The sequence below is a fragment of the Stenotrophomonas sp. Steno-C17 genome, assembly GCF_056393165.1.
This window is the reverse complement of sequence record NZ_JBWJPD010000001.1, coordinates 283,389-391,440: the sequence shown is the minus strand read 5'-3', so window position 1 is coordinate 391,440 and position 108,052 is coordinate 283,389. Positions and strand designations below refer to the sequence as shown.

The 108,052-nt window shown below is 67.5% G+C and carries 94 protein-coding genes (1 of these 94 running past the window's edge); 33 read left to right on the top strand and 61 right to left on the bottom strand.

The window, feature by feature from the left end:
• The first annotated feature begins 559 nt into the window (after positions 1 to 559).
• Entirely contained in the window at positions 560 to 1,534 is a 975-nt protein-coding gene (locus AC06FA_RS01730) for an MBL fold metallo-hydrolase (protein ID WP_478066846.1), read from the top strand.
• Positions 1,535 to 1,631: 97 nt separating this feature from the next.
• On the opposite strand, the gene yihA is transcribed toward AC06FA_RS01730, so the two are convergent.
• Positions 1,632 to 2,234, bottom strand: coding sequence for a ribosome biogenesis GTP-binding protein YihA/YsxC (gene yihA, locus AC06FA_RS01725; RefSeq protein WP_478066845.1), 603 nt, complete (start codon positions 2,232 to 2,234; stop codon positions 1,632 to 1,634).
• Positions 2,235 to 2,392: 158 nt separating this feature from the next.
• Here yihA and AC06FA_RS01720 point away from each other — a divergent pair, with 158 nt between their 5' ends.
• From AC06FA_RS01720 to fhuE, 7 genes are all read left to right on the top strand, one after another.
• Positions 2,393 to 3,193 carry a c-type cytochrome gene (locus AC06FA_RS01720; RefSeq protein ID WP_478066844.1) on the top strand — a complete coding sequence of 267 codons (801 nt, stop codon included), beginning with the start codon at positions 2,393 to 2,395 and terminating at the stop codon, positions 3,191 to 3,193.
• A 106-nt stretch (positions 3,194 to 3,299) separates the two neighbouring features.
• Positions 3,300 to 3,950 carry a thiol:disulfide interchange protein DsbA/DsbL gene (locus AC06FA_RS01715; protein WP_478066843.1) on the top strand — a complete coding sequence of 217 codons (651 nt, stop codon included), beginning with the start codon at positions 3,300 to 3,302 and terminating at the stop codon, positions 3,948 to 3,950.
• 106 nt (positions 3,951 to 4,056) lie between these two features.
• Entirely contained in the window at positions 4,057 to 4,893 is an 837-nt protein-coding gene (locus AC06FA_RS01710) for a thiol:disulfide interchange protein DsbA/DsbL (protein WP_478066842.1), read from the top strand.
• A 52-nt stretch (positions 4,894 to 4,945) separates the two neighbouring features.
• Positions 4,946 to 5,683 carry an endonuclease/exonuclease/phosphatase family protein gene (locus AC06FA_RS01705; protein WP_199911379.1) on the top strand — a complete coding sequence of 246 codons (738 nt, stop codon included), beginning with the start codon at positions 4,946 to 4,948 and terminating at the stop codon, positions 5,681 to 5,683.
• A 133-nt stretch (positions 5,684 to 5,816) separates the two neighbouring features.
• On the top strand, positions 5,817 to 6,368 hold the full coding sequence (locus tag AC06FA_RS01700; RefSeq protein WP_478066841.1) for a M23 family metallopeptidase: 552 nt from the start codon (positions 5,817 to 5,819) through the stop codon (positions 6,366 to 6,368).
• Positions 6,369 to 6,473: 105 nt separating this feature from the next.
• Positions 6,474 to 6,947 carry a hypothetical protein gene (locus AC06FA_RS01695; RefSeq protein WP_478066840.1) on the top strand — a complete coding sequence of 158 codons (474 nt, stop codon included), beginning with the start codon at positions 6,474 to 6,476 and terminating at the stop codon, positions 6,945 to 6,947.
• Between the two features lie 247 nt (positions 6,948 to 7,194).
• The gene (fhuE, locus tag AC06FA_RS01690; RefSeq protein WP_478066839.1) at positions 7,195 to 9,360 is read left to right on the top strand and encodes a ferric-rhodotorulic acid/ferric-coprogen receptor FhuE; all 2,166 of its coding nucleotides are present in this window, start codon (positions 7,195 to 7,197) and stop codon (positions 9,358 to 9,360) included.
• Between the two features lie 626 nt (positions 9,361 to 9,986).
• Here fhuE and AC06FA_RS01685 read toward each other — a convergent pair.
• Together AC06FA_RS01685 and AC06FA_RS01680 are read right to left on the bottom strand one after the other, a co-directional pair.
• Positions 9,987 to 12,779, bottom strand: a complete 2,793-nt coding sequence (locus AC06FA_RS01685) for a TonB-dependent receptor (protein ID WP_478066856.1) — start codon at positions 12,777 to 12,779, stop codon at positions 9,987 to 9,989.
• Positions 12,780 to 13,055: 276 nt separating this feature from the next.
• Positions 13,056 to 13,463 (bottom strand): ExbD/TolR family protein, encoded by a 408-nt coding sequence (locus AC06FA_RS01680; protein WP_478066838.1) that lies wholly within the window; start codon positions 13,461 to 13,463, stop codon positions 13,056 to 13,058.
• A 164-nt stretch (positions 13,464 to 13,627) separates the two neighbouring features.
• On the opposite strand from AC06FA_RS01680, the gene AC06FA_RS01675 reads away from it, so the two are divergent.
• Positions 13,628 to 15,601, top strand: coding sequence for a transglycosylase SLT domain-containing protein (locus AC06FA_RS01675; RefSeq protein ID WP_478066837.1), 1,974 nt, complete (start codon positions 13,628 to 13,630; stop codon positions 15,599 to 15,601).
• Positions 15,602 to 15,811: 210 nt separating this feature from the next.
• Complete coding sequence (locus tag AC06FA_RS01670) at positions 15,812 to 17,032, top strand: multifunctional CCA addition/repair protein (protein WP_478066836.1); 1,221 nt, start codon at positions 15,812 to 15,814, stop codon at positions 17,030 to 17,032.
• Between the two features lie 48 nt (positions 17,033 to 17,080).
• Here the strand turns inward: AC06FA_RS01670 and AC06FA_RS01665 are convergent, their stop codons facing one another.
• From AC06FA_RS01665 to AC06FA_RS01650, 4 genes are all read right to left on the bottom strand, one after another.
• The gene (locus AC06FA_RS01665; protein WP_478066835.1) at positions 17,081 to 17,275 is read right to left on the bottom strand and encodes a hypothetical protein; all 195 of its coding nucleotides are present in this window, start codon (positions 17,273 to 17,275) and stop codon (positions 17,081 to 17,083) included.
• An 80-nt stretch (positions 17,276 to 17,355) separates the two neighbouring features.
• Positions 17,356 to 17,790, bottom strand: coding sequence for an SseB family protein (locus AC06FA_RS01660; protein WP_478066834.1), 435 nt, complete (start codon positions 17,788 to 17,790; stop codon positions 17,356 to 17,358).
• 50 nt (positions 17,791 to 17,840) lie between these two features.
• Positions 17,841 to 18,176, bottom strand: coding sequence for a hypothetical protein (locus tag AC06FA_RS01655; RefSeq protein WP_108762893.1), 336 nt, complete (start codon positions 18,174 to 18,176; stop codon positions 17,841 to 17,843).
• A gap of 3 nt (positions 18,177 to 18,179) precedes the next feature.
• A complete protein-coding gene (locus AC06FA_RS01650) occupies positions 18,180 to 19,214 on the bottom strand; it encodes a S41 family peptidase (RefSeq protein ID WP_478066832.1) in 1,035 nt (344 codons plus the stop codon).
• Positions 19,215 to 19,585: 371 nt separating this feature from the next.
• Between AC06FA_RS01650 and AC06FA_RS01645 the strand changes: the two genes are divergently transcribed.
• Positions 19,586 to 19,981, top strand: coding sequence for a hypothetical protein (locus tag AC06FA_RS01645; protein ID WP_478066831.1), 396 nt, complete (start codon positions 19,586 to 19,588; stop codon positions 19,979 to 19,981).
• 175 nt (positions 19,982 to 20,156) lie between these two features.
• Here AC06FA_RS01645 and AC06FA_RS01640 read toward each other — a convergent pair whose 3' ends face one another.
• The 6 genes from AC06FA_RS01640 to AC06FA_RS01615 all read right to left on the bottom strand — a co-directional run bounded on the left by AC06FA_RS01640 (position 20,157) and on the right by AC06FA_RS01615 (position 29,093).
• Positions 20,157 to 23,240, bottom strand: coding sequence for an autotransporter family protein (locus AC06FA_RS01640; protein ID WP_478066830.1), 3,084 nt, complete (start codon positions 23,238 to 23,240; stop codon positions 20,157 to 20,159).
• 190 nt (positions 23,241 to 23,430) lie between these two features.
• Positions 23,431 to 24,498: an acyltransferase family protein gene (locus AC06FA_RS01635; RefSeq protein ID WP_478066855.1), complete on the bottom strand. Its 1,068-nt coding sequence runs from the start codon at positions 24,496 to 24,498 to the stop codon at positions 23,431 to 23,433.
• The gene (gene nagA, locus AC06FA_RS01630; protein WP_478066829.1) at positions 24,498 to 25,661 is read right to left on the bottom strand and encodes an N-acetylglucosamine-6-phosphate deacetylase; all 1,164 of its coding nucleotides are present in this window, start codon (positions 25,659 to 25,661) and stop codon (positions 24,498 to 24,500) included. Before nagA ends, AC06FA_RS01635 begins: the two co-directional genes overlap by 1 nt.
• Positions 25,661 to 26,689, bottom strand: a complete 1,029-nt coding sequence (locus AC06FA_RS01625; RefSeq protein ID WP_478066828.1) for an SIS domain-containing protein — start codon at positions 26,687 to 26,689, stop codon at positions 25,661 to 25,663. Before AC06FA_RS01625 ends, nagA begins: the two co-directional genes overlap by 1 nt.
• A gap of 7 nt (positions 26,690 to 26,696) precedes the next feature.
• Complete coding sequence (locus AC06FA_RS01620; RefSeq protein WP_312708358.1) at positions 26,697 to 27,764, bottom strand: LacI family DNA-binding transcriptional regulator; 1,068 nt, start codon at positions 27,762 to 27,764, stop codon at positions 26,697 to 26,699.
• A gap of 39 nt (positions 27,765 to 27,803) precedes the next feature.
• The gene (locus AC06FA_RS01615) at positions 27,804 to 29,093 is read right to left on the bottom strand and encodes a sugar MFS transporter (protein ID WP_478066827.1); all 1,290 of its coding nucleotides are present in this window, start codon (positions 29,091 to 29,093) and stop codon (positions 27,804 to 27,806) included.
• A 375-nt stretch (positions 29,094 to 29,468) separates the two neighbouring features.
• Between AC06FA_RS01615 and AC06FA_RS01610 the strand changes: the two genes are divergently transcribed.
• The 3 genes from AC06FA_RS01610 to AC06FA_RS01600 all read left to right on the top strand — a co-directional run bounded on the left by AC06FA_RS01610 (position 29,469) and on the right by AC06FA_RS01600 (position 35,707).
• Positions 29,469 to 30,485 (top strand): glucokinase family protein, encoded by a 1,017-nt coding sequence (locus tag AC06FA_RS01610; protein ID WP_478066826.1) that lies wholly within the window; start codon positions 29,469 to 29,471, stop codon positions 30,483 to 30,485.
• Positions 30,486 to 30,620: 135 nt separating this feature from the next.
• On the top strand, positions 30,621 to 33,245 hold the full coding sequence (locus tag AC06FA_RS01605; RefSeq protein ID WP_478066825.1) for a TonB-dependent receptor: 2,625 nt from the start codon (positions 30,621 to 30,623) through the stop codon (positions 33,243 to 33,245).
• A gap of 128 nt (positions 33,246 to 33,373) precedes the next feature.
• Complete coding sequence (locus AC06FA_RS01600; protein WP_478066824.1) at positions 33,374 to 35,707, top strand: beta-N-acetylhexosaminidase; 2,334 nt, start codon at positions 33,374 to 33,376, stop codon at positions 35,705 to 35,707.
• Between the two features lie 81 nt (positions 35,708 to 35,788).
• On the opposite strand, the gene AC06FA_RS01595 is transcribed toward AC06FA_RS01600, so the two are convergent.
• Together AC06FA_RS01595 and AC06FA_RS01590 are read right to left on the bottom strand one after the other, a co-directional pair.
• Entirely contained in the window at positions 35,789 to 36,181 is a 393-nt protein-coding gene (locus AC06FA_RS01595) for a VanZ family protein (protein WP_478066823.1), read from the bottom strand.
• Positions 36,178 to 37,362, bottom strand: a complete 1,185-nt coding sequence (locus AC06FA_RS01590) for a class I SAM-dependent methyltransferase (protein WP_108762904.1) — start codon at positions 37,360 to 37,362, stop codon at positions 36,178 to 36,180. Before AC06FA_RS01590 ends, AC06FA_RS01595 begins: the two co-directional genes overlap by 4 nt.
• Positions 37,363 to 37,420: 58 nt before the next feature.
• Here AC06FA_RS01590 and AC06FA_RS01585 point away from each other — a divergent pair, with 58 nt between their 5' ends.
• The gene (locus tag AC06FA_RS01585; RefSeq protein WP_312708365.1) at positions 37,421 to 38,158 is read left to right on the top strand and encodes a pteridine reductase; all 738 of its coding nucleotides are present in this window, start codon (positions 37,421 to 37,423) and stop codon (positions 38,156 to 38,158) included.
• Between the two features lie 86 nt (positions 38,159 to 38,244).
• Here the strand turns inward: AC06FA_RS01585 and folK are convergent, their stop codons facing one another.
• Positions 38,245 to 38,730, bottom strand: coding sequence for a 2-amino-4-hydroxy-6-hydroxymethyldihydropteridine diphosphokinase (folK, locus tag AC06FA_RS01580; protein ID WP_478066822.1), 486 nt, complete (start codon positions 38,728 to 38,730; stop codon positions 38,245 to 38,247).
• A gap of 94 nt (positions 38,731 to 38,824) precedes the next feature.
• Here folK and AC06FA_RS01575 point away from each other — a divergent pair, with 94 nt between their 5' ends.
• Positions 38,825 to 39,577, top strand: a complete 753-nt coding sequence (locus AC06FA_RS01575) for a proteasome-type protease (protein ID WP_478066821.1) — start codon at positions 38,825 to 38,827, stop codon at positions 39,575 to 39,577.
• 27 nt (positions 39,578 to 39,604) lie between these two features.
• Here the strand turns inward: AC06FA_RS01575 and AC06FA_RS01570 are convergent, their stop codons facing one another.
• From AC06FA_RS01570 to AC06FA_RS01555, 4 genes are all read right to left on the bottom strand, one after another.
• Positions 39,605 to 41,116, bottom strand: coding sequence for a two-component system sensor histidine kinase NtrB (locus AC06FA_RS01570; RefSeq protein ID WP_478066820.1), 1,512 nt, complete (start codon positions 41,114 to 41,116; stop codon positions 39,605 to 39,607).
• A gap of 4 nt (positions 41,117 to 41,120) precedes the next feature.
• A complete protein-coding gene (locus AC06FA_RS01565; protein ID WP_108750515.1) occupies positions 41,121 to 41,561 on the bottom strand; it encodes a response regulator in 441 nt (146 codons plus the stop codon).
• Complete coding sequence (locus AC06FA_RS01560; protein WP_478066818.1) at positions 41,558 to 43,375, bottom strand: sensor histidine kinase; 1,818 nt, start codon at positions 43,373 to 43,375, stop codon at positions 41,558 to 41,560. Before AC06FA_RS01560 ends, AC06FA_RS01565 begins: the two co-directional genes overlap by 4 nt.
• Positions 43,376 to 43,502: 127 nt before the next feature.
• Positions 43,503 to 43,889, bottom strand: a complete 387-nt coding sequence (locus AC06FA_RS01555; RefSeq protein ID WP_478066817.1) for a BON domain-containing protein — start codon at positions 43,887 to 43,889, stop codon at positions 43,503 to 43,505.
• A 172-nt stretch (positions 43,890 to 44,061) separates the two neighbouring features.
• Between AC06FA_RS01555 and AC06FA_RS01550 the strand changes: the two genes are divergently transcribed.
• A complete protein-coding gene (locus AC06FA_RS01550; RefSeq protein WP_478066816.1) occupies positions 44,062 to 45,105 on the top strand; it encodes an oxidoreductase in 1,044 nt (347 codons plus the stop codon).
• A 362-nt stretch (positions 45,106 to 45,467) separates the two neighbouring features.
• On the opposite strand, the gene gnd is transcribed toward AC06FA_RS01550, so the two are convergent.
• From gnd to AC06FA_RS01510, 8 genes are all read right to left on the bottom strand, one after another.
• Positions 45,468 to 46,373 (bottom strand): phosphogluconate dehydrogenase (NAD(+)-dependent, decarboxylating), encoded by a 906-nt coding sequence (gene gnd / locus AC06FA_RS01545; RefSeq protein ID WP_478066815.1) that lies wholly within the window; start codon positions 46,371 to 46,373, stop codon positions 45,468 to 45,470.
• A 10-nt stretch (positions 46,374 to 46,383) separates the two neighbouring features.
• Positions 46,384 to 47,640: a hypothetical protein gene (locus AC06FA_RS01540; protein ID WP_478066813.1), complete on the bottom strand. Its 1,257-nt coding sequence runs from the start codon at positions 47,638 to 47,640 to the stop codon at positions 46,384 to 46,386.
• Between the two features lie 2 nt (positions 47,641 to 47,642).
• Positions 47,643 to 48,302 carry a DUF2242 domain-containing protein gene (locus tag AC06FA_RS01535; RefSeq protein WP_478066812.1) on the bottom strand — a complete coding sequence of 220 codons (660 nt, stop codon included), beginning with the start codon at positions 48,300 to 48,302 and terminating at the stop codon, positions 47,643 to 47,645.
• Positions 48,303 to 48,521: 219 nt separating this feature from the next.
• Positions 48,522 to 50,699, bottom strand: a complete 2,178-nt coding sequence (locus tag AC06FA_RS01530; RefSeq protein WP_478066811.1) for a carboxy terminal-processing peptidase — start codon at positions 50,697 to 50,699, stop codon at positions 48,522 to 48,524.
• 315 nt (positions 50,700 to 51,014) lie between these two features.
• Positions 51,015 to 52,025 (bottom strand): lipoyl synthase, encoded by a 1,011-nt coding sequence (gene lipA, locus AC06FA_RS01525; RefSeq protein ID WP_108762914.1) that lies wholly within the window; start codon positions 52,023 to 52,025, stop codon positions 51,015 to 51,017.
• Between the two features lie 18 nt (positions 52,026 to 52,043).
• Positions 52,044 to 52,754 carry a lipoyl(octanoyl) transferase LipB gene (lipB, locus tag AC06FA_RS01520; protein ID WP_478066810.1) on the bottom strand — a complete coding sequence of 237 codons (711 nt, stop codon included), beginning with the start codon at positions 52,752 to 52,754 and terminating at the stop codon, positions 52,044 to 52,046.
• Positions 52,742 to 53,020 (bottom strand): DUF493 family protein, encoded by a 279-nt coding sequence (locus tag AC06FA_RS01515; RefSeq protein WP_478066809.1) that lies wholly within the window; start codon positions 53,018 to 53,020, stop codon positions 52,742 to 52,744. Before AC06FA_RS01515 ends, lipB begins: the two co-directional genes overlap by 13 nt.
• A gap of 169 nt (positions 53,021 to 53,189) precedes the next feature.
• On the bottom strand, positions 53,190 to 54,185 hold the full coding sequence (locus AC06FA_RS01510; RefSeq protein ID WP_478066808.1) for a CsgG/HfaB family protein: 996 nt from the start codon (positions 54,183 to 54,185) through the stop codon (positions 53,190 to 53,192).
• Positions 54,186 to 54,526: 341 nt separating this feature from the next.
• Between AC06FA_RS01510 and AC06FA_RS01505 the strand changes: the two genes are divergently transcribed.
• Positions 54,527 to 55,600, top strand: coding sequence for a lipid A deacylase LpxR family protein (locus tag AC06FA_RS01505; RefSeq protein WP_478066807.1), 1,074 nt, complete (start codon positions 54,527 to 54,529; stop codon positions 55,598 to 55,600).
• Positions 55,601 to 55,781: 181 nt separating this feature from the next.
• Here AC06FA_RS01505 and AC06FA_RS01500 read toward each other — a convergent pair whose 3' ends face one another.
• From AC06FA_RS01500 to mltB, 3 genes are all read right to left on the bottom strand, one after another.
• Positions 55,782 to 56,999: a D-alanyl-D-alanine carboxypeptidase family protein gene (locus AC06FA_RS01500; protein WP_478066806.1), complete on the bottom strand. Its 1,218-nt coding sequence runs from the start codon at positions 56,997 to 56,999 to the stop codon at positions 55,782 to 55,784.
• 99 nt (positions 57,000 to 57,098) lie between these two features.
• The gene (locus tag AC06FA_RS01495; RefSeq protein WP_478066805.1) at positions 57,099 to 58,352 is read right to left on the bottom strand and encodes a septal ring lytic transglycosylase RlpA family protein; all 1,254 of its coding nucleotides are present in this window, start codon (positions 58,350 to 58,352) and stop codon (positions 57,099 to 57,101) included.
• Complete coding sequence (gene mltB / locus AC06FA_RS01490; protein ID WP_108754179.1) at positions 58,349 to 59,494, bottom strand: lytic murein transglycosylase B; 1,146 nt, start codon at positions 59,492 to 59,494, stop codon at positions 58,349 to 58,351. The genes AC06FA_RS01495 and mltB overlap by 4 nt, the downstream gene beginning before the upstream one ends.
• An 860-nt stretch (positions 59,495 to 60,354) precedes the next feature.
• Between mltB and AC06FA_RS01485 the strand changes: the two genes are divergently transcribed.
• Positions 60,355 to 60,765, top strand: a complete 411-nt coding sequence (locus tag AC06FA_RS01485; RefSeq protein ID WP_478066804.1) for a hypothetical protein — start codon at positions 60,355 to 60,357, stop codon at positions 60,763 to 60,765.
• Positions 60,766 to 61,186: 421 nt separating this feature from the next.
• Here the strand turns inward: AC06FA_RS01485 and rodA are convergent, their stop codons facing one another.
• From rodA to AC06FA_RS01460, 5 genes are all read right to left on the bottom strand, one after another.
• Positions 61,187 to 62,299, bottom strand: a complete 1,113-nt coding sequence (rodA, locus tag AC06FA_RS01480) for a rod shape-determining protein RodA (RefSeq protein WP_108754183.1) — start codon at positions 62,297 to 62,299, stop codon at positions 61,187 to 61,189.
• Positions 62,296 to 64,368 (bottom strand): penicillin-binding protein 2, encoded by a 2,073-nt coding sequence (gene mrdA, locus AC06FA_RS01475; protein WP_478066803.1) that lies wholly within the window; start codon positions 64,366 to 64,368, stop codon positions 62,296 to 62,298. The genes rodA and mrdA overlap by 4 nt, the downstream gene beginning before the upstream one ends.
• A gap of 3 nt (positions 64,369 to 64,371) precedes the next feature.
• Positions 64,372 to 64,857, bottom strand: a complete 486-nt coding sequence (gene mreD / locus AC06FA_RS01470; protein WP_005419400.1) for a rod shape-determining protein MreD — start codon at positions 64,855 to 64,857, stop codon at positions 64,372 to 64,374.
• Complete coding sequence (mreC, locus tag AC06FA_RS01465) at positions 64,854 to 65,915, bottom strand: rod shape-determining protein MreC (protein ID WP_478066802.1); 1,062 nt, start codon at positions 65,913 to 65,915, stop codon at positions 64,854 to 64,856. Before mreC ends, mreD begins: the two co-directional genes overlap by 4 nt.
• A 122-nt stretch (positions 65,916 to 66,037) precedes the next feature.
• Positions 66,038 to 67,084: a rod shape-determining protein gene (locus AC06FA_RS01460; protein ID WP_005419402.1), complete on the bottom strand. Its 1,047-nt coding sequence runs from the start codon at positions 67,082 to 67,084 to the stop codon at positions 66,038 to 66,040.
• Positions 67,085 to 67,367: 283 nt separating this feature from the next.
• Here AC06FA_RS01460 and AC06FA_RS01455 point away from each other — a divergent pair, with 283 nt between their 5' ends.
• Positions 67,368 to 68,306 (top strand): carbohydrate kinase family protein, encoded by a 939-nt coding sequence (locus AC06FA_RS01455; RefSeq protein WP_108750497.1) that lies wholly within the window; start codon positions 67,368 to 67,370, stop codon positions 68,304 to 68,306.
• A gap of 103 nt (positions 68,307 to 68,409) precedes the next feature.
• Here the strand turns inward: AC06FA_RS01455 and AC06FA_RS01450 are convergent, their stop codons facing one another.
• The 4 genes from AC06FA_RS01450 to ubiE all read right to left on the bottom strand — a co-directional run bounded on the left by AC06FA_RS01450 (position 68,410) and on the right by ubiE (position 72,864).
• The gene (locus AC06FA_RS01450) at positions 68,410 to 69,033 is read right to left on the bottom strand and encodes an HAD family hydrolase (RefSeq protein ID WP_478066801.1); all 624 of its coding nucleotides are present in this window, start codon (positions 69,031 to 69,033) and stop codon (positions 68,410 to 68,412) included.
• Positions 69,024 to 69,755: a hypothetical protein gene (locus AC06FA_RS01445; RefSeq protein ID WP_478066800.1), complete on the bottom strand. Its 732-nt coding sequence runs from the start codon at positions 69,753 to 69,755 to the stop codon at positions 69,024 to 69,026. Before AC06FA_RS01445 ends, AC06FA_RS01450 begins: the two co-directional genes overlap by 10 nt.
• 163 nt (positions 69,756 to 69,918) lie before the next feature.
• Positions 69,919 to 71,847 carry a M1 family metallopeptidase gene (locus AC06FA_RS01440; RefSeq protein ID WP_108750495.1) on the bottom strand — a complete coding sequence of 643 codons (1,929 nt, stop codon included), beginning with the start codon at positions 71,845 to 71,847 and terminating at the stop codon, positions 69,919 to 69,921.
• A 255-nt stretch (positions 71,848 to 72,102) separates the two neighbouring features.
• Positions 72,103 to 72,864 carry a bifunctional demethylmenaquinone methyltransferase/2-methoxy-6-polyprenyl-1,4-benzoquinol methylase UbiE gene (ubiE, locus tag AC06FA_RS01435; protein ID WP_478066799.1) on the bottom strand — a complete coding sequence of 254 codons (762 nt, stop codon included), beginning with the start codon at positions 72,862 to 72,864 and terminating at the stop codon, positions 72,103 to 72,105.
• Positions 72,865 to 72,945: 81 nt separating this feature from the next.
• On the opposite strand from ubiE, the gene AC06FA_RS01430 reads away from it, so the two are divergent.
• The 4 genes from AC06FA_RS01430 to AC06FA_RS01415 all read left to right on the top strand — a co-directional run bounded on the left by AC06FA_RS01430 (position 72,946) and on the right by AC06FA_RS01415 (position 74,754).
• Positions 72,946 to 73,398: a nucleoside deaminase gene (locus tag AC06FA_RS01430; protein ID WP_005411083.1), complete on the top strand. Its 453-nt coding sequence runs from the start codon at positions 72,946 to 72,948 to the stop codon at positions 73,396 to 73,398.
• Positions 73,399 to 73,598: 200 nt separating this feature from the next.
• Entirely contained in the window at positions 73,599 to 73,859 is a 261-nt protein-coding gene (locus AC06FA_RS01425) for a hypothetical protein (RefSeq protein WP_478066798.1), read from the top strand.
• Between the two features lie 75 nt (positions 73,860 to 73,934).
• The gene (locus AC06FA_RS01420) at positions 73,935 to 74,261 is read left to right on the top strand and encodes a hypothetical protein (protein ID WP_108750491.1); all 327 of its coding nucleotides are present in this window, start codon (positions 73,935 to 73,937) and stop codon (positions 74,259 to 74,261) included.
• A 70-nt stretch (positions 74,262 to 74,331) separates the two neighbouring features.
• On the top strand, positions 74,332 to 74,754 hold the full coding sequence (locus AC06FA_RS01415) for a low affinity iron permease family protein (protein WP_199934037.1): 423 nt from the start codon (positions 74,332 to 74,334) through the stop codon (positions 74,752 to 74,754).
• A 186-nt stretch (positions 74,755 to 74,940) separates the two neighbouring features.
• Here the strand turns inward: AC06FA_RS01415 and smeF are convergent, their stop codons facing one another.
• From smeF to smeD, 3 genes are read right to left on the bottom strand one after another with little or no spacing between them, the layout of a single operon-like run.
• Positions 74,941 to 76,326, bottom strand: coding sequence for a multidrug efflux RND transporter outer membrane subunit SmeF (smeF, locus tag AC06FA_RS01410; RefSeq protein ID WP_478066797.1), 1,386 nt, complete (start codon positions 76,324 to 76,326; stop codon positions 74,941 to 74,943).
• Between the two features lie 58 nt (positions 76,327 to 76,384).
• Positions 76,385 to 79,507, bottom strand: coding sequence for a multidrug efflux RND transporter permease subunit SmeE (gene smeE, locus AC06FA_RS01405; RefSeq protein WP_478066796.1), 3,123 nt, complete (start codon positions 79,505 to 79,507; stop codon positions 76,385 to 76,387).
• 12 nt (positions 79,508 to 79,519) lie between these two features.
• A complete protein-coding gene (smeD, locus tag AC06FA_RS01400; RefSeq protein ID WP_478066795.1) occupies positions 79,520 to 80,707 on the bottom strand; it encodes a multidrug efflux RND transporter periplasmic adaptor subunit SmeD in 1,188 nt (395 codons plus the stop codon).
• A 226-nt stretch (positions 80,708 to 80,933) separates the two neighbouring features.
• Between smeD and AC06FA_RS01395 the strand changes: the two genes are divergently transcribed.
• Positions 80,934 to 81,587 (top strand): TetR family transcriptional regulator, encoded by a 654-nt coding sequence (locus tag AC06FA_RS01395; RefSeq protein ID WP_478066794.1) that lies wholly within the window; start codon positions 80,934 to 80,936, stop codon positions 81,585 to 81,587.
• Positions 81,588 to 81,763: 176 nt separating this feature from the next.
• On the opposite strand, the gene hslU is transcribed toward AC06FA_RS01395, so the two are convergent.
• From hslU to AC06FA_RS01355, 8 genes are all read right to left on the bottom strand, one after another.
• The gene (hslU, locus tag AC06FA_RS01390) at positions 81,764 to 83,140 is read right to left on the bottom strand and encodes an ATP-dependent protease ATPase subunit HslU (RefSeq protein WP_478066793.1); all 1,377 of its coding nucleotides are present in this window, start codon (positions 83,138 to 83,140) and stop codon (positions 81,764 to 81,766) included.
• A 60-nt stretch (positions 83,141 to 83,200) separates the two neighbouring features.
• Positions 83,201 to 83,752 carry an ATP-dependent protease subunit HslV gene (gene hslV, locus AC06FA_RS01385; RefSeq protein ID WP_005411093.1) on the bottom strand — a complete coding sequence of 184 codons (552 nt, stop codon included), beginning with the start codon at positions 83,750 to 83,752 and terminating at the stop codon, positions 83,201 to 83,203.
• A 112-nt stretch (positions 83,753 to 83,864) separates the two neighbouring features.
• Entirely contained in the window at positions 83,865 to 84,743 is an 879-nt protein-coding gene (gene xerC / locus AC06FA_RS01380) for a tyrosine recombinase XerC (protein WP_108754194.1), read from the bottom strand.
• 16 nt (positions 84,744 to 84,759) lie between these two features.
• The gene (locus AC06FA_RS01375; protein ID WP_478066792.1) at positions 84,760 to 85,434 is read right to left on the bottom strand and encodes a DUF484 family protein; all 675 of its coding nucleotides are present in this window, start codon (positions 85,432 to 85,434) and stop codon (positions 84,760 to 84,762) included.
• A complete protein-coding gene (dapF, locus tag AC06FA_RS01370; RefSeq protein ID WP_478066790.1) occupies positions 85,431 to 86,282 on the bottom strand; it encodes a diaminopimelate epimerase in 852 nt (283 codons plus the stop codon). Before dapF ends, AC06FA_RS01375 begins: the two co-directional genes overlap by 4 nt.
• A complete protein-coding gene (lptM, locus tag AC06FA_RS01365) occupies positions 86,275 to 86,514 on the bottom strand; it encodes an LPS translocon maturation chaperone LptM (protein WP_108750481.1) in 240 nt (79 codons plus the stop codon). Before lptM ends, dapF begins: the two co-directional genes overlap by 8 nt.
• Positions 86,515 to 86,676: 162 nt before the next feature.
• Complete coding sequence (locus AC06FA_RS01360; protein ID WP_478066789.1) at positions 86,677 to 87,102, bottom strand: YbaN family protein; 426 nt, start codon at positions 87,100 to 87,102, stop codon at positions 86,677 to 86,679.
• Positions 87,103 to 87,156: 54 nt separating this feature from the next.
• Complete coding sequence (locus AC06FA_RS01355; RefSeq protein WP_478066788.1) at positions 87,157 to 89,268, bottom strand: S9 family peptidase; 2,112 nt, start codon at positions 89,266 to 89,268, stop codon at positions 87,157 to 87,159.
• A 145-nt stretch (positions 89,269 to 89,413) separates the two neighbouring features.
• Here AC06FA_RS01355 and AC06FA_RS01350 point away from each other — a divergent pair, with 145 nt between their 5' ends.
• Positions 89,414 to 90,598 carry a pyridoxal phosphate-dependent aminotransferase gene (locus AC06FA_RS01350; protein WP_478066787.1) on the top strand — a complete coding sequence of 395 codons (1,185 nt, stop codon included), beginning with the start codon at positions 89,414 to 89,416 and terminating at the stop codon, positions 90,596 to 90,598.
• A gap of 108 nt (positions 90,599 to 90,706) precedes the next feature.
• Here AC06FA_RS01350 and AC06FA_RS01345 read toward each other — a convergent pair whose 3' ends face one another.
• Positions 90,707 to 92,803: a prolyl oligopeptidase family serine peptidase gene (locus AC06FA_RS01345; RefSeq protein WP_478066786.1), complete on the bottom strand. Its 2,097-nt coding sequence runs from the start codon at positions 92,801 to 92,803 to the stop codon at positions 90,707 to 90,709.
• A gap of 68 nt (positions 92,804 to 92,871) precedes the next feature.
• Positions 92,872 to 93,195 carry a hypothetical protein gene (locus AC06FA_RS01340; RefSeq protein ID WP_312708414.1) on the bottom strand — a complete coding sequence of 108 codons (324 nt, stop codon included), beginning with the start codon at positions 93,193 to 93,195 and terminating at the stop codon, positions 92,872 to 92,874.
• Between the two features lie 126 nt (positions 93,196 to 93,321).
• Between AC06FA_RS01340 and AC06FA_RS01335 the strand changes: the two genes are divergently transcribed.
• Entirely contained in the window at positions 93,322 to 93,930 is a 609-nt protein-coding gene (locus tag AC06FA_RS01335) for a lipocalin family protein (protein ID WP_312708416.1), read from the top strand.
• A 64-nt stretch (positions 93,931 to 93,994) separates the two neighbouring features.
• Here AC06FA_RS01335 and AC06FA_RS01330 read toward each other — a convergent pair whose 3' ends face one another.
• The 3 genes from AC06FA_RS01330 to AC06FA_RS01320 form a co-directional block, all read right to left on the bottom strand.
• Positions 93,995 to 94,684 (bottom strand): methionine ABC transporter permease, encoded by a 690-nt coding sequence (locus AC06FA_RS01330; RefSeq protein ID WP_079223454.1) that lies wholly within the window; start codon positions 94,682 to 94,684, stop codon positions 93,995 to 93,997.
• Positions 94,681 to 95,688: a methionine ABC transporter ATP-binding protein gene (locus AC06FA_RS01325; RefSeq protein WP_478066785.1), complete on the bottom strand. Its 1,008-nt coding sequence runs from the start codon at positions 95,686 to 95,688 to the stop codon at positions 94,681 to 94,683. Before AC06FA_RS01325 ends, AC06FA_RS01330 begins: the two co-directional genes overlap by 4 nt.
• 194 nt (positions 95,689 to 95,882) lie before the next feature.
• Positions 95,883 to 96,779: a DMT family transporter gene (locus AC06FA_RS01320; RefSeq protein ID WP_478066784.1), complete on the bottom strand. Its 897-nt coding sequence runs from the start codon at positions 96,777 to 96,779 to the stop codon at positions 95,883 to 95,885.
• A gap of 239 nt (positions 96,780 to 97,018) precedes the next feature.
• Between AC06FA_RS01320 and AC06FA_RS01315 the strand changes: the two genes are divergently transcribed.
• Positions 97,019 to 97,501, top strand: coding sequence for a YajQ family cyclic di-GMP-binding protein (locus AC06FA_RS01315; protein WP_010481366.1), 483 nt, complete (start codon positions 97,019 to 97,021; stop codon positions 97,499 to 97,501).
• A 28-nt stretch (positions 97,502 to 97,529) separates the two neighbouring features.
• On the opposite strand, the gene AC06FA_RS01310 is transcribed toward AC06FA_RS01315, so the two are convergent.
• From AC06FA_RS01310 to AC06FA_RS01300, 3 genes are all read right to left on the bottom strand, one after another.
• Positions 97,530 to 98,615, bottom strand: a complete 1,086-nt coding sequence (locus AC06FA_RS01310) for a helix-turn-helix domain-containing protein (protein WP_478066783.1) — start codon at positions 98,613 to 98,615, stop codon at positions 97,530 to 97,532.
• A 354-nt stretch (positions 98,616 to 98,969) separates the two neighbouring features.
• On the bottom strand, positions 98,970 to 100,097 hold the full coding sequence (locus AC06FA_RS01305; RefSeq protein WP_478066782.1) for an NAD(P)-dependent alcohol dehydrogenase: 1,128 nt from the start codon (positions 100,095 to 100,097) through the stop codon (positions 98,970 to 98,972).
• A gap of 18 nt (positions 100,098 to 100,115) precedes the next feature.
• The gene (locus tag AC06FA_RS01300) at positions 100,116 to 101,582 is read right to left on the bottom strand and encodes a benzaldehyde dehydrogenase (protein ID WP_478066781.1); all 1,467 of its coding nucleotides are present in this window, start codon (positions 101,580 to 101,582) and stop codon (positions 100,116 to 100,118) included.
• 195 nt (positions 101,583 to 101,777) lie between these two features.
• On the opposite strand from AC06FA_RS01300, the gene AC06FA_RS01295 reads away from it, so the two are divergent.
• Both AC06FA_RS01295 and AC06FA_RS01290 read left to right on the top strand, forming a co-directional pair.
• Positions 101,778 to 102,344 carry a DUF1415 domain-containing protein gene (locus AC06FA_RS01295; protein WP_478066780.1) on the top strand — a complete coding sequence of 189 codons (567 nt, stop codon included), beginning with the start codon at positions 101,778 to 101,780 and terminating at the stop codon, positions 102,342 to 102,344.
• Positions 102,341 to 103,144: an SDR family oxidoreductase gene (locus tag AC06FA_RS01290; protein WP_478066779.1), complete on the top strand. Its 804-nt coding sequence runs from the start codon at positions 102,341 to 102,343 to the stop codon at positions 103,142 to 103,144. The genes AC06FA_RS01295 and AC06FA_RS01290 overlap by 4 nt, the downstream gene beginning before the upstream one ends.
• A gap of 250 nt (positions 103,145 to 103,394) precedes the next feature.
• On the opposite strand, the gene AC06FA_RS01285 is transcribed toward AC06FA_RS01290, so the two are convergent.
• A complete protein-coding gene (locus tag AC06FA_RS01285) occupies positions 103,395 to 105,425 on the bottom strand; it encodes a M3 family metallopeptidase (RefSeq protein WP_478066777.1) in 2,031 nt (676 codons plus the stop codon).
• Between the two features lie 217 nt (positions 105,426 to 105,642).
• Here AC06FA_RS01285 and AC06FA_RS01280 point away from each other — a divergent pair, with 217 nt between their 5' ends.
• Positions 105,643 to 106,002 (top strand): hypothetical protein, encoded by a 360-nt coding sequence (locus tag AC06FA_RS01280; protein ID WP_478066776.1) that lies wholly within the window; start codon positions 105,643 to 105,645, stop codon positions 106,000 to 106,002.
• A gap of 132 nt (positions 106,003 to 106,134) precedes the next feature.
• Here the strand turns inward: AC06FA_RS01280 and AC06FA_RS01275 are convergent, their stop codons facing one another.
• Positions 106,135 to 107,247 carry a PLP-dependent cysteine synthase family protein gene (locus AC06FA_RS01275; RefSeq protein ID WP_478066775.1) on the bottom strand — a complete coding sequence of 371 codons (1,113 nt, stop codon included), beginning with the start codon at positions 107,245 to 107,247 and terminating at the stop codon, positions 106,135 to 106,137.
• Positions 107,248 to 107,371: 124 nt separating this feature from the next.
• Here AC06FA_RS01275 and gloA point away from each other — a divergent pair, with 124 nt between their 5' ends.
• Complete coding sequence (gene gloA / locus AC06FA_RS01270) at positions 107,372 to 107,890, top strand: lactoylglutathione lyase (protein ID WP_478066774.1); 519 nt, start codon at positions 107,372 to 107,374, stop codon at positions 107,888 to 107,890.
• 141 nt (positions 107,891 to 108,031) lie between these two features.
• Positions 108,032 to 108,052, top strand: the start of a protein-coding gene (locus tag AC06FA_RS01265; protein ID WP_108754214.1) for a VOC family protein. The gene runs 408 nt beyond the window's last position; 21 of the gene's 429 nt are visible here — the first part of the coding sequence; it begins with the start codon at positions 108,032 to 108,034; its stop codon lies off the right edge, out of view.

The window sequence follows — 108,052 nt, the reverse complement described above, 5'->3', positions numbered from 1 at the left end:
GCGGAAATCTGTCGAAGGCGGCGTGGGTCCGGTTGCGGAGGCGTGAGCGCCATGGATGGCGCCTGCGGTCCTGCCCACCCACACCGCCCCACCTCTGACAGATTCCTGCGGCTGGTGGCAACTGCGACTGTTGTTGCGCGCGGCTGTTGGTAGGTGTCGACCTTGGTCGACACATCTGTCAGATATCGAATTCCAGATTGGGGTCAGAGCCCGTTGCGCAGCAACGGGATCCGACCCCGTGCCGTTCCAGCAGCGCGCGGAACTCTGTCGAAGGCGGGGTGGGTCCGGTTGCGGGGGCGTGAGCGCCATGGATGGCGCGACCGAGGCTACATGGACGTACTTGCGCCGTCCCCCGCAACCGGACCCACCCCGCCATCCCACGGAATGCACGCTTTTGCTTCAGTCGATCATGGCTCGACTCTACGGCAGGTGCAGGGCTGCAAGCCCTGCAAACAAACACCCACCCTGAGCATTGCGCGCACTGCTTTGAGCGCATCGCGCGCCGCCCGCGCGGCACGCTGCACAGCGACGGAATCCTCCGCCTCATCCAGGACATCCCATGACCCTGCGTCACCTGCCGCTGCACGGCGCCCTGCTGCTGGCCATCAGCGGCCTGCCCACCGCCGCGCTGGCCGAAGCCACCTCCCCCGCCCGCACCCAGCAGGTGCCCGGCGTCTACCACCAGCGCATCGGCAACCTGCAGGTCACCGCCCTGTTCGACGGCGTGGTGGCGCTGGGGCGGCAGGAAGTGGTGGACGTGCCGCCCACCCTGGTCAGCCGCCTGCTGGAAGGGCGCTACGTGCCCGAAGACAGCAAGGGCCTGCAGACCGCGGTGAACGCCTACCTGGTGCGCCAGGGCAACCACCTCACCCTGGTCGATACCGGCACCGCGCAGTGCTTTGGCCCCGGCCTGGGCCAGGTGCTGGCCAACCTGCGCGCCGCCGGCATTGATCCGGCCCAGGTCGATGACATCCTGCTGACCCACGCCCACCCCGACCACATGTGCGGCGTGCTCGATGCCCAAGGCCACCCGGCCTATCCCAATGCCACGGTGTGGCTGACCCAGGCCGATGCCGATTACTGGCTGGACCCGGCCAGCGCGGCCAGCGCGCCCGAAGGCGTGCGCTTCGCCTTCCCGCTGGCCCGCAACGCGGTGGCGCCGTACCAGGCCGCCGGACGCCTGCGCACCTTCCAGCCCGGCGACGCGCTGCCCGGCGGCGCGGTGGCGATGGACACCCACGGCCATACCCCCGGCCATGTCTCCTACCGGTTCGACAGCCAGGGCCAATCCTTGCTGGTGTGGGGCGATGTGCTGCACTTCCACGCGGTGCAGTTCGCGCACCCGGAGGCCGCCTTCGAAGCCGATGCCGATCGCCCGGCAGCGACGGCCAGCCGGCGCAGCGTGCTGCAGCAGGCCACCGCCAAGGGCTGGTGGGTGGCCGGTGCGCACCTGCCGTTCCCCGGCCTGGGCCACGTGCGCAGCGAAGGCCAGGCCTACGCCTGGGTGCCGGCGGAGTATTCGCCGCTGAAATGAGGTGCCGCCGGGCATGGCCCGGCGCAACCGGTACCCTTCAGCAGGTGCCGCCCACGGGTAGCGCCGGGCCATGCCCGGCGAACGCAACGACAGCCGCTTATTCCAGCCCCAGCCAACCGCCGATCACGCCGCGCGCTTCTTCCACGCCGGTGCGGTCTTCGCCGGAAAACACCTGCACGCTCACCGTATCGCCATAGGCCGAATGCAGTTCCTTGCGCACCTTCTGCAGGGTCTGCATCTGCTGGCTGCGGCTGAGCTTGTCGGCCTTGGTCAGCAGCGCGTGCGCGGGCAGGCCACGCTGCACGGCATAGGCCAGCATCTGCCGGTCGTAGTCCTTCAGCGGGTGGCGGATATCCATCACCACCACCAGGCCGCGCAGTGCTTCGCGGGTGCGGAAGTACTTGTCGATGAAGGCCTGCCAGTGCGCCTGCAGTTCCAGCGGCACCTTGGCGTAACCGTAACCGGGCAGATCGACCAGGCTGGCTTCCGGGGTGACCTGGAAGAACACCAGCTGCTGGGTGCGGCCCGGCGTCTTGGACACGCGGGCCAGCGCGTTCTGCCGGGTCAGCGCGTTGAGGGCACTGGACTTGCCAGCGTTGGAGCGGCCGGCGAAGGCCACTTCGGCCCCTTCATCGGGCGGCAGCTGCCGCGCGTTGTGGGCCGAGAGGTGGTAGCGGGCGCGTTCGATGAGCAATGACATGTGCCTAGGATCGCATGTTGCGGCGCCGCGCGCCCGCCCCGGGGCGCCATGGGTCCGGAAAATGCTGCGCTGCTTCGTTGACCGTGCGCGGAAACGGCGTTGATAATCCGGGCGATGCCGGTCGCTGCCGCCCGGCCCGGTCCAAACGGAGCTTCAGCATGCGCCACGCTCGCGTTCTTGCCGTATCCGCCCTTGCCATGGCCGTGGTGGTTGCCGCCGCTGCCTTCGCGCAGACCACCCTGGTCCCGCTGCCCGACAATGGCCCGATCCAGACCGCCTCGCTCGAGGTGGATTTCAGCAAGACCACCTGGGGCAACGCCAAGGAAGGCCAGGACAAGGCGGCCGCCTGCGCGGCCTGCCACGGCGCCGATGGCAATTCCACGGTCGAGATGTACCCCTCCATCGCCGGCCAGAGCGAACGCTACGTGGCCCAGCAGATGGCGCTGATCGCCAATGGCCAGCGCAGTTCCGGCGCCGCCGTGGCGATGGTGCCGTTCGTGCAGAACCTCAGCCCGCAGGACATGCGCGACATCGGCGCATTCTTCGCGACCCAGAAAGCCACCGCCGGCATTGCCGACGACACGCCGGTGGCCGAGGGTCCCTACAAGGGCATGAAGTTCTACGAGATCGGCCAGCAGCTGTACCGCGGCGGCGATGCCCAGCGCGGCCTGCCGGCCTGCATGGCCTGCCATGGCCCCAGCGGCGCCGGCAACCCGGGCCCGGCCTACCCGCATATCGGCGGCCAGCACGCCAGCTACGTTGCGCGGCGGCTGCAGGAATACCAGGCCGGGCAGACCCATGAAAGCGACAAGGCGCACTTCCAGATCATGGCCGCCATTGCCCAGAAGCTGACCGAACAGGAAGTCCAGGCCCTGTCCAGCTACCTGCAGGGCCTGCACAACCGCGCCGACGACGTGGCCGCGCAGACCACCACCATGCCACCGGCTGCCGCCCCCTGACGGCCATTGGTCGGCGCGGTTCGCCACGGCGGCCCGCCACTGCGGTATGTTTCCTTCACGCCGGCGGCTGCGCCGGCGTTGTTATTTTCAATGGAGATGCACGTCGATGAGGTTGATGTCCCGCCTGTTGCTGTCCCTGCTGGTGCTGCTGCCGCTGGCGGCCTGCGCCGCCACTCCCGCCAATGCGCCGCTGGTGGAAGGCAAAGATTACGAGCGCATCGCCCAGCCGGGCCCGTTCCAGCCGCTGGCCGGCAAGATCGAAGTGGTGGAAGTGTTCGGCTACCCCTGCCCGCACTGTGCCCACTTCGAACCGCAACTGGCCGCCTGGGCCGCCAAGCTGCCGGCCGACGTGCGCTTCACCCCGGTCCCGGCCGCCTTCGGTGGTGCGTGGGATGCCTGGGCCCTGGCCTATTACGCCGCCGATGAAGTAGGCGTTGCCAAGCGCAGCCATGCGGCGGTGTTCAAGGCCCTGCACGAAGACGGCTCGCTGCCCATGCAGAACGTGTCGGCCGATGAACTGGCCACCTTCTACAAGGCCTACGGCGTGGCCCCGGACCGCTACAAGCAGGCCCTGCGCGGTGAAGCGGTGCAGCAGAAGGTCTCCGCCGCCCGCGCCTTCGCCAAGCGCACCCAGGTGCCGGGCACCCCGGCCATCATCATCAATGGCCAGTATCTGGTGCGCGGCAACAGCTTCGAAGACCAGCTGCGCATTGCCTCGGCGCTGATCGCCCAGGCCCGCGCCAGCCGCGGCCGCTGAACCAATCCCGACCCTGCACACGGCGCATCCGCCGCCGCGTGTCATCATTTCCCCCTGGCCGGCGTTCGCCGTCGGCCCCACCATTCCAGATGCTGGAGACGTTTCCATGAAGACCCGTTACGCCGCCCTCGCACTCGCAGCGCTGCTGCCGATCCTGGCGGCCTGCAAGGCCGACGACGGCACCGCCAACACCACCGCACCGGCTGAACCGGCCGCCCCGGCCGCCACCGAGACCCCGGCACCGGCCGCCGAGCCGGCCGCAGGCAGCGAAAGCGCCGCGCCCGCCGCAGAGGGCAGCACCGCCCCGGCCGACGCCGCCCCGGCGGCCGCGCCGGCCCCGACCACCACCGCCTTGACCGGCCCCGCCCCGGTGGAAGGCGCCGACTACCAGCTGATTCCGAACGGCCAGCCGTTCCAGCCGGCTGCCGGCAAGGTGGAAGTGGTGGAAATCTTCGGCTACGTCTGCCCGGCCTGTGCCGCCTTCCAGCCGCTGGTCGGCCCGTGGAAGGCCGGCCTGCCCAGCGACGTGAACTTCGTCTACGTGCCGGCCATGTTCGGCGGCACCTGGGATAACTACGCCCGCGCCTTCTACGCCGCGCAGACCCTGGGTGTGCAGGAGAAGTCGCACGAAGCGCTGTACCAGGCCATCCACGTGCAGAAGACCCTGAAGGGCGAGCGCGGTGCCGACTCGGTGGAAGACATCGCCAAGTTCTACGGCACCTACGGCGTGGACCCGAAGCAGTTCGCCGCCACCATGGGCAGCTTCGCGGTGAACGCCAAGACCAATTCGGCCAAGCAGTTCGCCCAGCGCAGCCAGATCTCCGGCACCCCGTCGATCATCGTCAACGGCAAGTACCTGGTGAAGGGCAAGGGCTTCCCGGACATGCTGCGTATTGCCGACCACCTGATCGCCCGCGAACGCGCGGCCGCCCAGGCTCACTGATTCCAGAGACGTTTCCCCGGCCGTGACTTCCCCCCACACACGGACCCTGCGCTTGCTGACGGCCAATATCCAGGCCGGCTCAAGCACCCGCCGCTACAGCGACTATGTGACCCGCAGCTGGTCACATGCGCTGCCGGCGGGGCGCAAGCGCAGCAGCCTGGATGCGATCGCCACCCTGGCCCGCAACCATGACATCGTCGGCCTGCAGGAGGCCGACCCGGGCAGCCTGCGCTCGGGCTTCACCAACCAGACCCACTACCTGGCCCAGCGCGCCGGCTTCAATTACTGGAGCCACCAGCCGAACCGGCGCATGGGCGGTGTGGCGTCCAGCGCCAACGGCCTGCTGAGCAAGCTGGAACCGGTGGAAGTACAGGACCACGCCCTGCCCGGCCGCATCGGCGGGCGCGGCGTGCTGCTGGCCAAGTTCGGCGATGGCGCCGACGGCTTGGCCGTGGCGGTGGCCCACCTGTCGCTGGGTGCCGGCTCGCGCATGTCGCAGCTGGGCTTCATTGCCGAGCTGCTGTCCGATCATCCCAACGCGGTGCTGATGGGCGACTTCAACTGCCTGGCCGAACGCCCGGAAATGCAGGTGCTGTACCAGAAGACCCAGCTGCAACCGCCCGGCTGCGCGGTGCCCACCTTCCCCAGCTGGCGCCCGGACAGGGCGATCGACCACATCCTGGTCAGCAGCAACCTGCAGACCCGCAGCGTGGAAGCCGTGCCCGCCGCGTTTTCCGATCACCTGGCCCTGGCCATGGCGATCGACGTGCCGGCCGACGCCCTGCGCTGACCGGCTTTCGGTAGGTGCCAACCTTGGTTGGCACACACTTGGCACGCCCCCGGTAGAGTCGAGCTTGCTCGACTGGCGAAATAATTGGCCCCGCGAAGCGCAGTCGAGCAAGCTCGACTCTACACTCGGTGGCATGACCACTCCGCCTTCCCCTGCACTACGCCTGCGCCGCTGGCTGCTGCGCGGCAGCTTGCTGCTGATCGCCCTCATCGCCGCGCTGGCCCTGTGGAACAGCCCGTGGGCGGCCGCACCCAAGCTGCTGTGGTCACTGGCGCGCATGCCGCCGGCGCAGCAGTTGCCGGTACCCGTGGACGGCGTTCGCCCCCGGCAGATTGCCGATACCTTCGGCGCCCCGCGCGGGCGCGACCGCACCCACGCCGGCATCGACATCTTCGCCAAGCGCGGCACGCCGGTGCGCAGCGTCACCGCCGGGGTAATCGCCGACGTACGTGAAAGTGGCCTGGGCGGGCGCCAGGTGTGGGTGATCGGCCCGGCCCGCGAGCGCTACTACTACGCGCACCTGGACAGCTGGGCCGAGGGCCTGGCACGGGGCCAGATCGTGCAGGCCGGCGACCTGCTGGGCCACGTGGGTGACAGCGGCAACGCCCAGGGCACCCCGCCGCATCTGCACTGGGGCATCTATGGCGCCGGCGGCGCGCGCGACCCGCTGCCGCTGCTGCGTTGATCGCCAGCGCCCCGCACCGCCGTTGTAGAGTCGAGCTTGCTCGACTGCGGTTGCCCGTACCCCCTCGCGAGCCGCATCATCGCCACACTGCCAGGGAGAGCACCGATGGGCCTGTTGCGCGCCGCACCGCTGTTGATCGCGATCTTCACCCTGGTGACCGGCTGCAGCACCCTGCGGGCTCACCGCGACCCGTGGTGCAGGCAGCTGGCAGCCTTCGCCAACAGCGCGCAGGTGGAAACCGCACAGTCGATCGAACTGGTCACCGACTGGGCTGAATGGAGCAAGTGGTGCGTAGATCATGGCACCGAAGCGGGCCAGCAGTTCTGTCGCTGGCTGATCCCGAACACATCGACTGAATACGCCTCGGCCAACATCCGCCGCGCGCTGGCCTGCCTGGATCCCACCGCCCTGCACGCAGCCCGTTGGCGCAGCACGCCGGTGTACCTGACCGGCAAGGTGCGGGTGTACGGCGCCCCCATGATCGATGAAGACGTCAGGGTCACCGTCGAGTATGCCGATGGCATCGAGGGGCAGCGGCCGCACATGAAGATCCAGGCCGAACGCGACCCGCCTTTGTAGCGTCGAGCTTGCTCGACTGCCGTTTGCCGACCCGCCAAGGCCACGACCGGGCCATTTGTAAATAGAAACAATTCCCATTACGATATTTGCGTTTTCCGGGCGGCCAGGACGGTCGTCCACCATCACAATGCCCAGCCCCCGCCCTGCCCGCAGGACCGGGCCAGCGGCGTGAGAACCCCACCAGCCGCGGCGCCAGACCATCCGGGAAGCCGGTCGGACGCACGCACGTGCCCGTCCAGGAACCCCCATGATCCGTTCAACCCCTGCTCTGCTGCCGCATCGCCTGTCCGCGGCGGTGCTTTCCGCCCTGTGCCTGGCCGCCACCCCGGCCGCCTTCGCCCAGACCGCCGCTGCCGACCCCACCACCCTGGACAAGATCGTGGTGAAGGGCGAGCGCGCCGAAGGCTATTCCGTGCGCCGCACCTCGGCCGGTACCCGCTTCGATCTGGCACCGCGCGAGATTCCGCAGTCGGTCAGCATCATCAGCCACCAGCGCATCGAAGATCAGAACCTGGATGACATCATCGACGTGCTGGCCAACACCACCGGCATCAGCAGCACCCAGTCCGACACCGAGCGCACCGAGTTCTATTCGCGTGGCTTCTACATCGACAGCTACCAGTTCGACGGCCTGCCCACGCAGATGGTGCAGAACTGGAGCTACGGCGATTCCGGCCTGGACCTGGCCCTGTACGACCGCGTGGAAGTGGTGCGCGGCGCCACCGGCCTGCTGACCGGTGCCGGCAACCCGTCGGCGTCGGTGAACCTGGTGCGCAAGCACGCCGACAGCGCCGAACTGACCGGCAGCGTGTCGGTGAACGTGGGCAGCTGGGGCCGCACCCGCAGCACCGTGGACGTGACCACCCCGCTGAACAAGAGCGGTTCGGTGCGCGCCCGCGTGATCGGCAGCTACCTGGACACCGACGCGCAGATGGACCGCTACAACCAGCACAAGACGCTGGGCTACGCCGTCATCGACGCCGACCTGACCCCGGACACCCAGCTGAGCGTGGGCTACGACTACCAGCAGAAGCGCGCCAATGGCGCCACCTGGGGTGGTTTCCCGATGCTGTTCTCCGATGGCACCAGCACCGGCTACGACGAATCGTTCAACGCCAGCCCGAACTGGACCTACTGGGACACCACCAGCAAGCGCGCGTTCGCCACGTTGGAACACGCCTTCAACGATGACTGGAAAGTCCGCATCGGCGCGACCCACGACGAAACCAAGGCCGACGACAAGCTGTTCTACCCGGCCTACAACGACTGGGTCACCGGCGCTTCGTTCTTCGACAAGAACACCGGTGCCGGCATTTCGCCGTCGGCCGGCTTCTACAACACCGAACGCAAGGTCAATGCGGTGGACGGCTACTTCAGTGGCGCGTTCGAGCTGTTTGGCCTGAAACACGAAGTGATGGGTGGCCTGAGCTACAACAAGCGCGAGTACGCCAACTACGGCGACTACCAGATCGGCGGCGCCGGCCTCGCCTGGGATCCCTTCTCCAGCTACCTGAACTGGAACGGCAACATCAGCGAACCGAACTGGAACCCGCTGGCCCTGGCCAGCGAAGGCACCATCACCCAGAAGGCGGCCTATGCTGCGGCACGCCTGTCGCTGGCTGATCCGCTGAAGCTGATCGTGGGCGCACGCTACACCGACTGGAAGAGCGAGGGCGAAGGCGCCGACCGTTCGCACAAGGTCACCACCCCGTATGCGGGCCTGGTGTTCGACATCAACGACACCTACTCCACCTATGCCTCGTACACCGAGATCTTCCAGCCGCAGATGCTGAAGGACCGCAACGGCAGCTACCTGGACCCGGTGGACGGCAAGAGCTACGAAGTGGGCGTGAAGGGTGCCTGGTTCGACAACCGACTGAATGCCTCGGTGGCGGTGTTCCGCATCGAGCAGGACAACGTCGGCCAGTCCACCGGCGAGCCGGTCATCGGCGGCACCGGCGGCGAAACGGCCTACGTGGCCGCACGCGGCACCGTCAGCCGTGGCTTCGAGTTCGAACTGAACGGCGAACTGGCCCCGGGCTGGAATGCCACCTTCGGTGCTTCGCGCTACGTGGCCAAGGACATCAACGACGCCGACATCAACACCAACCTGCCGCAGACCGCGCTGAAGCTGTTCACCAGCTACACCCCGCAGTCGCTGCAGGAGCTGACCGTCGGTGGTGGTGCCAACTGGCAGAACCGCATCTACTACGCGGTGCCGGCTTACGGCCGCATCGAACAGAGCGGCTACGCCCTGGTCAGCGCCTTCGTGCGTTACCGCCTGTCGCCGGAATGGAGCGTTCAGGCCAACCTGAACAATCTGCTGGACAAGAAGTACTTCTCGCAGATCAACGGCTACGGTGCGTACGGCGACGGCCGCAACGGCTCGATCACCTTCACCTGGTCGTTCTGATGCACACGCGGCGCCGGCTCACCCCGGCGCCGCCATCGTGCAGCGTCGAGCCATGCTCGACCGCCCTGCTCTTGTAGAGTCGAGCTTGCTCGACTGCCCTGCTCTTGTAGAGTCGAGCTTGCTCGACTGCCTCGCTCTTGTAGAGTCGAGCTTGCTCGACTGCCCTGCTCTTGTAGAGTCGAGCTTGCTCGACTGCTCTGCTCTTGTAGAGTCGAGCTTGCTCGACTGCCCTGCTCTTGTAGAGTCGAGCTTGCTCGACTGCCTCGCTCTTGTAGAGTCGAGCTTGCTCGACTGAACCGCGAAAAGCAGTCGAGCAAGCTCGACTCTACCAAAGCACAGCAAGCACCCCGCCGGTTCGGCCAAAGCACAGCAAGCACCCCGCCCGATCGGCCAAAGCACAGCAAGCCCCCCGCCCCATCGGCCAAAGCACAGCAAGCCCCCCGGTCCATCGGCCAAAGCACAGCACGCACCCCGCCGGTTCGGCCAAAGCACAGCACGCACCCCGCCCGATCGGCCAAAGCACAGCAAGCCCCCGCCGGTTCGGCCAAAGCACAGCAAGCACCCCACCCGCTCGTCCAGGCGCCACAAGCACCACGCCGGGATGATCCCGGCGCGGCGCCCTCCCATCAGAACCGCAGGTCCGCGCGCATGTACCAGTAGCGACCCCGCGGAATGTCATACGTCGAGGCGTCGTAGCCGTTCAACGAGCACGACAGGCAGATCGGCGGATCCTTGTCGAACACGTTGTTCAGACCCGCAGTCAACTGCAGCCCCTTCATCCATTCAATCCGGTAGCCCACCTGCGCATCATGGAAGGTGGTCGCCGCCAGCTTGTTGGTGCCAGCCACCTGGTCGCTGCACACCGCGAACGCCACCGCGTCGCCGCAGTCTTCGGTCAGTTCGGAAATGTGGCGCATCGTCCAGTTCGCGCTCCAGTTGCCCAGCGTCCAGCCCAGCGACAGATTGCTGGTCCATTCGGGAATGGAACTGTCGGCCACTTCGATGCCCGGCCCCTGCGGCTGCTTCTGCCCGGCTGCACCGGTAGCCTCGTAACGGCCCACGAAGGTGTTCTGCCAGCCGATCTTGAACTGGCCGGCCGCGCTCTGCGGCAGCGTCCAGTGCAGGTCCACGTCCCAGCCATCGGTCTTGATCGAGCCCAGGTTGGTCAGGCGGTTGTTGAAGCCGTTGATGCCGCCGGTGCTGGCGCGGGTGATGCCATTGCAGTACAGCGGGTCCAGCGTATCCACGCACAGGTCCAGCTGGGTCTGCGCGTTGATGGCCTGGATCGCGCCGTCGATGGTGTGCCGGTAGAAGGTCACGTCCACGTCGAAACGCTCGGACCAGGTGGTGTTGTTGCCGAACCACGGGCTCCACACGAAGCCGGCGCTGAAGCTGCGCGAACGTTCCGGGTCCAGCTCGCGGTTGCCGCCGGTGGTCACCGAGATCTGCGAATTGGCCTGCTGGAAGCCGGTCGGCACGCCCAGCGCAGCGCAGTTGGCGGCACTGCCGCGCGGCGCGGTGCCGCCCAGACCAATCGAGCACGGGTCGAAGATCTGCAGGTCGGCACGCGCGGCCGAACCATACAGCTCACCGATGGACGGTGCGCGGAAGCCCTCGGCATAGGTGGTGCGCAGCACGAAGTCGTTGGTCACCTGCCAGCGCAGGCCGTACTTGGGCGTGAACTCGCCGCCGAAGGTGGAGTAGTCCGAGTAGCGCCCCGCCACGCTCAGGTCCAGCTTGCCGCCATAGGACGGTGCGGCGAACAGCGGCACGTTCAATTCCAGGTACGCCTCATTCACATCGTACGAACCAGACGTCGGCTGCGACGGCACGCCGTTGTAATGGCCGATCACCGTCAGCGGATCCGGCTGGTACCAGCCTTCGTACTTGCGGTGTTCCAGACCGGTGGCGAAGGACACCGCACCGGCCGGCAGGTTGAACAGTTCGCTGGACAGGTTGGCGGTGAACAGGGTCAGCTCGTTCTGGCTGCGGTCGCGCACCACCGGCTGGATCCACTGCAGCATGGCCGGGGTGATCGAGCCGGCGCCACCGAAGATATCCAGCGGCACGCAGCCCGGCGTGGCCGCGCAGATGGCCGGATCACCCAGCGCCAGGTTGATGTTGTAGATGTTGTAGCTGCCGTAATTGGTCTGGGTGGCCTTGTTCTTGCTGTACATGCCGTTTACGTCCCAGTACCACTGGCGGTCGGCGGCCTGGAAATTGCCTTCCAGGCCGGTAGCCACGTACTGCGTGTCCACCTTCTGTTCGAACACGCGCGCGCCGCCTTCCAGCGGGCGCCGACCGATCATGATCAGGTTGTCCGACGAATCCAGGGTGAAGCCGAACGGGTTGTAGGGGTTCAGCGCGGAAATGACGATGTTGTCGGCCAGCGGATTGCCGGTGCCGGCTTCGGGGCCGAAGAACAGCGGCTCCGGCGCGGCCTGGTTGGTCGATTCGCGGCGGTTGCCCAGTGCCTTCACGTACCACTGCACGTTGTCGCTGAAGTCGAAGCGGAACTGACCAAAGATGCCTTTGCGCTCCGACGGCGTCAGCACCATGTTGTATTCGGCGAAGTTGAAACGGTCAGCCGTGCCGAAGCAGTGGTAGCCATCGGTGCGGTCGCAGCCGTCGCCGCCGTTGTAGGTGGGCCGCGCGCCGGCGTTCGGGGTCAGGTCGTGGGTGGTGCCGGTGTTGGGGTCGGTGAAGATGAAGCGGCCATCGGGCGTGGCCGAACTGCCCAGCGCCAGACCCGTGCCCGGCACCGGGAAGCGCGACTGCTCGCGGTCGCGCGCATACACCGCGTCCTGCTTGGTCCAGCTGCCGCCCACGAACAGGCTGTAGCGGTCACCGCGCGTCCCCCAGGCCAGGTCCACGCCCTTCTGGGTGCCATCGCCCTTGCTGTATTCGCCGTAGTTCAAGGTGACCTGGCCACCATCGAAATCGCGGCGGGTGATGATGTTGACCACGCCGGCAATCGCATCGGAGCCATACAGCGACGAGGCGCCGTCTTCCAGCACTTCGATGCGCTCAACAATCGCCAGCGGAATGGTGTTCAGGTCGGTGGCCGCGCCCACACCCGAGGCCGACGATTCGTTGACCCAGCGGATGCCATCGACCAGCACCAGCACGCGCTTGGCGCCCAGGTGGCGCAGATCGACCTGCGCCGAACCGGCGCCCACACCGCTGCCGTCGGGTGGGAAGCCGAAGTTGCCGGAGGAATTGAACTTGGCGTTCAGTGCCGAACCGGAACCGGTCAGCTGCTGCAGCACCTCGCCGATGGAGTTCAGGCCGGTGCGTTCGATCTCGCTGCGGGTCAGGGTCTGGATCGGCACCTGGCCCTCCACTTCGGCGCGCTTGATGCGCGTGCCGGTTACTTCAACGCGGTCCAGATCGGTGGTGGATTGTGCCGCGGCACTCATCGGTGCCAGAGCCGTCACGCACAGGGCGACGGCAACCGCCAAGGGGCGGTGATGCAGGTACTTCATTCGCTCTCTCTCCAAAGGAATGTCGGGACAGTGACTGCCGCGCTCCCTCCTGCATGGCGGCAGCGTCTCCTTTGTAAACAACCTGTAAAAATGACGACGTGATGAACAACACTCTTTCACGCGTTTTTGACGAATCTGAGTGCTGATCGCGTCAAATTGCCGCCCGATCCCCTTGCGCCGGGGGGAGAGCCCCGGCGCAAAGGCGCGTGACTAGCGTACGAACGCGATCCGCTGCATGCCCGTGGCCTCGGCCGCGGCCAGAATGCGTGCCATGCCTTCGTATTCGGCCGACGGGTCGCTGCTGATCCGCAGCTCCGGCAGGTTGCCGGCGTGCTCGCCAGCCTGCGCACGCAGGCGCTGCTGCAGATCACCCATGGCCATCGGCTGCCCGTTCCAGCTCAACTGGCTGGCCGCATCCAGCCGCAGCTCGATCGGCGGCGGCGGATCCGGGCGTTGCACCACCCGGTCGGTGGCCTGTGGCAGATCCACCGCGATCGGCCGCGCCACGATCGGTGCGGTCACGATGAAGATGATCAACAACACCAGCATCACATCCACCAGTGGCGTTACGTTGATCTCAGCCAGTGGTCCGCTTCGTCCTGCGCTACTGAATGCCATGTGCCGCTCCCTGCAGCCGGGCCGGTTGCCCTGTCGCTGAACTTACCCGGCCCATTGCCCGCGCTGGCAGTGCTGCGCACGCGGGCGTTCAGCCGCCGTTTGCCTGCGCCACACGTGCACGCTGCGCGAAACTGAATTCAGCCATCGCCCGCTATGCTGGGGCCATGACCCGACGCTCTTCGACCGCCCTGATCCTGTTCCCGCTGGCCACCACGCTGCTGATCGGCTGCGCCAGTGCCCAGTCCCTTGATGCCCAGAGCGGCCAGTTGAAGGCCGCACTGGACGCCGCCGAACGCGGCCAGCTTCCGCCGTCGCAGGCGGCCGCGCTCAGCCGCCACCCGGCCTATGGCTGGGTCGAGTTCGCCCAGCTGCGGCGCAACATCGACAGTGTGGACACCGGCCAGGCGCAGGCCTTCCTGAAGCGCTATGACGGCCAGGCCGTGGCCAACAGCTTCCGCAGCGTGTGGCTGCCGTCGGTGGCCCGCCGCCAGGACTGGCCCACCCTGCTGGCCAACTGGGCACCGACCGAGAACCTGGGCCTGCGCTGCGCGCAGCTGACCGCCCGCCAGGCCACTGGCAAGGTGGACCCGCAGTGGATCAGCGAAGCGCAGGATCTGTGGCGCAAGAACGGCAAGTCGCTGCCCGATGCCTGCGATGCCGTGTTCGCCGTGCTGCAGGCCCAGGGCGGCATGAGCGATGCCCTGCGCTGGGAACGCATCGATGCGGCCGCCGATGCGCAGCAGCCGGCCGTGATGCGCAGCGCCGCGCGTGGTCTGCCGGCCGCCGAGCTGGCCCAGGCCAACAGCTACGCCGCCTTTGTCGACCGCCCCAACGCCAGCGCCCTGAACTGGCCGCGTACCGAACGCAGCCGCCGCATCGCCACCGACGGTCTGGAGAAGCTGGCCAAGGCCGACCCCGGCGCCACCGAACAGCAACTGCCGCAGTACGCGCAGGCACTGGGCCTGAGCGCCGAGCAGCAAGGCAAGGTGCGCTACCAGATCGCACTGTGGACCGTGGCTTCGTACCTGCCCGATTCGGCGCGCCGCCTCAATGCCGTGCCCGAATCGGCCTACGACGAGCGCCTGCACGAATGGCGCGCCCGCGAGGCGATGTCACGCGGCGATTGGCCGGCCGCGCTGGCCGCGATCCGCAAGATGGGCAGCAAGCAGCGCAGCGACTCGCGCTGGGCCTATTTCGAAGGGCGCATGCTGGAAAAGACCGGGCAGGTGCAGCAGGCGCAGCCGCTGTTCCGCGACGCCGCGCGCGCACCCACCTTCCACGGCTTCCTGGCCGCCGACAAGCTGCAGCAGGCGTACACGCTGTGCCCGTGGAAGCCCAACGACAGCGCCCAGGCGCAGGCCGCCGTGGCCCGCGATCCGGCCATCCAGCGCGCCATGGCGCTGTACCAGATCGACCGCACCGGCTGGGCCGTGGCCGAATGGAACAGCGCCCTGTCGCGCTTCGATGACACCCAGCGCCGGCTGGCCGTGCGCGTGGCGCAGGACAACGGCTGGTTCGACCGCGCCGTGTTCGCGCTGGGCAAACAACCGCAGGAGCAGCGCCTGTACGACCTGCGCTTCCCGCTGCACCACGACAGCACCATCCGCCGCGAATCGGCGCGCAACGCCATCGACCCGGCCTGGGTGGCCGCCGAGATCCGCGCCGAGAGCACCTTCACCCCCCGCGCGCGCTCGCCTGCCAATGCCATGGGCCTGATGCAGGTGCTGCCCACCACCGGTGCCAGCGTGGCCAAGTCGATCGGCCTGACCGGCTACGGCGGCGCCGACAGCCTGTACGACCCGGACACCAACATCGCCATCGGCACCGCGTACCTGCGCCAGCTGATGAACAAGTACGACGGCCTGCCCTACGTGACCATCGCCGCCTACAACGCCGGGCCGACCCCGACCGCGCGCTGGCAGACCCAACGCCCGGGCTTCGACCCGGACCTGTGGATCGAGACCATCAGCTACAAGGAAACGCGCGAATACGTAGCCCGCGTGCTGGCCTTCAGCGTGATCTACGACTGGCGCCTCAACGGCAATGCCCTGCCGCTCAGCGACCGCCTGATGGGCCGCCTGGTGGACAAGCGCAAGGCCTTCACCTGCGCCACCAATGCCGAGCAGGGCGGGGATTGATCCACGCAGTGGGTGCCGCCCGGCATGCTCGACCGGCAAGGGTAGAGTCGAGCTTGCTCGACTGCCGTTGGTAGAGTCGAGCTTGCTCGACTGAATCCAGGCAGTCGAGCAAGCTCGACGCTACGACGTTGCCCTGTCCAGCAAGCTCGACTCTACGAAGCACTATGTCGCGCCCCCGATGCCACGACCCGCCATGCGATCATCCTCACCATGAAGATCTATCTTGTCGGCGGCGCCGTGCGCGACCGCCTGCTGCAGCGCCCCGCCGGTGACCGTGACTGGGTGGTGGTCGGCGCCACCCCCGCGCAGATGGAAGCGCAGGGCTACACCGCCGTGGGCCGCGATTTCCCGGTGTTCCTGCATCCTAAGACGGGTGAGGAATACGCACTGGCGCGCACCGAACGCAAATCCGGCCGCGGCTATCGCGGCTTCGTGGTCGATGCCGATCCGGCGGTCAGTCTGGAAGAAGATCTGCAGCGCCGCGATTTCACCATCAACGCCATTGCCCGCGACGAAGACACCGGCAACCTGGTCGACCCCTACGGCGGTGCACGCGATCTGCAGCAGCGCGTGCTGCGGCACGTCGGCCCGGCGTTCGTGGAAGACCCGCTGCGCGTGCTGCGCGCGGCGCGCTTCATGGCGCGCTTCGCGCCGCTGGGCTTTACCGTCGCCGACGAAACCATGGCGCTGATGCGCGAGGTCGCCGCCAGTGGCGAACTGGATGCGCTGGTGCCCGAACGCGTCTGGCAGGAACTGCGCAAGGCGCTGGTCTACGAACGCCCGTCCGCGTTCCTGCGCACGCTGCACGACGCGCATGCGCTCGGCCCGATCCTGCCCGAACTGGAAGCGCTGTACGGCGTGCCACAGCGCGCGGAGTTCCATCCGGAAGTCGACACCGGCATCCACCAGGAAATGGTCAGCGACATGGCCGCACGCCTGGCACCGGGCGATGATCTGGTCGGTTTCGCTGCCCTCACCCACGACCTCGGCAAGGGCTTGACGCCGCAGGACGAATGGCCGCGCCACATCATGCACGAGCAGCGCGGTATCGCTCCGTTGAAGGAACTGTGCGCCCGGCTGAAGATTCCCACCGAGCACCAGCAGCTGGCTGAGGCAGTCTGCCGCGAGCACTTGAACGTGCACCGCATCGACGAACTGCGCGATGCCACCGTGCTGGAGCTGCTGGGCCGCTGCGATGCCCTGCGTCGGCCCGAGCGCGTGGCGCGCATCGCGCTGTGCTGCGAGGCCGACAAGCGCGGCCGGCTGGGTTTCGAAGACAGCGATTACCCGCAGGGCGAAACGCTCAAGCGCCTGCACCAGGCCGCGCTGTCGGTGCAGGCGCGCGATCTGGATACCACCCACCTGAAAGGCCCCGCCATTGGCGAGGCGCTGGCCAGGGCGCGGGTGAAGGCGATTGCGGCGGCGCGGTGAAATGCGCGACGGTGCCGGCCGGTGGCCGGCAGCGCCGCGTTCGCCTGTCTAGTGTCGGCGCCTGCGAGAGAAATAATCGACGGCATGCTCACCCAGCATGATGGGCTGCATCAAGAGGAACAGCTCGCCGGCCAACCGCAGGGTTTCAAGTGGACTGAACCAGGTGATGAAGCCTGCAACCAGCGTGAATACAGCAAGTACTCCAAGCTCGTACGCAAGCAGCGACCGGTTGAGAAATCTCATTGCCACAGCCGGCCCTCAGCGACTTGCAATTCCTGGCAGCAGGGAGCGCAGCGAAGGGCCCGATGAATCCGCAATCAGCCTCAGTGCGCCATGCCGCGGGTAATCGCTGCGGCGCGTTCCTTCAGCTGGGCCACGGCTTCGGGAATCATTTCCATGCCCACGTCCAGGCCGGGGTTCAGCACCAGGCCAACGCCCTCGCCAATGCCCGACAGCAGCGCGTGCACGGCAATCGGCATGGCATGGGCGAACTGCGGCAGTTGCTCGTGCCAGAGCTCGGCACGTTCCGGCGCGGTGAACACCGCAAACATCGGCTCGCCGCTTTCGCTGGTCAGCACCAGCGGTGAAATGCTCTCGTCCCAGGCACCATCTTCGCCAATGGCTTTGTCCAGCAGCACGAACACTGGCGCGGTCAGCAGGCCGTCCAGGAACTGGGCGGGGGTCAGCGTGCCGTCCTGTGCCTGCAGCAGGCGGACCTCCAGGTCGTTGGTGGGTTCAAACGGCGTGTCGTGGTCCATGGTCGCTTCCGGTACGTGATTGCTGGGTAGCACTTTAGCAGGCCGGGGCCTCATGCCAGATAGCCTTGCCGCCACATCCACCCCGCCACCGCCAGCCCGGCCACCACTACCAGCATCAGCGGCAGGCCAAAGCGGTGCCGGAACGGAATCGGCACCCTGCCCAGCTGCTGGTCCAGGGTCTCGGTGTCCAGCACCCAGCCATGGCCGCAGCCGGTGCAGGCCAGTTCGTAGCGGCGCTGGTAGACGAAGCCGAACAGCAGATCGATGCGCGCCATGCGGTAGCGCAGCTGTGGGGCGAAGTCGGTTTCTGTCTGGCAGCGCAGGCAATGGTGTGCCTCGGTCGGGCCGACCACCACCACCCGTTCCTGCTGGCCGATCAGCAGCATCACTCAGCCTCCGCTGCATGCCGGCTGCGCCAGCAGCCACGCCTGGGCGGCGGCAACGGTGGCTGCAGCGCCGCGGGTCTGCTCGTCAGGCTTGATCTTCAGCCCATCGCCGCGACCGTCGCGGTCCTGCATCACGCTGGTGGTGAGCACCAGCGAACTGCCATCGACCAGCGGCCGAACCACGTTGGCCGTGGACACGCCGCGGGTGGGTTCACCGAAGCTGCGCGTCTGCGGGCGGCCACGGAACGCCAATGCCGTCGCCTCGCCGGCACTGGCGGTGTACGGCCCGGTCAGCACGGCAACGGGCGCGGCCGGGTGCTTCAGTTGATACCCCGGCTCGCCCAGGTCGGCAATCGCGCGCGCGCCCAAGCGCACGGCCGACGGTGTGGACTGCCAGACGGAAGGGCCATCGGTGGTGGCGAACGCGCCCACGGTCTCGTCATCGGCTGCGGTCGTCCGCAGCAGCGGCGCCACGCCCAGCAACATGGGCCACATGTTGCCGCCGGTGTTGCCGCGCAGATCCACGATCCAGCCGCAGCGGGCGCCGTTGTCCTGTTCGCCGATGGACGCCTGCCAGCGCGCGGCGCGTTGCTGCATCTTCTGCTGCACTTCCGGGCCGGGAACGTTGGAGAACGCGCCGATGTCGACCCAGCCGATGCGCGGATCGACGGGCGGCAGGTCGGCAGGTGCGGGCGGTGATCCCGTACCCGTGGCGCTGGCAGAGCTGGGGTTGTTGGCCCGCCCCTGGCGTTGTCCTTCCAGGCGCATCCGCGTCGGGCTGAGCCACGCGCCGTGCCCACCCGAGCTGCGGCCAATGGCTTCCTTCAGCACATCCCGGATCTTTTCCGGGTTGCCCTGCGCTGCACTCATGCGTGCGCGGATCTCCGGCCACTCCACGCGATCACGGTAGAGCGCCTCGCGCTCAAGCAGGTCCACCAGCTCGATCTGGGCCTGCCGTGTGGGCAGTTCGATGGCGTTGGCAGGTGCCGCCATTACGGCGGTCAGTGCCAGAATCGTGGTGCGGAAACCCATGGGCATGCGACGGTCCTTCGTCGGAAGATGACACGAGGATACGCCCTTGCACGTCGCGCGACGTGTCGTGTTTCGCACTACTGCACCGAGGAACGATTTACAACTTTGCTCATGGCCATGCCGCAGTGAAGCGGCCAAGGTGGCTTTGCCAACGCATCCAGCGTTGGCCGGGATTGGCGTCCTGAATCAAACATTCAAGCGATCGGGTTGCCGACTCACCGGCAGCTACGACAATGCACCGGCTCGCCCATGGTGGGCGGTGCGTGGGGATCCTCGCGATCCGTCGGCTTTTTCGCTTGGATTTTGACCGGCACGCCAACCCGCACCGCCCGCCACCTTGCACGTTGCAGGTGGCCTTGCCTTGTGAGGTTGCCGCCATGACCACGCTCTACCCCACCTATCCCCGTCTGCATGCGCTGCTGGGCGATGCCCTGCCCGGTCTGGCATTGCCCAATGCCGTGGCCGAGGCCCTGGAAGATGCGTTGATTGAAGCCGAAGAAGCTGCGCCGCCGTCGGCATTCTTCGCGCGGCTACGCGGCGTGGCACATGAGGCTGGCGATGCACGCGGGCGCGGACTGGCCGAGGCTACGCGTTGTCTGGCGGCGTTGTCGGCCTGCGGTGGTGTGCTGCTGGCGGCGCAGTCGGCGCGTGAGCTGGATGATGTGGCGGTGCAGTGCCCGGCGCAGGTGGAAGAAGGGTTGCTGCAGGCGGTGGTGGTGTTGGCCGGGCATGCCGGCGCGCTGGTTCACGACGTTGTCGATAACGCCCGGTAGAGTCGAGCTTGCTCGACTGCCTTTTCAACAGCCGTCGAGCAAGCTCGACGCTACGGGGTCATGGCGTGTCGACCAAGGTCGACACCTACCGAAGCGGGTCACGACGTCGGGCGGATTTCCCGACGGGGCATGGGGTGTCGACCAAGGTCGACACCTACCAGAGCGGGGCCCGGCGCTACCAGTCTGCGCGCAGGCCGATGTTGCCTTCGATCACGCGTCGCTCTTCGTTGCGATTGCCGCCTATTTCGCGGGTGTAGTCGGCCACGGCATACGCGCTGATCGTGCGGTTGAAGCGACCGACCACGCCCACGCCGGCTTCCAGCGCGCGTGAGCGTTGCGCGCTGGTAATCACGTCGGTGTCGAACTGCACGCGGTCCTCGCCGGCACGGCCGTGCCAGTAATTCAGTTTGAAATACGGCTGCCAGCCATTGTCGGCCAACTGATAGTCACCGGCCAGGCGCAGGCCCACGCGGCCGGTCCAGGCGTTGTCGCTGTCGAACGTCACGGCAGACACCGCGTCGCGCTGGTCGTCCAGCGAACTGCGTTGCCAGATCACCTGTACCTGCGGTTCCAACCACCAGGCCGATTGCCCGAACTGCAGTACGGGCCTGCCGGCTTCCAGTGAAAGCGTGGTGCCGTCACCGCGCACGTTGATGCCCAGCCCCCGCGATGAGCGCAGGCGGCCGTCGTAGCGGCTCTGCATCGCCACCGCGTCCAGATAACCGCCCTCGCTTCCGGTCAGTGTCCAGTACAGGCCCACATGTTTGTCGTCCAGGCGGCTCTGGCCGACCTGCACGTTCTCCCAGCCCAGGGCCAGGCCGGTCACGCGGCCCTCGGCGCGGGTGCGGCCGACGAACACGCCGATCTGGTTGCGGTGTGCATCCCCGGCGGCGGCCCACACATCCAGGCCGGCCTGCACGCCCATCAGGTCGCCGTCGAAGCCGGGCTGGGCAGCGCCCTTCCAGTGAATCTCACTGCTCTGCCCAACCAGCCGGCCCCAGGCGGTACGCAGGGCACCTCTGTTGTACAGCAGGCGCTGCTCGCCCTGGCGTTCGTGGAAGGTGCCCAGGCTGGCCAGCGAGGCCTCGCGCAGCAGCGGCGGCGCCACCGCATACGTGGCGGTTTCCAGGCGGTACAGCGGCACCACCTCGCCCTGCGCGGGCCGCGCACCAACGCTGGGCGGTGCGCCCAGACCCGGCAGTACGCCACCGGCCACCGGCACGTCGGGCACCGGCGGGTCGCTGGGCGGGGCAACGTCGGCCGGGGGCGGCGGCGGCGCCGGTGGCGCGGTCTCGGCAGCGGTCAGGTCCGGGTCCAGCGCCCCTTCGGGCGGCGGTGGTGGCGCCGCTGCAATCGCGGGGGGCGGCGCCACGGGGGGCGTGGGCGGTGGTGGCTCGGCGCTCATGCCGGACCCGGTAGGCGCCGCCACCGGGCCGGAAACCAGGGTCGAGCGCAGGTACCAGTTCTCACCGCTGCCCGCACTCACCCCACCCTTGAACAGGAAATACTCGTAGGCCCCTGCCGATACCGGGGCAAACAGTGAGAACGCACCGGGCGCGGTGGTCGCGCCGTTCAGCGCCTGCACCACCAGGATGCCGTCGGCCAGCGTGGCCGCGCCGCCACCGCCTGCATTGAGCACGCCGATGCCGGTGGTTCCGCTGGCCGCACCGCCGTCGATCACCAGGCGGTCCGTAACGGAATCGTCCGCGCCCAGCACGGTGCGCAGGTACAGCCCGCCCCCCTCGCCCCGGTAGTTGCCGCGGATCGTGAATACATCACCGGCGCCTACGCCGGTCAGGTCGATACGCCCAGCGTTGACCACGTTCACCAGCGCGCCGGCAGTGAACGGGCGCACCGCATTTGAACCGCTGCCCGCGTACAGCGTGCTGGTGTCATCCAAGCTGAGCGTGCCGGTGCCGGTTGCACTGTCGCCCAGCCGCAGGTCGCCATCGAAGGTCAGCTCGGTGCTGCGGGCCAGGCTAACGGTTTCCCAGTTCTGCAGGCGGCCCACGCCGGTCATCTTGACGTTGCTGAGCGCAAGCCGGTCGTTGCCACTGCCGCCGTCGAACAGCGGCACCGCGCCCAGGTTGCCCTGGTTGAGGTTGGCCAGCGTGGCCACGTCATTGTCGGGACCAGCATCGATGGCGCCGTAGACGATGCCACCGCCGTTCCAGGTGAAGGTGTCGTTGCCGGTACTGAGCAGGATCTGCCCGCGCACCGTGCCGTCGGTGAGGGTCACGCTGTCGGCGCCACCGCTCACGCTGATGTTGCCGCCGATATAGGCCGTGCCGGAAATGATGACGGTGTCGGTGTCGAACCCGGTCACCACATTGCCGTCCACGGTGCCGCCGGACATGTCGAACAGATTGCTGTCCAGTTTCATGTTGACCCGGCCGATGCGGCCGCCGGTCATCCAGGCCTGGTCGCCGTCCTCGAATGCACCAACGATGCGGCCACCGCTCATGCGGAAGGTATCGATGTTGTCGCCCTGCTGCAGCGCACCGATGCTGCCATCGGTCATGACGAAGTCGTCCGCGCCACTGCCCTGCACGACCAGGCCGGTGACGGTGCCACCGCTCACCCTCATCTGATCCTCGCCATCACCCTGATCAACGGCATCGAGGGTGCCGCCGCTGAGCAGCAGTACATCATTGCCCGCCTGCTGGCGGACGAACCCCACCTGCCCTGCCTGCATGTCCAGACGATCGTTGCCATCGCCAAATGAAATACCTCCCTGTGGCGCGCTGATCGTGCCCCGGTTGACCACGCTGCTGTCGCCTGCGCCATGGAAGTAGATGCCAAAGTCCATTCCGCTCTGGATCAGGCCATCGTTGACCACACTGCTGCCGGCCCGCATGTATACAGCGCGGTTGGTCACCGACCGGATGATGCCGCTGGCCGTGTTGTTGAGCGTTGCCACGCTGCCGGTATTGACGCCGGCAAAGGGCCCGCTGAGCGCCTCGATGGTGCCGGCGTTGTTCACCGTACCGCTGCTGCCGGGGTCGAAGTAGATGCCGTTGTCGCCGCTCTTGCGTTGGATGGCGCCAGGCAGCAGGTTGATGGTCACGTTGCTGACCCCAACCCCCACCCGGATCAGCACCTCGTTGGGATTGGGTGCCTCTGCGGTGCAGGTGACCGTCTGGCCGCTGGCAGGCGTGGTGATGTCACAGCCCGCCCAGGCCTGTGGCGCTGCCAGTGCCAGGGCCGACGCCAGAAACAAAGGCGAACGACGCACACGGCAAGGATCTGAACGGGACATACAGCACTCCTGGAACGGGGGTCAGGAACTGCGATGTACGGCACTGCTCAAGAAACGGGCGGGCCTACCCTAAAAGAAGCCTGCGGGCATGGAAGTGAAGATTCCATCACGCAACAAGTGTGACCTTCGCCGGACGGCACCCCTAGATCCACGCCATGCGTGGATGCCGCACCCGCCAACCCCACCCCGCTCAAATCTTCAGATAAATGCGACGCCGGTCCAGCCAATACACCACGCCCCACCACAGCGCCACAAACGCGGCCGCCTGCAGCAGCGACGCCAACGCCAGCCCGCCCGGCATCGCCATGGACAGCTGCTGCCACACCCAGCCCCACGCCCCGCTGGCCAGCAACAGCACCGACATCACCGAAGCGCCCAGGTAGGCCGTGATCGCGTTCACCCCGAAGCGTCGCCCCAGCGCAGGCCAACCACGCCGGTCAATCAGCACGTGGCCCAGCCACAGCGCCACCGCGGCCAGGCCGCCCGTCCACAGCACATAGCTGGGCGTCCACAGTTGCTTGTTCAACGGCAGCGCGATCGCCAGCACCAGACCCAGCACGGCGCAGCCCACGCCCGCCCCGGCCAGCGCAGCGGCGCGGCCCGCGCGCAGCAGGCCACCGGCCAGCAGGCCCAGCACGGTGGTGGCCAGCGCACCCAGGGTGCTCAGCAACCCTTCCGGGTCGTGCCCCAGGCCGGTTTCAGGCTGCCACTGGTAGATCCACGGTGCGAACCACGCTGTGTCCAGACGGCTGGCCGGGTTGGTGAACGGCGCCAGATCGCCGTTGCCCAACAACAGCAGCGTGTAACCCACCAGCAGTCCCAGCAGCAGCGCCAGTTGCGTGCGCGGCCGCGCGTACACCGCCAGCACGCCGACCAGTGCCGCACACAGTGCAATCCGCTGCAGCACGCCCCAGATGCGGAAGTGATGGGTATGCAGCGCCCACCACACCAGCAGGTGCAGCAGCACGCCGGCGATGGCGATGCGCAGCGCGCGCTCCAGCACGCCCTTGGCCAAGGCCGGGCGCGCTGCGGTGTCCTGCGCGCGTGGGGCCACGCTGAAGGCCATCGACACGCCCACCAGGAACAGGAAGAACGGGAACACCAGATCGGTGGGCGTGCAGCCGTGCCATTCGGCATGGCGCAATGGTGCGAACACCGCGCTCCAATCTCCGGGGTTGTTGACCAGCAGCATGCCGGCCACGGTCAGGCCACGCAGGGCATCGATCGAGCCCAGCCGCACCGACGCCGCTGCCCCCATCATGCGGCCTCGTAGTGGCCGGCAATCCAGGTGCCGCGCACCTGCAGCGCCTCGTCCAGCAGCACCAGGTCGGCCTGGTAGCCCTCGGCGATGTGGCCCAGGCGGTCATCCACGTTGAGGAACTGCGCCGGGTAGGTGGAGGCCATGCGGGCAGCCTCGGCCAGCGGCTGCCCCAGCAGCTGCACGGTGTTGCGCACGGCGGTGGCCATGTCCAGTGCCGAACCCGCCAGCGCACCGGCGGCGTTGCGCACCACGCCATCCACGGCGGTGATGGTTTCGCCGTAAAGCACATAGCTGGGGTCGTCGGCACCGACCGGCGGCATGGCGTCGGTCACCAGCAGCAGACGGCCGCGCGGCTTGGCCGCCAGCGCCACGCGCAGGCTGGCCGGGTGCACGTGCACGCCATCGACGATGATGCCGATCCAACTGTCACGATCTTCCAGCGCCGCACCCACCGCACCGGGCTCGCGCCCCTGCAGCGGCGACATGGCGTTGTACAGATGGGTGAAGCCGCGCACGCCGGCATCCAGGCCGGCGCGGATCTCTTCATAGCTGCCGGCCGTGTGCCCGGCGGCCACGATCACCCCGCGTTCCACCAGCGCGCGGATCGACTCCAGCGGCACGCGTTCGGGGGCCAGGGTCAGCAGGGTCACACCGTTGTCCAGCGAGGCGGCCAGCGCGATTTCCTCGGCATCGGGCACGCGGAACTTGCTGGCATCGTGCGTGCCCTTGCGCGCCGGGGCGATGTACGGGCCTTCCAGATGGATACCGATCACGCCCGGCACGCCCTGCGCGATGGCATCGCGCATCGCCGCGATGGCCTCGCGCATCACGGTCACGTCGTCGCTGATCAGCGTGGGCAGCATCGCGGTGGTGCCGAAGCGCCGATGCGCCTGCGCGATGGTGCGCAGCGCGGCCACGTCGGGCGTGTTGTTGAACAGCGCACCGCCACCGCCGTTCACCTGTACGTCGATGAAGCCAGGCAGCAGCCAGCCACCGCCCAGGTCCACCTGCTCACCGGCCGCGCCCAGCTGCGGGGCAGCATCGGGCAGCAACGCGGTGATCCGTCCGTCTTCGATCACCACGGCCAGGTCGTCGCGGAAATCATCACCGGTCAGGATGCGCGCGTTGCGCAGCACCTGTTTGTGCGGGGCAACCGCCATCACACCGTCTCCGTAACCTTGTTCAGATGCGGCGGCAGGTCCGGGTTGAAGCCACGGCGCAGGGCCAGCGCATTGATCGCGCGGTAGAAGCTCTGCACCGTCAGCAGCGGCGCGCACAGCGGGTGCGGTGCAGCGGCCACCGGCAGGTTGCCACCGGCACCGGCCAGCCACACCTGGGCACCGCGTGCGCTGAACTCATCCACGACGGCGCGGGTACCGGCGCCGGTTTCATCCGGCTGGGCAAACGCCAGCACCGGGAAGCCGCGGTCGACCAGCGCCATCGGGCCATGCTTCACTTCGGCCGAACTGTAGGCTTCGGCGTGCAGGCTGCAGGTTTCCTTGAACTTCAGCGCTGCTTCCTGCGCGGCACCCAGGCCCAGGCCGCGGCCCAGCACGAACAGGTTGTGCGCATCCACCAGGCCCTCGGTCAGGGCCGTCCAGTCGCATTGCCATGCCTCGCGCAGCGCATCGGGCAGCAGGTCCAGGGCATTGCGCAGCGCGCTGTCCTGCTTCCAGTACGCGGCCAGCTGCAGCAGCGCGGCCAGCGACGCCAGGTAGCTCTTGGTCGCCGCCACGCTCTTTTCAGCACCGGCGTGCAGCGGAATGACCGTGTCGGCCAGCTGCGCCAGCGGCGAATCTTCCACGTTCACCAGCGCGACCACGCGTGCGCCGGCGGCCTTGGCGGCCTCGGCATTGCGCAGCAGGTCCGGGCTCTTGCCCGACTGCGAAATGACGATGAACAACGCACCGCGCAGCTGCAGCGGTGCGGCATAGACCGAACCCACCGACGGCGAGGCCGACGCCACCACCAGGCCCAGCTGGGTTTCCAGCAGGTACTTGCCGTAGGTCGCGGCATGGTCGGAACTGCCACGCGCGCAGGTCACCACGAACGGCGGCGGCGCCGCGTGCAGGCTGGCGGCCAGGGTTTCCATGGTGGCGTGGTTGCGGGCGAACTGGCGTGCGACCACATCGGCCGCTTCGGCGGCTTCGGCAAACATCAGGGTGGCGGTGGGGTCTGACAGCGACATGGCGGACTCAGGCGGGTTCGGAAGGAAGGGGACGGGCACCGGACGGGCGCATCGGCGCGGTGGAACCGCGCACCACCAGCTGCGGCACGAAGCCCTGGTTGTGCAGCGGTGCGGGCGCTTCATCGTAGGCATCGCTGCGCAGCTGGCCGATCAGCAGGCGGGCGGCATGGCGGGCGATGTCTTCGGTGGCCTGCTTGGCGGTGGTCAGCGGCGGCCACGACTGGCGCGAGAACGGGCTGTCCTCGAAACCGGCGATGGACAGATCGTAGGGCACGCTCATGCCGGCCGACTTGGCCGCAGCCAGCACGCCGGCGGCGATTTCATCGTTGGAACCGAAGATGGCGGTAGGCGGTTCGCGCAGCGCCAGCAGGCGGCGCGCACCACGGAAACCGTCGTCGAAGGTGTAATCGCCCTGCACCACCAGGTGCTTGTCCACGGTCATGCCGTAGTCCTTCAGCGCCGCCTCGTAACCGGCGTAACGTTCGCCGGAGGAACGGTGCGAAGTGCCACCCCAGAGGAAGCCGATGCGCTGGTGGCCGAGCTGGATCAGGTGTTCGGTGATCTCGTAGGCGGCTTCGCGGTCGTCCACGAACACGCACGCGCCGTCGGCCGGGTCTTCGGTGGCGGCAATGATGCGCACCAGCTTGATGCCGCGCGCGGTCAGCGCCTGGATCAGGTCGCGGCGCTCGGACATGGGGGCGGTCAGCACCAGCCCGGCCAGCCGCGAACGCTGCACCCAGTCGGCCAGTTCGTCGGCCAGCAGCGGCGAGCTGGAATCACAGGGGTGGATCTGCAGGCCGAAGCCGGTTTCGCGGCAGGCGGCCAGCACACCGTTCTGCACGCCGATGATGTGGTACGGGTTGGGGTTGTCATACACCAGCCCGATCACGAAGGTGGTGCCGCTGCGCAGGTTGCGCGCGGACGGATCGGGCTCGTAGTCCAGCTCGGCGATGGCACGCAGCACCCGCGCGCGGGTGGCCTGCATCACCGAGGGCTCGTTGTTGATCACCCGCGACACCGTCTTCAGCGAGACCTTGGCCTTTTCGGCAACGTCCTTGATGGTCGCTCTGCGCATCGGTTTTTCCTGGGGTTGGCTGCCGTCCATCATCGCCGATCAGCCCTGGTCCTGCGGCAGGCCCACGCGGTGGCCGACCACCGAATAGAACAGGATGTACAGGTAGCAGGGCACCATCAGCAGCACGAAGGTGAGCTGGAAATCGATGTGCTGCTTGAGCAGGGCGAACAGCTGCGGAATGATCGCGCCACCAGCAATACCCATCACCAGCAGGGCCGAACCGGTTTCGGTGAAGCGCCCCAAGCCGCGGATGGCCAGCGGGAAGATGGCCGGCCACATCATCGCGTTGGCGAAGCCCAGCAGGGCCACGAAGGCCACCGACACATAGCTGTGGGTGGCCCAGGCGCCCAGGCAGAACACCACGCCCAGTACCGCCGACAGGGTCAGGTAGCGCGACTGCGAGACCACCCGCGGAATCACCAGCAGACCGACGACATAGCCGACCAGCATCGCGCCCAGGGTGAAGGCGGTGAACATCTTGGTCTGGTCCAGCGGCAGGTTGAAGCCGTGGCCGTAGGTGCCGATGGCATCACCGGCCATCACTTCCACGCCCACGTACACGAACAGGCACAGCACGCCCAGCCACAGGTGCGGGAACTGGAAGATGCTGCGGCGCTCGACCGCACCGGCAGCCACCGGCGTGGCATTGGCTTCGGAGGATTTGATTTCCGGCAGCGGCGAGAACAGCACCGCCACCGCCAGCACCACCAGCAAGCCGGCCATGGCCAGGTACGGGGCGTGGATCTTGGCGGCGAACTGGTTCAGCAGTACGGCCTTGGTCGCGGCATCGGCCGCCTGCACCTGCGCGTCCAGATCGCCAATGCCATGCAGCACCACCGTGCCGATCAGGATGGGCGCCAGGATGCCGGCGATCTTGTTGCAGATGCCCATCAGCGCGATGCGCCGCGCCGCCGTTTCAATCGGCCCCAGGATCGAGATGTACGGGTTGATGGCCGTCTGCAGCAGGGCCAAGCCACTGCCGATCACGAACAGGCCGCCCAGCGCACCGGGATACCAGCGCTGGGTGGCGAACTCGCCGAACAGCGCCGCGCCACCAGCCATCACCAGCAGGCTCAGGCTCAGCCCCTTCTTCATGCCGGTGCGGCGCAGGATCCACGACGACGGCAGCGCCAGGAAGAAGTAGGACAGGTAGAACACCATCAGCACCAGGAAGGCGCCGACCTCGCTGAGCTCGAAGGCGAGCTTGACGAAGGTGATCAACGGGCCGTTGAGCCAGGTGAAGAAGCCGATCAGGAAGAACAACACGCCGACGATGGCGATGGAGGTGGCCACGTTCGGGCGCGCGCTTGCAGCGGGGACGGCGGACATCAGGAAGGCTCCTGCGGCGACGGCCGCAGAACACGGCGTCGGAGAGTGGCTGGGAACAACGTTGTCACATTCTTTCGATGGACGGCGCCGGTTTGTCAACTTCCAATCTGCACCCCGTGTGCAGGGTGCTGCGCTGCGGGATGACAGGACGGGCAATACCGCTGAATGCGCGCCAGGCCTTGACGCTTGTGGCGCAAGGGCGCGCGGGGTGAGCAGATCATCACGTGATGTAAACGTTTACGCCGCACTTGATTCGTTGCGCCGCAGCAACGAAAGTGTCACGAACTCGTTGACATCGTTGTCAGCGCAGTTACAGACTCCGCCCCATCGCCGGGTCTTTCGTGGGCCCGGTCCCCACCTGCAGCAGGAGCCCGCGTGACCGCCAGCCATCCCGCCCCGGCCCATGTGCTTTCCCGTCACGCGCCCTCGTTCCTGGCCGCTGACGTGGGCGGCACCCATGTGCGCGTGGCCCGGGTGCAGGCCAGCGGCGATGCCGCCCATCCGGTGCAGGTGCTGGACTATCGCAAGTACCGCAACGCCGACCATGCCGGCCTGGCCGCCATCCTCTCCGACTTCCTGGGCGACAGCGCGCGGCCTTCGCACTGCGTGGTGGCCACCGCCGGCTACGCCCGCGAAGACGGCACGGTGATCACCGCCAACGTGCCCTGGCCGTTGTCGGCGCGGCAGATCGAAGCCGAGGTGGGCGTGCAGCGCGTGCACATCGTCAACGACTTCGAGGCAGTGGCCTATGCCGCTGCACAGGTCGATGCCAGCGGCGTGCTGCACCTGTGCGGGCCCGAAACCGCAGCGCGCGGCCCGACCCTGGTGGTCGGCCCCGGCACCGGCCTGGGTGCGGCGCTGTGGATTCCCACTCCGAATGGTCCGGTCGTGCTGGCCACCGAAGCCGGCCAGCCCACGCTGGCGGCCAGCACCGCGCTGGAAATGGACATCGTGCGCCACATGCAGCGCGAGCGTGCGCATGTGTCGATCGAACACGCCCTGTCCGGCCCCGGCCTGATGAACCTGTACCGCGCCGTCTGCGCCCTGCAGGGCGATGCCCCGCAGCTGGGCAGCCCCGATGCAGTCACCGCGGCGGCCATGTCCGGCAGCGATGCGCACGCACGGCAGGCGCTGGATGTGTTCTGTGGCCTGCTGGGCAGCACCATCGGTGACATGGCGCTGTTCTACGGCGCCCACGGTGGCGTCTACCTGGCCGGCGGCATCCTGCCGCAGATCCGCGAATACCTGCGCGCCAGCACCTTCGTCGAACGCTACCTGCAGAAGGGGCCGATGGGCGAAGCGTTGGCACGCATCCCGGTGAAGGTGGTCGAGCATGGACAGCTGGGCGTGATCGGCGCCGCCAGCTGGTTCCTGCTGCACCACCCCGCCTGATCGGCAATACGCAGTACGCAACACGCAGTACGCGTTGTATCCGCACCACCGCGCAGGTTGCTGCAGAGGCAGCCGTGCGCGTTCCTACCTACCGCACGCCGCCGACACCGCAACCCAGTGATGAGGAGAGACATCATGAACACCCGCAAGACTCTGCTTTCGGCAGCCATCGTCGGCTGCCTCGCCTTCTCGGCGCATGCACAGCAAACGACCCCGCAGGACCTGGACACCGTGCAGGTGGTGGGTATCCGTGCCAGCCTGGAAAAGTCGCTGGACACCAAGCGCAACAACGTGGGTGTGTCTGAAGCGATCACCGCCGAAGACATCGGCAAGTTCCCCAGCACCAACGTGGCTGAAGCGCTTTCGCAGATTCCGGGCGTCACCCTGGACCGCCGCTTCGGCCAGGGCGAGCGCGTCAGCATCGACGGCACCGATCCCAGCCTCAACCTGTCCTTCCTGGACAACCACCCGGTGGCACAGGCCATCTGGCTGTACGGCGAACAGCCCAACCGCGGCTTCGACTACACCCTGCTGGCCCCGCAGATCCTGGGCCGCGCCGAGATCATCAAATCCTCCGAAGCGCGCCTGACCGAAGGCAGCCTGGGCGGCACCGTGCTGATGCACACCCGCCAGCCGCTGGACATGAAGCAGAACGAAGTGGCCGCCTCGGTGGGCTACAGCTACAGCGAGCAGGCCAGCGAAGGCAAGCCGAACGCGGCCGTGCTGTACAGCTGGAAGAACGATGCCGAGACCTTCGGCGTGGCCGTGTCGGCCCAGCACTATGAAGAAGCCGTGGACCGCCAGGGCAAGGAAGTGTTCGGCTACGTGAAGGCCAGCACCTTCGCCAACGCCACCGGCGTGGCCGCCGACGTGGACGTGCCGAACTCGTTCAACGCCGCCTGGTTCCAGCAGGAACGCAAGCGCGACAGCGCCGTGGTCAACCTGCAGTTCAAGCCGACCGACGAACTCGAGTTCAACCTGAGCGGCCTGTACATCAAGGAAAAGTTCGACAACTACAACCAGTCGCTTTACTCCTTCCTGACCTGGAACCCGGGTACCGTGAACGCGGTGGACCAGCTGGGCACCGTGCGCAACGGCGTAGCCACCAGCGGCCATTCCGATGCCAGCGCCACGGCCAACAGCGGCACGCTGATCTATGACAACAACGTGCGCCTGTCCGAGGTGACCACCAAGGGCGTGGACCTGCGCGGTGCGTGGAAGAGCGAATCGTGGGGCGTCAGCGGCCAGGTCGGCCAGAGCAAGTCGGAAAACAAGGACCTGGCGCAGTACTTCATCGAACCGTTCTACAACGGCGGCTACAGCTGGAACATGGACAAGGGCATCACCTTCGATGACCCGGCCGGTGCCCGCGATCCGGCCAACTGGGGTTCGGCCGGTGGCTGGTTCGGCAACAACGGCGTGTTCTCCACCGAGAGCAAGGACACCTACGCCCAGCTCGACTTCAACGTGCAGTTCGACAGCATCTTCAACCAGCTGCAGTTCGGCGTGCGCCACGGCAAGCACGAAGAAGCCTTCACCCTGAACGTTTACGGCGGCGTGACCCCGGGCACCCTGGCCGACGTGGGCACCATCGGCCTGACCGATATCCAGGGCTTCACCGACGACCAGGGCCGCCACGTGCAGGCCGGCCGTGACAACGTGCTGAACTGGGTGCGCAACAGCCCGATCGACTACAGCAACCCCGATCCGGCCAGCTACCTCAACAACAGCTGGGCGCTCACCCAGACCAACAACGCCGCCTACGCACAGTTGAACTTCTCCAACGGCCCGCTGCGCGGCAATCTGGGCGTGCGCTACGTCGATTCCAAGACCGAAGGCAGCGGCTTCGTCTACGGTGGCACCCCCACCCTGACCGACCTGGACAGCAAGTGGCAGACCCGCACCAAGAAGGAAGACTTCGTGCTGCCTTCGCTCAGCCTGGCCTGGGACACCGACAATGACTGGGTGTTCCGCTTTGCTGCCGCGAAGGTGATCGCCTGGGCGCCGTACAACCAGATGGTCAACAACACCTTCCTCAATGACACCACCCTGACCGGTTCGGGCGGCAACGCCGACCTGTCGCCGTACGAGTCGTGGAACTTCAACGCATCGGCCGAGTACTACTACGCACCGCAGTCGGTGGTGGCCTGGTCGGTGTTCTACAAGAAGATCGACAACTACATCGACACCTCGGCCACCATCGAGCGCCAGTACAACTCGATCCGCGATACCTCGCCGGCCACCTGGGCCAACATCGTCGGCACCAACGGCTGCACCGCCGACGGTTACTGCGATTACAGCATCCAGCGCCCGCGCAATGCCGGCAGCGGCCACGTGAAGGGCTTCAACATCAGCCTGCAGCAGCCATTCGGTGAAAGCGGCTTCGGCCTGACCGCCAACTACACCTATGCCAACGGTGAGAACAACACCGGCGATCCGCTGCCCTACCAGTCGCGCAACGCCATCGCGCTCAGCCCGTACTTCGAAAAGGGCCCGGTCAATGCCCGCCTGACCTACAACTGGCGCGACAGCTACCTGGCCGGTGGCTACGTGGCCGGTGCGGCACCGGCCAGCGTGGACGACTACGCTGAACTGGGTGCCAGCTTCGGCTACACCTTCAACGACAACTGGTCGTTGAACATCGACGCGCAGAACCTGCTGGACGAGACCTACTTCCAGTACCTGGGCGACAAGGAACACCTGGCCGGCAAGTACAAGAGTGGCCGCCGCTACATGGCCACCGTGCACTTCAAGTTCTAAGCCAGCGCAGTGCAACACGCGCGACGGGCCCGGTCTTCCGGGCCCGTCGTACGATGGGATACCGGTGGGCGCCTGCACGGGCGCCTGCGCGGCGGCCACTGCTGGCCGCCCACCACAGGAGTGACACGATGCGATTTTCCCCGCTTGCCCCGCTGCTGCTGGGCACCCTGTTCGCCGCCCTGCCGGCGCTGGCCGCCGATGCGCCGGCCCTGGATTCGGGCCCCGGCCCGCAACTGCGCGCTGGCAGCCTGATGCTGATTCCCGCCCCGGCGCGGGTACAGCGCGGCAACGGTGCGGGCATCACCGTGCGTGCCGACACCCCGCTGCAGGCCGACGGTGAGGCCGCACAGCGCGTGGCCGCACAGTTCGCCGATCTGCTGGCGCGCAGCGGCGGCCCGCGCCTGGCCCCAGCGCGCGACGGCGCAGCCACGAAGAACGGCAGCATCCAGTTCCAGATCGTGCCGACCTTCCGCGACAGCGGCGAAAGCTACACGCTGGAAAGCGACGCACAGGGCGTGCGGGTGCAGGCCGGCAACGAGACCGGCCTGTTCTACGGCGCCACCACCCTGGCCCAGCTGGCCACCGGTGGCAGCAACGGCGTGCTGCCGGCCGTGCAGATTGCCGACGAACCGCGCTTCAGCTGGCGCGGTTTCATGCTCGATTCGGCCCGCCATTTCCAGAGCCTGGACGAGATCAAGCGCGTGCTTGATGCGATGGCCGCGCACAAGCTCAACACCTTCCATTGGCACCTGACCGACGACCAGGGCTGGCGCATGGAGATCAAGCGCTACCCGAAGCTGACCGGCGTCGGCAGCTGCCGCCTGCCCGCCGGCGATGGCGGCATCGATCCGGTCAGCGGCAAGCAGTACCCGTACTGCGGCTACTACACCCAGGACCAGATCCGCGAGGTGATTGCCTATGCGGCCAAGCTGCACATCCAGGTGATTCCGGAAATCGATGTGCCCGGCCATGCCACCGCCGCCATTGCCGCGTATCCCGAGCTGGGCTCGATCAGCACGCCGCTGCAGCCGATCAGCGAATGGGGGGTGTTCCCCAACCTGTTCAATACCGAAGACAGCACGGTGCAGTTCCTGGAAAACGTGCTGGAAGAAGTGATCGCGCTGTTCCCCGCGCGCTACGTGCACGTGGGTGGCGACGAAGCAGTGAAGGACCAGTGGATCGCTTCGGCGCGCGTGCAGCAGCGCATGCGCCAGCTGGGCATCAAGGATGAGATGGCCATGCAGAGCCACATCATCAAGCGCCTGGAAACCTTCCTGGAAGAACACGACCGCCGCCTGATCGGCTGGGACGAGATCCTGGAAGGCGGGCTGCCGCCGCAGGCCACGGTGATGTCCTGGCGCGGTACCGAAGGCGGCCTGGCCGCGGCCAGCGCTGGCCACGACGTGATCATGTCGCCGGTCACCCACCTGTACCTGGACTACCTGCAGACCGCTTCGCCGAACGAACCGCCGGGTCGCCCGGCGCAGGTGAACCTGGCCAAGCTGTACGCCTTCGAGCCGGTGCCGGCCGAACTGGCTGCCGACAAGCGCGGGCATATCCTGGGCCTGCAGGCGAACATGTTCACCGAGCACACGCGCAGCTACGCGCGCCTGCAGCACAACCTGTTCCCGCGCCTGGCAGCGGTGGCCGAAACCGGCTGGAGCCCGGTCGCGCAGCGTGACTTCCGCGACTTCCTGGCCCGCCTGCCGGCGCAGCTGCAGCGCTACCGCGCCTGGGGCCTGGCCTACGCGCAGACGCCGTTCCAGGTGGCCGTGGGCCAGACCGACAACCGCGCCGCCAACACGGTAACGGTGTCCCTGTCCAACCCGCTGGGCTACGAGGTGCGTTACCGCACCGATGGCAAGCCGGTCACCGCGCAGTCGCCGGTGTACACCAGACCGCTGACCGAAACGCTGCCGGCCAGCGTGCAGGCGGCCGCGTTCTACCAGGGCCAGATGCTGGCCGCCGCCCCTACCGTGGTGGATTACAGCGCGCAGTCGCTGCTCAGCCGCCGCAGCCAGCAGCTGCTCAGCTGCGTGGGCGAAAAGGGCCTGGTGCTGCGCCTGGAAGACGACGGCCCGCGCGAAGGCGAGCGCGCGGTGTTCAACGTGGACATCTTCCAGCCGTGCTGGCGCTGGGCCAATGCGCAGCTGGCCGGGATCCGCAGCATCGACGTGCGTGCCGGGCGCATTCCGTACTACTTCCAGCTGGCCCACGACGAGCCGGCGCGCAAGTTCGAAAAGGCCACACGCCCGAACGGTGAGATGCGAATCCGTCGCGGTGACTGCAGCGGTCCGGTGCTGGCCGAAGTGCCGCTGCCGGAAAAGCCCGATGCCGATGGCTTCGTGACCCTGCACGCCGCGCTGCCGGCCGGCATCACCGGTACCGATGATCTGTGCATCAACTTCACCGGCGACACCCGCCCGGCGATGTGGGTGCTGGACGAAGCCACGCTGCGGTAAGCGCCAACCCCGGCCCCGGGGTCGGATCCCTTTCCGCAGGAAAGGGCTCTGACCCCCAGCCCGACCCCGGGATCGGATCCCTCACCCGCGCCAGCGCAGCAGCAGGTCGCGCAGCGGGGTGAACGCGGTGGCCATGCCTGCCAGCACGCCGATCGTGTTGGCGATCGCATCCATCGCATCGGCACTGCGGGTGCTGGTCAGCGCGCCCTGTGCGAACTCGATGCACACGCCCATCAGCACCAGCCCCACGCCCGCCCACAGCAGCGGACGGCCATGGCGGAACAGCTGCACGGCGCTGCCGGCCAGGATGAAATAGGCCAGGAAGTGCTCGACCTTGTCGCTGTTCTGGGGCAGGTCCATCGGCGGCGGCGGGATCAGGCAGACCACGATCACCAGCAGCACCGCCAGCCCCCACAACGCTGCCCACAGCCGTGGCCGGCGCAGCGGCTTGAACGGCGGCAGCGTTGCGCTCACAGGCGCCAGCTCAGGTCACCCAGTTCGAAGGCCGGCTCGAAATCCACATCGCGCTGCAGGCCGATCACCTGGAAGCGCTCGCCCATCTCGGTGGGCAGGGTCAGCTTCTTCACCTGGTCACGCAGCTGGATGCGGCCCACCTCATCGGTGCGCTCTTCGGCCAGCACCAGCACCTGGTCCAGGCCGTTGCCCAGCAGGAAGCTGGCCTGGCTGCAGTAACCGGCCAGATCGAAGCCCGCATGCAGGCCGGCCTCGGCCATCGCGGTGAAATCCACCGACGCGGTGATGTCCTGCAGGCCCGGCCAGCGGTACACCTCGTTGTGCACGTGGTGGCGGTAGAACGCGCGTACCGTGCCGTCGTCGCGGTCGTGCTGGTAGAACTCGGCGCGGCTGTAGCCGTAATCGACGAACAACATCGCGCCACGCTGCAGGCCACCGGCCACCGCCTGCAGCCAGTACGGCAGCTGCGGCAGCACTTCCGAGCGATAGCCCTCGGCGAAGGGCTTTTCCAGATAGCGTTCGATATGGCGCACCGCGCCGTTCAGCAGCACATCGGCCGGCTGCGCGCCGCGCATGAAGTTGCCCTGGCCATCCAGCTCCACGGTTTCTTCGTAGACCTCGCCGTCCTTCACCAGGAAGCGCGGCGTGGGCAGCGCGTCGATCACTTCGTTGGCGAACACCACGCCTTCCCAGTCATCGTCGAACGGGCGATCGACCCACTCCACGCGCGCGGCCAGCTCGGCCGGCAGGTTCTGTTGCAGGCGCTGCTGCTGGCGCTGGCGCAGGTCGGCACTGGGCTCCAGGATCGCGTAGCGCGCCGGCAGGGCGTCCAGCTCGGCCAGGCGCAGCAGCACGGCTTCGGCAAATGCGCCGGTGCCACCGCCCAGTTCCAGCAGGCGGGCGTGCGCGCCCAGCTGGCCGAACACCGGCGCCAGCGCATTGGCCACGCTGCCGGCGAACAGGCCGCCCAGTTCCGGCGCGGTGGTGAAATCGCCACTGCCGCCGAACTTGCTGGCACCGGCGCTGTAATAGCCCCAGCCCGGCGCATACAGGCACAGTTCCATGAAGCGGGAGAACGGCATCGCCCCACCCTGCGCAAGGATTTCAGCGCGCAGGGCGGCGGCCAGCTGGTCGCTGTGGGCCAGGGCATCGGCTTCGGGCAGGGGGAAGGTGGGCTGCATGGCGTCTTCGAATGCGGTGACAATGGTGCACAGGATAGCCGAGCCTTGGAGGACCCTCATGAGCGACACCGCCCCCGTGGCCCTGATCACCGGCAGCGCACGCCGGATCGGTGCGGCCATCGCCCGCCAGTTCCACGCCTGTGGCTGGTCGGTGGTGCTGCACGCCCATACATCCAGCGCCGAACTGCAGCAGGCCGCGTTCGATCTGGAAAACGTCCGCCCCGGCAGCGTGCTGGCCCTGCAGGCCGACCTGCGCGACGCCGCCGCCCTGCCCGACCTGGTGGACCAGGCCGTGGCCCACTTCGGCCGCCTGGATGCGCTGGTGAACAACGCCTCCAACTTCTTCGCCACCCCGCTGGGCCAGGTCACGGCCGAGGCGATGGACGAACTGTATGCGGTGAACGCACGCGCCCCGCTGCTGCTGGCCCAGGCCGCAGCGCCGCACCTGCGCCGCCAGCAGGGCAGCATCGTCAACCTGACCGATCTGCATGGCACCGACCCGATGCGCGACCATGTGGCGTACACGATGGCCAAGGCCGCGCTGGAAATGGCCACCCGTTCGCTGGCACTGGAACTGGCGCCGAAGGTGCGGGTGAACGCGGTCGCGCCGGGCGCGATCCTGTGGCCGGAACAGGGCAAGGACGATTTCGCGCGCGAAGCGCTGCTGGCGCGCACGCCGCTGGCGCGGATCGGCACCGTGGAAGAGATTGCCGAGGCGGTCTACTGGCTGGTGGCCGATGCGCACTTCGTGACCGGCCACACGCTGCGCGTGGATGGCGGCCGCACGGTCAGTTGAGCGTTCCGCCGGGCATGGCCCGGCGCTACCGATGCGGGCGGCGGGTAGCGCCGGGCCATGCCCGGCGAGCGCAGCGGGAACCGCCTTTACGCGAGATCGACTACCTCGAACGCCTCACCATGCTGCCGGTGTGCCCGCCACAGCGTGGCCAGGTCCTGGCCACTGACCGGATCGATGAACCCCGGCGCGATGTCGGCCAGCGGTTTCAACACGAACGCGTGCTTCAGCTCCGGACGCGGTATGCGCAGGTGGCCGGGGCCTTCCACGATCAGATCGCCGTAGAACACCACGTCGATGTCCAGCGTCCGGTCGGAAAAGCGTGGCCCGCTGCGATCGCGGCCATGCGCGTCTTCCAGCGCATGCAGCCAGTCGTCCAGTTCCTGCAGCGGCAGGTCGGTCTCGATCGCCACGGCATTGTTGAGGAAGGCCGGGCCATCGAAGCCGACGGCGGCGGTCTGGTAGGCCGGCGACACCTGCACGGCGCCGAAACGCTCGCGAAGGGCCGCCACCGCGGCGTGGAGATAGCGGCGGGGCTGGACGTTGCTGCCCAGGCTCAGGAGCACGGTGGTCATGCGGTTCCGGTGGCGGCGTTCTGGGGGGGACGTGGGCATGCCGTCATCACGGCGGCCTGCCTACACTCCGGGACGCACATGATAGGGCACCGACATGACCTATTGCGTTGGAATCGAGGTGGATGAAGGCCTGGTCTTCGCCGCCGACACCCGCACCAATGCCTCGCTGGACGACGTGCGCGTGCACCGCAAGCTGCACGTGTTCGACTACCCCGGCCAGGCCGCCTTCGTGCTGATGGCCGCCGGCAACCTGGCCACCACCCAGCTGCTGGTCTCGCGCCTGACCCGCGATGCCGCCGAACGGCGCACGCCGAACCTGCGCGACATGCCGCACCTGTTCGAGGCCGCAGCCTACGTCGGCCAGCTGCTGGTGGACAGCCAGGTGAAGTGCCAGCACACCGAACACGGCCACGACGGGGTGAACACCCAGGCCACGCTGATCTTCGGCGGCCAGGTGGCGGGCGAGCGGCCCGGACTGTACATGGTGTATCCGCTGGGCAACGCGATTGCCGCCTCACCGGAAACGCCGTACCTGCAGATCGGCGAATCCAAGTACGGCAAACCGATCCTGGACCGCATCCTCAGCCCGGCCACGCGCCTGGGCGATGCCGCACGCACGGCCATCGTGTCGCTCGATTCCACCATCCGTTCGAATCTTTCGGTGGGCCTGCCGATCGACCTGGCACTGATCCGCGATGGCGAGCTGCGGGTCGGCCAGCAGTTGCGGCTGGGCGCCGATTCGGCGCTGTATGCCGACATCCACCAGAACTGGTCGCGGCGCCTGGAACAGGCGGTGGAGAGCCTGCCGCGCTTCCCGTGGGAAACCTCACGCGGCGAAGGCGGGTAGCGCCGGGCCAGGCCCGGCGACCTGCGCTCACGCCAGCGCTTCAGCCACCGCGCGGAACACCTGCTGCATCTGCAGCGGCTTGCGCAGCACATGCACCTGGATGCCCTGCGGCACGTCGTCGGCAGGCATCTCCACCTGCGCGTCCTCCAGCACCAGCGCGGGCCCCTGGTAGCCCAACGCCGCCATTTCGCCCAGCAACTGGCTGGCCGGCAACAGTCGCGACCCCGCATCGGCAATCACCAGCGCCGGCATCGCCTCCTGCTGCATCCAGCGCAACGCCGCCGGACCGTCCGAGGCCAACTGCAACTGGTAGCCCTGGCTGGACAACGCATTGCCCAGCAGCGACAGCCGCGTGGCTTCGCCATCCACCACCAGGATGGACTGGCCACTGCCCAGCGCCACCAACTGTTCCACCGGCTCGCTGCGTTCGGCACGGTCGTGCATCGGCAGGTGCAGTTCGAAACAACTGCCCTGCCCCGGCTGGCTGCTGACCTGGATGCTGCCGCCAGCGCCTTCCACGATGCGCTTGCACGACATCAAGCCCAGACCGGTGCCTTCGGCCTTGGTGGTGAAGAAGGGATTGAACAGGTGCGACAGCGTATCGGCGTCCATGCCGATGCCTTCGTCGGTCACGGCAATGCGCATCCAGTCCACGCCGTCGCGCGGGCCATCATGGCGCGCGGTCAGGCTGAGGCGGCCGCCGTCGGGCATGGCCTGGATCGCGTTCAGCGCCAGATTGAGCAGCACCTGCTGCAGCTCGGTGGAATTGGCATCCACCGCCAGCCCGTCGTCCTGCACCTGCACGTCCAGCATCACCGCGTCGGGCACGCTGCTGCGCAACAGCAGCGCCACCGCCTGGAACAGGTCGTCGATGCGGATGTGCTCGCTCGGCTTGCGCGAACCGCGCACGAACGACAGCATCGATTCGGCCATCTCGTGGCCACGGCGCCCGCACTCGGCAATCACATCAGCCAGGTGATGCAGCTGCGGGTCCTGCGTGCGTGCCTTCAACAGGTCCGGCATGATCAACAGCGGCTGCAGGATGTTGCGCAGGTCATGGCTCAGGCCGGCCGCCAGCAGCGACAGGCTTTCCAGACGCTGCGCGCGCATCAGTTCGGTTTCCACGCGCATCCGTTCCACCGCACTGCGCGCTTCGCGCACCGCGCGCGCCACCGCCGACGGCAGGCGCGCCGGCTGGTGCTTGATGATGTAATCGTTGGCGCCCTTCTGCAGCGCCTCCACCGCATTGTCTTCGCCCATCGTGCCGGACACGAAGATGAAGGGAACATCCGGCGCGCGCTCGCGCACGATGCGCAGCGCTTCATCGCCGGAAAAGCCGGGCATGCTCAGGTCCGACAGCACGATGTCGGGCAGGAATCCGGCCAGCGCCTGGCGCAGCTCGCCCGCGCTTTCCACGCGTTCGAAACGGGCCTCCAGGCCCGCGTCCAGAATCTGCTCGGACATCAGCTCGGCATCTTCCGGCGAATCTTCCACCAGCAGGATGCGCAGGGGGCCGAGCGCGTGCGCGGTCAGGACCATGGCGTTACTCGCGCTCCGGCGCCTGGTTGATCAGCGCCCAGAACTTGCCCAGGGTCTGCACGGCACCGAAGAACTGGTCCACGTCCACCGGCTTCACCACGTAGGCATTCACGCCCATGTCCCAGCTGCGCGCCAGATCGCTTTCCTCGCGCGAGGAGGACAGGATGACCACCGGCAGGCGCTTGAGCTCTTCGTGTTCGCGGATCTGCCGCAGCACTTCCAGGCCGTCCATGCGCGGCATCTTGATATCCAGCAGCAGCACCGCCGGCAAGCCTTCCTCGCGGTCGGCGAAGGCGCCACGGCGCAGCAGGTAATCCATCACTTCCACCCCGTCTTCCACGTGCACGATGGGGTTGGCCAGGCGCGCTTCCTGCAGCGCATCGATGGCCATTTCAGCATCGGCCGGGCTGTCTTCGGCCAGCAGGATGGTACGCAGTGTGGTCATGCGGAAGGCCCTTGGTTGACCGCGTCCAGCGCGGGAGGCAGGTAGAAGTGGAAGGTGGCGCCGGCATCGGGCTCGGCTTCGGCCCAGATGCGGCCACCATGACGGGTCAGCACCCGGCGCACGCTGGCCAGGCCGATACCGGTGCCCGGGTAGTCGCTGGCCTTGTGCAGGCGCTGGAATACGCCGAACAGCTTGGCCGCGTAGGCCATGTCGAAGCCTGCACCATTGTCGCTGACTGTGAACTGATGACCGCCATCGGGCTGCGCCTGGTAGTCCACGCGGATCTTCGCCGGTTCACGGTTGCCCGAGTACTTCACCGCGTTGCCCAGCAGGTTCAGCCACACCTGGCGCATCATGTTTTCATCGGCCACCACGATCGGCAGCGGCGCGATGGACCATTCCACGCTGTGGGCGGGCGCTCCCGCTTCGGCATCGGTCTTCAGGTTGGCGTCGAGCATGGCGCGGGTATCGGCCACCAGCGACTGCATGTCCACGGCCTGCTGGCGCATGGCCGCGCGGCCCAGCCGCGAATAGACCAGCAGATCGTCGATCAGCGCGGCCATGCGCCGTGCCGAACTGGAAATGACGTCCAGGTAATGGCGGCTCTTCTCGTCCGCATCCTCGCCCAGATGCCGCGTCAGCTTGTCCGAGAAACCGGCCACGTGGCGCAGGGGTGCACGCAGGTCGTGCGATACCGAATAGCTGAAGGCTTCCAGTTCGCGGTTGACCTCGGACACCTGCGCAACCTTGCCTTCCAGCTGCCGGTTCAGCTCTTCCACGCGCCACTGCACGGCACGCTGCACGGTCACATCGCTGATGGTCAGCAGCACGACTTCATCATCGCTGTCAGGCAGCGGCATGCGCCGCGCGTTCAGCAGCATGTAGCGCACCATGCCATCGGCAGTGCGCTGCTCGTGCTCGAAATCCCACAGCTCGCGTCCGCGCAGCAGCACGTCGGCCAGGCGCTGGCGCACCACGGGATCCTTCCATGCCCCATCGCCTACATCACCCAGCAGCGTGCCGTCGGCGCGCTCATCCTGCAGGTCATACAACTCGGAAAAGGCCGGGTTGTGCAGCTGCACGCGCAGTTCGCGATCCAGCAGCACGATCGGTTCACGCACGGTCTGCAGCACCGACGCCGCACGCCCGGCCGCGCGCAGCGACTGCCGCTCGGCCTGCAGGCGGCGCCCGATCTGCCGTTGCAGCAGCCACAGCACCAGGCCCAGCAGGCCCAGCTGCACGGCCAGCGCACTCCAGGAAACGAATTCGGTCTGCCGGCGCTGGCGGTTGGCCTGCTCGGCACGCTGGGCCAGCAGCTTCTGCTCGCTGGCCTGCAGTTCCTCCACCAGGCCACGGATCGGGTAGCGGGTGCTCATGTCCTGCACCAGCTCGCGCTGGTCGGTATTGGGTTCGGCACGGGCCAGTTCGCGGGCCAGCGCCATGCGCCCGTCCAGCATCGATTCGATGCGGCCGATGCGGATCAGCTGTTCGGGGTTGTCGCGGGTCAAGCGGCCCAGTTCGGCCAGGCGGCCGGGGATATCCTGCGCCTTGGCCATGCGCTCGCGCAGGCCCGGCGCATCCACGCCCTTGGACAGGGTCAGCGCGGCCGATTCCACGTCGCGCACATCGGCCTGCAGCTGCTGCAGGGCCACGCCCACGGCCTGGGTATGGGTCACCCAGGCCATCGCCGCCTCGTTGTCCTGCTGCAGTTTGCGCAGGGTCAGCCACGGCACCACGATGATCGCGGCCGCCGCCAGGGCCAGCGCCGGCAGTCGCCAGCGGTCCCAGACATCATCACTGAACACCAGCGCCATAGCCCCTCGTCAGCACCGCAGCGGAACCGGCAATATAGCGCAGACGGTCACAGGGTTCGGCGCACCCGGCAAAAAACGGGGGCGCCCCCTGGACGCCCCCGTCGTGTTGCAGGGTCTGGCGCTGGAATCAGCGCTTGGCTGCGGCATTCACCTTCAGCGCCGCCGCATCCACGCGGGTCACGCCCTTGATGCCCTTGGCGGTGGTCACCGCCTTGTCATGCTCGGCCTGGGTGGCCACGGTGCCGCTCAGGCTGACCACGCCGTTCACCGTTTCCACTTTCACTTCGGTGCCCGGCACATTCCTGCTGGCCAGCAGATCGGCCTTCACCTTGGTGGTGATCCAGCTGTCGGTCACCGGCTCATTGGAATCGTGGCGATCAGCATGGGTCATCGCCGAATGGTCGGCCTTCGGCGGATTCTTCGCGGTCGGGTCCTTGGCGAAGGCAGCGGAGGAGGACAGGGCCAGGCCCAGGGTGAGGGCCGAAGCAATCATCGTGCGGGTCAGGGTGCTCATCGTGCGGTGCTCCTTCTGTGTGTGGCGCCAGTGTGCGCAGGGCAATGTGTGGCAGGCGTGGCGCCACGGTCATGCCGCCGTGAATCAGCGCATTTCCACGGCAAACCGTTCAGTTTTGCGCAGCGCGCGTGCTCGTTTACCCTGCCCTTCCCGCCCCCAACGGAGTCGTGCCATGCGCCCGGACCTGCAACTGGCCCTGATCGGCTACGGCCTGGCCGGCCGTGTATTCCATGCACCGCTGATCCAGCACACGCCGGGCGTGGCCCTGCACAGCATCGTCAGTTCGCAGCGCGACACGTTGCTGCGCAGCTTCAGCGATGTGCACATCCGCGATACGCCGCAGCAGGTGTTCGATGACCCCGCCGTGGATGCGGTGGTGATTGCTACGCCCAATGCGCAGCATGCGCCGCTGGCGATCGCGGCGCTGGCGGCGGGCAAGCACGTGCTGGTGGACAAACCGTTCGCGCTGGACATGGCCGAGGCCAACGCCGTGGCGGCTGCGGCGCACGATGCCGGGCGCATCGTCAGCGTGTTCCAGAACCGGCGCTTCGATGCCGATTTCCTCACCCTGCAGGCGTTGCTGGCGCAGGGCACGCTGGGCGACGTGGCCGAATGCCATGCGCACTTCGACCGCTACCGGCCGCAGGTGCGCGATCGCTGGCGCGAGCAGGACGGGCCCGGCAGCGGCCTGTGGTACGACCTGGGGCCGCACCTGCTGGACCAGATGCTGGTGCTGTTCGGCTGGCCGCAGGCGATCGATGCCGACCTGGCCGTGCAACGCAGCGGTGGCAGCGGCGTGGATTATTTCCACGCGGTGCTGCACTACCCGCGCCATCGCGCCATCGTGCATGCCGGTTCGCTGGTCGCCGCGCCGACGCCGCGTTTTGCCGTGCACGGTGAACAGGCCAGCTGGGTGAAATACGGGTTGGATGTGCAGGAAGCGCAGTTGCGCCGTGGCGTGGCGCCGGGCGCGCCGGGCTGGGGCATCGACCCGCGGCATGGCGAACTGCTGCGCTGCGAGGCCGACGACAGCGTGCAGCGCAGCACCGTGGACAACCTGCCCGGCGACTATCGGCACCTGTATGCGCAGTTCGCCGCCGCGCTGCACGGCGATGGCGAACCGACGGTCAGCCTGGCGCAGGCGCTGCAGGTGATGCAGTTGCTGCAGGCGGGCATGGACAGCGCCCAGCAAGGGCGGCGGATCGAACTGGGGTGACCGGCAGGGCTGCGCCCTGCACCCCTGTAGAGTCGAGCCATGCTCGACTGAAGCAACGTCAAAAGCGGGCATTCCGTGGGATGGCGGGAGGCGATCTGACCGTAGATCCACGCCATGCGTGGATGACGTGGAAGCAATCGGAACACGCCTTTGTAGAGTCGAGCCATGCTCGACTGGCTTTTGCACCATGGGGTCAGAGCCCTTTCCTGCGGAAAGGGATCCGACCCCGACGCCTGCACGCCATGCGTGGATGACGTGGAAGCAATCGGAACACGCTTTTGTAGAGTCGAGCCATGCTCGACTGGCTTTTGCACCATGGGGTCAGAGCCCTTTCCTGCGGAAAGGGATCCGACCCCGATGGCTTACGACTTCTTGATGGCGTGGCCGCCGAATTCGTTGCGCATGGCCGACAGCAGGCGGTCGGTGAACGAGTTGGATTCGCGCGAGCGCAGGCGTTCCAGCAAGGACAGGGTGATCACCGGCGCCGGCACGTCCAATGCGATCGCTTCGGCAACGGTCCAGCGGCCTTCGCCGGAATCTTCCACGTATGGGGCAATGCCATCCAGCGACGGATTGCGCTTCAGCGCCTCGGTGCTCAGGTCCAGCAGCCACGAACGCACCACGCTGCCGTGGCGCCACACTTCGGCCACCTGGGCCAGGTCCAGCTGCAGCTCGTCCTTGCGCTCCATCAGCGCGAAGCCTTCGGCATAGGCCTGCATCATTCCGTATTCGATGCCGTTGTGGACCATCTTGGTGAAGTGGCCGGCACCGGACGGACCGACACGGCCCCAGCCACGGTCTTCGGCCGGCGCCAGCGTGCGCAGCAGCGGCGCGATCTGCTCGACCACCGCCTCGTCGCCGCCCACCATCAGGCTGTAGCCTTCCTGCAGGCCCCAGACCCCGCCGCTGGTGCCGCAGTCCACGTAGCCCAGGTCATCTTCAGCCAGCGCCTTGGCGCGGCGCATCGAGTCCTGGTAGTTCGAATTGCCACCGTCGATCACGATGTCCCCTTCGGCCAGGTGCGGGGTCAGCAGGCCCAGCGTCTGGTCCACGGTTTCACCGGCCGGCACCATCAGCCATACCACGCGCGGCACCGGCAGCGCGGCCACCGCAGCGGCCAGCGAATCGACCACCTGCAGGCCGGCCTCGGCCGCACGCTGGCGCGCGCTTTCGCCGGGGTCGTAGCCGACCACGCGGTGGCCCCCGCGGTGCAAGCGCTGGGCCATGTTGGCGCCCATGCGGCCGAGGCCGATCATTGCAATATCCATTGTTTCACCTTCAGTTGTTGTCGGAAGTCAGGCTGCCTGGCCGGCCGGTCGTCGCGCAGGCACGCAGTTGCGCCTGGCGCCAACGCCGGTAGAGCGTGGTATGTAGATTGTGCAACGCCAGGTCGATGGAAAACGCGGTGCGCGGGTTCCGATCGAGCAGGCGCACGATGTGGTAGCCGATGGGACGTATACCGCGTGGGTGCACATAGATCACGAACTGCTGGTAGAACGGATCGTCCAGCAACTGGTCCATGCGTTCCACGGTGGCGCGGTAGCGCGGTGCCAGCTGCGCGCGCAGCGTGGCATCGCGGTCGTACAGCAGCCGCTCGAAGTAGCGCCGGCCCACCCGCGGAATGCCCTGCGCCAACCGCCACAGCTGTGCATTGCGCTGGTCGTAGCAGGCAAACCCGCCGTGCGCGGCCAGCGCCTGCGCAGCGTCGGCGCCCACATCCACCACCACGAAGTTCTCGGCCTGGTTGTTCAGATCGTCCAGCAGCGCCTTGTCGCCCACGTGTTCAATGAAGCCGGGCAGACCCACGAAGGCCTGCCGCCCCCGTGCCGACGCGCGCACCGCTTTGCCGTCGGCCACGAAGTCGCCGGCGTGTGCCCCCAACAGGATGCTGTCGGTGCCATGCAGGCCCAGGAAGGTGCCGATGGACAGTTCGTCCGGGCTGAACTCGGCATCGAAGGCCGCATCGCCATACAGCGCGCGCTGGCTGGCCAGCTGTGCCACCTGCCGGCCCACCCCGCATTCGGCGCGCACCCGGCCGCTCTGGAAGGCCTGCAGGGCCGCGCTGTTGCTGCCCTGCGGAACATAGCCTCGGCCGAAGCTGCGGGTGCGCTGCCAGCCCTGGGCCGGGGCGCCGCCTGCGCCAAAGCCGATCCAGCCCAGTTGCAGGCCGGAGAAGCGAAAGCCGGGATTGTCCTGCAGCGCCTGGGTGGCACTGCGGGTGGCCGCACCCAGCAGGAAGCTGTACGCACACACCGTGGCGGGGTCGTCCAGCAGCTGCTGCAGCAGCGCCTGCCGCGCGGCCTCGGGCAGATCCGCGGGCCAGCGCACACGCAGGTCGCCGGCGGCCTGCGCATCGGCCAGCGAGGCGCGCTGGCACACCGGCCCGCCGTGAATGTCCGGCGCTGCCAGCGCGGTGGTTTCGAAGCGCCAGCCCAACCGTTGCAGCAGGCCCTGCGTGCAGTCCACGGAAGGGGCTGCATGGCTGCCCAGCGGCCCGCCCAGCAGCAGGCCCAGTACCAGCGCCCGCCCGTGCACCGTCAGCCCTGGGCCGCCGCCGGCGCCGGCACATCGGCCGGGATAGGTTCGGGCGGCGCAGGCTGGGCAGCTGGCACCGGGGCGGGCACAGGCGCCGGCTCCGGCGCGCTGGCCGCCGGCGGCGTCGGTTTCGCCGCAGCCATCGGCAGGTACTGCTGCAGGCGCTGGAAGAAGCGCCGGTAGAAATCGGCATCGGTGATCGTGCTGCTGGCCACTTTCACCAGCGAATCGTCATTGCTGCCGAACGGCAGCGACACCGAGCCCAGCGCGCCCACGCCCACGCTGGCCGAGGTCGGGCTCTTCTTCAGCGCGTAGCGGTCCTGCACGGCGCTGACAAACACCAGCGCCTGGTCGGCGCCGCGCGGGGCACAGGAAATACGCAGCACCAACTGTTCATGGTCGTCTTCGCGCGGCTGGAAGTTCTTGTTGCCTTCCACCTGGCCATCATCGGCCCGGGCAATCGCGTAGCCCTGACTGAGCAGGGTGCGGCGGGCGGCTTCGCAGGCTTCGGCCGGGCGGCCATCGACGGTGCGCGAGAAGGTATCGCCCGAATCGAAGGATTCGCGCAGCAGGGCATTGTCGGCGGCGCGACCGCCACAGCCCGCCAGGGCCAGCGTGCCAGCCACGGCCAGCAGGGGAAAACGAAAGCGCGAGGCCCGCATGGGTGCTCCTGCGAGAACAGAAGTCCCAAGGGTAGACCCGGGGCCGTGTGGAGCGGGTCGAGGGCGGGCGGCCCGTTGCTGCCGGTTCATGCGTCGATCGGCAGGCCGCTGCGCTCGCCGGGCATGGCCCGGCGCTACCGTCAGGGCGCCGACGCGCGACCGCCAAACGCAAACGGGGCCGGCAATGCCGACCCCGTCGCGTATCACGCAGCTGTGCGATCAGTCAGCCCAGCGGCCCACGCCGGTGGACTGCGGCAGCACCTGCGCCGACAGCGGGCGGTCGGTTTCCAGCAGGTTCACCGCATCGGCCAGGATCGCCGCCGATTCCCGCAGCAGCGGGTCCGGACGCTTCTCGGCAGCCTTTTCGCGGGCGGCATCCTTCACGATGTCGCGCTCGTTGCCGGTCAGGCCGTCATCGCTGCTGTCATCGGCCAGCGGATCCAGGGCCAGGCCCAGTTCCTTGCGGATCACCTGGCGCTCCTTGCGCTGGGTGTCCTGGCGTTCGCGCTCGGCACGGCGGGTGGCCTCGTTCAGCGACACATACTTCTTCTCTGCCTCGGCGCGGAACTGCTGCACGTCCTCGTTCCACCACTGGAATTCCTTGTCAGTGGCAATACGGGTGTCGTGGCGGGTTTCCAGCTTCGGCAGCAGCGGTGCGAAGTTGCCGTACTGGGTATGCGGCACGGCGGCGATGCGGGTCCACGGCAACGCATTGTCGTAGGTGCTTTCACCGAACTCGGTGGCATCCACGCTGGCCGGGAAGGCCAGGTCGGGCACCACGCCCTTGTGCTGGGTGCTGCTGCCGCTGATGCGGAAGAACTGGGCAATGGTCAGCTTCACCTGGCCGAAGCGCTGGGTTTCGCCGCTCGGCCAACGGTCCAGGTCGACGATGTTCTGCACCGTGCCCTTGCCGAAGGTGGTCTCACCGATCACCAGGCCACGACCGTAATCCTGGATGGCGCCGGCGAAGATTTCCGAGGCCGAGGCCGAACCGCGGTTGATCAGCACGGCCAGCGGACCGTCCCAGGCCACGCCCTGGTTGCGATCGTTGTTCACCGTGACCCGGCCGCCGGATTCGCGCACCTGCACCACCGGGCCCTGTTCGATGAACAGACCGGTCAGTTCAATGGCTTCGTCCAGCGAACCGCCACCGTTGTTGCGCAGGTCCAGCACCACACCGTCCAGCTTGTCGTTCTTGAAACCGGCCAGCAGCTTGGCCACATCGCGGGTCGCCGAGGCGTAATCGGTGGCGTTGCGGCGGCGGCCTTCAAAGTCCTGGTAGAACGTCGGCAGCTTGATCACGCCGACCTTGCGCTCGGGCTCGCCGTCCTTGCCCGGAATGGTCATCGTCTCGCCCTTGGCGGCCTGTTCGGCCAGGCGCACCTTCTGCCGGGTCAGCACCAGGGTGTGGTGCTTGCCGTCAGCGCCTTCTTCGGCGGGAATGAATTCCAGCTTGACCTGGGTGTCCTTGGCGCCACGGATCTTGGCCACCACATCGTCGATGCGCCAGCCGATCACATCTTCGATGGTGCCCGACTTGCCCTGGCCCACGCCCACGATGCGGTCGCCCGGCTTCAGCGTGCCGTCCACGGCCGCGGGGCCGCCGGCGATGATCTCGCGGATCACCACCACGTCGTCCTGGCGCTGCAGCTGGGCACCAATGCCTTCCAGCGACAGCGACATGGCCTGGTTGAAGTTCTCGGCCGTGCGCGGGGTGAAGTAATCGGTGTGCGGATCGACCGCGCTGGTGTAGGCGTTCATGAAGAACTGGAAGACGTCTTCGCCCTTCAGCTCGTTCACCGACTTTTCCATCGTGGCGTAACGCTTGTCCAGCGTCTTGCGGATGTCGTCGGACTTCTTGCCGGCCAGCTTCAGTCGCAGCCAGTCATTCTTGACCGACTTGCGCCACAGCTCGTCCAGTTCGGCGTTGCTGGCGGCCCACGGCACGTCCTTGCGGTCGTACTCGAACCGCTCGTCGGTGGTGAAATCCGGTTCCTGCTTCAGCAGCTTGCGCGCATAGGCCACGCGCTCGCCCACGCGCTGCTTGTACACGGCGAACACCTGGAAGGCCGGCTCCATCTCGCCGCCACGGATGGCGTTGGCGATGTTGGCCTCGAACGGCGCGAACCGGGTCACGTCGGCCTGGGTGAAGTACTGCTTGCCGCCATCGAGGGTGTCCAGGTAGCGCTTGAACACGTCCTTGGCGGTGGCTTCGTCCAGCGCGCGCGGCCGGTAGGCGTAGCGGCTGTCGGACAGCAGGCCGTAGACCAGCTTGGAGGTGGTCACCTGGTCGGCGGTCGCCGCGGCCGGCAAGGCCGGCGAATCGGTCTTGGCCGCCAGCGCCAGCGGCGCTACCAGCGCCAGGGCCATCAGGAATGCGGGGGCTTTGAATTTCATGAACGTGCTCAAGGGCGGCTTGCCAAGGGGGAGACTGCGCGGTGCTCAGACACCACGACAGTGCCGAAAGTTGCCGGATTTGTCATCCGCCCACGATCGGTGGAAATCCAGCCTAGCCGGGCCGGTGTAGCAAATTGTGAATGGCTGGGAAGCGCCCCCCGGAACGCCGACCGTCAGATTGCCGATGGCGTCGGGTGGAGAGCCCCCTGAGTCAGGGGGCGGCCGCGAAGCGGTGGGGGTGTGGGTGGTGGTAAGCCGGGGCCCACGATGTGCGCAGCGCATCGTGGTAAGCGGTAGCGCGCATCGCGCAACCGCTTACCGGACGCCGGCGCCCTTGGCCTGCACGTCGGCGTGGTACGACGAGCGCACCATCGGGCCGGAGGCCACGTGGCTGAAGCCCAGTTCGTAGCCGTAGTCTTCCAGCGCCTTGTAGTCTTCCGGCGTCCAGTACTTCAGCACCGGGTGGTGGTGCGCGGTCGGCTGCAGGTACTGGCCGATGGTGATCATGTCCACGTCGTGGGCGCGCAGGTCACGCATGGTGGCCTTGATCTGCTCGAATTCCTCGCCCAGGCCCAGCATGATGCCGCTCTTGGTCGGCACCGACGGGTGCTGCGCCTTGAAGTTCTTCAGCAGGTTCAGCGACCACTGGTAATCGGCACCGGGGCGCACGTTGCGGTACAGGTCCGGCACGGTTTCGATGTTGTGGTTGAACACGTCCGGCGGGTTCTGCGCCAGGATCTCCAGCGCGCGCTCCATGCGGCCCTTGCCACGGAAGTCCGGGGTCAGCACTTCGATGCGGGTGCCCGGCGACTTCTCGCGGATGGCGGTGATGCAGTCGACGAAGTGCTGGGCACCGCCGTCGCGCAGGTCATCGCGATCAACGCTGGTGACCACCACGTACTTCAGGCCCATGTCGGCCACGGTCTGGCCCAGGCTGGCCGGTTCGTTGGCATCGGGCGGCTTGGGGCGGCCGTGGGCCACGTCGCAGAACGAGCAGCGACGGGTGCAGACTTCGCCCAGGATCATGAAGGTGGCGGTGCCGTGGCCGAAGCATTCATGGATGTTCGGGCAACTGGCTTCTTCGCACACCGTCACCAGACGGTTCTCGCGCAGCTTGGCCTTCAGGTTCTGCACGGCGTTGCCCGAGGGAATGCGCACGCGGATCCACGACGGCTTGCGCAGCACCGGGGCGTCGGCGAACTGCACCGGCGAGCGGTTGATCTTGTCCCCGCCCATCTGCTTCACGCCCACCTGCAACGGTGCGGCGGTCGGCAGGTCGGCCTGCACGATCTGCAGGGGAATGGTGCGGGCGGTGGTCTCAGTCATGGCAGTTCCGGGGGGCGGTCAGGCGGCCGCAGAAAGATCGGGCAGTTCGGGCGTGGGCTGCAGCAGCAGGCCAAACTGGCGGGCCAGGTTGTCCAGCAGCACCGGCTTGACGGCGTCCATCCCGGACGGACCGCCCAAGTCTACCACCGAGGTCACCTGCAGCCCCTGGTAGCCACAGGGATTGATGCGGTGGAAGGGTTCCAGGTCCATCGACACATTGAAGGCCAGGCCGTGGAACGTGCAGCCGCGGCGCACGCGGATGCCCAGCGCGGCGATCTTGGCCGCCCCCACGTACACGCCGGGGGCGCCTTCACGGCGCTCGGCGCCGATGTTCCAATCGGCCAGGGTGTCGATGATGGCCTGTTCAATGCGGCACACGTAGTCGCGCACGCCGATGCCCAGCCGCGGCAGGCGCAGCAGCGGGTAGACCACGATCTGGCCGGGGCCGTGGTAGGTCACCTGGCCGCCACGGTCCACGTGCAGCACCGGAATATCGCCCGGGGCCAGCACGTGCTCGTCCTTGCCGGCCTGGCCCAGGGTGAACACCGGATCGTGTTCGACCACCCACAGTTCGTCGGCGTCGTCGTCGGTACGCTGGTCGGTGAAGCGCTGCATGGCCCGCCAGACCGGTTCATAGGGCTGGCGGCCCAGGTCGCGGACCACCGCCGGACGGGCCGGGCGGTGTTCGGGGGCGGCGTCGGCCGGGCAGCTGGCGGCTACACCGTCCACTTCACTTCCGGGTGGCCACGCAGCGCCTCATGGGCCACGTCGTACTGTTCACGGGTCTCGGCCTGGAACACCAGGCGGACCGAAACATACTTGCCGTTGGTCGAATGCTTCCAGCTGATGCGCTCGTTCACCACGGTGATGCCCGCGGCCTGCAACAGGCGCGGGAGCTCGTGCTCGAGGCCGCGGTTGGCGGCGCCCATGGCACTGAGCTCGAACTGACCGGGGAACTGGAAGCCGTGGTCGGGGTTGTCGGACTTGATTTCCATGGGCCCATTATCGGGCCGGAAGGCAACAAACCCAAGAGTATTCATCAAAGTCGAAAGCGGCACCGGCGAGCCGCTGCGTTGCGGCAGGCGCATGCACTGGACAGGGCCAGCCTGCCGGGCCGACCCCGGCAGGCGACGCGTGCCGGCACGAAGCCGGCACGCGAGCGGCCTACTTGGCCGTTTCCGTCAGGGTGGAATTGATCCACCCCTTGTTGCCCAGTTCATCTTCCACTTCCCACATGGTGCCGTCCTTCACGCCGGTGGGGTACAGCAGCATGCCCGGTTGCAGCGCGCGCACCGGCGTCCCGGTGCCCTTGGCGTTGGCCAGCAGGCGGCCCGCCTTGAGCAGGGTCACGGCCTGCCCGGCATTGGCGGCCGCGGCGTTGGCCGGCAGGCCACCCAGCTCGGTGACCATGTGGGTGTAGGCCTGCAGGTACGCCAGGGTGATCACCTGGCCGATTTCGGTGTTGGCGTAGCCGCCCACGCCCATCGCGCCGATCCCTCCGCCGCCGAACAGGCCGCCACCTGCACCCCAGCCGAGGTCGGTCTTTCTGGAATTGCCTTCAACGACCGCGACCTGCTCGGAAGAGCGCACATCGGTCAGGGTCAGGGTCACATTGGCGGTCTTCCTGCGGAAGTTCAGGCCGCTGACGACCGAGCCGCCCTTGCCGCCGATCAGGCCGCCCACCAGGCCACCGATGGCAGTGCCACCCGCGTTGCTGTTCTGCGAGATCAGGTCGGGCACCAGAACATAGTCGGCGGCACGGATCTGGCCCTTGCCCATGTTGGAGCGACCGCGCAGCTGGCCCTGGCTGGCCAGCGCGCGCTCGGCCTGGGCCGCGGCCATGCCGACGCCACGGTCGACCAGTGTGAAGCACTTGGATTTGCTGATGAACACTTTGATCAGCTTCGAAGGCGCCGGCAGCTGCTGGCCAGTCCACCAGTTCACCGCGTCTTCCGATTCGATCACCGAGATGGAACCCAGCGGCTTGGTGCAGACCGGAATCTCGGCTTGGCCCTTCCTGCTCTGCTGCTGGGCGGAGGAGGTACGACCTTTGGCGAAGCTGTCGCGCAGGCCGGCCGACGCCGGGGCACTGACCGCCACCAGCGCAGTGCCCAGCAGCACACACGCCAACGCAGGGGGGAGCGAATGCAATTTCTTCATTTGCGTCATCCAGCACTTCGCCGACGGCGAAGCACAATCCATGGGTTGAGAAAGGGTCCAGGACCCGCATCCGTGGCGACGCCCCCCTCAGGCGTCGACGCACGAGATATGGCATGCCCCCGTGGCAGGCCACAACCGCAGCTGACCGCCAACGCCGATGACGACACGCGTGCGATCCCCCTCCCGCAGCGTCGCAGTCCGGGCCGCGCCCCGGCCCCGTATGACTCCGTCAGTAGGACAACGTTGTTTTCGGAACAGACATGTGAGCGTCATGTGGTCGTTTCCGTCGCTGCCTGGATGTACCGTGTCGCGGCATAAAACGACAAAAGAACCCGCACCCGATGAGCTCCCCTTCCCAACACCGCCTCGCAGCCCTCGGGCTGTCGGGTCTGCTCGCTGCCACCCTCCCCCTTGCCGCCCAGGCCGCCGAACAGTGCGGCCCGGATGCCATGCGCGACCACCCGCCGCAGGTGAACTTCCGCGTCGACAACGATCTGTTCGGCGGCAAGGACCAGGACCAGGGCTACACCAACGGCGCCCAGCTCACCCTGGTGTCACCCAACCTGGTGGACTACACCGACGACCCCTGCCTGCCGAAGCTGGCGCGCTGGGTGAACCGCCACCTGGAGCGCCTGCACCCGGGTGAGTTCGAGCAGCAGAACATGATCTTCAGCCTGGCCCAGGGCATCTTCACCCCCACCGATTTCACCCGGAAGGACCTGATCGAGGACGACCGCCCCTATGCCGGCGTGCTGATTGCCAGCTTCGGCTACAACGCCCGCCGCGGCGACCGCCTGCAGACCACCCAGCTGGCGCTGGGCGTGGTGGGGCCGTGGGCGCAGGGCAAGCAGGTGCAGAACGCGGTGCACGATGTGCTGGGCGATGAAAAATTCCAGGGCTGGGACAACCAGCTGCACAACGAGCCGGTGTTCATGCTGACCCACGAGCGCATGCGCCGCTGGCCGGGCGATGCCACGGAAAACGCGGCCGGCTGGGGCTGGGATGCGATCACCCATTACGGCGGCGCCATCGGCAACCTGGCCACCCACGCCAATGCCGGCGCCGAAGTGCGCTTCGGCTGGAAGCTGCCGGATGACTTCGGCAGCACCCCGCTGCGCCCGGCCGGCGAAAACACCGCCCCGACCCGCGGCGGCCGCCCGGCCGGCTGGTCGTGGCACCTGTTCGCCACCACCGACGCGTCGTGGGTGATCCGCGATATCACCCTGGACGGCAACACCTTCCGCAACAGCCACAGCGTGGACAAGCGCAACTTCGTGGCGCTGGGCGGCTACGGCCTGGCGGTGATGAAGGGGCGCTGGAAGTTCGCCCTGGCCCGTTACCACAGCACCCGCGAATTCGACGGCCAGCGCGAAGCGCCGGTGTTCGGCAGCTTCACCATCAGCCGCTCGCTGTAGGCGAGCGGCTGATGGTGAAGCGGGTAGCTGCCGACCGTTGGTCGGCACACTCGCTGTAACCGGGGTTGTAGAGTCGAGCCATGCTCGACTGCATTCACCATCAGTCGAGCATGGCTCGACTCTACAGAACGAAAAAGGCCGGCTTTCGCCGGCCTTTTCATTCACCACGCCAAGGCGTGGATCATTCCGATTCCCACCACATCCAGAAGCTGTCCCACAGGCGCTTGAAGAAGCCGGCCTGTTCAACGGCGGCCACGGCCACCAGCGGGGCTTCCGCCACCACCTTGCCGTCCAGGGTGACCTTCACGGTGCCGATCTGCTGGCCAGCGGTGAACGGTGCTTCCAGGGTCTTGGGCACGTCGATGCTCGGCTTCAGGTCGTTGTAGCGGCCGCGCGGCACGCTCACCAGCATCGGCTGGGCCACGCCCAGCTGCACCTTGTCGGTGGTGCCCTTCCAGACCTTGTGCTCGGCCACGGCCTTGCCCGGCTCGTACAGGCGGTGGGTTTCGAAGAAGCGGAAGCCCCAGTTCAGCAGGGCCAGGCTGTCATCGGCACGCTGCTTTTCCGAAGCACCGCCCAGCACCACCGCGATCAGGCGCTGGTCGCCGCGCTGCGCCGAGCTCATCAGGCAGTAGCCGGCTTCGGAAGTGTGGCCGGTCTTGATGCCGTCCACGCTGCCATCGCGCCACAGCAGCAGGTTGCGGTTGGGCTGCTTGATGTTGCCGACCTGGAATTCCTTCACCTTGTTGTAGGCGTAGGTTTCCGGGTAGTCACGCACCATCGCCCGGCCCAGCAGGGCCAGGTCGTAGGCGGTGCTGTGATGGCCTTCGGCACTCAGGCCGTGGGCGTTCACGAAGTGCGAGTTCTTCATGCCGATCTTGGCGGCGTAGCTGTTCATCAGCGAAGCAAAGGCTTCCTCGCTGCCGGCCACGTGTTCGGCCAGGGCGATGGCGGCGTCGTTGCCCGACTGGATCGCCATGCCCTTTTCCATGTCTTCCAGACGCGCGGTCTGGTTCACCGGGAAGCCGCTGTAGCTGCCGTCGGTGCCCGCGCCGCCTTCGCGCCAGGCGCGCTCGCTCATCATCACCTGGTCATCCGCACGGACCTTGCCATTCTTGACCTCGGCGGCGATGACATAGGAGGTCATGACCTTGGTGATGCTGGCCGGGGCCAGCTCTTCGTGCACGTTCTCGCCGGCCAGCACCTGGCCGGTGGCGTAATCCATCAGGACCCACGCCTTGGAAACGGTCGGCACCGGGGCCGGTGGCGTGGCCACGGTGACCGGCGCAGCGGCGGCGGCAGGTGCCGGCGCGGCCGGGGTCGGCAGAGGGGTCTGGGCGGAGGCCAGACCCACCACCAGGGTGGCGGCCAGGGCGGTGGCGGCGGAACGGAAATTCATGGGACAGCAGGCTCCAGGGACGGCCAGGATGGAGGGTGGTACGAAGCGGCCATTGTAAGGCCGACGGGGCGGAGGCCGGCAGCACCGGCCTTGGGCGAATCAGTCTTTGACGATCTGCGGCGAGCCCAGGCCCAGACCCGCAATGCGGCCGACAAGTTCCGCGGCGCTGGCATGGTCGCTGGCGGGAACGCGCAGGCGGAACAAGGTGCGGCCACCGGCGGCAATGTCGCTGATGGTGGCGCCGACAATGCCGGCCGCGTTCAACTGGCCCATGGCGCGGGTTGCGTTGTCGCGGCTGGAGAAGCTGGCCACCTGCACCATCACTGCGCCCACCACCTGCTGGGACAGCGTGGGCGCCGGGGTCGGCGCGCTGCGAACCGGTGCGGCAGCGGCGCGCGGGGCGGCGGCGGCCACGGCCACCGGCGCACGCGGCGCCGGCGCGCTGGGCGGCAAGGCACTGACCGCTACATCCGGCAGGGTGCTGCTGGCCGCCTGGGTGGTGGCAGGTTGGCCACGCGCGGGCGTGGCATCGCTGGGCAGGCGTTGCACCAGGCGGTCGATGTCGCTGGGCGCGGCCGCACGCGGCGTGGCACTCGGGCGTGCCGACGCCACCGCACTGGCAGCCGCGGCTTCGGCCGCCCGGCGCTCGCGGCGCGACGGCTTCTGCGCCAGCAGGTTGCCTTCGCCCGGCTGCAGCGCGCGCACTTCCACATTGCCGGTGCCGCGCTGGGTGATGCCCAGGCGCACGGCGGCGGCATAGCTCAGGTCCACCACGCGGCCATCGTGGAACGGGCCGCGATCGTTGACGCGCACGATCACCGATTCGCCGTTGTCCAGGTTGGTCACGCGGGCGAAGCTGGGCAGCGGCAGCGTCTTGTGCGCGGCGGTGAACTGGTACATGTCATAGACCTCGCGGTTGGAGGTCAGGCGGCCATGGAACTTGGCGCCGTAGTACGACGCGGTACCGCGCTCGACATAGTCATGGGTGTCGTCCAGCACTTTGTACGACTTGCCCAGCACCACGTAGGGCGATTTGTTGCCGATGGTCGAGCGCTCGACCGCGGTCACTTCCGGCTCGGGAATGCAGGCCACGTTCGGCACGTAGCTGGGCGTGCTGTCTTTCACCCCGGGCTTGTACAGGCCACCGGCGGTGTAGTTGCCGCGCGTGCTCAGATCTTCGGTGGCCGCCGCATAGGGCGAACCGTCCGGGCAGTGCGCCGGGCGACTGCCCTTGCCCTGCACCACCGTGCCCGGCACCTTGCCACCGTGGCCGGCGCTGGGCTTGTTCGGCGCACTGCTGCACGCCGCCAGTGCGAGTACTGCCAGTGCGGGAACCAGCCATCTGATGTTCATGCCGGGGGCAGCTCCTGTCCGGCAATGGCCTGCGACAACTGGTGCACGGCCATCGCGTACATCTTCGAAAGGTTGTAGCGGGTAATGGCGTAGTAGTTCTGGAAGCCCAGCCAGTACTGCTTGCCGGTGCTGCCTTCCAGCGTGATCGGCGTGGCGGTGGCGCCCGCCGGGACCGGCGCGCTGGGCTGGTAACCGCGCTGGGCCAGGTCAGCCAGCGACCAGGTCGGCATCCACTCGGTGGGATTGAACTCCTCGCGACCCGGCGCCAGCGTGGCCGGTACGACCACCGGGCCACCGCGCACCCAGCCGCCCTTCTTCACGAAGTAGTTGGCGATGGACGAAAACACATCGTCGTAGCTGGTGAACAGATCACGGCGGCCATCGCCGTTGCCGTCCACGGCGTAATCCAGATAGCTGGACGGCATGAACTGGCCCATGCCCATCGCCCCGGCGTAGCTGCCCTTGAGCGTGGTGATGTCCAGCTTTTCCTCGCGGCCCAGCTCGAACAGCTTGGCCAGTTCATCGCGGAAGAACAGTTCGCGGCGCACTTCGCGTTCCAGCTTGGCCGGATCGCCGCTGCGCGGGTAATAGAACGCCAGGGTGTACAGCGCATCCAGCACGCGATGGTTGCCGGCGTTCTTGCCGTAGCTGGTTTCCACGCCAATGATCGCCACGATCACTTCGGCCGGCACGCCGGTGCGCTGCTGCACGCGGTCCAGCTCGGCACGGTGCTCGGCCAGGAACGCGCGGCCGCCATCAATGCGCGCCTTGCTGATGAACATCGGCCGGTACTCGTTCCACGGCTTCACCCGTTCGGCCGGGCGGGCCATGGCGGCAATGATGGGCTGGCGCACCTGCGCCTGGTCCAGCACGGCGCTGATCTGCTGCGGTGCCAGGCCGTAACGCTTGGCGGTATCGGCAATGAAATTGGCGCGCGCGGTTTCGAACGGCACCGGGGTCAGGTCCACCGGCGGTGCGGTACTGGCGGCAGCTTCCGGCGCGGCCTCGGCCGGGCCCTGCGGCTTGCTCGCCGGGTGGCGCGGTGAACTGCTGGCCTGCGGAGACGACGGTGGGGACGTCGGCTGGGTCGCGCAGGCGACCAGGCCGAGGGTGAGCATGCAGGCCAGAGTGCGTCGAATCATCACCGCAGGTTAGCAGGTCATGGATGAATTAAAACCCCTAACACCATGAATCACAACGATTTGCCTGCAGGCAGACGCTTTTGTGAAAACGGTGTGAGTGACCTACCGCATTCAGAAACAGAGGTGGCCGGTTGCGTCCCCATCCCCGCAGACGCAACCGGCGACCGGATCCGGTCGGTACCTGCGCGGCTGCCGCTCCCCAGTGGCAGTGCTCCGCGCTCCCTGTACCCGTTGGATCAGTACTGCTTTCCCGCCCGGCGCCCCTCGCGCTGCATCGATGATGGCGCGCCGTGCCGAACGGGCCGCCATTGTGCAGGCCGATTGCGACAAGTCTATTGATCGAGATCAACATCGCGTCAAAGTGTGATTGGTCGCGCACTTTTATTGGAACTTCGTCAGCGAGCGGGTGTTCATCCGGGGTTACGCAAACGCTTACAGAAACGCATATGCGCAGATTCAGGCGGCGAACGCCGGGGAATGACGGCGGTTTCGAGCGGCGCATCGTGTCGCTATCGCCACTTTGGGTGCATCGTGCGCCGCCCTTCTGACGAATTCGACTTTCAAACTTTCCTCATTGGTGCGGCGGGCGCGGCGTGCGAAACATGCGGGGCCACCGACAACGGGTGGCACGGGCTTGCAATCCCGTAGGACCAACGCGTTGTTTACGCTTGCCAGTCGGTGTCGTCTTTTCCGTGTGGGCGACGCCGGCTGGCAATCCGTCCGTGCGTCTTTGGCGGGCGGTGCGTGGGGGCTTCATGCCCGCCGGTTCTTCGCCGTTGGTCCCCGGTATTGCAACCACGCATCGCCTGCCACCCTCGCCCTGCGGGTGGTGGGTCTACCCGCCGCGCGAGGATCCTGCCATGACGCTATCGCCGTACCCGTACCTGTTCGCCACCCTCGGCGATGCCGCCCATCAACTTCCGGCCGACATCGCCCGCGCCCTGGAAACCACACTGACCGCCCACCAGGCGGCCAATAGCGAAGACGGCATCACCCTGCTGGGCGCCCTGCGGCGCATCCGCCAGGTGGATGCCGCCGACGGGCAGGCCTGGCAAGGGCGGCAGCACACGCCGGGGCAGCGCATGGCGCTGGCGCGCATCGACCGCGCCAACAGCGGCCTGACCTTCCTGCTGGAACTGCTGCATGCCGCCGAACGCGTGCGGGTGGACGGCAACGAGGCCCAGCAACTGGGAGACGACGCCCGCGAGGGCTTGCTGCTGGCCTGCCGGGGGTTGTCCGAATACGTGGATGTGCAGTTGCGCGTGGCGTGAGCGAAACGCGTATTGGCTATTGGCTGTTGGCTATTGGCTATTGGCTGTTGGCTGTTGGCTGTTGGCTGTTCGTAGAGTCGAGCTTGCTCGACTGCTTTGCGCGAAAAGCAGTCGAGCAAGCTCGACTCTACAAGGGCCAAAGCGAAGTCGAGCACCATCACCGGTACGCGACGAGGACCAAAGCGTAGTCGAGCACCCTCGACGGTACGCGACGAGGGCAACAGCGCAGTCGAGCACCATCGACGGTACGCGTCGAGGGCCAAAGCGCAGCCGAGCACGGTCGACGATACGCGACGCGGCCAAAAGCGAAGTCGAGCACCATCATCGGTACACGACGAGGGCCAAAGCGCAGTCGTGCGCGGGAGCCACGCAACGGGGTCAGATCCCGTCCCCCGTAGAGGGGGATCCGGCCCCAGGGGTGTCAGCCGTAGCCGCCGTGCACGGGGTTGTGGCTGCGCACGGCCATCACCAGGCCGAAGCCGGCCAGCAGCGATACGGCGGAGGTGCCGCCGTAGCTGATCAGCGGCATCGGGACGCCCACCACCGGCAGCAGGCCGGAAATCATGCCGCCGTTCACCAGCACGTAGACGAAGAAGGCCAGGCCCGTAGCGCCGGCCAGCAGGCGCGAATAGGAATCGCGCGACTGGCTGGCGATCCACAGGCAGCGCCCGATCACTACCAAATACAGCGCCAGCACCGTGGCCACGCCGATCCAGCCGAATTCTTCGCTCAACACCGAGAACGCGAAGTCGGTGGTCTGTTCGGGAATGAAGTTCAGGTGCGACTGCGAGCCCTCGCCCCAGCCCTTGCCGTCGAAGCCGCCCGAACCGATCGCGATCTTCGACTGGATGATGTTCCAGCCGGCACCCAGGGCGTCCATTTCCGGGTCCAGGAACATCATGATGCGGTCCTTCTGGTACGGCCGCAGCAGCCAGAACCAGGCCACCGGGGCCACCGCGGCCACGCCGCCCACGCCCAGCCCCACCCACCACCACGGCAGGCCGGCCAGCAGCAGCACGAACACGCCACTGGCCGCGATCAGCACGCCGGTGCCGAAGTCGGGCTGCAGCATCACCAGGCCGGTAGGCACGCCGATGATCACCAGCGCCATCAACACCGTGTTGAAACGCGGCGGCAACGGCATCTTGTGCAGGTACCAGGCCACCATCATCGGCAGGCTGACCTTCAGCAGTTCGGCCGGCTGCAGGTAGAAGAATTTCAGGTCCAGCCACTGCCGCCCGTACTTGCCGGTGCCCAGCACGAACACCGCCAGCAGCGGAATCATCGAGATCGCATAGATCATCGGTGTGGCCGAGCGGATGCGCAGGATGGGCACGCGCGAAATGGCCCACAGCGCGGCCAGGCCGACAATGAAGCGGGCACCCTGCGCCATCACCAGGGTGTCGCCGCCGGCACTTTTCAGGGTGGCCAGGCCAATTGCCATCAACGCACCCAGGGCCAGGCACAGCACCCAGTCCAGGGTGCTGAAGAAGCGGCGCAGCATGTCGCCGGCCCAGCGCAGGAACACTCTCATCGCGAAGCCTCGGCGGCAGGGGGGCGCGGCGCGCTGGGGGCGGCCGCCGCCGGTGCAGGCGGTACCGGCGCGGGCGCGGGCTCGGGCGCAGGCACGCCCACCAGCACCGGCAGTTCGGCCAGCAGCGCGGCGGCGGCATCGCCGGCCGGGCGCGCGTTCACGTCTTCATTGTCGAAAGCGGTGGTGCCGATGGCGGTGGTGCCACGCTCGCTGTCCAGCGGCTGCATGCCTTCGGGCATCTTGCCCAGCAGCCAGGCATCGAAGATCTTGCGCGCGATCGGCGCCGCGGCCGAACCACCGTAGCCGCCGCCTTCCACGGCAATGGCCAGCGCGATCACCGGCTGTTCGGCCGGCGCGAAGCCCACGAACAGCGCGCGGTGGCGCAGGTGCATGGGCAGGCTCTTGGGGTTCACCGCCGCGGTGCCCTTGCGGCTGATCACCTGCGCGGTGCCGGTCTTGCCGGCCATGGTGTACGGCGCACCGGCGGCCACCCGCGCGCCGCTGCCGCCGGGCTGCATGGTGGCCATCATGCCTTCACGCACGGCCTGCACGTTGTTCGGATTGGGGCTGACCGGCTTGCTCGGCCCGGCTTCGGTGGACACCCAGTCGTTGTCAAACCCGGCGCGCTGCTGCATGACCAGGTGCGGGGTGCGCAGTTGGCCATCGGCCAGCGCACTGACGCCGCGCGCCAGCTGCAGCGGGGTGACCTTCCAGTCGCCCTGGCCGATGCTGATGTTGACCGTATCGCCGGGGTACCAGCGTTCCTTGCGGCTCTTGGCCTTGTAGGCCGGCGACGGCAGGATGCCGCCGATTTCGCCGGTCAGGTCGATGCCGGTCGGCGCGCCGAAGCCGTAGTACTCCATGTAATGGTCGAAGCGCTCGATGCCCAGGTCCAGCGCCAGCTTGTAGTAATAGGTGTTCACCGACTGCGCGATCGACTTGCGCAGGTCGGTCCAGCCATGGCCGCCACGATGCGAATCGCCCCAGCCACGGCTGGTGCCGGGCAGGTAGAACATGCCGGTGGACAGCACCTTGTCTTCCGGCCGGCGCACGCCCGAATCCAGGCCGGCCAGGCCGATCAACGGCTTCAGGGTGGAACCGGGGGCCACGCCGCCCAGCACCAGGCGGTTGAACTGCGGCCGCGACGGGTTCTCGTTCAGCGCCTTGAAGTCGGCATGGGAAATGCCGTTGACGAACAGGTTCGGGTCGTACGACGGCAGGCTGACCATCGCCAGCACTTCACCGGTGCGCGGGTCCATCGCCACGGCCGAGCCTTCCTGATCGCCGAAGGCGGCGACCATGGCGCGCTGCAGGTCGGCATCGATGGACAGGCGCAGATCGGCACCGGACTGCGCGGCCACCCGGCCGATGGTGCGGATGGCCCGCCCCTGCACGTTGGTTTCCACCTGCTCGTAGCCGACCTTGCCGCGCAGCTCGTGCTCGTAATAGCGCTCCAGGCCGGACTTGCCGATGTGGGTCAGGGCCGCATTGCCCTCGCCCAGCATTTCCAGATCCTTGTCGTCCACCCGGCCGACGTAGCCGATGATGTGCGCGAACAGGTCGCCATAGGGGTAGCGGCGGGTCAGGTAGGGTTCCAGTTCCACGCCGGGGAAGCGCCAGCGGTCCACGGCGAACCGCGCCATTTCCTCGTCGGTCATGCGCAACTTCAGGGTGACCGGCAGGAACTTGCGGCGCGCCTTGCGCGACTTGTTGAACGCTTCCAGCTCTTCCGGGCTGATGCTGATGATCTTCGCCAACCCTTCCAGGGTGGCGTCCATGTCCTTCACCTTGTCCGGGGTCACGTCCAGGCGGAAGGCCGGCACGTTCTCGGCCAGCAGGCGGCCATTGCGGTCGTAGATCATGCCGCGCCCGGGCACCACCGGCCGCGGTTTGATGCGGTTGGCTTCCGAACGCGTGGCGTAGATGTCGTGGTCCAGCACCTGCAGCTTGAAGTACCAGCCGCCCAGGCCGAGCAGACAGACCAGCACGCCCAGGAAGCCCAGCGCCGCGCGGCGGCGGAACTGTTCGGCTTCAGCGTGCGGGTTCTTCACCTGCCGGCGCGGGATCATGGCTCAGCGCCCACGCTTGCCGAAGCGCACCGCATCCAGCAGCACGAACACCAGCGGCCACAGGCCCATGCCCAGCAGCGGTGCCCACCAGTAGGACCACGGCAGGGTCGGCTCGTCCACCACGATGTGCACCAGCGCACTGACGATGCGGTCGTTGAACAGCAGGCCGCCGATGGCCAGCATCTGCTGCGACATCGGGAAGAAACGGATGCGGGCGCGGAAGCGCTGCAGGATGAAGGCCAGCATGACCAGGCGCAGGGCCTGTTCGCCCAGCACCCCGCCGTACAGCAGGTCGGCCACCACGCCGCTGGCGAAGGCGATGCCCAGGCCCACGCGTTCAGGGGCTTCGATCACCCAGTAGGCCAGCACCAGCGCCAGCCAATAGGGACGCAGCGGCTGCAGCAGCGCCGGCAACGGCAGCAGGCCCAGCAGCAGTGCCACCACCAGGCTGGCCGGCAGCACCCACGGGTTGTCGCGCAGGCGGCTCATCGTGCGGGTTCCTGCGTGGTGGGCGCGGTGGGCGTTGCTGCAGGCGGAGCGGATGCTGGCGCCGACGTTGGCGCCACCGTAGAGCCGGCTGGGGGAGAGCCCCCTTCTTGTTGAAGGGGGCGCGCCGACGGCGCGGGGTTAAGGTGGGATGCCCCCCCGGCAGCCTGGTTTGCCGAAGGCAAACTTGGCTGTGGCGGTTCGCTGGCCGCAGGCAAGCGAATCGCCGCACCCGGGCGCAGGAGCAGCACGTCGCGACCGCGATCCAGCTGCGCCGCCGGCTTCAGTTCGCCCACCAGGAAGGCGTGGGTATCGTCCGGGCGCAGGCCGGTGATGGTGCCGACCGGGAAGCCGGCCGGGAAACGCCCGCCCAGGCCGGAGGTGACGATCTCATCGCCCACTTCCACGCCCGCGCTGAGCGGAATGTCACGCAGTTCCAGTGTATCGCCGCGGCCATAGACGATCAGCCGCACGCCGTTGCGGGCCACGGTGACCGGCACGGCATGGTCGGGGTCGGTCAGCAGCAGCACGGTGGAGGTGCCACCGGTGGTGCTGATCACCTGCCCCATCAGGCCACCGGCGTCGATCACCGCCTGGCCCACGTGCACGCCTTCGCGGCTGCCGGCATCAAGCACCAGGCGCTGCTTCACCGGGTCCAGGTCGATATCCAGGATCGGCGCCAGCTGCACGTCCAGCCCGCTGCGCTCGGCCACGTTCAGCAGTTCGCGCAGCTGGGCGTTGTCCAGTGCGGCGGTCTGCAGGCGGGTCAGGCGCGCATTGGCCAGCAGCAGCTGGTTGCGCAGTTCGCGGTTCTCGGCCACCAGCTGGCCATGGCTGGCCGCGCTGTCCTTCACCTGGCTGCCCAGCTTGCCGGGCAGGCCGGCCAGCGACCACACCGGCTGCACCAGGCTGTTGGCCTGTTCGCGCAGGCGCGCCAGCCAACCGGCCTGGTCATCCAGCACGATCAGGGTGATGGCCAGCGCCAGGTAGGCCAGCAGCCGCAGCGGGCTGGCGGCATCACCGGAACGGGAAGCGACGGGGGGTCCGGCGTAGGGCGGCACGTCAACGATTCAACTGGCAGGAGGCGGAAGGGAAACATGCGGGCGCCCCGCCGGTGCGGGCCGACCCATGCGGGCAGGCCGCACCCCGGAGGGGCGCTGCGGGCGGGAGCAGCCGGGACGGCTTATTCCGGCGCAAAGAACTCGTTGCCGTGCATGTCCACCAGTTCCAGCGCACGACCGCCACCGCGGGCCACGCAGGTCAGCGGATCGTCGGCCACCTGCACGTGCAGGCCGGTTTCCTCGGAAATCAGGCGGTCCAGGTCGCGCAGCAGCGCGCCGCCACCGGTCAGCACGATGCCGCGCTCGGCCACGTCGGCGCACAGTTCCGGCGGGGTCTGTTCCAGCGCCAGCTTGACCGCGCTGACGATGCCCGACAGCGGCTCGTGCAGGGCTTCCAGCACCTCGTTGGAGCTGATCTTGATCATCTTCGGCACGCCCTCGGCCAGGTTGCGACCGGAGATTTCCATCTCGATCACTTCCGCCTGCGGGTAGGCGCAGCCCAGTTCCACCTTGATGCGTTCAGCGGTGGCTTCACCGATCAGCATGCCGTGGTTGCGGCGCACGTAGTTGGTGATCGACTCGTCGAAGCGGTCGCCGCCAATGCGCACCGAGGCCGAATAGACGATGCCGTTCAGCGAGATCACCGCCACTTCGGTGGTGCCGCCGCCGATATCGATGACCATCGAGCCGCGGGCTTCGGTGACCGGCATGCCGGCGCCGATCGCAGCGGCCATCGGCTCTTCGATCAGGAACACATCGCGGGCACCGGCTTCCTCGGCCGATTCCTTGATGGCGCGGCGCTCGACCTGGGTCGAACCGGCCGGCACGCAGACCAGCACGCGCGGGCTGGGGCGCAGCACGCGGGACTTGTGCACCTTCTTGATGAAGTGCTTGAGCATCGCCTCGGTGTAGGTGAAGTCGGCGATGACGCCGTCCTTCATCGGGCGGATGGTGGTGATGTGGCCCGGGGTACGGCCCAGCATCTGCTTGGCTTCGGCGCCTACGGCTGCCACCGAGCGGGTGCCACCGATGGCACGGTCCTGGCGCACGGCCACGACCGACGGCTCGTTCAGCACGATCCCCTGCCCGCGCACGTAGATGAGGGTGTTGGCCGTGCCCAGGTCGATGGACAGGTCGTTGGAGAACATGCCACGGAGTTTCTTGAACATCTGAGGAAGGAGTCCTGAGGGGTGTCGTGCCCGCCGCGGGATGGCGAAAAAATGGGCAGAAATCGAGGCCGACAAGCCTAGCAACCCGCCTGCCGCCGAGCAAGGAAAAAACTAGCTGAACCCGCGTCTTCACAGGCTTTCGGCCTGATCGGGCATCACCCGGTTCTGGCCCTGAGCGGCACCAGCGGGTAACCTTTGCGCCGTCGGGCGCCCATGGGCGCCGTTTGCTTGCCCGCCGAAGCGGGCCGGCCCACCCCAAAATTCACCGCATAGGCTTACATCGATGTCCGCTCTGATCTGTGGTTCTCTTGCCTTCGACACCATCATGGTGTTCCCGGACCAGTTCAAGAATCACATCCTGCCGGACAAGGTGCACATCCTGAACGTGTCCTTCCTGGTGCCGCGCATGCGCCGCGAGTTCGGCGGCTGCGCCGGCAACATCGCCTACAACCTGCACCTACTGGGCGGCGAGCCGATCCCGATGGGCACCGTGGGTTCGGATTTCGGCCCCTACCGCGAATACTTCGAAGGCCTGGGCATCGACCTGTCGCGCGTGCGCGTGATCGATGAGCTGTTCACCCCGCAGGCGTTCATCACCACCGACCACGACAACAACCAGATCACCGCCTTCCACCCGGGCGCGATGATGCGTTCCTACGAAAACCACGTGCGCGGCGTGCCGGGCGTGACCCTGGGCCTGGTCGGCCCGGACGGCCGCGAAGGCATGATCCAGAACGCGCAGGAATTCCACGAAGACGGCATCCCGTTCATCTTCGACCCGGGCCAGGCCATGCCGCTATTCAACGGCCCCGAGCTGCGCGCCTTCATCGAGCAGGCCGACTACGTGGTGGTGAACGACTACGAGTCGAACCTGCTGCAGGAACGCACCGGCTGGGACGAGAAGGAGATCGTGAGCCGGGTGAAGGCCTACATCACCACCCGCGGCCCGAAGGGCGCGGTGATCCACACCCCGGAAAAGAGCTACGACATTCCGCCGGCGCACGAGCGCCGCGTGGTCGACCCGACCGGCTGTGGCGACGCCTTCCGCGCCGGCCTGATCTACGGCATCCAGAAGGGCTACGACTGGCTGACCATCGGCCGCATGGGCAACCTGATGGGCGCGCTGAAGGTCGAGCACCCGGGCACCCAGAACCAGCGCTTCACCTTCGATGAGTTCAACGAGCAGTTCAAGCAGCAATTTGGCTACGCGCTGAACGCGTAACCGAACGGCAATGCCCTGGGTAGGTGTCGACCTTGGTCGACACGCGCTTGGTAGGTGTCGACCTTGGTCGACACACCGGGCATGGCCCGGCACGGCGGAATGATCACCCCTGCCAGGCCGCGTGCAACGCGCGGCAATCGGCAAAATGCCAGTCCGCGCGGCCCGGCCACGGGTTGTCCGGCAGGTTGACCAGCACGGTGCGCGCACCCGCGGCGCGGCCGCAGTCCAGATCGTAGGCGTGGTCGCCCACCATCACCGCCGCCCCGGCGCTGGCACCCCAGCGCCGCAGGTGCTGCTGCACGCCATCGGGCGAGGGCTTGGGCACCGCTTCATCGCGGCCGATGATGGCGCCATCTTCGAACAGATCCCCTACCCCGATCGAATCCAGCGTCAGCTTGGCCAGCGCATGGTCGTTGCGGGTCAGGATGCCGAGCGGGCAGCCGGCCGCGGCCAGCGCGCGCAGCAGCGCCACCGCCCCCGGTGCCGGCAGTGCGTCTGTGGCCAGCGCCCGCTCGTGGTCCAGCAGCCAGGCGTGCTTCTGCGCCGCCTCCGCCGCTGGCAGGCCGGCCAGGTGCGCCAGGATGTCCGCACTGGGTGGGATGCCCAGCGCGCGCTTGATACCGTCGAAATCATGCATGGCCACAGTCAGCGTGCCATCCATGTCGAATACCCAGTGGCGCACGGCCGACAGCGCCGGTGCCACCGTCGCGCGGGGCGTTACTTCCACCACGACGGCATGCGGCTGCTGTCCACGCCGCCGGTCTCGAACACCGCGGTACGGGTGCCGCCGGCCTTCACCGGGAACTCGATGCTGATCGACTGGCCCTTCTGCGCCAGCTTCCACAGCGCCTTCTGGTCGGTGATGAACATCGCGATGGCCTCGTCGGTCTTCGGCCGCCACGCGGCCATCGACACCGGCTTGCCGTCGTCCACGGTCACCTTCACCGTGCACTGCGGGCAGCGGAAATCGCCGGCCTGCAGCACCAGGTAGGCGTGCCGCTTCCATTCGGGATGGTCGCGGAACACCAGCTGCACCGGCTTGGCGCCGCTGCCATCCACGTCCACGCGTTCCTTGCTGTAGATCGACGCCGAACGCTGCACGCCCTTGCTGCCGACCGGAATCTCGTTGTACTGCCACAGCGCCTGCATGCGGCGCAGGTTGCGCGCGGCATCGGCCTTGGCCTTCACTTCATCGAAGCCGGCGGCAATGCGCTCGGCGGCGGCGGTGTCCTTGTACTGGTCCAGCAGCGAACCGCCATGCATGCGTGCGCGCTCCCAGTCCTGCGCCGCCACGGCGGTGTCGTATTGCTTGGCCACGTCCTCGGCCTTGGCTTCCTTCTGCGCCTGCGCAGCTGCGGCCGCCGCTTCCTGCGCCTTGCGCTCTTCTTCAGGGTTGCTGCAGGCGGCCAGGGCCAGGGTGCAGGCGGCGATCAGGAACAGACGTTTCATGCGGAGGTCCTTCGTGTGTGCGCAGATATGTAGAGTCGAGCTTGCTCGACTGCTGTTGAAAAGCCAGTCGAGCAAGCTCGACTCTACCGAAGCGTAGAGCAACAGCAGTCGAGCATGGCTCGACTCTACAAAAAAAGCGCCGGGGGGTGCCCGGCGCTTCTGCTTACTTGGCTTCGGCCTTGGCCAGCATGTCCTGCACCGAGGCGGTGGTGATCGGGTGGTAACCCGGCTTGGCCTTCTCGAAGGCCTGCTTGGCGAACGCCAGGCCCTCCGGCGTTTTCACCAGTTCGGCGTAGATCGGCATGATCAGCTTGCGACGGCCCACGCGTTCGATGAACGCACCGGCCGCTTCGTTGGCCTGGGTGTAGCCGCTGCGGATGGTCAGCGGGTACCAGCGCATGGCGATTTCGCCGTTCGGGGTGCCGGTGAAGTGGTAGGCCTTGTCCAGCGCGGCCAGCTTGTCCAGCGGCAGGGTGGTGCCCAGGCCGTCGATGAAGCGCACCCATTCCTGGGTACCCCATTCGGCGGTGACCTGGCTGCCCGGCAGGCTGCCGGCGCCGGAGAACGCGATGCGCGCGGCATCCACGCTGCTGAAGTTGCGCGACTGCGCCTTGGCCGCGAACGCCGGGATGCCCGGCTCGTCCAGCCATGCCTTCAGTTCGGCTTCGCTCACCGCCGTCGGATTCTTCGGCAGCAGGTTCTTCTTCAGGTACTCGACGAACTGGTCGGTGTTGGCGCTCTGGAAGGCGTGGTCATCGAACCAGCCGCGCAGGAACGGATCGAAGGTTTCGCGGCCGAAGCGCTGTTCCAGGAACTCCAGGAACCAGGAGCCCTTCACGTAGGCGACCTGGCTCAGGGCTTCGTCGGGGTCACGCTCGTTCAGCGGCGGCAGTGCCAGGGCCTGGTCGGCCGGGCTCATGTCCTTCACTTCGGCCAGCAGATCGGTCTGGTCGATCTGCTTTTCCATTTCGGCCATTTCCTTGCCGTACAGGGCTTCGGTGATGCGCCCCTGCACGTAGGTGGTGAAGCCTTCGTTCAACCAGATGTCCTTCCAGCTGGCATTGGTGACCAGGTTGCCCGACCAGCTGTGCGCCAGTTCGTGGGCCACCAGCGAAACCAGCGACTTGTCGCCGACGATCACGGTCGGGGTGGCGAAGGTCAGGCGCGGGTTTTCCATGCCGCCGAACGGGAACGACGGCGGCAGCACCAGCATGTCATAGCGGCCCCAGCGGTATTCGCCGTACAGCTTTTCGGCGGCACCGATCATCTTCTCGGTGTCTTCGAATTCCTTGGCAGCCTTGTTCACCATGGTCGGCTCGGCCCAGACACCGGAACGGCCGGAAATCGGTTCGAACACCAGGTCACCGGCGGCGATGGCCAGCAGGTAGGACGGAATCGGCTGCGGCATCTTGAAGGTGTAATCACCATCACGCGCGGCCTTGGGATCGTTGTCGGCGCTCATCAGCACCATCACGTCCGGGCGCGAGACCACGTGCGCGCTGTAGGTGAAGCGCACGCTGGGGGTGTCCTGCAGCGGCACCCAGGAACGGGCGTGGATGGCCTGCGACTGGCTGAACATGAAGGGCAGCTTCTTGCCCTCGGTCATCGACGGCTCCAGCCACTGCAGGCCCGAGGCGGTCGGGGCGGTGTGGTAGCTCACTTCCACCTTGGCCGGCTGCGCCGGGGCTTCGATGGTCAGCTTGCTGCCGAACACCTTGTCGACCGGGGCCAGTTCGAACTTCAGCGGGCTGCGCGCGCCGTCGGCGGCGATGGCCTCGACCTTGGAAACGCTCAGCTCACGGGTGTCCAGCACCAGCTGCTGGGCGTCCTTCTGCTTCCATTCCAGGGTGTAGGTGGCGGTGCCGCCGATCTGCTTCTGGTCGAAGTCCAGCTTCAGATCCAGCGCGATGTCCTTGATGACGACCTTGTCCGGCTCGGCATAGGAGCTTTCGTCGTGGCTGCGGTTTTCGGCGTTCACGGGGGCGGCGGGGGCCTTTTCGGCAGTCGGGGCGGCGGCGGGCGCGGCCGCCTCCTGGGAGCAGCCGGCGGCCAGAGCCACGGCCAGCGGAAGGAGCATCAGCGGATTACGCATGAATCGGGACCGTTACGGGGATCAAACCCCAATGGTACCTCCCTCCGGCCCCGCAGGCGTTGCGCGATGCGGGGTAAGGCCGGCCGGGGGGCCCGCCCTGCGGCGTTGGTGGGTGCCAACCTTGGTTGGCACGGATCCGTCCACGCGTACGACAGGCCCCACGTCGTTGGTAGGTGCCAACCTTGGTTGGCACGGTGTGTCAGCGCCCGGGGCGGGCCCCGTGCCGACCAAGGTCGGCACCTACCAGGGCGTGGCTTACAGCTTGTAGCCGGAATGGATCGAAACGATGCCGCCGGTCAGGTTCTTGTAGTGGCAGCGCTCGAAGCCGGCCTGCCCCATCATCGCCTTCAGCTCTTCCTGCGGCGGATGCTTGCGGATGCTCTCGGCCAGGTATTGGTAGCTGTCCGAATCGTTGGCGAACAGCTTGCCCAGCTTCGGCAGGATCCTGAACGAGTGGAAGTCGTAGATCGGCTTGAACCAGTCGGCGGTGACTTCAGAGAACTCCAGCACGCGGGCCTGGCCGCCCACCTTCAGCACGCGGTACATCTCACGCAGGCCGGCATCCTTGTCGGTCACGTTGCGCAGACCGAAGGCGATGGTGACCAGATCGAAGCTGTTGTCCGGGAACGGCAGGGCTTCGGCGTTGCACTGCACGTAGTCCAGGCCCAGCACCAGGCCGCGGTTGGTCAGGCGGTCGCGGCCGACCGACAGCATGCCCGCGTTGATGTCGCCCAGCACCACCGAGCCCTCGGCGCCCACGCGCTCCTTCAGCAGGGCGGCGATGTCGCCGGTGCCACCGGCCAGGTCGAGCACGCGGTCGCCCGGCTTCACCTGCGCGGTGGCGACGTAGTAGCGCTTCCAGGCCCGGTGCACGCCCAGGCTCATCAGGTCGTTCATCAGGTCGTAGTTGCGCGCGACCGAAGTGAACACCTGCCCGACCAGCTCCTGCTTGTCCTTGGCGTCGACGTCGCGGAACCCGAAGTGGGTGGTACCGGATTTGTAGGGGGATTCGCTCATGCCCCTGATTATCGCACCGCTGGGGCCGCTGCGGGGCAACAGCGCCGTATCATGGCCGGCCATGACCCACCGGAGCCCCGCATGATCACCACGCCCGACTACCAGGCCCTGCTGCAGACCGCCATTGCCGAAGCCCGCCAGGGCCTGGCCGAAGGCGGCGTGCCGATCGGCGCGGCGCTGTACCACAACGATGGCCGCCTGCTGGGCTGCGGCCACAACCGCCGCGTGCAGGAAGGTGACCCGTCGGTGCACGGCGAAACCGATGCCTTCCGCAAGGCCGGCCGCCAGCGCCGTTACCAGGACACCATCATGGTGACCACCCTGGCCCCGTGCTGGTACTGCTCCGGGCTGGTGCGCCAGTTCAACATCGGCACCGTGGTGGTGGGCGAATCGCGTACCTTCCAGGGCGGCATCGACTGGCTGCGCGAGAACGGCGTGAACGTGATCGACCTGGACAGCCAGGAATGCGTGGACCTGCTGGGCGGTTTCATTGCGCAGCATCCGGAGATCTGGAACGAAGACATCGGCGAGTAAGCCGCCGCGCCGTGAAGGCGCCACGCGCTTTATGAATTCTTCAGCGCCGGCCCAGCCTTGTGCCGGTTGCGTCTGCAGCGGCGAGTGCGCACTGGCGCACAGTCAGCCACGTCAGTTGCATACACGCCACTAACATCGCGTGCACGCAAGGGGCCTACGGTGGAACGCACCGGGGCCTGTTGCTCCGGCGGAGCCAGCCGATGAGCGCGCACGCCACACCTTCCCTGCCCGACCACCCGGCCCTTGCCGGCATCCGCGAACGTCTGCGCCAGCAGTTCGTGCTGCATCGCCGTGGCGCTCCGTTCTGGGCCGCCTACCAGGGCCTGCAGCTGGAAGTCATGCGCGAGCACCCGCGCGACCAGCTGCAACTGTGCAATGCCATGGCCGACATGGCCGAAGCGCTGGGTGCCGTGGAGCATGCGCAACTGTTGGACACGCACACCGGATGCACGCCGCACTGACACTGCATGCACCGCCAACCCACGACACTCGGCATCAGCCCCCACTCCCTTTCACCTTCTGCCCATTGGATCGTCATGCACGCTGAAGTCCCCACCATTCCCCCGGTCATCAATGTCGACGCCGAGCTGGACCATTGGCGCCGCCAGCATGCCGATGGCGCGCTTGCCCACAACTCGTTCGGTTCGTATGTGCCGTGGGTCAAGTTCGCCTGCGATTCGCTGATCACCCAGCCGCGTGCCAGCGATGCGCAGCGCGATGAGATGTTCCAGACCCAGTACGCCCTGCAGATCATGCCGCGCCTGACCGAGGCGCAGGCCCGTGAGTTCGTCGAACGCTGCTGGCAGCACGTCTACCAGAGCAGCCCGGTGCGCAGCCAGCAGGCGCCGCGCCTGCGCGCCTGAGGCGCGCCGCTGCACGGCCCGTGCACGGGCCAGTGCCGATCATCCGCGTCATTCCCCTGGAACGACCCCGATGAGCGCACGCAACCTGTTCAACACCCTGGCCAAGAAGGCCTCCGCCGCGGCGGGCTCGCCGTGGACCTTCCTGGCAGCGATCAGCATCGTGGTGCTGTGGGGCATCAGCGGCCCGGTGTTCGGTTTCAACGACACCTGGCAGCTGGTCATCAACACCGGCACCACCATCATCACGTTCCTGATGGTGTTCCTGATCCAGCACACGCAGAACTCGGATACCGCGGCGATGCAGATCAAGCTGGACGAGCTGATCCGTGCCACCGCCGATGCCAACAACGAGTTGCTGGATCTGGAGGAGATGGACGAGGAACGGCTGGAGGAGATCCGCGCCGAATACGAGCGCATGGCCCGCGAGGCGGGTGACGCGCTGGCGCGGGTACGCGCGTGCCGCGTTCCGCCGCGCGATGACGAAGCCGTGTAACGCCCGCGCCTGCGATCCTGCTCTGGTAGATGCCAACCTTGGTTGGCATGCTTTTCAACGCGCGCGCCCGCGTTGTGCCAACCAAGGTTGGCACCTACCAGAGCCAAGGCAACCCCGCGCAGCCCCTGCGTTGTGCCAACCAAGGTTGGCACCTACCAAGGCGCTGGGCCGTGCCGGGGGCGCGGCTCAGCTGCGCTCGCGCCAGCCGCCGCCCAGCACCTTGTACAGGGTGATGCGGTTGGCCTGCTGTGCCAGCTGCGCCTGCAGCTGGGTCTGCTGTGCGCTGTAGGCGGTACGGCGCGCATCCAGCAGGGTCACGAAGCTGTCCAAGCCGGCGTCGTAGCGCGCCTGCGACAGGCGGTTGGCCAACTCAGCCGCTTCCACCAGGCGCTGCTGCGAGGCGACCTGCTCGTCCAGGCTGACGTTCAGCGCCAGCGCATCGGCGGTTTCGCGGAAGCCGGTCTGGATCGACTTCTCATACTCGGCCAAAGCGATATCGCGCTCGGCATTGGCCACGGCCAGGTTCGCGCGCAGCTTGCCGCCCTGGAAGATCGGCAGGGTGATGGTCGGCAGGAAGCTCCACACCCGGGTGCCACTGTCGAACAGCCCGGACAGCTCACCGGAACTGCTGCCAACGCTGCCGGTCAGCTGGATGCTGGGGAAGAACGCGGCGCGCGCAGCACCGATGTTGGCATTGGCGGCCAGCAGCTGGTGTTCGGCGGCCATGATGTCCGGGCGCTGCAGCAACACGTCGCTGGGCAGCCCCGCCGGCGGCGGCGCCAGGGCCAGCACCTGCGGTGCGATGCTGTCCGGCAGCAGCGCCGGATCGATCTGCCCACCGGCCAGCAGCGCCAGGGCATTGCGGTCCTGCGCCAGCTGACCCCGCAGGCGCGCGGCGTCGGTGCGTGCGGTTTCCACCAGCGTGCGGGTCTGGCTCAGCTCCAGGCCCGAACTGCCACCACGCTCGTGGCGCGCTTCGGCCAGGCGCAGCGAATCCTCGTAGGTCTTCAGGGTGGCTTCGGCAATCTTCAGCTGCTGCTGGTCGGCACCGTAGGTCAGCCATGCGGTGGCGGTCTCGGCCACCAGGCTCAGCTGCGCGTTGCGGCGGTTGGCCGCCACGGCGAAGTACTGCTGCAGCGCCGCTTCGCTCAGGTTGCGCACACGGCCGAACAGGTCCAGCTCGAACTCGGCCACGCCCAGGTTGGCGCTGAACTGTTCGCTGACCGGCACATCACCGCCGCTGCGCTGCATCTGCCCCTGCGCGGCCAGCGCAGGCACGCGGTCGGCGCGCTGCACGCGGTACTGGCCGCGCGCCTTTTCCACGTTCAGTACGGCCACGCGCAGGTCGCGGTTGTTGGCCAGCGCCTGGTCGATCACCTCCTGCAGACGCGCATCGGTGAAGAAGTCGCGCCAGCCGACGGCGGCCGCATCGGCCACTTCACCTTCGGTGGCTTCCGCCGGCCACTGCGCGGGAATGCCCGGAGCGACGGCGGTGTTCTTCGGCACCAGGGTGGAACAGCCGCCCAGCACAAGGGCCACGGCGGCAGAAAGAACAAGGGTATGGAATTTCATGGCGACACCTTGGGGTCACGATGGCGGCGCCGGACAGGGCCCGGCGCCGCCGGCAGGGTTACGCCGCGGTCTTGCGCTTGAACACGCGCTGCACGACCACGAAGAACAACGGAATGAAGAACACGCCCAGCACGGTGCCGACCAGCATGCCGCCCAGCACGCCGGTGCCGATGGCACGCTGCGCACCGGAACCGGCGCCGGAGGCGATGGCCAGCGGCAGCACGCCCAGGCCGAACGCCAGCGAGGTCATGATGATCGGGCGCAGACGGTCACGCACGGCGTGCATCGTCGCTTCGATCAGGCCAACGCCCTTCTCCAGGTTTTCCTTGGCGAACTCCACGATCAGGATCGCGTTCTTGCTGGTCAGGCCCACCGTGGTCAGCATCGCCACCTGGAAGTAGATGTCGCGCTCCATGCCACGGAAGGTGTTGGCCAGCACGGCACCCAGGATGCCCAGCGGCGCCACCAGCAGCACCGAAGTCGGCACGCTCCAGCTTTCATACAGCGCGGCCAGGCACAGGAACACGATCATCAGCGACAGCGTGTACAGCAGCGGGGTCTGCGAACCGGCCTGGCGTTCCTGGTAGGACAGCGCCGTCCATTCGATCTCGAAGCCCGGCGGCAAATCCTTGGCGATGCGCTCGATCTCGGCCATGGCATCACCCGAGGCAACACCGGAGGCCGGCTCACCCTGGATTTCCATCGCCGACACGCCGTTGTAGCGTTCCAGGCGCGGCGAACCGTAATCCCAGCGCTTGGTGGCGAAGGCACTGAACGGCACCATCTCGCCCTGCCCGTTCTTCACCGACCATACGTTGAAGTCGTCCGGGTTCATGCGGAACGGTGCATCGGCCATCACGTACACACGCTTGACCCGGCCACGATCGATGAAGTCATCGATGTAGCTGCTGCCCCAGGCCGCGGCCAGGGTGTTGTTGATCGAGCTGATCGACAGACCCAGCGCGTTGGCCTTTTCCACGTCCACGTCGATGCGCAGCTGCGGCGTATCTTCCTGGCCGTTGGGGCGCACGTTGGCCAGCAGCTTGCTCTGCCCCGCCGCACCCAGCAGCTGGTTGCGCGCGGCCAGCAGGGCGTCATGGCCCTTGCCGCTGGTGTCCTTCAGGAAGAACGTATAACCCGAACCGATGCCCAGCTCCGGCATGGCCGGCGGCGGGAAGGCGAAGATGAAGGCATCCTTGATCTGGCCCAGCGCACCCATCGCACGCCCGGTGATCGCGCCCACGCTCTGGTCGGCATCACGCTCGCTCCAGTCCTTCAGCTTGACGAACGCCATGCCCGCGTTCTGGCCCATGCCGGCGAAGCTGAAGCCCTGCACCGCGAAGATCGACTCGACCGCGTCGGCCTCGTTCTTCAGGAAGTGGTCTTCCAGCTTGGCCATCGCTTCCAGGGTGCGTTCCTGGGTGGCGCCGACCGGGGTCTGCACCAGCGCCATCATGATGCCCTGGTCTTCATTGGGCAGGAACGAGCTGGGCAGACGCGCGAACAGCACGCCCGTCACCACGGCCAGCGCCAGGAAGATGCCCATGAAACGCCACGGGCGATGGATGATGCCCTTCACGCCGCGCTGGTAGGTTTCGCTGGAACGGTCGAAGCCGCGGTTGAAGCCGTTGAAGAACTTCCCGGCCAGGCCGCGGTGGGCCACGTGGTGCTCGCCCTTCTTCAGCGGCTTGAGCATGGTGGCGCACAGCGCCGGGGTCAGCACGATCGCCACCAGCACCGACAGCGCCATGGCCGAAACAATGGTGGCCGAGAACTGCCGATAGATGATGCCGGTGGAGCCGCTCATGAAGGCCATCGGCACGAACACCGCCGACAGCACCAGGCCGATGCCCACCAGCGCGCCGGTGATCTGGCTCATCGACTTGCGGGTGGCCTCCAGCGGCGACAGACCCTCTTCGGACATGATGCGTTCGACGTTCTCCACCACCACGATGGCATCGTCCACCAGCAGGCCGATGGCCAGCACCATGGCGAACATGGTCAGCATGTTCACCGAGAAGCCCAGCGCAGCCAGCACGCCGAAGGTACCCAGCAGCACCACCGGCACCGCGATGGTGGGGATGAGGGTGGCGCGGAAGTTCTGCAGGAACAGGTACATCACCACGAACACCAGCACGATCGCTTCGATCAGGGTCTTGATGACGCCCTTGATCGATACCTTCACGAACGGGGTGGTGTCGTACGGGATGACCGTTTCCAGACCGGCCGGGAAGCTGGCCTTCATGTCTTCCAGTGCCGCGCGCACGCCTTCGGCGGTATCCAGCGCGTTGGCGCCGGTGGCCAGGGTGATGGCGATACCGGTGGACGGCTTGCCGTTGTAGCGGGTGACGAAGTCGTAGCTTTCCGCGCCCAGTTCCACGCGGGCAACGTCGCCCAGGCGCAGTTCGCTGCCATCGGTGCCACCGCGCACCAGGATGTTGCGGAACTGTTCCGGGGTCTGCAGGCGGTCCTGCGCGTTGATGGTGGCGTTGAGCTGCTGGCCCTTCACCGACGGTGCGCCGCCCAGCTGGCCGATGGCCACCTGTGCGTTCTGTGCGGTGATCGCCGCGGTCACTTCATCGACCGACAGCTTGTAGGTGTGCAGCTTGTTCGGGTCCAGCCAGATGCGCATGGCGTACTTGCCACCGAACACCTGGATGTTGCCCACGCCCGGCACGCGGCTGAGCGTGTCGACGATGTTGGAGCCCACGTAGTCGGCGATGTCGTTGGCATCCATGCTGCCGTCGTTGGACACAAAGCCCAGCACCTGCAGGAAGCCGCTGCTGGACTTGGCCACGTTGATGCCCTGCCGCTGTACTTCCTGCGGCAGCAGCGGCATGGCCAACTGCAGCTTGTTCTGCACCTGCACCTGGGCGATGTCCGGGTTGGTGCCGGCTTCGAAGGTGAGGGTGATGGTGGCCTGGCCGTTGGCCGAGCTGTTGGACGAGAAGTAGATCAGGCCATCCAGGCCCTTCATGTTCTGCTCGATGATCTGCGTGACCGAGTCCTCGACCACCTTGGCCGATGCACCCGGGTAGGTGGCGCTGATCTCGACGGCCGGCGGGGCCACTTCGGGATACATCGACACCGGCAGCTTCAGCACGGCCAGCGCACCGGCCAGCATGATGATGATCGCGATCACCCACGCAAAGATGGGTCGATCAATAAAGAAACGTGCCATGGAATTCTCCGCTTACTTCGCTTCGCCGGCCGGCTGCGCGGCAGGCTGCGGGGCGGCGTCCGGCTTGGCCGGAGCAGCGCCCTTCTCGGTGGCCTGCACGGGCATGCCGGGGCCGATCTTCTGCAGGCCTTCAACGATGACCTTGTCACCCGGCTGCAGGCCGTCCTCGACCAGCCACTTGTCGGCGATCGCGCGGCTGACCTTCACCGGACGCACTTCCACCTTGTTGTCCTTGCCCACCACCATGGCGCTGGTTTCGCCCTTGGCGTCGCGGGCGATGCCCTGCATCGGCACCAGCACCGCATCGGCGCGCACGCCGCCGCCGATCACCGCGCGCACGTACATGCCCGGCATCAGCAGGCCGTCGGGGTTGTCCACCTTCACCCGCAGCGCGTAGCTGCCGGTGGTCGGGTCCACGCTCACTTCGGAGAACTCCAGCGCACCCTTGTGCGGGAACTCGCTGCCGTCTTCCAGCAGGATGGTGACCGGCAGGGTCTGGTTGTCCTGCAGGCGGCCGGCGGCCAGTTCACGGCGCAGCTGCAGCAGCTCGGCCGAGGACTGGGTCAGATCGACGTAGATCGGGCTGAGCTGCTGCACGGTGGCCAGCGCATCGGCCTGGCCGGCGCTGACCAGCGCACCCTGGGTGACGCTGGACTTGCCGATGCGGCCGCTGATGGGCGCGGTGATGCGGGCATAGCCGAGGGTGACGTTGGCCGCATCCAGCGAGGCCTTGGCGGCGCCGACATCGGCCTCGGCCTGCTTCTGCGCGGCCACGGCGTTTTCCAGATCCTGCTGGCTGACCGCATCGACCTTGGCCAGCTCGGTGATGCGCTTGGCGCTCAGCCGCGCGGCATTGGCGGTGGCTTCGGCGCGGGCCAGCTGCGCGCGGGCGCTGTTGGCCTGGGCGCGGTAGCTGGCGTCTTCAATCTGATACAGCGCCTGCCCTTCCTTCACCAGGCCGCCTTCGGCGAACAGGCGCTTGGCCACGATGCCGCTGACCTGCGGGCGCACTTCGGCCACCAGGAAGGCATTGGTGCGGCCGGGCAGCTCGCGGGTCAGGCCCACGCTTTCCGACTTCAGGGTGACCACGGTCACCTGGCCGGGGCCTTGCTGGGGCTGTTCGGGTTGGCCACCGCAGGCGGCCACGGTCGCGGCGATGGCCAGCGACAGCAGGAAAGGACGGATTCGGGTCAGGTGCATGGGGCTGGGGGCTCGCGACAAGGGGGAATTCTCAGGGCGCCCTGATACGACTGCCGGGCGCCAGGAGGCGGGCTGGGTGGTCGCGAAGGGAGCCCTCCCCGGGCATGGGCTGACGCACATACACGGCGGGGAGCGTGGATACGAAATATACATACATGCTTGTTTGTTTGTAAAGCGGTACAATTCAGCCAGGTTTCACCGGCACTCGTACCCACTCACCTGACCCATGGCGCGCAAGACCAAAGAGGACACCCAGGCCACCCGCGAAGGCATCCTTGATGCGGCCGAGGCCTGCTTCCATGAACACGGGGTGGCCCGGACCACGCTGGAGATGATCGGCGCGCGCGCCGGCTATACCCGCGGCGCGGTGTACTGGCACTTCAAGAACAAGACCGAGGTGCTGGCCGCGATCATCCAGCGGGTGCACCTGCCCTTCATGCAGGAACTGGAGCGCACCTCCAGCGACGAACGGCAGACGCCGATCCTCGACCTGCGTGCGGTGATGATCTACTCGTTCATCGAGCTTTCGGAGGACGAACGCCTGCGCAAGACCATGGAAATCATGCTGCGCAGCGATGCCTCGTCGGAAAGCCGGGCGCTGGCCGAACTGCAGCAGTCCGGTTTCCGCGATGCGCTGGACCGGATGGAACGTGCACTGCGCCGGGCGCAGGACCTGGGCCAGCTGCGCGACGGGGCCGACCCCAGGATTGCCGCGCGCATGCTGCACGCCACCGTGCTGGGCGTACTGCATGGGGCGATGGTGGAACCGGAACTGATGGACCTCAAGCGCGACGGCATGCTGGCGCTGGACATGACCCTGGCCGCCTACGTGAAGGACGGCGTGTTCGTGCCGGGATCGATTCCCGAGCCGTTGCCGTAGGGTCGGATCCCTCTCCGCAGGAGAGGGCTCTGACCCTGCGCAGATATCCGGGGGTCAGAGCCCTCGCGATGCGAGGGATCCGACCCCATGAAAAAGGCCGCCTTTCGGCGGCCTCATGCATTACGGGCCGGGGGGCAGAGCCCTCGCTGGCGCGAGGGATCCGACCCCGCCTGGCATTACAGGATGTAGCGGCTCAGGTCCGGGTCCTGCACCAGTTCACCCAGGTGGGCATCGACATAGGCACTGTCGATGGCCAGGGTTTCACCATCACGGTCCGGCGCTTCGTAGCTGAGCGAATCCAGCAGACGTTCCAGCACGGTATGCAGGCGCCGCGCACCGATGTTCTCCTGGCGCTCGTTCACTTGGAAAGCGATCTCGGCCAGGCGGTCGATGGCATCGGCGGTGAAGCTGACCTTGACGCCCTCGGTAGCCAGCAGCGCTTCGTACTGCTTGGTCAGCGCGGCCTTGGGCTCGGTCAGGATGCGCACGAAATCGTTTTTGCTGAGCGCGCCCAGTTCCACGCGGATCGGGAAACGACCCTGCAGTTCCGGAATCAGATCGCTGGGCTTGGCCAGGTGGAACGCACCGGAGGCAATGAACAGGATGTGGTCGGTCTTGATCGTGCCGTACTTGGTGGACACGTTGGAACCTTCCACCAGCGGCAGCAGGTCGCGCTGCACGCCTTCGCGCGACACATCGCCGCCAGATGAGCCTGCATCTCCGCGCTTGGCCACCTTGTCGATCTCGTCGATGAAGACGATGCCGTGCTGTTCGCAGGCTTCGATGGCGGCTGTGCGGATGTCATCCTCGTTGACCAGCTTGCCGGCTTCTTCTTCCACCAGCAGCGGGCGTGCGGCCTTGATGGTCAGCGTGCGCTTGTGCGCCTTGGCGCCACCGCCCAGGTTGGCGAACATCGACTTCAGCTGCTGGCCCATTTCTTCCATGCCCGGCGGGGTCATGATGTCCATGCTGACATTGGCGGCCAGGTCGAGCTCGATCTCGCGTTCGTCCAGCTCGCCGCTGCGCAGCATCTTGCGGAACTTGATGCGGGTTTCGTTGTCCTGCGCCGACGACTCGTTGCGCGCCGCTTCCGGATCGAAACCGATGCCGCCGCTGCGACGCGGCAGCAGCGCATCCAGGATGCGGTCTTCGGCGCGTTCTTCGGCCTGCGTGCGCACGCGCACCTTGGCCTGCTCGCGATACAGCTTGACTGCGGTATCGGCCAGGTCACGGATGATCTGCTCGACGTCCTTGCCGACGTAGCCCACTTCGGTGAAGCGCGTCGCTTCGACCTTCACGAACGGCGCGTTGGCCAGGGTAGCCAGGCGGCGTGCGATCTCGGTCTTGCCCACGCCGGTAGGGCCGATCATCAGGATGTTCTTCGGCATCACTTCGTTGCGCAGCTCAGGCACCAGCTGCATGCGGCGCCAGCGGTTGCGCAGGGCGATGGCCACCGCGCGCTTGGCGTCGTGCTGGCCCACGATATGCCGGTCCAGTTCCTGCACGATCTCGCGCGGGGTCATGGTGGCAGAGGAAACTTCGATCTTCGACATGGATGTGCTCACGAATGCGTTGTCGGTAGCGCCGGGCCACGCCCGGCGGATCGGGGAGCCTTACAGCTCCTCGACCACCACGTTGCGGTTGGTGTAGATGCAGATGTCGCCGGCAATGCCGATGGCTTCGCTGGCAATCGTGCGTGCATCCAGTTCGGTGTGCGCCATCAGCGCGCGTGCGGCCGACAGGGCATAGGAACCGCCGGAACCGATGGCGATGATGCCGTCCTCCGGCTCGATCACATCGCCGGTGCCGCTGATGATCAACGAGGTTTCCTTGTCGGCCACGGCCAGCAGGGCTTCCAGCTTGCCCAGGCGACGCTCGGTGCGCCAATCCTTGGCCAGCTCGACGGCGGCGCGCTGCAGCTGGCCATGCTTTTCCAGCTTGGCTTCGAACAGTTCGAACAGGGTGAACGCATCGGCGGCGGCGCCGGCGAAACCGGCCAGCACCTGGCCGTCGCGGCCGAGCCGGCGGACCTTGCGTGCATTGCCCTTCATCACCGTGTGGCCCAGCGTGACCTGGCCATCACCGGCAATGGCCACGTGCTCGCCGCGGCGGACGCAGACGATGGTGGTGGCGTGGAAAACGTTGGGATTCTGACTGGGGTCCATGCGGCCTCCGATAGCTGTTCACCGGACATGGGGACAGCGACGGGGGCGATCAAGCCTGCGTGGATGGCTGCCGTTCAGCGGCGGCGCTGCGCTCGCCGGGCATGGCCCGGCGCTACCCGGTCGGTTTGCGCTTGGCGCGCGGGTGGGACGCGTCGTAGACCTTGGCCAGGTGCTGGAAATCCAGATGGGTGTAGATCTGGGTGGTGGCGATGTCGGCATGGCCCAGCAGTTCCTGCACGCCACGCAGATCGCCCGACGATTCCAGGATATGGCTGGCGAAGCTATGCCGCAGCATGTGCGGGTGCACGTGCTTGAACAGACCCTGCCGCTGCGCCAGCTGGCGGATGCGCACCTGCACCGCGCGCTGGCTGATCGGCCCGTTGCGGCCGGGAAACACCGGCAGGGCCGGCAGTCCGCCACTTTCACTGCGCCAGGCCAGCAACGCCTCGCGCGCCGGCCGCCCGAACGGCACCCGGCGCTGGCGGTTGCCCTTGCCCATCACGTTCACCAGGCCGCTGGCGAAATCCAGGTCGCGCCAGGTCAGCGCACACACTTCGCTCAGGCGCAGCCCGGACGAATAGAACAGTTCCAGCAGCGCGCGGTCGCGGCGGCCCAGCTCGCCTTCCGGCTCCAGCTCGACCAGCTGTACCGCTTCATCGGCATCCAGTACCTGCGGCAGGCGCCGCGGCGCGCGCGGTGCCTTCAGGGTGGCCGCCGGGCTGGCCTCGATGCGGCCATGGCGCAGCAGCCAGGCATAGAAACTGCGGCAGGCCGACAGGCGGCGCTGCAGGCTCTTGGCCGACAGGCCGCGACGGTGTTCGTCGGCCACGAACTGGCGCACCGCATCCACGTCCAGCGCCTCCACCGCCACACCGCGCGGTTCGGCCCAGACCGACAGCGCATCCAGGTCGCGACGGTAGGCGTCGAGCGTGTGCGCCGACATCCGCCGCTCCACCTGCAGGTGCTGCAGGAACTGCTGTACCGCGCTCATTGAGGCAGCGCTCCGTTCAGTCGTGGAATCGCTTCAGGCCGGTGGCCAGGGCATCGCCCATCATGCGCAGGAACAGCGTGCCCATGCCCGGGTAGAAGCGATTCGGGTCGTGGCTGCCCACGGCAATCAGGCCAACGCCCGGCAGCGGCAGCAAGGCGGTGGTCTGCACTTCCTCGCTGCGCACGCCGTACAGCACGGTGTTCTTGTCGGCCTGCAGGCGGCCGCAGATCGGCTCGCCATCTTTCAGGCAGTCACGGAACGGGCCCAGCTGCGGGTCATCGGCGGCGATCACCTGCAGCCAGTCGGCCTGTTCCAGCCCGGCCACCGGCGCATGCACCACCAGCCGCACCAGATCGCCGGCGAAGTCTTCCTGCAGCGAGGCCGCCATCGCGCGCAGCGTGTCGGCGGCGTTGTCCTGCTTCATCAGCGCCAGGGTCAGCTGGTGGGTACGCACCGCCAGCCGCTCGTTCACCTGGGCGGTGGCGCCCAGGTCGGCCAGCCGCCGCGCCAGCTCGCGGTTCTTCTCGCGCAGCACTTCCAGCTGGTAGCTGGCCAGCGACGCGGTGGGGCCGTCGTCGCGCGGCACCACCAGGGTCAGGGCCAGGTCGGGAAACTGCTTGAGGAAGCCCGGATGCCGCCGCAGCCAGCTGGCGACTTCGTGGGCCCCGAGCTTGTCGGCGGTCTCAGTCATGCACTCCACTCCCCTTCGAAGACGAATGCGGTCGGGCCGGCCATCACCACCGGCTGGCCTTCACCGGGCCACTGGATGCGCAGTTCACCGCCGGGCAGACTGATGCGGGCATCGCGCTGCAGGCGCCCGCGCTGCATCAGGGTGACCGCTGCGGCACAGGCACCGCTGCCGCAGGCCAGGGTCTCGCCCACGCCACGCTCGAACACGCGCAGGCGCGCATGGTCGGGCGCCATCACCTGGGCGAAGCCCACGTTCACCGAGTTGGGGAACGAAGCATGCTGCTGCAGCAGGCCGCCCACGCGCTCCACCGGCGCGGCGTCCACCAGGCCCACTTCGATCACGGCGTGCGGGTTGCCCATCGACACGGCGGCGAAACGCACGCTCTCCCCCTGCAGCGGCAGCAGGTATTCCTCACGCGGATGGGCAAAGCCCACCAGCGGCACCTGCGCCGGTTCGAAGGCTGGCACGCCCATGGCCACCGAGTAGCGGCCATCGCCCAGCACCTGCACGGCATGGCTGGCCAGCGGGCTGTCGATGACGAACTGCGCGCCCTGCGCACTGCCCTCGCGCACCAGCCAGGCGGCGATGCAGCGCGCGCCGTTGCCGCACTGCTCGGAATTGGAACCGTCGGCATTCCAGATGCGGTACGAGGCCACCGAGCCGTCCGCACGCGGCGGCTCGATGGTCAGGATCTGGTCGCAGCCCACGCCGGTGTGGCGGTCGGCCAGGCGCGCGGCCAGTTCCGGCGTCGGCGGCGGGGTGCCGTCGCGCAGGTCGATCACCACGAAGTCGTTGCCTGCGCCGTGCATCTTGCTGAAGCGCAGCGCGTTGTTGCCGGCCTTACTCATTCCCGTCGTCCACCGGCTTGATCGGGTCGGGGGTGGTGGACGGACTGCCGTCGCTGGTCGGCTGGGTGGCCGGCGGCGTCGCCTCGGCATCGGCGGCCGGCTCAACCACTTCTTCCACCGGCACCGGCTTCTGCGGCAGTACCAGCGGGCCCTTGTTGCCGCAGGCGGACAGGAACAGCAGCGAGGCCGCTGCCAACGGAATCAGAATGGCATTGCGATGGGGAATCTTCATGCCCCCGAGTATAGCCATTGGTGGCTGAGCGGTAGGTAGAGTCGACCGTTGGTCGACTATCGCGCGCAGCGCGGGTTTTTCACGGCCGTTGCAAGAGCAGTCGACTAACAGTCGACTCTACCCCCTGACCACCCGCCACGGGCCGCCCACAGCAGGCCATGTTCAGCCTTCCGGCGGCGGCAGCGGCCGCGTCCACAGCCAGATCGCCACCACGGTCATGCTGCCGATGGAGAACCACTTCACCCAGGCAATCGGCACGCACCACAGCATGATGCCGGCGCACACGGCCATGGTGATCGTGGCCATCCATTTGCCATAGCGGCTGACCGCGCCGTGGGCCTGCCAGTTGGCGATGGCCGGGCCGAAACGGGGATGCTGCAGCAGCCAGGTGTGCAGGCGCTCGGAACCGCGCGAGGCGGCCCAGGCGGAAATCAGGATGAATACGGTGGTGGGCAGGCCCGGCACGAAGATGCCGACGATGCCGGTGCCCAGGCTGACGTAGGCCAGCAGCCACCAGGCCCAGCGGAAACGCACCACGCGCGGGGGCGGAGCATCATCGCGGGCCGGGGGCGGTTCGGGCAGGGTCATGGCAGCAAGAATACCGGTTCAGGGTGCCAGGCAGTGCCCGGCACCCCACCCCGCTTACGGCTGGGCGATGCCCAGCTGCTGCAGCACGAACGCATACGACTCGGACAGCTCGCGGTAGCGCTGGAAACGCCCGGACTTGCCACCGTGGCCGGCTTGCATGTTGGTGCGGAACAGGATCGGCAACGACCCCGTGTTGTCATCGCGCAGCTTGGCCACCCACTTGGCCGGTTCCCAGTACTGCACCTGCGAATCCCACAGGCCGGTGCCCACGAACAGCGCCGGGTAGGCCTGCTTCTTTACGTTGTCGTAGGGCGAGTAGGACAGCATGTAGTCGTAGTACGGCTTCTGTTCCGGGTTGCCCCACTCGTCGTACTCGTTGGTGGTCAGCGGAATGGTCGGGTCGAGCATGGTGGTGACCACGTCCACGAACGGCACCTGCGCCACCATCACCCGGTAATCCTGCGGCGCCTGGTTGGCCACCGCGCCCATCAGCAGGCCACCGGCGCTGCCACCGGAGGCGGCCACCCGGTCCTTCGCCGCCCAGCCCTGCGCCACCAGCGCGCGGGTCACGTCGATGAAGTCGTTGAAGGTGTTCTGCTTGTGCAGCAGCTTGCCGTTCTCATACCAGTCGCGGCCCATTTCCTGGCCACCGCGGATATGGGCGATGGCATACACCACGCCCCGGTCGAGCAGGCTGACCGCGGTCTGGTTGAAATACGGGTCCATCGACATGCCGTAGCTGCCATAGGCGTACTGGAACAGCGCGCCCTTGCCGTCCTTCTGGTAGCCCTTGCGGTAGACCAGCGACACCGGCACCTTCACGCCGTCGCGCGCGGTCACCCACACCCGGTCGGTTTCGTACTTGCTGGCGTCGTAGCCGATCACCGGCTGCACCTTCAGCTGGCGGCGCTCGCCGGTGGCGGTGTTCAGTTCGAACACCGTGGTCGGGGTGGTCATCGAGGTGTAGACGTAACGCAGCCACGGCGTATCGGCCTCGGTGTTGTCACCCAGGCCCATCGAGTACGCCGGCTCATCAGCCTTCACGTAGTCGGTGCGGCCGTCCTTGAACAACAGGCGCACACGCTCCAGGCCTTCGGAACGTTCGGCAATGGCGGTGTAGCTGTCAAACAACTCGAAGCCTTCGATGAACACCGCATCGTCGTGGGCGATCCAGTCCTTCCACTGCGCGCGCGAGGTGGCATCGGTGGGCGCGGTGACCAGCTTGAAGTTCTTCGCCCCGTCGTTGGTGCGGATCACCCAGCGGCCATCGTAGTGGTCGGCGTCGTACTCCACATCGCGCTGGCGCGGGGCCAGCACAGTGAACGTGGTCGGGTCGCTGGCCGGGGCATAGCGCTCTTCCGAAGACACGGTGCTGTGCACGCCGATGGTGATGAAGCGATCGTCGCGGGTGCGGCCGATGCCCATGTAGAAGCTATCGTCCTTTTCTTCGTAGACCACGGTATCGGCGCTGGCCGGGGTGCCCAGCACGTGCTTCTTCACTCGCACGGTCAGCAGAGTTTCCGGGTCGTTTTCCACGTACAGCACGGTGCGGTTGTCATCGGCCCAGACCAGATCGCCGGAACTACCGGTGATCACATCGGGCAGCACCTGGCCGCTGCGCAGGTCCTTGAAGCGGATGGTGTACTGGCGACGGCCCACATCGTCGTCGGCCCAGGCCAGCAGCTGGTTGTCCTGGCTGACTTCCATCGAGCCGACATTGAAGTAGCCCTTGCCGGCGGCCATCGTGTTCACGTCCAACAGCACTTCTTCCGGCGCCTCCATGCTGCCCTTTCGGCGCGCGTGGATGGGGTAATCCTGGCCGGTCTCGAAGCGGCTGTAGTACCAGTAGCCGCGCTCGCGCGCCGGCACGCTGGCGTCGTCCTGCTTGATGCGGCCGACGATCTCGTTGTACAGCGTGTCTTCCAGAGGCTTCAACGGCGCCAGCAGCTGGTCGGCGTAGGCATTCTCGGCCTGCAGGTAGGCCAGCATGTCCTTGTTTTCGCGCGTGTCGTCGCGCAGCCAGTAATAGTCATCGTTGCGGGTCGCGCCGAACGGCGCCTTGACCTCGTGCGGGTGCTTCTGGGCATCCGGCGGAACGGGCGGGGTGGCGGCGGTAGCGGTGCTGGTCATCAGGCTGGCAAGCAACAGGCAGAGGGTGGATTTCATGAAATAAGGGTCCTGGTGCGGTTACGCAATGGCGTCCGTGGCGTAGGTCGGGTCGGGCTTGCTCGGCTGACCGCAACAGCAGTCGAGCAAGCTCGACTCTACCACCGCTGCAGCGTCCCCCCGGCGTGCGGCGTACCATGGGCGTATGAGCACCCTGCCCCACACGCCGGGCTACAGCCGGCGCAGCCATGAAATCGCCCCGTTCCACGTGATGTCCCTGCTGGCCCGCGCACAGGCGCTGGAACAGGCCGGCCACGATGTGATCCACCTGGAGATCGGCGAGCCGGACTTCACCACCGCCGACCCCATCGTGCGCGCCGGCCAGGCCGCGCTGGCCGCCGGCCACACCCGCTACACCGCCGCGCGCGGGCTGCCGGCGCTGCGCCAGGCCATCAGCGGTTTCTATGCCAGCCATCACCGGCTGGACATCGATCCCGAGCGCATCCTGGTCACCCCCGGTGGTTCGGGCGCGCTGCTGCTGGCCAGCAGCCTGCTGGTTGATCCGGGCCGGCACTGGCTGCTGGCCGACCCGGGCTATCCGTGCAATCGCCACTTCCTGCGGCTGGTGGAAGGTGGCGCGCAGCTGGTGCCGGTCGGCCCGGACACCGCCTACCAGCTGACCCCTGCACTGGTGGAACAGCACTGGAACAGCGACAGCGTGGGTGCGCTGGTGGCATCGCCGGCCAACCCGACCGGCACGGTGCTGTCGGCCGATGAACTGGCCGCCTTGTCGAGGTCGCTGCATGCGCGCGGCGGCCACCTGGTGGTGGACGAGATCTACCACGGCCTCACGTATGGCCTGGACGCGCCCAGCGTGCTGCAGGTGGATGACAGCGCGTTCGTGCTGAACAGCTTCTCCAAGTACTTCGGCATGACCGGCTGGCGGCTGGGCTGGCTGGTGGCGCCGCCGGCTGCGGTGCCCGAGTTGGAAAAACTGGCGCAGAACCTGTACATCAGCGCCTCGAGCATCGCCCAGCACGCTGCGCTGGCGTGCTTCAGCGAGGAGGCGATGGCGATCTTCGAGCAGCGCCGACAGGCGTTCCAGCAGCGCCGTGATTTCCTGCTGCCTGCGCTGCGCGACTTGGGTTTCCGCATCGAAGTGGAACCGCAGGGCGCGTTCTACCTGTACGCCGATGTCAGCGCATTCACCGACGACGCGCAGGCATTCTGCGCGCACTTCCTGGAAACCGAGCACGTGGCGTTCACGCCGGGCCTGGACTTTGGCTTCCACCGCGCCAACCAGCACGTGCGGTTGGCCTACACCCAGGAAGTGCCGCGGTTGCAGGAGGCGGTGGCGCGGATCGCGCGCGGGTTGCAGCGGTTCCGGTAGCGCCGGGCCATGCCCGGCGAGCGCGCGACGCACCGGTAGATCCACGCCATGCGTGGATACGTGGGCCCCAACGAAAAACGCCGCCCGAGGGCGGCGTTTTTCATTCCATCACTTGCCGCCCAAGCGCTCCCACAGGAAGCTGTAGGCCAGCGCGGACATATGCGCGGCCTGCGCGTTGTTGGCTGCACCGCCATGACCGCCTTCGATGTTCTCGTAGTAGGTCACGTCCTTGCCGGCGTCGATCATCTTGGCCGCCATCTTGCGGGCGTGGCCCGGATGCACGCGGTCATCGCGGGTGGACGTGGTGAACAGCACCGGCGGGTAGTTCTTCTTCGCGTCGAACAGGTGGTACGGCGAGAAGGTCTTGATGAACTCCCAGTCGCTGGTGTCCGGGTTGCCGTACTCGGCCATCCACGAAGCCCCGGCCAGCAGGTGGCTGTAGCGCTTCATGTCCAGCAGCGGCACCTGCACCACCACCGCACCGAACAACTCCGGGTACTGGGTGAGCATGTTGCCGGTCAGCAGGCCACCGTTGCTGCCGCCCTGCACACCCAGGTGCTTGGCGCTGGTGATCTTGCGGGTAACCAGATCCTGGGCAACTGCGGCCATGTCTTCATAGGCCTTGTGACGTTTCTGCTTCAGCGCCGCCTGGTGCCAGCGCGGGCCGTACTCGCCACCGCCACGGATGTTGGCGACCACGTACACGCCGCCCTTTTCCAGCCACGCGCGGCCCATGCCGCCGGAATAGGCCGGGGTGAGCGAGATTTCGAAGCCACCGTAGCCGTACAGCAGGGTCGGGTTGGAACCGTCCAGCTTCATCGCCTTGTCATGCACCACGAAGTACGGCACGCGGGTGCCGTCCTTGCTGGTGGCGAAGTGCTGTTCGATCACCTTGCCGTCGGCATCGAAGAAGGCCGGCATGGTCTTCAGCACTTCCGGCGCCTTGCCGATGTCGGCAATGGCCAGGGTGGTCGGGGTCAGGTAGTCGGTGGCGGTCAGCCAGACCGCGTCGCTGTCGTTGCTGTCGACCGCACTGACGCCCAGCGTGCCGAACGCCGGCGCGCCGACGAAGTCGCTCTTCTGCCAGCCCTTCGCGCTCGGCGTCAGTACCGACAGGCGGTTCTTGACGTCATCCAGCACGTTCAGCACCAGGTGGTTCTTCGTCCACGAGGCACTGGCCAGCGAGGTGGTGGCGGTCGGCGCGAACAGCACCTCGAAGTCGCGCTTGCCGGCCAGGAAGTCGTCCAGCTTGGTCGCCAGCAGCGAACCGGAGGCGTAGGTCTTGCCGCCCACGGTCCACGGATCACGCAGTTCCAGAGTCAGCCACTGCTTGTGCAGGCCCTTCTCGGCCGAGTTCGGCGCGTCGATCTTGGTCAGCGCACCGGTGTCGCTGCGCAGGTAGATCTCGTTGTTGTAGAAGGCCAGCGTGCGGCTGACCAGGTTGCGCTCGAAACCGGGGGTGTCATCGTGCATGGCCGCGATGTACATGTCTTCCGGCTTGCCTTCGTAGACCACGCTGGCCGAGGCCATCGGCGTGCCACGCTTCCACAGCTTGGCCACGCGCGGGTAGCCGGAGGTGGTCATCGAGCCGGCGCCGAAATCGGTGTAGACGAACACCGTGTCGCGGTCGATCCAGCCCAGGCCGCCCTTCGATTCGGGACGGAAGAAGCCATCCTTGATCCAGGCCTTGTTGGCCAGGTCGAATTCGCGGGTGACATCGGCGTCGGCGCCACCGCGCGACAGCGCGATCAGGCAGCGGCTGTAGTCCGGGCGCAGGCAGTCGGCGCCGTGCCAGACCCAGTTCTCGCCCTCGGCCTTGTTCAGCGCGTCCAGGTCCAGCACGGTTTCCCACTGCGGCGAGGCCTTGCGGTACTCGGCCAGCGTGGTGCGGCGCCACAGGCCGCGCTCGTGCTGCTTGTCCTTCCAGAAGTTGTAGTAGTACTCGCCAATCTTCTGCACGCCGGGAATCTTGGCGTCCGAATCCAGCACCTCGCGGATGCTTGCTTCCATCTGCTTGAACGCCGGGGTCTGCGCCAGGCGCGCCTCGGACTTGGCGTTCTGTTCCTTCACCCAGGACAGCGGCTTGTCGCCGGTCACGTCCTCCAGCCAAGCGTAACGGTCGGTGTCTTCAGCGGCCACGGCGGTCCCCACCGAGGCGCCGGTCATCATGCCGGCCAACAGGCAGGCGGAAGCGAATCGCGACATTGCAGCTCCAGGCAGTCATTAGCCGTGGAACGCTAGCACGGTTCGGACGGCCGCCCCCGTGTCGAAGGTCAGGCTGTGGCCGCCTGCCCGCGTGCGCGCCGCTGCCGGCGCGACGGACGCCGCCGTGCCTGCTGCTGCGGACCGCGCAACCGCCGCAGGGCTGCCCGCACGGGCAACGGGCAGCCCAGCAGGGCCCACCACGCCACCAGCGGCATGCCGACCAACCACAGCGGTGCCCAGCCCAGCCAGGCGTGATGGCCGCGTGCAGCCGGCCACACCAGCACCAGCGCCACGCCTGCCAGGGCCAGCTGCTGCACCAGCCGCAGCACACGCGGATCGGGACGCTGCCTGAGGCGTTCAGCTGACGGGCGATGCGCGGTGCGTGCGTTCATGGTCGTTCTCCGGTGATCGATGGCGCACAGCGTGGCGGCAACGCTTCTCACGGGCTGCGACACCATTGACGGATCGGCTGCACCCAGTGACCATGCGCGGGCAAGCCCACTGGAGCCCGCTCCCGCATGTCCCCGATCCGCCCGTTCTGCGCCATGGTGTTGGCCCTGTCACTGGGAGGCGCCGCGCTGGCTGCCGAAGATCCGCCGGCGTCGCGCAGCGCGCTGCCTGACCGTGCGGCCGTCGATCCGGATGCACCGGTCGACCTGCAGCGCTTCATGGGCACCTGGTATGTGATCGGCCGCGTGCCGAATTTCATCGAACGTGGCCACGTGGCCAGCGTCAACCAGTACGAACTGCGCGACGACCACAAGGTCGCCATCACCTACCGTTACCGCGATGGCTTCGGCCAGCCGCTGCAGGAAGTGCGGGCCCGCGCCAGCGTCGATGCGGACAGTGGCAACCATGCCTGGCGCACCTGGTTCTACCGGGTGGTGCCGACCCATTCGCGGGTGCTGGAAGTGGCGCCGGACTATTCCTGGGCGCTGATCGGCTATCCCGGCCGTGAAATGGCCTGGATCTTTGCCCGCCAGCCGGACATGGACAAGGCGCTGTACAAGGAGCTGGCCGAGCGCCTGCGTGACGAGTACGGCGTGAACACCGACAAGCTCAAGCGCGTGCCGCAGCACGCCGAACAGGTAGGCAAGCTGGGCTACGAAGTGCCGAACGTGCGCTGACAGGGCGCCCGCCGGGCATGGCCCGGCGCTACCCGAACGATGCCGGGCGATGCCCGGCATCGTGCTATTTGCGGGTGTAGTGCGCGACCAGGCGGTCGCCGAGCATCTGCAGCAGCTGCACCAGAATCAGCAGCACCACCACGGTGACCAGGGCCACGTCGGTGCGGTTGCGCTGGTAGCCTTCGCGCAGCGCCAGGTCGCCCAGGCCACCGGAGCCGATCGCACCGCCCATGGCGGTGAAGCCGACCAGCGCGACCGTAGTGACCGTGGCGGCCGCAATCAGGCCCGGCCGGGCTTCGGGCAGCAGCACCCGGGTGACCAGCTGCCAGGTGGTGGCGCCCATCGACTGCGCCGCCTCGACTACGCCACGGTCCACTTCGCGCAGGGCGGTTTCAACCAGGCGCGCATAGAACGGCGCCGCGCCGATCACCAGTGCCGGCAGCGTGCCGAGCACGCCGATCGACTGGCCCATCAGCCACAGCGACACCGGAATCAGCACCACCATCAGGATGATGAAGGGCACCGAACGCAGCAGGTTCACCACGATCGCCAGCACGCCATAGGCCAGCGGCCGGCGCTTCATCTGCGGCGCACCGAACACATACAGCAGCACGCCCATCGGCAGGCCGATGGCCAGGGTGAGCGGCAGCGAGCCGGCCATCATCAGCAGCGTCTCGATGGTGGCCTTGCCGATATCCACCCATTTGTCAGCATCCAGGTGGCGGAAGAAACCTTCAGCAGTGGCGACGATCATCGGCGCAGTTCCTCAACGTGCACGCCGGCGGCCACGAACGCGGCCTGCGCGGCGGACTGGTCGCCGCCCACCAGGGCGACCACCAGCTGGCCATACGGGGTGTCCTTGATCCGGTCGATACGGCCGGACAGGATGTTGTAGTCGATGCCGGTCTCGCGGGCCACGCGGCCCAGCAACGGCTCGTAGGTGTCACCGCCGAGGAAGGTCAGGCGCACGATGCGCCCGCCCACCACGTCGAAATCGCGGTGCAGCACGCCTTCGTCCACGTGTTCGGATTCGCTGACAAAGCGCCGCGTGGTGGCGTGCTGCGGGTGCAGGAACACCTGGGTGACCGGACCGGTTTCCACCAGGTGGCCGCCATCGAGCACGGCCACGCGATCACAGACGCGGCGGATCACATCCATCTCGTGGGTGATCAGCACGATGGTCAGGCCCAGCTCGCGGTTGATCTTCGACAGCAGTGCCAGCACCGAGGCGGTGGTCTGCGGGTCCAGCGCACTGGTGGCTTCGTCGCACAGCAGGATCTGCGGGCGGGTGGCCAGCGCGCGGGCAATGCCCACCCGCTGCTTCTGCCCACCGGACAACTGCGCCGGGTACTTCGTCGCGTGGTCCTGCAGGCCGACGGTCTGCAGCAGCTCGGCCACGCGCGCGTCGATCTCGGCCTTCGGCGTACCTGCCAGTTCCAGCGGGAACGCTACGTTGCCGGCCACCGTGCGCGAAGACAGCAGGTTGAAGTGCTGGAAGATCATGCCGATGCGACGGCGCAGCGCGCGCAGGCCGTCGGCGTCCAGCGCCGTGATGTCTTCACAGCCGATCAGCAGCTTGCCACCGCTGGGTTCTTCCAGGCGGTTGATCATGCGGATCAGGGTCGACTTGCCCGCGCCGGAATGACCGATGATGCCGAACACTTCGCCGGCCTCGATGGTCAGGTCCAGCGGTTGCAGCGCGCTCACTTGGCGGCCGGCAACGGCATAGGATTTGTGCAGGCGCTGGAACTCGATCACGGGCGTGGCTCACCGGCGGGGCGGAAGAAGGGGCGTGCAGCCTACCAGCGCCGGCGGTTCCGCGCCTGCGCCTTGGGCCAGAATGTTATTCCTTTTGGTTCTAAGTCGCGTGTGCCGGTGGGGTCGGAGCCCCTGCGGGGATCTGACCCCGGGGTCGGATCCCCGCAGGGGCTCCGACCCCCGACCCGCCACGATCACAGGTGGTCCAGCGGCTTCGGCGGCTGCACCCGGTTCAGGCGTTCCCGGTGCAGCAGGTACAGGCCCGAGGCCACGATGATCGCCGCGCCGACCCAGGTGTAGGCGTCCGGCAGCTGGCCCCAGAACGCCAGGTCCCAGCCGATCACCCAGACCAGGCCGCTGTACTCCAGCGGCGCGATCATCGACGCCTCGCCCAGCTGGAACGCCTTGGTCAGCGCAATCTGGCCCAGTGCACCGGCCAGGCCCATGCCGGCGATCAGCGGCGCATGGGCCAGCTGCAGCGGCACCCAGTCGGGCAGCGCCAGCAGGCCCGCGCCGATGGCCATGATGACCAGGAACCAGACCACCATCGACTGCGAGGTATCGGTACGGGTCAGCAGGCTGACGGTAATTGCCGCGATGGCATAGGCGGTGGCCGCGGCCAGCACCATCAGGCCGGGGATGGAAATGAAGCCGTCCACGCCCGGCCGCAGCACCACGATCACCCCCAGCAGGCCGACCCCGATGGCCACCCAGCGCCGCGGGCCCACCCGTTCGCCCAGCAGCGGCACCGACAGCGCGGCGATCAGCAGCGGGGCGACGAAGTAGATGCTGTAAGCGGTGGACAGCGGCAGGTCGCGCAGGGCGAACACGAAGCAGCCGATCATTGCCATGCCCAGCCCACCGCGCAGCAGATGCAGGCCCCAGCGGCGCGGGATGAGCGAGCGCGGGCCGGCGCTGGCCAGCACCCAGACCAGCACGAACGGCAGCGACGCCGCACCGCGCAGGAAGGTGACTTCCAGCGAGGGATAACTGGCCGACAGCTGCTTCATGCCGGCGTCCATCAGCGAAAAACAGGCGACCGCCGCGACCATCCAGGCCACCGCGCGCGAAGGAGAGCGTTGCAGGTTCATGGCCCATTATCGCCCGGCAACCGCCGTCTGTAGAGTCGAGCTTGCTCGACTGGCACCCCCGGTAGAGTCGAGCCATGCTCGACTGCCGGCTGTAGAGTCGAGCCATGCTCGACTGCCCCGTGAAAGCCAGTCGAGCAAGCTCGACTCTACGGCCCAGGGTCGAGCATGGCTCGACTCTACAAACACCCCGTGGCCCACGCGATAGAATGGCCGCCACTGAATTCCGCGGAGCCACGCCCATGCCTTCCTTCGACGTCGTGTCTGAAGTCGACACCCACGAGCTGACCAACGCCATCGACCAGGCCAACCGCGAACTTGCCACCCGCTTCGATTTCAAGGGCGTGGATGCGAAGTTCGAACGCGATGGCGATGTGATCAACCAGACCGCACCGACCGAGTTCCAGCTCAAGCAGATGAACGACATCCTGCGCGCCCGCCTGGCTGCGCGTGGCATCGACGTGCTGAGCCTCGAATTTGGCGATATCGAAACCAACCTGGCGCAGGCCCGGCAGAAGATCACCGTCAAGCAGGGCATCGAGCAGAAGATCGCCAAGAAGATCGCGGCGGCGCTGAAGGAAGCCAAGCTGAAGGTGGAAAGCCAGATCAACGGCGACAAGCTGCGCGTGCAGGGCAAGAAGCGCGACGACCTGCAGGATGCGATTGCCGTGCTGAAGGCCGGCAAGTTCGAACTGCCGCTGCAGTTCAACAACTTCCGCGATTGATGGATGCGCCGGGCATGGCCCGGCGGCGTCACTCGCGCAGCAGCTTGTACAGGGTGGTGCGCGAGACGCCCAACTGCCGTGCGGCCAGGCTCAGGTTGCCGTCGGCGGCGTGTGCCGCACGCCGCGCCGCTTCCCGCTGCTGCTCGCGCAACGGCGCAGCCGCCACCGCGGCAGGTGCCGGCGCACGTGTGCGCGGCGCCCGCGGTGCCCGCAGGTGCTGCAGGTAGACCGCACTGCCCTCGCCCAGCCGCACCCGGTGCGCGGGACCAGGCTGCAGCAGATGGCGGCGCTGCGCCGCACTGGCGCCAGCAAACACGGTTTCCATCGACAACAGGGGCAATGGCCCCCGCCGCGGCAGGCCCAGCAGACGCCGCGCCACGCGGTTGGCCGCACGCAGCTGCCCGTCTTCCTGTACTGCCAACAGCCCCTGCAGCGGCGTGGCCAGCCAGCGCGGATCATGCTGCACAGCCAGCAGGTGCACATCGGTCAGGGTCTGGAACAGGCGGTTCTCACTGGCCAGCGCGGCCTGCCGGAAGTAGCCCTGCAGCAGTGCCGGATCACGCTCGCCCAGCCCGGTGATGTCGATCGCCCCGCAGACCTGGCCGTCCAGATCGTGCAAGGGCTCACTCAGGCAGAACACCGGCGCGAAACGCTGCAGGTAGTGCTCGTTGCCGCGCACCAGCGCGGGCAGGTCATCGGCCAGACTGACCGCCGGCGCGGTGGTGCCGATCTCTGCTTCGCCCAATTGCCGCCCGACCTGGATCGGCCGCAGCAAGGCGTCATCTTCCAGGCCATGGGCCTGTTGCGCGATCACCATGCCGTGGCGGTTGGCACAGAACATCGTCCAGCCACGCCCACCGAAGGCCGCCCACAGCTGTTCCAGTTCCGGCTGCACGCAGCGCGCCAGGCGTCGGTCCCCGGCATCGTGCAGGCGCCGGCCATCGCCCTGCAGCGGCGGGTAATACGGTTCCTGCCCAGGCAGCACCCCAGCCGCCCGCGAGCGTTGCCAGGATTGCTGCAGGGGCAACGGCAGCCCGGCCAGCGACGCCATGTCGCCCTCGACGAACGCATCGCGCGCCGCCACCAACTGTTGTTGCCCGACTGTCGTGGCCATCATCGGAGCAGGGTACACCCGCGCCCGCTATGCCGGCGTTACGCCCCGGCAACGGAACGTTTCCGTTTAAAGACCCATTCAAACAAGGGGTCAGAGCCGTTTTCCGGTGGAAAACGGATCCGACCCCACGCTCGCGTCCAACAGACCGCAGGAAACTGTCGAAGGCGGGGTGGGTCCGGTTGCGGGGGCGTGAGCGCCATGGATGGCGCGACCGAGGCTACATGGACGTACTTGCGCCGTCCCCCGCAACCGGACCCACCCCGCCATCCCACGGATAGCCCGCTTTTGACGTTGACGTTGACGTTGATTCGGCAGGTGCAGGGCGCAGCCCTGCAAACCCACCCCACCCCACCCTTACGCGGCGATGCGCAGGATCGGCTTCAACGTAATGCCCTTGGTGCTGTCCTCGGCCGCCTGGTTGATCTGCTCCAGCGGATAGAACTTCACCAGCTTGTCGAACGGGAACCGGCCCTGCTGGTACAGCGTCACCAGCTGCGGAATGAACACCTGCGGCACGCTGTCACCTTCCACGATGCCGCGGATGCTGCGCCCGCCCAGCAGCAGGTTGTTCACATCGAAGCTGGCCGTGGTGCCCAGCTTCGGCGCACCCACCACGCCCATCATGCCCAGCCCGCCCAGCGCTTCGATGCCGGCCGACAGCACTTCCGGGCGACCGGTGGATTCCAGCGCGTAATCCGCACCGCCACCGGTGATCGCGCGCACCGCCTCGATCACATCGGTCTCGCGGCTGTTCACCACGTGGGTGGCGCCCAGTTCCAGCGCCAGTTCCAACCGTGACGGCACCACATCGATGGCGATGATGGTGGTCGCGCCGGCCACCTTGGCCGCCATCACCGCACTCAGCCCGACTGCACCGGCGCCATAGCTGGCAAAGCTGCTGCCCGAGCGCACCTGCAGCGAATTGAGCACCGCACCGGCACCGGTCTGGATGCCGCAACCGAGTGGGCCCAGCAGTTCCAGCGGCGCATCGTCGGGCACCTTGATCGCATTGATCTCGCGGGCGATGGCGAAGGTGGCGAAGGAAGACTGCGCAAAGAAGTGATCGTGCAGCGGCTGCCCCTGCGCATCGGTGATGGCGGTATGGCCGTGGCCATCATCGCCGCCGAAATTGAGCCCGAAGAAATCCTTGCAGTAGGCGCCATGGCCACCGCGGCACGGGTTGCAGTGGCCGCAGGCGCCGTAGGTCAGCACCACGTGGTCGCCCACCTTCAGGTCGCGCACGTTCGGGCCCACGGCTTCGACGATGCCCGCGCCTTCATGGCCCAGCACCGCCGGCAGGGGCACCGGGTAGTACTGGTCACGCACGATCAGGTCGGTATGGCACAGGCCGGTGGCCACCACCTTCACCAGCACCTCATCGTCCTGCGGACCGCGCAGGCGTGCCTGCTCGATCACGAACGGTTGTTCCTTGCCGCGCACGACGGCCGCGGTGATGTCACGGCCTGCAGTAGTGTTGTTCATCGCGATGTTCCTCCTGGATCAGATCGGGTAGGCGGGCGCTTCGCCCTTGACGGTCATCCACTGCCACTGGGTGAACTCTTCCCAGTTGGCCGGGCCGCCGATGCTGGTGCCGTTGCCGGACGCACCCACGCCACCGAAGGGATTGATCACTTCGTCGTTCACCGTCTGGTCGTTGATGTGCAGCAGGCCGGTGCGCAGGCGCTCGCCCAGCTTCAGCGCGCGGCCCACGTTGCTGGACACGATGGCCATCGACAGGCCGTACTCGCTGTCGTTGGCCAGCTGCACCGCCTGGTCGTCATCGTCGAACGGCACCACCACCGCCACCGGCGCGAAGATTTCTTCATTGAACGCCGGGTTGTCGGCGGCCACGTTGCCCAGCACGGTGGGCGCGAAGAACAGATCCTGATGGCTACCGCCGGCTTCCAGCGTGGCACCGGCCTGCACCGCATCGGCCACCACGCGCGCAGCATGGTCGCGCTGGGTGGCGTTGATCAGCGGCCCGATGGCCACGTCTTCGCGTGCCGGGTCGCCCACCTTCAGCGACTTCGCCTTGGCCACCAGCTTTTCCAGGAAGGCAGCGTGGATCTTTCGGTGCACCAGCACGCGGCCGGTGGCCATGCAGATCTGCCCCTGGTGCAGGTACACGCCCCAGGCGGTGTTGGCCACGGCCAGATCCAGGTCTGCATCGTCCAGGATGATCAGCGAATTCTTGCCGCCCAGTTCCAGCGAGACCTTCTTCAGGTGCTTGCCGGCCGCTTCGCCCACCTTGCGGCCGGCCGCGGTGGACCCGGTGAACTGGATCATCGCCACGTGCGGGTCGCTGGTCAGCGCGGCACCGGCGGCACCGTCACCGGGCAGCATGTGCAGCACGCCGACCGGCAGCCCGGCCTGTTCAAACAGGCGGGCAATGACCGCGCCACCACAGACCGCGGTGCGCGGGTCGGGCTTGAGCACCACCGCATTGCCCAGTGCGATGGCCGGTGCCACCGCACGCATGGCCAGGTACAGCGGGAAGTTGAACGGCGAAATGACCCCGACCACGCCCAGCGGGCGGCGCCGCGCCAGGCTCAGGCGGCCCGGTTCGGAGGGCAGGATCTCGCCGGTGCTGCGCGAGGGCAGCGCGGCCGCTTCGTGCAGCGCCTTGATGGTCACCTTGGCCTCGAAACCGGCCTTCAGGCGGGTCGAGCCGCTCTCGCGCACCAGCCAGTCCACCAGGGTGTCGATGTTGTCTTCGGCCAATCGCGCGGCCTGGCGCAGCACCTGGGCGCGTTGTTCATAGGGCGCGGCCGCCCATTCGCGTTGGGCCTGGGCGGCAGCGGCGGCCGAGCGTGCCACCTGCGCGGCATCGGCCAGGCCTACCTGGCCCAGCGTCTGCCCGGTGGCCGGTTCAAGCACCGGCTGCTGCTGTGCGGCGGCGCGCCACTGGCCATCGAAGAAGGCACCGGACCAGAGTTCGGCCGGCAGCCACGGGGAAGATGCAGTCATGTTGTGTCCTCCAGTTACGTGGGGCCATTGCACGCCTTTCACTGGCAGGGCGGCAATCGGCCATTGGCCGTGCGCGGCCAGGTGATTGAATGCACACGGCTTTCCAGCGTCGCCGTTGTCCAGTTCGTGGACAGTGAACAGCGCGGCGGTGACCGCGCGCCTACAATGGCGGCCCCGCCAGCCGATGTGCCCGCCATGACCGATACCGCCCTGCCCACCGACGATCCGATCGCCGCCACCCGCCTGTGGCTGGAGCGCATCGTGATCGGCCTGAACCTGTGCCCGTTCGCCAAGGCGGTGTACGTGAAGGAGCAGGTGCGTTTCGTACTGAGCGACGCCACCACGCCGGAAGCGCTGGTGGAGCAGTTGGCCGAAGAGCTGGTGCTGCTGCGCGATACCCCGGCCGAACAGATCGACACCACGCTGATCGTGCATCCGCAGGTGCTGGTGGATTTCCTGGATTACAACGATTTCCTCGACAACGCCGACGCGGCGATCGAGGCGTTGGACCTGCAGGGCATCCTGCAGGTGGCCAGCTTCCACCCGGACTACCAGTTCGATGGCGTAGCCGCCGACGATGCCAGCAACTACACCAACCGGGCGCCCTTCCCCACCCTGCACCTGCTGCGCGAAGACAGCGTGGCACGCGCGGTGGATGCCTTCCCCGATCCGGACGTGATCGTGGAGCGCAACATCCAGACCCTGGACCGCATTGGCGTGGACGGCTGGTACCGCCGCCTGCGCGGGGATGACCTGTCGTGAGCGCGGCACCGCCCATTGCGGCCTGGCCCGCAGCGCCCCTGCAGGGCAAGGTGGTGCTGGTCACCGGCGGTGCCAACGGCATCGGCCGCGGCATCGCGCAGGCGGTGCTGGGCGCCGGTGGCCGCGTGCTGATCGGCGATCTGGACACAGAAGCCGGGCAGGCCTGCCTGGACGAATGGCAGCGCGGCGCTGATGCCGCATTCCAGCGCCTGGACATTGCCGACGAAGGCAGCGTGCGCGAGTTCATCGCCGCGGCGCAGCAGCGCTTCGGCCGTATCGATGGCCTGGTGAACAACGCCGGCATTGCCGGCCCGCACGGCACCACGCTGGAAAACATGGGCTGGGACGAATGGCAGCGTCGGCTGTCGTCACTGCATGGCGCGTTCCTGTGCTGCAAGCATGCGCTGCCGGCACTGACCGCCAGTGGCGCAGGCGCGGTGATCAACATCGCCTCCACCCGCGCCTGGCAGTCCGAAGCGCACAGCGAAGCCTATGCCGCCGCCAAGGGCGGGCTGGTGGCGTTCACCCATGCCTTGGCGATCAGCGCCGGGCCGGCGGTGCGGGTAAACAGCATCAGCCCGGGCTGGATCGGCACCAGCGCCTGGCAGGCGCCGTCGCGCCGCCACGCGCCGGACTACTCACCCTGCGACCACGCCCAACACCCGGTGGGACGCGTGGGCCAGCCCGAAGATATCGGCGCGCTGGCGGTGTACCTGCTGTCGTCGCTGTCCGGCTTCAGCACCGGCCAGGATTTCATCGTGGATGGCGGCATGACCCGGAAGATGATCTACGCCGGATAGAGCACCGCTGCTCGGTAGGTGCGGACCTTGGTCCGCACAAATGCCAGAACGTGCCAACCAAGGTTGGCACCTACCACCGTCTCACCGCTATCCGGTAGGTGCGGACCTTGGTCCGCACGAATGCCAGAACGTGCCAACCAAGGTTGGCACCTACCACCGCCTCACCGCTGCTCGGTAGGTGCGGACCTTGGTCCGCACGATTGCCAGAAAGTGCCAACCAAGGTTGGCACCCACCACAGCACCAACGCGGTTACGCCATGCCCGAATGCCGCAGCAGCGCATCGATCTGCGGTGCGCGGCCGCGGAAGGCCTTGAAGTTTTCCGCTGCGGCACGGCTGCCACCGCGCGACAGAATCTCATCGCGGAAACGCGCACCGGTTTCGGCCAGCGCCTGCGGCGCTTCCTCGAACGCGGCATACGCATCGGCACTCAGCACTTCGGCCCACTTGTAGCTGTAGTACCCGGCCGCATAGCCACCGGCAAAGATATGGCTGAACTGGTGCGGGAAGCGATTCCACACCGGAGGATGGTTCACCGCCACTTCCGCGCGCACGCGATCCAGCAACGCCAGCACGCTGTCCTGCGCCGGTTCGAACTGGCTGTGCAGCAGCATGTCGAACAGGCCGAATTCAAGCTGACGCACGGTGGCCATGCCGCTATGGAAGTTACGCGCGGCCAGCATGCGCTCGTACAGCGCGCGCGGCAGCGGCTCGCCACTGTCCACGTGCGCGGTCATCGCCTGCAGGTGGTCCCATTCCCAGCAGAAGTTCTCCATGAACTGGCTGGGCAGCTCCACCGCGTCCCATTCCACGCCGTTGATGCCGGCCACGCCCAGTTCGCCGATGCGGGTCAGCAGCTGGTGCAGGCCATGGCCCATTTCATGGAACAGGGTGGTCACTTCGTTGTGGCTGAAGGTGGCCGGCTTGCCGTCGGCACCGCGGCCGAAGTTGCACACCAGATAGACCAGCGGGGTCTGCACGCTGCCGTCGGCGCGTTCGCGGCGGTTACGGCAGTCGTCCATCCAGGCGCCACCGCGCTTGCCTTCGCGCGCGTACAGATCCAGGTAGAACTGGCCCACCAGTGCACCCTGCGCATCCACCAGCCGGAAGAAGCGCACGTCCTCGTGCCACACCGGTGCACTGTCGGGCTGCACGCGCAGGCCGTACAGCTGCTCGATCACCGCGAACAGGCCGGCCAGTACCTTCGGCTCGGTGAAGTACTGCTTCACCTGCTGCTCGGAATAGCTGTAGCGCGCCTGCTTCAGACGGTCGGCGGCGAACGCCAGGTCCCAGGCCTGCAGCGGTGCGATGCCCAGCTGCTCGCTGGCGAACTGTTCCAGCTCGGCGCGGTCCTGCGCAGCGAACGGCTTGGCACGCACGGCCAGGTCACGCAGGAAGCCCAGCACTTCGGCCGGGTCCTGCGCCATCTTGGTGGCCACCGAATAGTCGCCATACGAAGCGAAGCCCAGCAGCGCCGCCAGCTCGCCACGCAGCGCCAGGATGCGGTCGATGTTGCCGCTGTTGTCCAGCGCGTCCTCGCCGAATTCCGAGGCGCGCTGCGCGCTCGCACGGTACAGGATCTCGCGCAGGTCGCGGTCTTCGCCCCAGGTCTGCACCGGCAGATAGCACGGCATCTGCAGCGTCAGCTTCCAGCCCTCGCGGCCGTCCTTCTGCGCCGCCGCACGCGCGGCCGCCTTCACGTCGTCGGGCACACCGGCCAGGCGCGCTTCGTCGTCCACCACCAGCGACCAGGCGTCGGTGGCATCCAGCACGTTCTGCGAGAACTTCGCCGACAGTGCCGACAGCTCCTCCTTGATCGCCGCGAAGCGCTCTTGCGCGGCCGGTTCCAGTTCGGCACCGCCCAGGCGGAAGTCACGCAGCGTGTTGTCCAGCACCTTGCGCTGGGCCGCATCGAAGTGCGCCGCTTCGTCGCTGGCGGCCAGGGCCTGGTACTGGCGGAACAGCGCCAGGTTCTGGCCGAGCGCGCTGGCGAAGCGGGTCACCCGCGGCAGATTGCTGTTGTAGGCCTCGCGCAGCTCGGGGGTGTTCACCACGCCCTGCAGATGGCCGACCAGGCCCCAGGCGCGCCACAGGCGCTCGGTGGCGTCGTCCAGCGGGGTCACGAAGGTCTGCCAGGTGACCGGCTGCACCTGCTCGGCCGCGCTGACCGCAGCCTCGGCCTCGGCCAGCAGCACATCCAGCGCCGGCGCCACGTGCTCGGGGCGGATCGCCTCGAAACGCGGCAGGCCGGAAAAATCGAGCAGAGGGTTGGCTTCGGTCACGGCAGATCTCCAGGGGAACAGGCCCGGCACGCGGGCATCACCGTGGATATGGCGCTGGCAGCGGCAGCAGACAAGGGGGCGGCGCACCGGGCATTCACGCCGGCCTTACGGCACCGCGCCGAAGCTGGCCGCGCGGGGGAGACCGCAGCGGCATGTTCCGACGAGGCCCCACATGGAAGGTCTGGCTCCAGCCCCAACCGCAGCACCCGGCCGGTCGATGGCCCTGACGGCCAGCGCGACCGAGCTGGCCTGGATCGCCGCGTTATGCGACGCCGGCGACGATGCGCCGCGCCACCTTGCCCAACTGCAGGCCGTGCAGCAACAGGGCGGCCGATTGAGCGAGACCCAGGAGTGGTATCCGTTCGAGGTGATCGAACGCGGTGCCAGCCATCTGCATCCCGGGCACGAGCGCGAGTTCGTGATCTGCGTGCTGCTGTGGCTGCAGGCACTGGCGCAGGGCCGGGCCAGCAGTCTGGACCCGCACCTGCATCTGGATGACCGCGCGATGGATATCGAAGCCTTGCCCGATGCACTGCGCGATGCGGTGCTGGATGCGTTCCTGGCGGCGGGGTATTGAGACGCCATCGCGACCGCCGGGCATGGCCCGGCGCTACCTTGACCACCGCTTCGCTCGCCGGGCATGGCCCGGCGCTAACGTGCCACCCACCGTGGTAGCGCCGGGCCATGCCCGGCGGATGAGGTCGCTGCGTTACAGCGCTTCCAGGCTGCAGCACGCCAGCTCGGGCAGGCCCTGCCCTGCCACTGCGGCGGCCAGCTGTGCGTCGGCGCTGTCCACGTCGATGCCCTGCTTCACGTACCACTCGGGGTTGTAATAACTATGCGCATAGCGCTCGCCGGCATCGCACAGGATGCTGACGATGCTGCCGCTGCGCCCGGCCGCGCGCATCCACTGCGCGGCCTGCAGCACGCCGATGAAATTGGTGCCGGTGGAACCGCCTACGCGGCGCCCCAGCTGGCGGCCGACATGGCGCATGGCCGCCAGGCTCAGTGCGTCGGGCACCTTCACCATGGCATCCACGCTGGTGGGAATGAAGCTCGGTTCCACCCGCGGCCGGCCGATGCCTTCCACCCGCGAACCGCCGCTGCAGGTCAGCCCGCGCCAGTCCCGTTCACCGGCCACCGCCGCCTGGTAGCCGGCGTAGAACACCGACACTTCCGGGTCGGCGCACAGGATGCGCGTGTCGTGGCGGCGGTAGCTGACATAACGGCCCAGGGTGGCGGCGGTGCCGCCGGTGCCCGGGCTGCACACGATCCAGTCCGGCACCGGGCTGGGCTCTTCGGCCATCTGCTTGAAGATGGATTCGGCGATGTTGTTGTTCGCGCGCCAGTCGGTGGCGCGCTCGGCGTAGGTGAACTGGTCCATGAAGTGGCCGCCGGTTTCGCGGGCCAGGCGTTCGGATTCGCAGTTCAGGTCGCAGGCGCGCTCGACCAGGTGGCAGCGCCCGCCATGGAATTCGATGGCTGCGATCTTTTCCGGCGAGGTGCTGGCCGGGATGACCGCCACGAACGGCAGCCCCAGCAGCCGCGCGAAGTACGCTTCAGACACCGCGGTGGAGCCGCTGGACGCCTCGATCACCGGCCGCCCCTCGCGCAGCCAGCCATTGGCCAGCGCATACAGGAACAGCGAACGTGCCAGCCGGTGCTTGAGGCTGCCGGTGGGGTGGCTCGACTCGTCTTTCAGATAGACATCGATCCCGGCGAACCCGGGCAGCGCCAGCGGGATCAGATGGGTATCGGCGGACCGGTTGAAATCGGCTTCGATCTTGCGGATGGCGGCGGCCACCCATTCACGCTGCGACATGGCGGAGAGTCGTTGTCAGGACGGAACGGTGCGATCCGCCCATTGTATGCCGCAATCCTCACCGCAGGCGCCCGTTAGAATGACCTATCCGGCCGTTCCCGGCCCTGTCTGAAGGACTTCCCCCATGACCCTTCCCGCCCTGCGCGACATTCCCGGCGTGGCTGCCCAGGCCCCGGCCGAAACCCACGGCTTCGTGTTCAACCACACCATGCTGCGGGTGAAGGACATCACCGCCTCGCTGGACTTCTACACCCGCGTGCTGGGCTACCAGCTGATCGACAAGCGCGATTTCGCCGAAGCCCAGTTCAGCCTGTACTTCCTGGCCTACGTGCCGGCCGGCGTGACCGTGCCGGAAGACGATGCCACCCGCCGGGTGTGGATGGCCGGCCTGCCGGGCGTGCTGGAACTGACCCACAACCACGGCACGGAAAGCCAGGACGGCCCGGTCTACCACGACGGCAACAGCGACCCGCGCGGCTTCGGCCACCTGTGTGTGTCGGTGCCGGCCCTGGAAGCGGCCTGCCAGCGTTTCGAGGATCTGGGCGTGCCGTTCCAGAAGCGCCTGACCGACGGCCGCATGAAGAACATCGCCTTCATCAAGGACCCGGACGGCTACTGGGTCGAGATCATCGCCAATACCTGATCCAAAAGAAGGTATCGTTCCGGTAGCGCCGGGCCATGCCCGGCGGCCGCCTCCGGGCCTCACGGCACCGGAAGCAGGCCGCGCCAAGCGCTCGCCGGGCACGGCCCGGCGCTACCAACGAGCCACTTTGATGAGGTGCGTATGGAAACGATGGAGCTGCAC

Excerpts from the sequence above, each read along its gene's own strand:
- AC06FA_RS01730 (WP_478066846.1), top strand. The coding sequence starts at position 560 with ATGACCCTGCGTCACCTGCCGCTGCACGGCGCCCTGCTGCTGGCCATC.
- yihA (WP_478066845.1), bottom strand. The coding sequence starts at position 2,234 with ATGTCATTGCTCATCGAACGCGCCCGCTACCACCTCTCGGCCCACAAC.
- AC06FA_RS01720 (WP_478066844.1), top strand. The coding sequence starts at position 2,393 with ATGCGCCACGCTCGCGTTCTTGCCGTATCCGCCCTTGCCATGGCCGTG.
- AC06FA_RS01715 (WP_478066843.1), top strand. The coding sequence starts at position 3,300 with ATGAGGTTGATGTCCCGCCTGTTGCTGTCCCTGCTGGTGCTGCTGCCG.
- AC06FA_RS01710 (WP_478066842.1), top strand. The coding sequence starts at position 4,057 with ATGAAGACCCGTTACGCCGCCCTCGCACTCGCAGCGCTGCTGCCGATC.
- AC06FA_RS01700 (WP_478066841.1), top strand. The coding sequence starts at position 5,817 with ATGACCACTCCGCCTTCCCCTGCACTACGCCTGCGCCGCTGGCTGCTG.
- AC06FA_RS01695 (WP_478066840.1), top strand. The coding sequence starts at position 6,474 with ATGGGCCTGTTGCGCGCCGCACCGCTGTTGATCGCGATCTTCACCCTG.
- fhuE (WP_478066839.1), top strand. The coding sequence starts at position 7,195 with ATGATCCGTTCAACCCCTGCTCTGCTGCCGCATCGCCTGTCCGCGGCG.
- AC06FA_RS01685 (WP_478066856.1), bottom strand. The coding sequence starts at position 12,779 with ATGAGTGCCGCGGCACAATCCACCACCGATCTGGACCGCGTTGAAGTA.
- AC06FA_RS01680 (WP_478066838.1), bottom strand. The coding sequence starts at position 13,463 with ATGGCATTCAGTAGCGCAGGACGAAGCGGACCACTGGCTGAGATCAAC.
- AC06FA_RS01675 (WP_478066837.1), top strand. The coding sequence starts at position 13,628 with ATGACCCGACGCTCTTCGACCGCCCTGATCCTGTTCCCGCTGGCCACC.
- AC06FA_RS01670 (WP_478066836.1), top strand. The coding sequence starts at position 15,812 with ATGAAGATCTATCTTGTCGGCGGCGCCGTGCGCGACCGCCTGCTGCAG.
- AC06FA_RS01665 (WP_478066835.1), bottom strand. The coding sequence starts at position 17,275 with ATGAGATTTCTCAACCGGTCGCTGCTTGCGTACGAGCTTGGAGTACTT.
- AC06FA_RS01660 (WP_478066834.1), bottom strand. The coding sequence starts at position 17,790 with ATGGACCACGACACGCCGTTTGAACCCACCAACGACCTGGAGGTCCGC.
- AC06FA_RS01655 (WP_108762893.1), bottom strand. The coding sequence starts at position 18,176 with ATGCTGCTGATCGGCCAGCAGGAACGGGTGGTGGTGGTCGGCCCGACC.
- AC06FA_RS01650 (WP_478066832.1), bottom strand. The coding sequence starts at position 19,214 with ATGCCCATGGGTTTCCGCACCACGATTCTGGCACTGACCGCCGTAATG.
- AC06FA_RS01645 (WP_478066831.1), top strand. The coding sequence starts at position 19,586 with ATGACCACGCTCTACCCCACCTATCCCCGTCTGCATGCGCTGCTGGGC.
- AC06FA_RS01640 (WP_478066830.1), bottom strand. The coding sequence starts at position 23,240 with ATGTCCCGTTCAGATCCTTGCCGTGTGCGTCGTTCGCCTTTGTTTCTG.
- AC06FA_RS01635 (WP_478066855.1), bottom strand. The coding sequence starts at position 24,498 with ATGGGGGCAGCGGCGTCGGTGCGGCTGGGCTCGATCGATGCCCTGCGT.
- nagA (WP_478066829.1), bottom strand. The coding sequence starts at position 25,661 with ATGGCGGTTGCCCCGCACAAACAGGTGCTGCGCAACGCGCGCATCCTG.
- AC06FA_RS01625 (WP_478066828.1), bottom strand. The coding sequence starts at position 26,689 with ATGTCGCTGTCAGACCCCACCGCCACCCTGATGTTTGCCGAAGCCGCC.
- AC06FA_RS01620 (WP_312708358.1), bottom strand. The coding sequence starts at position 27,764 with ATGCGCAGAGCGACCATCAAGGACGTTGCCGAAAAGGCCAAGGTCTCG.
- AC06FA_RS01615 (WP_478066827.1), bottom strand. The coding sequence starts at position 29,093 with ATGTCCGCCGTCCCCGCTGCAAGCGCGCGCCCGAACGTGGCCACCTCC.
- AC06FA_RS01605 (WP_478066825.1), top strand. The coding sequence starts at position 30,621 with ATGAACACCCGCAAGACTCTGCTTTCGGCAGCCATCGTCGGCTGCCTC.
- AC06FA_RS01600 (WP_478066824.1), top strand. The coding sequence starts at position 33,374 with ATGCGATTTTCCCCGCTTGCCCCGCTGCTGCTGGGCACCCTGTTCGCC.
- AC06FA_RS01590 (WP_108762904.1), bottom strand. The coding sequence starts at position 37,362 with ATGCAGCCCACCTTCCCCCTGCCCGAAGCCGATGCCCTGGCCCACAGC.
- AC06FA_RS01585 (WP_312708365.1), top strand. The coding sequence starts at position 37,421 with ATGAGCGACACCGCCCCCGTGGCCCTGATCACCGGCAGCGCACGCCGG.
- folK (WP_478066822.1), bottom strand. The coding sequence starts at position 38,730 with ATGACCACCGTGCTCCTGAGCCTGGGCAGCAACGTCCAGCCCCGCCGC.
- AC06FA_RS01575 (WP_478066821.1), top strand. The coding sequence starts at position 38,825 with ATGACCTATTGCGTTGGAATCGAGGTGGATGAAGGCCTGGTCTTCGCC.
- AC06FA_RS01570 (WP_478066820.1), bottom strand. The coding sequence starts at position 41,116 with ATGGTCCTGACCGCGCACGCGCTCGGCCCCCTGCGCATCCTGCTGGTG.
- AC06FA_RS01565 (WP_108750515.1), bottom strand. The coding sequence starts at position 41,561 with ATGACCACACTGCGTACCATCCTGCTGGCCGAAGACAGCCCGGCCGAT.
- AC06FA_RS01560 (WP_478066818.1), bottom strand. The coding sequence starts at position 43,375 with ATGGCGCTGGTGTTCAGTGATGATGTCTGGGACCGCTGGCGACTGCCG.
- AC06FA_RS01555 (WP_478066817.1), bottom strand. The coding sequence starts at position 43,889 with ATGAGCACCCTGACCCGCACGATGATTGCTTCGGCCCTCACCCTGGGC.
- AC06FA_RS01550 (WP_478066816.1), top strand. The coding sequence starts at position 44,062 with ATGCGCCCGGACCTGCAACTGGCCCTGATCGGCTACGGCCTGGCCGGC.
- gnd (WP_478066815.1), bottom strand. The coding sequence starts at position 46,373 with ATGGATATTGCAATGATCGGCCTCGGCCGCATGGGCGCCAACATGGCC.
- AC06FA_RS01535 (WP_478066812.1), bottom strand. The coding sequence starts at position 48,302 with ATGCGGGCCTCGCGCTTTCGTTTTCCCCTGCTGGCCGTGGCTGGCACG.
- AC06FA_RS01530 (WP_478066811.1), bottom strand. The coding sequence starts at position 50,699 with ATGAAATTCAAAGCCCCCGCATTCCTGATGGCCCTGGCGCTGGTAGCG.
- lipA (WP_108762914.1), bottom strand. The coding sequence starts at position 52,025 with ATGACTGAGACCACCGCCCGCACCATTCCCCTGCAGATCGTGCAGGCC.
- AC06FA_RS01515 (WP_478066809.1), bottom strand. The coding sequence starts at position 53,020 with ATGGAAATCAAGTCCGACAACCCCGACCACGGCTTCCAGTTCCCCGGT.
- AC06FA_RS01510 (WP_478066808.1), bottom strand. The coding sequence starts at position 54,185 with ATGAAGAAATTGCATTCGCTCCCCCCTGCGTTGGCGTGTGTGCTGCTG.
- AC06FA_RS01505 (WP_478066807.1), top strand. The coding sequence starts at position 54,527 with ATGAGCTCCCCTTCCCAACACCGCCTCGCAGCCCTCGGGCTGTCGGGT.
- AC06FA_RS01500 (WP_478066806.1), bottom strand. The coding sequence starts at position 56,999 with ATGAATTTCCGTTCCGCCGCCACCGCCCTGGCCGCCACCCTGGTGGTG.
- AC06FA_RS01495 (WP_478066805.1), bottom strand. The coding sequence starts at position 58,352 with ATGAACATCAGATGGCTGGTTCCCGCACTGGCAGTACTCGCACTGGCG.
- mltB (WP_108754179.1), bottom strand. The coding sequence starts at position 59,494 with ATGATTCGACGCACTCTGGCCTGCATGCTCACCCTCGGCCTGGTCGCC.
- AC06FA_RS01485 (WP_478066804.1), top strand. The coding sequence starts at position 60,355 with ATGACGCTATCGCCGTACCCGTACCTGTTCGCCACCCTCGGCGATGCC.
- rodA (WP_108754183.1), bottom strand. The coding sequence starts at position 62,299 with ATGAGAGTGTTCCTGCGCTGGGCCGGCGACATGCTGCGCCGCTTCTTC.
- mrdA (WP_478066803.1), bottom strand. The coding sequence starts at position 64,368 with ATGATCCCGCGCCGGCAGGTGAAGAACCCGCACGCTGAAGCCGAACAG.
- mreD (WP_005419400.1), bottom strand. The coding sequence starts at position 64,857 with ATGAGCCGCCTGCGCGACAACCCGTGGGTGCTGCCGGCCAGCCTGGTG.
- AC06FA_RS01460 (WP_005419402.1), bottom strand. The coding sequence starts at position 67,084 with ATGTTCAAGAAACTCCGTGGCATGTTCTCCAACGACCTGTCCATCGAC.
- AC06FA_RS01455 (WP_108750497.1), top strand. The coding sequence starts at position 67,368 with ATGTCCGCTCTGATCTGTGGTTCTCTTGCCTTCGACACCATCATGGTG.
- AC06FA_RS01445 (WP_478066800.1), bottom strand. The coding sequence starts at position 69,755 with ATGAAACGTCTGTTCCTGATCGCCGCCTGCACCCTGGCCCTGGCCGCC.
- AC06FA_RS01440 (WP_108750495.1), bottom strand. The coding sequence starts at position 71,847 with ATGCGTAATCCGCTGATGCTCCTTCCGCTGGCCGTGGCTCTGGCCGCC.
- ubiE (WP_478066799.1), bottom strand. The coding sequence starts at position 72,864 with ATGAGCGAATCCCCCTACAAATCCGGTACCACCCACTTCGGGTTCCGC.
- AC06FA_RS01430 (WP_005411083.1), top strand. The coding sequence starts at position 72,946 with ATGATCACCACGCCCGACTACCAGGCCCTGCTGCAGACCGCCATTGCC.
- AC06FA_RS01425 (WP_478066798.1), top strand. The coding sequence starts at position 73,599 with ATGAGCGCGCACGCCACACCTTCCCTGCCCGACCACCCGGCCCTTGCC.
- AC06FA_RS01420 (WP_108750491.1), top strand. The coding sequence starts at position 73,935 with ATGCACGCTGAAGTCCCCACCATTCCCCCGGTCATCAATGTCGACGCC.
- AC06FA_RS01415 (WP_199934037.1), top strand. The coding sequence starts at position 74,332 with ATGAGCGCACGCAACCTGTTCAACACCCTGGCCAAGAAGGCCTCCGCC.
- smeF (WP_478066797.1), bottom strand. The coding sequence starts at position 76,326 with ATGAAATTCCATACCCTTGTTCTTTCTGCCGCCGTGGCCCTTGTGCTG.
- smeE (WP_478066796.1), bottom strand. The coding sequence starts at position 79,507 with ATGGCACGTTTCTTTATTGATCGACCCATCTTTGCGTGGGTGATCGCG.
- smeD (WP_478066795.1), bottom strand. The coding sequence starts at position 80,707 with ATGCACCTGACCCGAATCCGTCCTTTCCTGCTGTCGCTGGCCATCGCC.
- AC06FA_RS01395 (WP_478066794.1), top strand. The coding sequence starts at position 80,934 with ATGGCGCGCAAGACCAAAGAGGACACCCAGGCCACCCGCGAAGGCATC.
- hslU (WP_478066793.1), bottom strand. The coding sequence starts at position 83,140 with ATGTCGAAGATCGAAGTTTCCTCTGCCACCATGACCCCGCGCGAGATC.
- hslV (WP_005411093.1), bottom strand. The coding sequence starts at position 83,752 with ATGGACCCCAGTCAGAATCCCAACGTTTTCCACGCCACCACCATCGTC.
- xerC (WP_108754194.1), bottom strand. The coding sequence starts at position 84,743 with ATGAGCGCGGTACAGCAGTTCCTGCAGCACCTGCAGGTGGAGCGGCGG.
- AC06FA_RS01375 (WP_478066792.1), bottom strand. The coding sequence starts at position 85,434 with ATGACTGAGACCGCCGACAAGCTCGGGGCCCACGAAGTCGCCAGCTGG.
- dapF (WP_478066790.1), bottom strand. The coding sequence starts at position 86,282 with ATGAGTAAGGCCGGCAACAACGCGCTGCGCTTCAGCAAGATGCACGGC.
- lptM (WP_108750481.1), bottom strand. The coding sequence starts at position 86,514 with ATGAAGATTCCCCATCGCAATGCCATTCTGATTCCGTTGGCAGCGGCC.
- AC06FA_RS01360 (WP_478066789.1), bottom strand. The coding sequence starts at position 87,102 with ATGACCCTGCCCGAACCGCCCCCGGCCCGCGATGATGCTCCGCCCCCG.
- AC06FA_RS01355 (WP_478066788.1), bottom strand. The coding sequence starts at position 89,268 with ATGAAATCCACCCTCTGCCTGTTGCTTGCCAGCCTGATGACCAGCACC.
- AC06FA_RS01350 (WP_478066787.1), top strand. The coding sequence starts at position 89,414 with ATGAGCACCCTGCCCCACACGCCGGGCTACAGCCGGCGCAGCCATGAA.
- AC06FA_RS01345 (WP_478066786.1), bottom strand. The coding sequence starts at position 92,803 with ATGTCGCGATTCGCTTCCGCCTGCCTGTTGGCCGGCATGATGACCGGC.
- AC06FA_RS01340 (WP_312708414.1), bottom strand. The coding sequence starts at position 93,195 with ATGAACGCACGCACCGCGCATCGCCCGTCAGCTGAACGCCTCAGGCAG.
- AC06FA_RS01335 (WP_312708416.1), top strand. The coding sequence starts at position 93,322 with ATGTCCCCGATCCGCCCGTTCTGCGCCATGGTGTTGGCCCTGTCACTG.
- AC06FA_RS01330 (WP_079223454.1), bottom strand. The coding sequence starts at position 94,684 with ATGATCGTCGCCACTGCTGAAGGTTTCTTCCGCCACCTGGATGCTGAC.
- AC06FA_RS01320 (WP_478066784.1), bottom strand. The coding sequence starts at position 96,779 with ATGAACCTGCAACGCTCTCCTTCGCGCGCGGTGGCCTGGATGGTCGCG.
- AC06FA_RS01315 (WP_010481366.1), top strand. The coding sequence starts at position 97,019 with ATGCCTTCCTTCGACGTCGTGTCTGAAGTCGACACCCACGAGCTGACC.
- AC06FA_RS01310 (WP_478066783.1), bottom strand. The coding sequence starts at position 98,615 with ATGGCCACGACAGTCGGGCAACAACAGTTGGTGGCGGCGCGCGATGCG.
- AC06FA_RS01305 (WP_478066782.1), bottom strand. The coding sequence starts at position 100,097 with ATGAACAACACTACTGCAGGCCGTGACATCACCGCGGCCGTCGTGCGC.
- AC06FA_RS01300 (WP_478066781.1), bottom strand. The coding sequence starts at position 101,582 with ATGACTGCATCTTCCCCGTGGCTGCCGGCCGAACTCTGGTCCGGTGCC.
- AC06FA_RS01295 (WP_478066780.1), top strand. The coding sequence starts at position 101,778 with ATGACCGATACCGCCCTGCCCACCGACGATCCGATCGCCGCCACCCGC.
- AC06FA_RS01280 (WP_478066776.1), top strand. The coding sequence starts at position 105,643 with ATGGCCCTGACGGCCAGCGCGACCGAGCTGGCCTGGATCGCCGCGTTA.
- AC06FA_RS01275 (WP_478066775.1), bottom strand. The coding sequence starts at position 107,247 with ATGTCGCAGCGTGAATGGGTGGCCGCCGCCATCCGCAAGATCGAAGCC.
- gloA (WP_478066774.1), top strand. The coding sequence starts at position 107,372 with ATGACCCTTCCCGCCCTGCGCGACATTCCCGGCGTGGCTGCCCAGGCC.